98 protein-coding genes, 6 pseudogenes and 1 riboswitch (1 of these 105 running past the window's edge) are annotated in these 115,343 nt (G+C 34.5%); of the genes and pseudogenes, 16 read left to right on the top strand and 88 right to left on the bottom strand.

Annotation, left to right across the window (positions count from 1 at the left end):
* From lacZ to queC, 10 genes are all read right to left on the bottom strand, one after another.
* A protein-coding gene (gene lacZ, locus AC3WJF_RS02865) for a beta-galactosidase, LacZ type (RefSeq protein ID WP_492449592.1) crosses the window boundary here: on the bottom strand, positions 1 to 2,884 show its 5' portion. It extends 164 nt beyond the left edge of the window; the window shows 2,884 of its 3,048 coding nt (coding positions 1-2,884); the start codon lies at positions 2,882 to 2,884; its stop codon lies beyond the left edge, outside the window.
* Between the two features lie 26 nt (positions 2,885 to 2,910).
* On the bottom strand, positions 2,911 to 3,735 hold the full coding sequence (locus AC3WJF_RS02860; protein ID WP_492449591.1) for a carbohydrate ABC transporter permease: 825 nt from the start codon (positions 3,733 to 3,735) through the stop codon (positions 2,911 to 2,913).
* Positions 3,728 to 4,654, bottom strand: a complete 927-nt coding sequence (locus AC3WJF_RS02855) for a carbohydrate ABC transporter permease (RefSeq protein ID WP_492449590.1) — start codon at positions 4,652 to 4,654, stop codon at positions 3,728 to 3,730. Before AC3WJF_RS02855 ends, AC3WJF_RS02860 begins: the two co-directional genes overlap by 8 nt.
* Before the next feature lie 138 nt (positions 4,655 to 4,792).
* Positions 4,793 to 6,079 (bottom strand): ABC transporter substrate-binding protein, encoded by a 1,287-nt coding sequence (locus AC3WJF_RS02850; RefSeq protein ID WP_492449589.1) that lies wholly within the window; start codon positions 6,077 to 6,079, stop codon positions 4,793 to 4,795.
* Positions 6,080 to 6,249: 170 nt separating this feature from the next.
* Complete coding sequence (locus AC3WJF_RS02845; RefSeq protein WP_492449588.1) at positions 6,250 to 8,019, bottom strand: sensor histidine kinase; 1,770 nt, start codon at positions 8,017 to 8,019, stop codon at positions 6,250 to 6,252.
* On the bottom strand, positions 8,016 to 9,569 hold the full coding sequence (locus tag AC3WJF_RS02840; RefSeq protein ID WP_492449587.1) for a response regulator transcription factor: 1,554 nt from the start codon (positions 9,567 to 9,569) through the stop codon (positions 8,016 to 8,018). The genes AC3WJF_RS02845 and AC3WJF_RS02840 overlap by 4 nt, the downstream gene beginning before the upstream one ends.
* 359 nt (positions 9,570 to 9,928) lie before the next feature.
* A complete protein-coding gene (gene folE, locus AC3WJF_RS02835; protein ID WP_492449586.1) occupies positions 9,929 to 10,534 on the bottom strand; it encodes a GTP cyclohydrolase I in 606 nt (201 codons plus the stop codon).
* A 3-nt stretch (positions 10,535 to 10,537) separates the two neighbouring features.
* Positions 10,538 to 11,257 (bottom strand): 7-carboxy-7-deazaguanine synthase QueE, encoded by a 720-nt coding sequence (gene queE, locus AC3WJF_RS02830; RefSeq protein WP_492449585.1) that lies wholly within the window; start codon positions 11,255 to 11,257, stop codon positions 10,538 to 10,540.
* Positions 11,250 to 11,690, bottom strand: a complete 441-nt coding sequence (gene queD, locus AC3WJF_RS02825) for a 6-carboxytetrahydropterin synthase QueD (RefSeq protein ID WP_492449584.1) — start codon at positions 11,688 to 11,690, stop codon at positions 11,250 to 11,252. The genes queE and queD overlap by 8 nt, the downstream gene beginning before the upstream one ends.
* 19 nt (positions 11,691 to 11,709) lie before the next feature.
* Positions 11,710 to 12,366, bottom strand: coding sequence for a 7-cyano-7-deazaguanine synthase QueC (gene queC / locus AC3WJF_RS02820; protein WP_492449583.1), 657 nt, complete (start codon positions 12,364 to 12,366; stop codon positions 11,710 to 11,712).
* Between the two features lie 55 nt (positions 12,367 to 12,421).
* Positions 12,422 to 12,464, bottom strand: a riboswitch (PreQ1 riboswitch).
* Positions 12,465 to 13,024: 560 nt separating this feature from the next.
* Between queC and AC3WJF_RS02815 the strand changes: the two genes are divergently transcribed.
* Positions 13,025 to 13,582: a hypothetical protein gene (locus AC3WJF_RS02815; protein ID WP_492449582.1), complete on the top strand. Its 558-nt coding sequence runs from the start codon at positions 13,025 to 13,027 to the stop codon at positions 13,580 to 13,582.
* Positions 13,583 to 13,597: 15 nt separating this feature from the next.
* On the opposite strand, the pseudogene AC3WJF_RS02810 reads toward AC3WJF_RS02815, so the two are convergent.
* From AC3WJF_RS02810 to AC3WJF_RS02790, 5 genes and pseudogenes are all read right to left on the bottom strand, one after another.
* Positions 13,598 to 13,693: pseudogene (locus AC3WJF_RS02810) on the bottom strand (7-cyano-7-deazaguanine synthase); the annotation flags it as partial.
* A gap of 296 nt (positions 13,694 to 13,989) precedes the next feature.
* Positions 13,990 to 14,209 (bottom strand): annotated as a pseudogene (locus tag AC3WJF_RS02805) (recombinase family protein); the annotation flags it as partial.
* Between the two features lie 887 nt (positions 14,210 to 15,096).
* The gene (locus AC3WJF_RS02800; RefSeq protein ID WP_492449581.1) at positions 15,097 to 15,582 is read right to left on the bottom strand and encodes a hypothetical protein; all 486 of its coding nucleotides are present in this window, start codon (positions 15,580 to 15,582) and stop codon (positions 15,097 to 15,099) included.
* A 469-nt stretch (positions 15,583 to 16,051) separates the two neighbouring features.
* Positions 16,052 to 16,447, bottom strand: coding sequence for a hypothetical protein (locus tag AC3WJF_RS02795; RefSeq protein WP_492449580.1), 396 nt, complete (start codon positions 16,445 to 16,447; stop codon positions 16,052 to 16,054).
* A gap of 396 nt (positions 16,448 to 16,843) precedes the next feature.
* The gene (locus tag AC3WJF_RS02790; protein WP_492449579.1) at positions 16,844 to 16,996 is read right to left on the bottom strand and encodes a hypothetical protein; all 153 of its coding nucleotides are present in this window, start codon (positions 16,994 to 16,996) and stop codon (positions 16,844 to 16,846) included.
* A gap of 286 nt (positions 16,997 to 17,282) precedes the next feature.
* Here AC3WJF_RS02790 and AC3WJF_RS02785 point away from each other — a divergent pair, with 286 nt between their 5' ends.
* Complete coding sequence (locus AC3WJF_RS02785) at positions 17,283 to 18,203, top strand: DMT family transporter (protein ID WP_492449578.1); 921 nt, start codon at positions 17,283 to 17,285, stop codon at positions 18,201 to 18,203.
* A gap of 107 nt (positions 18,204 to 18,310) precedes the next feature.
* Here the strand turns inward: AC3WJF_RS02785 and AC3WJF_RS02780 are convergent, their stop codons facing one another.
* The 3 genes from AC3WJF_RS02780 to AC3WJF_RS02770 form a co-directional block, all read right to left on the bottom strand.
* Positions 18,311 to 18,814, bottom strand: coding sequence for a DinB family protein (locus AC3WJF_RS02780; protein WP_492449577.1), 504 nt, complete (start codon positions 18,812 to 18,814; stop codon positions 18,311 to 18,313).
* A 270-nt stretch (positions 18,815 to 19,084) separates the two neighbouring features.
* The gene (locus AC3WJF_RS02775; protein WP_492449657.1) at positions 19,085 to 19,609 is read right to left on the bottom strand and encodes a GNAT family N-acetyltransferase; all 525 of its coding nucleotides are present in this window, start codon (positions 19,607 to 19,609) and stop codon (positions 19,085 to 19,087) included.
* Between the two features lie 323 nt (positions 19,610 to 19,932).
* Entirely contained in the window at positions 19,933 to 20,379 is a 447-nt protein-coding gene (locus AC3WJF_RS02770) for a hypothetical protein (protein WP_492449576.1), read from the bottom strand.
* 130 nt (positions 20,380 to 20,509) lie between these two features.
* Between AC3WJF_RS02770 and AC3WJF_RS02765 the strand changes: the two are divergent.
* Positions 20,510 to 20,863, top strand: a pseudogene (locus tag AC3WJF_RS02765) (insertion element protein); the annotation flags it as partial.
* Between the two features lie 72 nt (positions 20,864 to 20,935).
* Here the strand turns inward: AC3WJF_RS02765 and AC3WJF_RS02760 are convergent.
* From AC3WJF_RS02760 to AC3WJF_RS02745, 4 genes are all read right to left on the bottom strand, one after another.
* The gene (locus AC3WJF_RS02760) at positions 20,936 to 21,478 is read right to left on the bottom strand and encodes a hypothetical protein (RefSeq protein ID WP_492449575.1); all 543 of its coding nucleotides are present in this window, start codon (positions 21,476 to 21,478) and stop codon (positions 20,936 to 20,938) included.
* A 317-nt stretch (positions 21,479 to 21,795) separates the two neighbouring features.
* On the bottom strand, positions 21,796 to 22,023 hold the full coding sequence (gene yedF, locus AC3WJF_RS02755; protein ID WP_492449574.1) for a sulfurtransferase-like selenium metabolism protein YedF: 228 nt from the start codon (positions 22,021 to 22,023) through the stop codon (positions 21,796 to 21,798).
* Positions 22,013 to 23,218 carry a selenium metabolism membrane protein YedE/FdhT gene (gene yedE, locus AC3WJF_RS02750; protein WP_492449573.1) on the bottom strand — a complete coding sequence of 402 codons (1,206 nt, stop codon included), beginning with the start codon at positions 23,216 to 23,218 and terminating at the stop codon, positions 22,013 to 22,015. The genes yedF and yedE overlap by 11 nt, the downstream gene beginning before the upstream one ends.
* Before the next feature lie 337 nt (positions 23,219 to 23,555).
* Positions 23,556 to 23,693: a hypothetical protein gene (locus AC3WJF_RS02745; protein WP_492449572.1), complete on the bottom strand. Its 138-nt coding sequence runs from the start codon at positions 23,691 to 23,693 to the stop codon at positions 23,556 to 23,558.
* A gap of 291 nt (positions 23,694 to 23,984) precedes the next feature.
* On the opposite strand from AC3WJF_RS02745, the gene AC3WJF_RS02740 reads away from it, so the two are divergent.
* Positions 23,985 to 25,217: a multidrug effflux MFS transporter gene (locus AC3WJF_RS02740; RefSeq protein WP_492449571.1), complete on the top strand. Its 1,233-nt coding sequence runs from the start codon at positions 23,985 to 23,987 to the stop codon at positions 25,215 to 25,217.
* A gap of 221 nt (positions 25,218 to 25,438) precedes the next feature.
* Here AC3WJF_RS02740 and AC3WJF_RS02735 read toward each other — a convergent pair whose 3' ends face one another.
* The 6 genes and pseudogenes from AC3WJF_RS02735 to AC3WJF_RS02710 all read right to left on the bottom strand — a co-directional run.
* Complete coding sequence (locus AC3WJF_RS02735; RefSeq protein ID WP_492449656.1) at positions 25,439 to 25,513, bottom strand: putative holin-like toxin; 75 nt, start codon at positions 25,511 to 25,513, stop codon at positions 25,439 to 25,441.
* Positions 25,514 to 25,879: 366 nt separating this feature from the next.
* Positions 25,880 to 27,352, bottom strand: a complete 1,473-nt coding sequence (locus tag AC3WJF_RS02730) for a protein adenylyltransferase SelO (protein WP_492449570.1) — start codon at positions 27,350 to 27,352, stop codon at positions 25,880 to 25,882.
* Between the two features lie 391 nt (positions 27,353 to 27,743).
* Positions 27,744 to 27,818, bottom strand: a complete 75-nt coding sequence (locus AC3WJF_RS02725) for a putative holin-like toxin (RefSeq protein WP_492449655.1) — start codon at positions 27,816 to 27,818, stop codon at positions 27,744 to 27,746.
* A 380-nt stretch (positions 27,819 to 28,198) separates the two neighbouring features.
* Entirely contained in the window at positions 28,199 to 29,323 is a 1,125-nt protein-coding gene (locus tag AC3WJF_RS02720; RefSeq protein WP_492449569.1) for a GTPase, read from the bottom strand.
* Positions 29,324 to 29,772: 449 nt separating this feature from the next.
* The gene (locus AC3WJF_RS02715; RefSeq protein ID WP_492449568.1) at positions 29,773 to 29,877 is read right to left on the bottom strand and encodes a hypothetical protein; all 105 of its coding nucleotides are present in this window, start codon (positions 29,875 to 29,877) and stop codon (positions 29,773 to 29,775) included.
* A 109-nt stretch (positions 29,878 to 29,986) separates the two neighbouring features.
* A pseudogene (locus AC3WJF_RS02710) lies at positions 29,987 to 30,211 on the bottom strand (hypothetical protein); the annotation flags it as partial.
* A 322-nt stretch (positions 30,212 to 30,533) separates the two neighbouring features.
* On the opposite strand from AC3WJF_RS02710, the gene AC3WJF_RS02705 reads away from it, so the two are divergent.
* Positions 30,534 to 30,740, top strand: coding sequence for a hypothetical protein (locus tag AC3WJF_RS02705; protein ID WP_492449567.1), 207 nt, complete (start codon positions 30,534 to 30,536; stop codon positions 30,738 to 30,740).
* A 16-nt stretch (positions 30,741 to 30,756) separates the two neighbouring features.
* Here the strand turns inward: AC3WJF_RS02705 and AC3WJF_RS02700 are convergent, their stop codons facing one another.
* The 3 genes from AC3WJF_RS02700 to AC3WJF_RS02690 form a co-directional block, all read right to left on the bottom strand.
* Positions 30,757 to 30,960 carry an HIT family protein gene (locus AC3WJF_RS02700; protein ID WP_492449566.1) on the bottom strand — a complete coding sequence of 68 codons (204 nt, stop codon included), beginning with the start codon at positions 30,958 to 30,960 and terminating at the stop codon, positions 30,757 to 30,759.
* A gap of 191 nt (positions 30,961 to 31,151) precedes the next feature.
* The gene (locus AC3WJF_RS02695; protein ID WP_492449565.1) at positions 31,152 to 31,436 is read right to left on the bottom strand and encodes a hypothetical protein; all 285 of its coding nucleotides are present in this window, start codon (positions 31,434 to 31,436) and stop codon (positions 31,152 to 31,154) included.
* A gap of 96 nt (positions 31,437 to 31,532) precedes the next feature.
* The gene (locus AC3WJF_RS02690; protein WP_492449564.1) at positions 31,533 to 33,254 is read right to left on the bottom strand and encodes a hypothetical protein; all 1,722 of its coding nucleotides are present in this window, start codon (positions 33,252 to 33,254) and stop codon (positions 31,533 to 31,535) included.
* Positions 33,255 to 33,393: 139 nt separating this feature from the next.
* Here AC3WJF_RS02690 and AC3WJF_RS02685 point away from each other — a divergent pair, with 139 nt between their 5' ends.
* Positions 33,394 to 34,641: a DNA cytosine methyltransferase gene (locus AC3WJF_RS02685; RefSeq protein ID WP_492449563.1), complete on the top strand. Its 1,248-nt coding sequence runs from the start codon at positions 33,394 to 33,396 to the stop codon at positions 34,639 to 34,641.
* 477 nt (positions 34,642 to 35,118) lie between these two features.
* Here AC3WJF_RS02685 and AC3WJF_RS02680 read toward each other — a convergent pair whose 3' ends face one another.
* From AC3WJF_RS02680 to AC3WJF_RS02595, 18 genes are all read right to left on the bottom strand, one after another.
* A complete protein-coding gene (locus AC3WJF_RS02680; protein ID WP_492449562.1) occupies positions 35,119 to 36,222 on the bottom strand; it encodes a PD-(D/E)XK nuclease family protein in 1,104 nt (367 codons plus the stop codon).
* Positions 36,197 to 41,914 carry a DEAD/DEAH box helicase gene (locus AC3WJF_RS02675; protein ID WP_492449561.1) on the bottom strand — a complete coding sequence of 1,906 codons (5,718 nt, stop codon included), beginning with the start codon at positions 41,912 to 41,914 and terminating at the stop codon, positions 36,197 to 36,199. The genes AC3WJF_RS02680 and AC3WJF_RS02675 overlap by 26 nt, the downstream gene beginning before the upstream one ends.
* A gap of 11 nt (positions 41,915 to 41,925) precedes the next feature.
* A complete protein-coding gene (locus AC3WJF_RS02670; RefSeq protein WP_492449560.1) occupies positions 41,926 to 42,909 on the bottom strand; it encodes a hypothetical protein in 984 nt (327 codons plus the stop codon).
* Entirely contained in the window at positions 42,899 to 44,938 is a 2,040-nt protein-coding gene (locus AC3WJF_RS02665; protein WP_492449559.1) for a hypothetical protein, read from the bottom strand. Before AC3WJF_RS02665 ends, AC3WJF_RS02670 begins: the two co-directional genes overlap by 11 nt.
* A gap of 922 nt (positions 44,939 to 45,860) precedes the next feature.
* Positions 45,861 to 47,114 carry a Wadjet anti-phage system protein JetD domain-containing protein gene (locus AC3WJF_RS02660; RefSeq protein ID WP_492449558.1) on the bottom strand — a complete coding sequence of 418 codons (1,254 nt, stop codon included), beginning with the start codon at positions 47,112 to 47,114 and terminating at the stop codon, positions 45,861 to 45,863.
* A complete protein-coding gene (locus tag AC3WJF_RS02655; RefSeq protein WP_492449557.1) occupies positions 47,077 to 50,457 on the bottom strand; it encodes an ATP-binding protein in 3,381 nt (1,126 codons plus the stop codon). The genes AC3WJF_RS02660 and AC3WJF_RS02655 overlap by 38 nt, the downstream gene beginning before the upstream one ends.
* Entirely contained in the window at positions 50,426 to 51,052 is a 627-nt protein-coding gene (locus AC3WJF_RS02650; RefSeq protein ID WP_492449556.1) for a DUF4194 domain-containing protein, read from the bottom strand. The genes AC3WJF_RS02655 and AC3WJF_RS02650 overlap by 32 nt, the downstream gene beginning before the upstream one ends.
* Before the next feature lies 1 nt (position 51,053).
* Positions 51,054 to 52,466 (bottom strand): Wadjet anti-phage system protein JetA family protein, encoded by a 1,413-nt coding sequence (locus tag AC3WJF_RS02645; RefSeq protein WP_492449555.1) that lies wholly within the window; start codon positions 52,464 to 52,466, stop codon positions 51,054 to 51,056.
* A 539-nt stretch (positions 52,467 to 53,005) separates the two neighbouring features.
* The gene (locus AC3WJF_RS02640) at positions 53,006 to 53,437 is read right to left on the bottom strand and encodes a DNA sulfur modification protein DndB (protein WP_492449554.1); all 432 of its coding nucleotides are present in this window, start codon (positions 53,435 to 53,437) and stop codon (positions 53,006 to 53,008) included.
* A 419-nt stretch (positions 53,438 to 53,856) separates the two neighbouring features.
* On the bottom strand, positions 53,857 to 54,177 hold the full coding sequence (locus AC3WJF_RS02635; RefSeq protein ID WP_492449553.1) for a hypothetical protein: 321 nt from the start codon (positions 54,175 to 54,177) through the stop codon (positions 53,857 to 53,859).
* A gap of 42 nt (positions 54,178 to 54,219) precedes the next feature.
* Positions 54,220 to 54,387: a hypothetical protein gene (locus AC3WJF_RS02630; RefSeq protein ID WP_492449552.1), complete on the bottom strand. Its 168-nt coding sequence runs from the start codon at positions 54,385 to 54,387 to the stop codon at positions 54,220 to 54,222.
* A gap of 30 nt (positions 54,388 to 54,417) precedes the next feature.
* The gene (locus AC3WJF_RS02625; RefSeq protein ID WP_492449551.1) at positions 54,418 to 54,717 is read right to left on the bottom strand and encodes a hypothetical protein; all 300 of its coding nucleotides are present in this window, start codon (positions 54,715 to 54,717) and stop codon (positions 54,418 to 54,420) included.
* 115 nt (positions 54,718 to 54,832) lie between these two features.
* A complete protein-coding gene (locus AC3WJF_RS02620) occupies positions 54,833 to 56,206 on the bottom strand; it encodes a M20/M25/M40 family metallo-hydrolase (protein ID WP_492449550.1) in 1,374 nt (457 codons plus the stop codon).
* 68 nt (positions 56,207 to 56,274) lie between these two features.
* Complete coding sequence (locus AC3WJF_RS02615; protein WP_492449549.1) at positions 56,275 to 57,312, bottom strand: tetratricopeptide repeat protein; 1,038 nt, start codon at positions 57,310 to 57,312, stop codon at positions 56,275 to 56,277.
* A 203-nt stretch (positions 57,313 to 57,515) separates the two neighbouring features.
* A complete protein-coding gene (locus AC3WJF_RS02610) occupies positions 57,516 to 58,229 on the bottom strand; it encodes a metallophosphoesterase family protein (protein WP_492449548.1) in 714 nt (237 codons plus the stop codon).
* Between the two features lie 770 nt (positions 58,230 to 58,999).
* A complete protein-coding gene (locus AC3WJF_RS02605; RefSeq protein WP_492449547.1) occupies positions 59,000 to 59,149 on the bottom strand; it encodes a hypothetical protein in 150 nt (49 codons plus the stop codon).
* Positions 59,150 to 59,289: 140 nt separating this feature from the next.
* Positions 59,290 to 59,709: a flavoprotein gene (locus tag AC3WJF_RS02600; protein WP_492449546.1), complete on the bottom strand. Its 420-nt coding sequence runs from the start codon at positions 59,707 to 59,709 to the stop codon at positions 59,290 to 59,292.
* Positions 59,710 to 60,095: 386 nt separating this feature from the next.
* Entirely contained in the window at positions 60,096 to 60,470 is a 375-nt protein-coding gene (locus AC3WJF_RS02595) for a VOC family protein (RefSeq protein ID WP_492449545.1), read from the bottom strand.
* Positions 60,471 to 60,574: 104 nt separating this feature from the next.
* On the opposite strand from AC3WJF_RS02595, the gene AC3WJF_RS02590 reads away from it, so the two are divergent.
* Complete coding sequence (locus AC3WJF_RS02590; RefSeq protein WP_492449544.1) at positions 60,575 to 61,264, top strand: TetR/AcrR family transcriptional regulator C-terminal domain-containing protein; 690 nt, start codon at positions 60,575 to 60,577, stop codon at positions 61,262 to 61,264.
* Positions 61,265 to 62,242: 978 nt separating this feature from the next.
* Here the strand turns inward: AC3WJF_RS02590 and AC3WJF_RS02585 are convergent.
* From AC3WJF_RS02585 to AC3WJF_RS02540, 10 genes are all read right to left on the bottom strand, one after another.
* The gene (locus AC3WJF_RS02585; RefSeq protein WP_492449543.1) at positions 62,243 to 63,388 is read right to left on the bottom strand and encodes a hypothetical protein; all 1,146 of its coding nucleotides are present in this window, start codon (positions 63,386 to 63,388) and stop codon (positions 62,243 to 62,245) included.
* 78 nt (positions 63,389 to 63,466) lie between these two features.
* Entirely contained in the window at positions 63,467 to 64,429 is a 963-nt protein-coding gene (locus tag AC3WJF_RS02580; protein WP_492449542.1) for a carbohydrate kinase family protein, read from the bottom strand.
* 21 nt (positions 64,430 to 64,450) lie between these two features.
* Entirely contained in the window at positions 64,451 to 64,933 is a 483-nt protein-coding gene (locus AC3WJF_RS02575; protein ID WP_492449541.1) for an ureidoglycolate lyase, read from the bottom strand.
* A 50-nt stretch (positions 64,934 to 64,983) separates the two neighbouring features.
* Entirely contained in the window at positions 64,984 to 65,730 is a 747-nt protein-coding gene (locus AC3WJF_RS02570) for a BtpA/SgcQ family protein (protein ID WP_492449540.1), read from the bottom strand.
* Between the two features lie 29 nt (positions 65,731 to 65,759).
* The gene (locus AC3WJF_RS02565; RefSeq protein WP_492449539.1) at positions 65,760 to 66,488 is read right to left on the bottom strand and encodes an amino acid ABC transporter ATP-binding protein; all 729 of its coding nucleotides are present in this window, start codon (positions 66,486 to 66,488) and stop codon (positions 65,760 to 65,762) included.
* Positions 66,489 to 66,567: 79 nt separating this feature from the next.
* Positions 66,568 to 67,227: an amino acid ABC transporter permease gene (locus tag AC3WJF_RS02560; protein WP_492449538.1), complete on the bottom strand. Its 660-nt coding sequence runs from the start codon at positions 67,225 to 67,227 to the stop codon at positions 66,568 to 66,570.
* A gap of 35 nt (positions 67,228 to 67,262) precedes the next feature.
* Positions 67,263 to 68,081 (bottom strand): transporter substrate-binding domain-containing protein, encoded by an 819-nt coding sequence (locus AC3WJF_RS02555; protein WP_492449537.1) that lies wholly within the window; start codon positions 68,079 to 68,081, stop codon positions 67,263 to 67,265.
* Positions 68,082 to 68,165: 84 nt separating this feature from the next.
* Positions 68,166 to 69,167: a LacI family DNA-binding transcriptional regulator gene (locus AC3WJF_RS02550; protein ID WP_492449536.1), complete on the bottom strand. Its 1,002-nt coding sequence runs from the start codon at positions 69,165 to 69,167 to the stop codon at positions 68,166 to 68,168.
* Between the two features lie 305 nt (positions 69,168 to 69,472).
* On the bottom strand, positions 69,473 to 69,754 hold the full coding sequence (locus AC3WJF_RS02545) for a DnaB-like helicase C-terminal domain-containing protein (RefSeq protein ID WP_492449535.1): 282 nt from the start codon (positions 69,752 to 69,754) through the stop codon (positions 69,473 to 69,475).
* On the bottom strand, positions 69,723 to 69,947 hold the full coding sequence (locus tag AC3WJF_RS02540) for a hypothetical protein (protein ID WP_492449660.1): 225 nt from the start codon (positions 69,945 to 69,947) through the stop codon (positions 69,723 to 69,725). Before AC3WJF_RS02540 ends, AC3WJF_RS02545 begins: the two co-directional genes overlap by 32 nt.
* Positions 69,948 to 69,971: 24 nt before the next feature.
* Here AC3WJF_RS02540 and AC3WJF_RS02535 point away from each other — a divergent pair, with 24 nt between their 5' ends.
* Both AC3WJF_RS02535 and AC3WJF_RS02530 read left to right on the top strand, forming a co-directional pair.
* Entirely contained in the window at positions 69,972 to 70,307 is a 336-nt protein-coding gene (locus AC3WJF_RS02535) for an ArsR/SmtB family transcription factor (RefSeq protein ID WP_492449534.1), read from the top strand.
* Positions 70,308 to 70,374: 67 nt separating this feature from the next.
* On the top strand, positions 70,375 to 71,928 hold the full coding sequence (locus AC3WJF_RS02530; RefSeq protein ID WP_492449533.1) for an MFS transporter: 1,554 nt from the start codon (positions 70,375 to 70,377) through the stop codon (positions 71,926 to 71,928).
* Positions 71,929 to 72,324: 396 nt separating this feature from the next.
* Here the strand turns inward: AC3WJF_RS02530 and AC3WJF_RS02525 are convergent, their stop codons facing one another.
* The gene (locus tag AC3WJF_RS02525) at positions 72,325 to 72,978 is read right to left on the bottom strand and encodes a vWA domain-containing protein (protein WP_492449532.1); all 654 of its coding nucleotides are present in this window, start codon (positions 72,976 to 72,978) and stop codon (positions 72,325 to 72,327) included.
* A 598-nt stretch (positions 72,979 to 73,576) separates the two neighbouring features.
* On the opposite strand from AC3WJF_RS02525, the gene AC3WJF_RS02520 reads away from it, so the two are divergent.
* Positions 73,577 to 74,023: a hypothetical protein gene (locus AC3WJF_RS02520; protein ID WP_492449531.1), complete on the top strand. Its 447-nt coding sequence runs from the start codon at positions 73,577 to 73,579 to the stop codon at positions 74,021 to 74,023.
* Between the two features lie 44 nt (positions 74,024 to 74,067).
* Here AC3WJF_RS02520 and AC3WJF_RS02515 read toward each other — a convergent pair.
* Positions 74,068 to 74,229: pseudogene (locus AC3WJF_RS02515) on the bottom strand (IS1595 family transposase); the annotation flags it as partial.
* A gap of 561 nt (positions 74,230 to 74,790) precedes the next feature.
* Here AC3WJF_RS02515 and AC3WJF_RS02510 point away from each other — a divergent pair.
* Entirely contained in the window at positions 74,791 to 75,711 is a 921-nt protein-coding gene (locus tag AC3WJF_RS02510; RefSeq protein ID WP_492449530.1) for an HNH endonuclease, read from the top strand.
* Between the two features lie 1,005 nt (positions 75,712 to 76,716).
* On the opposite strand, the gene AC3WJF_RS02505 is transcribed toward AC3WJF_RS02510, so the two are convergent.
* The 22 genes and pseudogenes from AC3WJF_RS02505 to AC3WJF_RS02400 form a co-directional block, all read right to left on the bottom strand.
* Entirely contained in the window at positions 76,717 to 77,763 is a 1,047-nt protein-coding gene (locus tag AC3WJF_RS02505) for an NUMOD3 domain-containing DNA-binding protein (protein ID WP_492449529.1), read from the bottom strand.
* Positions 77,764 to 77,872: 109 nt separating this feature from the next.
* A pseudogene (locus tag AC3WJF_RS02500) lies at positions 77,873 to 78,421 on the bottom strand (tyrosine-type recombinase/integrase).
* 349 nt (positions 78,422 to 78,770) lie between these two features.
* Entirely contained in the window at positions 78,771 to 79,775 is a 1,005-nt protein-coding gene (locus AC3WJF_RS02495; protein WP_492449528.1) for a macro domain-containing protein, read from the bottom strand.
* 145 nt (positions 79,776 to 79,920) lie between these two features.
* Positions 79,921 to 81,753 (bottom strand): YecA family protein, encoded by a 1,833-nt coding sequence (locus AC3WJF_RS02490; RefSeq protein WP_492449527.1) that lies wholly within the window; start codon positions 81,751 to 81,753, stop codon positions 79,921 to 79,923.
* 268 nt (positions 81,754 to 82,021) lie between these two features.
* Entirely contained in the window at positions 82,022 to 84,634 is a 2,613-nt protein-coding gene (gene ppsA / locus AC3WJF_RS02485) for a phosphoenolpyruvate synthase (protein ID WP_492449526.1), read from the bottom strand.
* 697 nt (positions 84,635 to 85,331) lie between these two features.
* The gene (locus AC3WJF_RS02480; protein WP_492449525.1) at positions 85,332 to 86,486 is read right to left on the bottom strand and encodes a M20 peptidase aminoacylase family protein; all 1,155 of its coding nucleotides are present in this window, start codon (positions 86,484 to 86,486) and stop codon (positions 85,332 to 85,334) included.
* The gene (locus AC3WJF_RS02475) at positions 86,486 to 88,582 is read right to left on the bottom strand and encodes a prolyl oligopeptidase family serine peptidase (RefSeq protein WP_492449524.1); all 2,097 of its coding nucleotides are present in this window, start codon (positions 88,580 to 88,582) and stop codon (positions 86,486 to 86,488) included. The genes AC3WJF_RS02480 and AC3WJF_RS02475 overlap by 1 nt, the downstream gene beginning before the upstream one ends.
* 28 nt (positions 88,583 to 88,610) lie before the next feature.
* Entirely contained in the window at positions 88,611 to 89,567 is a 957-nt protein-coding gene (locus tag AC3WJF_RS02470; protein ID WP_492449523.1) for an ABC transporter ATP-binding protein, read from the bottom strand.
* Positions 89,564 to 90,544, bottom strand: a complete 981-nt coding sequence (locus tag AC3WJF_RS02465) for an ABC transporter ATP-binding protein (protein ID WP_492449522.1) — start codon at positions 90,542 to 90,544, stop codon at positions 89,564 to 89,566. Before AC3WJF_RS02465 ends, AC3WJF_RS02470 begins: the two co-directional genes overlap by 4 nt.
* A gap of 23 nt (positions 90,545 to 90,567) precedes the next feature.
* Entirely contained in the window at positions 90,568 to 91,467 is a 900-nt protein-coding gene (locus AC3WJF_RS02460) for an ABC transporter permease (RefSeq protein WP_492449521.1), read from the bottom strand.
* A 170-nt stretch (positions 91,468 to 91,637) separates the two neighbouring features.
* Entirely contained in the window at positions 91,638 to 93,056 is a 1,419-nt protein-coding gene (locus tag AC3WJF_RS02455) for a serine hydrolase domain-containing protein (RefSeq protein WP_492449520.1), read from the bottom strand.
* Between the two features lie 115 nt (positions 93,057 to 93,171).
* Positions 93,172 to 94,107 (bottom strand): nickel ABC transporter permease, encoded by a 936-nt coding sequence (gene nikB / locus AC3WJF_RS02450; protein WP_492449519.1) that lies wholly within the window; start codon positions 94,105 to 94,107, stop codon positions 93,172 to 93,174.
* Entirely contained in the window at positions 94,107 to 95,747 is a 1,641-nt protein-coding gene (locus tag AC3WJF_RS02445) for an ABC transporter substrate-binding protein (RefSeq protein WP_492449518.1), read from the bottom strand. The genes nikB and AC3WJF_RS02445 overlap by 1 nt, the downstream gene beginning before the upstream one ends.
* A 14-nt stretch (positions 95,748 to 95,761) precedes the next feature.
* The gene (locus AC3WJF_RS02440; RefSeq protein WP_492449517.1) at positions 95,762 to 97,180 is read right to left on the bottom strand and encodes a serine hydrolase domain-containing protein; all 1,419 of its coding nucleotides are present in this window, start codon (positions 97,178 to 97,180) and stop codon (positions 95,762 to 95,764) included.
* A gap of 407 nt (positions 97,181 to 97,587) precedes the next feature.
* Positions 97,588 to 98,718 (bottom strand): o-succinylbenzoate synthase, encoded by a 1,131-nt coding sequence (gene menC / locus AC3WJF_RS02435; protein WP_492449516.1) that lies wholly within the window; start codon positions 98,716 to 98,718, stop codon positions 97,588 to 97,590.
* A 56-nt stretch (positions 98,719 to 98,774) separates the two neighbouring features.
* The gene (locus tag AC3WJF_RS02430) at positions 98,775 to 99,776 is read right to left on the bottom strand and encodes a dipeptidase (protein ID WP_492449515.1); all 1,002 of its coding nucleotides are present in this window, start codon (positions 99,774 to 99,776) and stop codon (positions 98,775 to 98,777) included.
* A gap of 50 nt (positions 99,777 to 99,826) precedes the next feature.
* Positions 99,827 to 100,639 carry a GNAT family N-acetyltransferase gene (locus tag AC3WJF_RS02425; RefSeq protein ID WP_492449514.1) on the bottom strand — a complete coding sequence of 271 codons (813 nt, stop codon included), beginning with the start codon at positions 100,637 to 100,639 and terminating at the stop codon, positions 99,827 to 99,829.
* A gap of 127 nt (positions 100,640 to 100,766) precedes the next feature.
* Positions 100,767 to 101,615, bottom strand: a complete 849-nt coding sequence (locus tag AC3WJF_RS02420; protein ID WP_492449513.1) for a MurR/RpiR family transcriptional regulator — start codon at positions 101,613 to 101,615, stop codon at positions 100,767 to 100,769.
* A 1,073-nt stretch (positions 101,616 to 102,688) separates the two neighbouring features.
* On the bottom strand, positions 102,689 to 102,883 hold the full coding sequence (locus AC3WJF_RS02415; RefSeq protein ID WP_492449512.1) for a hypothetical protein: 195 nt from the start codon (positions 102,881 to 102,883) through the stop codon (positions 102,689 to 102,691).
* A 125-nt stretch (positions 102,884 to 103,008) separates the two neighbouring features.
* A complete protein-coding gene (pdxR, locus tag AC3WJF_RS02410) occupies positions 103,009 to 104,442 on the bottom strand; it encodes a MocR-like pyridoxine biosynthesis transcription factor PdxR (RefSeq protein ID WP_492449511.1) in 1,434 nt (477 codons plus the stop codon).
* A gap of 360 nt (positions 104,443 to 104,802) precedes the next feature.
* A complete protein-coding gene (locus AC3WJF_RS02405) occupies positions 104,803 to 105,099 on the bottom strand; it encodes a VOC family protein (protein WP_492449510.1) in 297 nt (98 codons plus the stop codon).
* Positions 105,100 to 105,275: 176 nt separating this feature from the next.
* Positions 105,276 to 106,472, bottom strand: coding sequence for a YhgE/Pip domain-containing protein (locus tag AC3WJF_RS02400; RefSeq protein ID WP_492449654.1), 1,197 nt, complete (start codon positions 106,470 to 106,472; stop codon positions 105,276 to 105,278).
* A 173-nt stretch (positions 106,473 to 106,645) separates the two neighbouring features.
* Between AC3WJF_RS02400 and AC3WJF_RS02395 the strand changes: the two genes are divergently transcribed.
* The 3 genes from AC3WJF_RS02395 (at position 106,646) to AC3WJF_RS02385 (ending at position 109,740) form a co-directional block, all read left to right on the top strand.
* The gene (locus AC3WJF_RS02395) at positions 106,646 to 107,260 is read left to right on the top strand and encodes a TetR/AcrR family transcriptional regulator (RefSeq protein ID WP_492449509.1); all 615 of its coding nucleotides are present in this window, start codon (positions 106,646 to 106,648) and stop codon (positions 107,258 to 107,260) included.
* A gap of 40 nt (positions 107,261 to 107,300) precedes the next feature.
* The gene (locus AC3WJF_RS02390) at positions 107,301 to 108,152 is read left to right on the top strand and encodes a TetR/AcrR family transcriptional regulator (protein WP_492449508.1); all 852 of its coding nucleotides are present in this window, start codon (positions 107,301 to 107,303) and stop codon (positions 108,150 to 108,152) included.
* Positions 108,153 to 108,264: 112 nt separating this feature from the next.
* Positions 108,265 to 109,740, top strand: a complete 1,476-nt coding sequence (locus AC3WJF_RS02385) for a DHA2 family efflux MFS transporter permease subunit (RefSeq protein WP_492449507.1) — start codon at positions 108,265 to 108,267, stop codon at positions 109,738 to 109,740.
* A 218-nt stretch (positions 109,741 to 109,958) separates the two neighbouring features.
* Here the strand turns inward: AC3WJF_RS02385 and AC3WJF_RS02380 are convergent, their stop codons facing one another.
* Positions 109,959 to 110,198 (bottom strand): LamB/YcsF family protein, encoded by a 240-nt coding sequence (locus AC3WJF_RS02380; RefSeq protein WP_492449506.1) that lies wholly within the window; start codon positions 110,196 to 110,198, stop codon positions 109,959 to 109,961.
* Positions 110,161 to 110,289, bottom strand: a complete 129-nt coding sequence (locus tag AC3WJF_RS02375) for a hypothetical protein (RefSeq protein WP_492449653.1) — start codon at positions 110,287 to 110,289, stop codon at positions 110,161 to 110,163. Before AC3WJF_RS02375 ends, AC3WJF_RS02380 begins: the two co-directional genes overlap by 38 nt.
* Positions 110,290 to 110,503: 214 nt before the next feature.
* On the opposite strand from AC3WJF_RS02375, the gene AC3WJF_RS02370 reads away from it, so the two are divergent.
* On the top strand, positions 110,504 to 110,713 hold the full coding sequence (locus tag AC3WJF_RS02370; RefSeq protein WP_492449505.1) for a hypothetical protein: 210 nt from the start codon (positions 110,504 to 110,506) through the stop codon (positions 110,711 to 110,713).
* A gap of 96 nt (positions 110,714 to 110,809) precedes the next feature.
* Here the strand turns inward: AC3WJF_RS02370 and AC3WJF_RS02365 are convergent, their stop codons facing one another.
* The 3 genes from AC3WJF_RS02365 to AC3WJF_RS02355 form a co-directional block, all read right to left on the bottom strand.
* Entirely contained in the window at positions 110,810 to 111,223 is a 414-nt protein-coding gene (locus tag AC3WJF_RS02365; protein WP_492449504.1) for a DUF1259 domain-containing protein, read from the bottom strand.
* A gap of 282 nt (positions 111,224 to 111,505) precedes the next feature.
* The gene (locus tag AC3WJF_RS02360) at positions 111,506 to 111,943 is read right to left on the bottom strand and encodes a hypothetical protein (RefSeq protein ID WP_492449503.1); all 438 of its coding nucleotides are present in this window, start codon (positions 111,941 to 111,943) and stop codon (positions 111,506 to 111,508) included.
* A gap of 283 nt (positions 111,944 to 112,226) precedes the next feature.
* Complete coding sequence (locus AC3WJF_RS02355) at positions 112,227 to 113,468, bottom strand: serpin family protein (RefSeq protein WP_492449502.1); 1,242 nt, start codon at positions 113,466 to 113,468, stop codon at positions 112,227 to 112,229.
* A gap of 996 nt (positions 113,469 to 114,464) precedes the next feature.
* Here AC3WJF_RS02355 and AC3WJF_RS02350 point away from each other — a divergent pair.
* Positions 114,465 to 114,911 carry a YaiI/YqxD family protein gene (locus tag AC3WJF_RS02350; protein ID WP_492449501.1) on the top strand — a complete coding sequence of 149 codons (447 nt, stop codon included), beginning with the start codon at positions 114,465 to 114,467 and terminating at the stop codon, positions 114,909 to 114,911.
* Positions 114,912 to 115,343: the final 432 nt, after the last annotated feature.

The following is a 115,343-nucleotide window of genomic DNA, read 5'->3' as shown; positions in this document are numbered from 1 at the left end:
CATATTGATGCATGGCATTTTCCAGTTCGAACGCTGTATAAGGAGAAAAATTACATTCCAACGGTTCCGTAACTGCTGACAATTTAATTCCTAATCCATCACTATTTTGTAAGCTTACCCGTCTTACACCAGTCCGATTTCCTGATTCCTGCGGCATGACATATTCTGATAAATTGGTTGAAACATTATTTTTATATATTCCTAGTTTTGCTCCATTACAACGGTCGCAATAATTTTCCTCAGGTCCTTTTGCATACCATTCCAGCAAATGATAGTCAGCTGGTACCTTAAAGGTAAGTGCAAATATAGGCATTTGTGGGAGATCGTCTGCTCCATGATATATTGATTTTACATTCATACTTCCATCCGGATAAATGGTATAAATAATCTTAACTTCTAATTTAGAATGTATGGAAAATTCATACGTAAACGCTATACTAGTAAAACTCTGATCTTCCATAACTTCGATGTTTACACATTTACGTGCAAAACTCGCAGTATACCAAACCCCTGAATGAAATTCTTGTGAAAAACCTCTATCATTATCCGTAGTTGCTCTCCAAAATAAAGGAGCAATCGGTGTAGAAATCATCTCTTTTCCAAAATAGTTTAAGGAAATAAGACTTCCTACCTGCTTTGAAAATAAAATAGAGTAATCTTTTCCATGAATTCCGATGTTAACATCACCATGGACTACTCTGAAGTTTCCAGTTGGAATAGGTGGTTTTTGATTTTCCAATCGCTTAAAAATATGCTCTCCAAATGCGACTTCATACCCTGCATCTGCCCAAAGGCTATCTTTCCTTAATTTAAATAAGGCATGAATGCAATACTCACCATCCTCACTGAAAATATTAGCTAGCCACTTAAATTCTGCCCTCCCCTCGCTCATAGGTGCTATATTCACTTGAAGAATATCTCGAAACAATTCCTTTCCTTCTTTATAAAGAATATATTCCAGTGCATATTCCGCGGTATCCGAAAATAGGTTTTCATTCCTTATCATTACCCCCTTCTGATCAGGAAGTAATTTCAGATTTTGATATAAATATTTTACTTCTTGCATCTTAGGTGAGAGCTTTCGGTCAGAGTAGACTATACCATTGGTACAAAACCAATAATCTGTAGGACGATCATCAAAATCACCGCCATACGCTAGAAATTCTTTTCCATAGCGGTCTTTTTTTACAATCGCTTGGTCAATAAAATCCCATATAAATCCGCCATGATACATTGGGTATTTTTGCTCCAGATCTACATATTTTTTCATGCCGCCAAGGGAATTTCCCATTGCATGCATATATTCACAGCTAATATATGGTTTATTAGGATTATCACTCAAATATTTATCAATATCCGCAGGTTTTGCATACATACGGCTTTCCATATCACTGGTATCATCATAATCACGGTTATTAAAAACTCCCTCATAATGGACAAGACGAGATGAATCTACCGATTTAAAATAGCGAGAAACATTTAAAATAACCTCTCCAGCATAAGACTCATTCCCACAAGACCATATCAAAATTGAAGGATGGTTTTTATCCCTCTCGTACATAGAAACTGCACGGTCCAAAACAATATCTTGCCATTCTGGTTTGTTTCCAGGTATGTTCCATGAAGGCTCAATTGCCCCCATCTTTTGCCAAGACCCATGCGTTTCCAAGTTCATTTCATCTATAACATAAATTCCATATTGGTCACATAAATCGTACCAATAGCTTTGATTAGGATAATGAGAGGTACGAACGGCGTTAATATTATGTTGCTTCATTGTTTTGATATCCCATAACATATTTTCTTTTGTAATAGAACGCCCTCTTCGACAATTGAATTCATGCCGATTCACACCTTTAAACACAATCCGTTTTCCATTTAGCTTCATTATTTTATCTACTAACTCAAATTTACGGAACCCTATCGTTTGTGGTACTACCTCTATTAATCTTTCATCTTTATTAAAAACTTGAATATATAGCTTATATAAATAAGGATATTCCGCACTCCATAGTTTTGGTGATTCTAATGTACAGTTGAGTGACCATTTTTCATTAGCACCTTGAACTTCTTCTGTTGTTGCTACTAATCTTCCATTAGTATCGTATAAATCTGCGACAATTTTACTGACAGTTTCTGTAGCTGACAATGTTAATCCTAGTTTCACTGTTCCTTTTGTAAAAGTGGAATTCAAATCTGTATCGACCTTAACATCCATGACATGAATTTCAGGAATGGTATAAAGATATACATCACGAAAAATCCCTGAGAACCTCCAAAAATCTTGGTCTTCCAACCAGCTGCCTGTACTTCTTTGATAAACCTCCACGGCCAATTTATTTTCGGAATCTCTTAGATATGGTGTCAATTCAAATTCTGCTGGTGTAAAGGAGTCCTCACTATAACCGACAAATTCTCCATTTAGCCAAACAAAAAATGCCGATTCCACCCCTTGAAAAGAAATAGAAACTGGTTTTTCACGCATATTATCCGGTAACTCGAAGTACCTCACATAACTTCCAACCGGATTATCATCCTCTGGTACTTCCGGCGGACGAATAGAGTGAATTCCGTCCCAAGGATACATCGTATTTACATATTGAGGTTTTCCATAACCTTGCAGCTGAATATGTCCTGGTACTTGAATATCTCCCCAATTAGAGCAGCTGAAATCTAATTGAAAAAAATTCTTTGGCCGAGTTCCAGGATTTACGGAATAATGAAATTTCCAATATCCATTTAATCCATAACGCATTGACATTGGACTCCCATTTTTCGCTTCATTCATCGTCTCGTAGTATAAATGGTCTGAATGTGCTTTAAGCCGATTAACCGAATATACATTTAAATCCGAAAGCCAATGAATATCTGGACGTGTAACCATCTTCATCACCTTTTTCTATCAAAATTTTATTTCACAGAACCCATCATTCCTGCCACAAAATGCTTTTGCATAATAAAGAAAATCAACGCTGCTGGCAAGGTAGCAATAACGATTGCAGTCATAATCATTCCATAATCAGGTGCGTAACTTGAACCAAGATTGGATATTAACAATGGAATCGTTTGATTCTCCGGAGATTGTAAAATAACCAATGGCCATAAATAACTATTCCAAGAGGACGTGAATGTAATTATTGCTGCTGCAGCATAACTCGTTTTCATGGTTGGAATATAAATTCTTAAAAAAATTCCAAACTCTGATAAACCATCCATTCTTCCAGCCTCGAGTATGTCCTTAGGAAACATCTTCGTACTTTGGCGAAAAAAGAAAATAAGAAAAGCAGTCGTAATCGTTGGGAGAATAACTGCCGTATGTGTATCAATTCCAATCGATGGCACTGATTGTGTGATGGTACCAAACATCTTGAATAAAGGAACCATTAATGCTGCAAACGGGATCATCATAGATAGCAGCAAAATATTAAATACGATATCTTTTGATTTACTTTTATAAATTTCAAACCCATATCCTGCAAACGAGGCAATCAGTAATGCAAGAACAGTTGTGATAATAGAAATTTTGGCTGAGTTTAATAAGGCGGTTCCAAGGTCCGCTCTTTCCAAAAGATGTTGGAAATTTTGTGTAAATTGACTTCCAGGTAATAGTCTGCCAGTCGTTACGTCTACAGATTTGTTCGTAGCACTAACAATCATCCAAATAAAGGGAAAAACAGAAATAATAGAAGCAATCGTTAGAACAACATAGTTAAAAATATGCTTTAAATTATTCATTTTTATCACCTGCCACTCTGAACTGGATAACCGAGAAGAAAATGATCAATATAACGATAGAGTACGAAACCGTAGCTGCATAACCAAAATCTGGAGTATATTTGAATGATAGATTATAAATGTATTGAGAAATGGTCATCGTCGCATTTGCCGGTCCGCCCTTTGTAATATTCATTACTTCATCGAATAGCTGAAGTGTACCAATCGTAGATGTTATCGAAGTAAATAATATAATCGGTTTTAACATAGGGACAGTAATTTTAAAAAACTGTTGAACGGAAGAGGCTCCGTCCATTCTTGCTGCTTCATAAATTGACTCATCTACATTTTGAAGGGCGGATAAAAAGAAAATCATATTATACCCCGTCCATCTCCACGTAATAGCAATAATGATTGCAATCTTAGCTAAAAAAGGATCTGTTAACCATGGTATAGGTTCAGAAATAAGTGATAACTTTAACAGGAATAAATTGATAATGCCATCCTGACCGAATAAGTATTTAAAAATAACGGAATAAGCAACAAGAGAAGTCACACAAGGTAAAAATATTGCTGTACGATATACACCTTTTAGTCTCAATTTTTTATTATTTAATAAAACAGATAAAAACATAGCTAGAATAATCATTATAGGAACTTGAATAATTAAATAAAGGACTGTATTCTTCACGGTCGTAAGAAACACGGGATCTTTCACTAATCTTATATAATTATCTAAGCCTACAAATGTCTGATTCATACCATTTCCAGAATGGAAGGACATGATCAGTGCCTGAATCATCGGATAAAAATAAAATAAGCAGATTAATATCGTTGCAATTGCAATAAAAGACCAACCAACGAGGGACTTTTTCACCCTAAGCTTTCTGCTAGATTTTTTCTCTAAATATAAATTTTGATTAGCTTTAGCTGGTATCACACATATTCAACTCCCTATACAAAAAGCCTTGGAAACCGCAGCCTTTCTTCATCATTAATGGAGAAACCAGCAGATTCCAAGGCTAAATCTCTAAAACATATTTTGAAAATAGCCTATTTCATCGATTATTAATTTACCTTACTTAATTTGTTCCTCAGCTTGTTTTTGTGCATCTTGAAGTACTTTATCAAGATCTTTTCCTTTTAAATAGTCCTGCATAGAGGCAGCCAAGATATCTTCGATTTCGTAAGTGTGTAAACCATAGTTTACTTGAGGGATATTCCCAGTCCATTTTGCGAAATCAGAAATAATCTTTTGTCCTCCAAAGAAATCATCCGATGACTTATATGCTTCACTATCAGCTGCAGGCTTATAAGTACCGATTGCTCCAATTTCCTTAACTAGAGATTGATAGAAATCAACATTTGAACCAAAGGATTTCGCTAAGAAGTCTGCTGCTTTTTCCTTTCCAGGTACATTAAGCACATACCAAGAGCTTCCACCTAAATTTGATGCATTAACAGATGTTGAAATCCCACCGAGTTTTGGAAATGGTACTACTGCCCATTTACCTGCTTGAGAAGCTTGAGCTTTTACAGATGGTGTAATCCAGTTTCCAGTAGGAACGGTTGCAACCGCACCACTGTTAAATCCCGCAACGAACTGGCTCCAATCAGAGGTTGGCTTTACAATCTCAGCATCAATGATTTTTTTATAAGTTAGAAAGGCTTCTTTTAATGCAGCATTATCGGCAATATCTGGTGATTGTCCGTCACTCTTTACATACCACGAACCACTTGACTGAATCATCATGCGAATAAGACCAAGATCTTTTGGATCCTGTGTCAGCATTTGTTTTCCAGTAGCTTCTTTAATTTTCTTACCGATTTCAATGTATTTGTCCCAATCAATATTTTGTAAGTCACTTACAGAGTATCCCGCTTTTTGTAAATAATCTGTTCGTACATATAGACCAGTTACACCTGTATCGAATGGAACGCCGTAATTTTTACCGTTTAAAGTATTAGCAGCGACCTTATATGAAGCAAAATCATCCACTTTATAGGTTCCGGTTAAATCATAAAACATGTCAGGATAAGATTTTAAAAAGCCTTGTGAGCGATAATCTTCAATTAGTACAATATTCGGAAGTCCTTTTGTTGTCCCAGAGCTTAAAGTTGTATTTAATTTTTGAACTATATCGTCTTGAGCCATCTCCACAACCTTAATCTTTAACTTAGAATCCACATTTTTATAAACATCCTTTGCGATATCCATCGCTTTAATATTAAAGTTTGGATCCCATGCCCATACTGTTATTTCTTTTACATCCTTACTCTCACTAGATGACTTTTCACTTGAACCAGAAGAACAGGCGGTCAATAACAGCATACATGTAAAAAATAGTGCCAGTACTTTTTTCATTAAGATTCCCCCATTATCAATAATGTAAGCGCTAACTACTTGTAATAATTATGTTAACATCGTAATGAAGGAAAACGTTAGGATGATTTTTTGCGAAAAATGGTAATATTTTATACAAATGAATTCGCTTTCAAAATGATTTATAACTATTTTTAGATTTTAGTATTTTTTTATGATGGTTGTATTGGCATGGTAATAAGGACTTTCGTACCCGTCCCTTGATGACTAGTAATCGTGACTCCATATGGTTCTCCATAGATTAGTTGAATTCTTTCATGAACATTTCGAACACCTATTCCAGAGAATAACTGTTGTTTACGCTTTGTTTTAGGTAGTTTATCTTCTGTTTGATCCATTCCATCACCATTATCCGTCACTTCACATTTAACATTTTCACCTTCACGCCAAATAAGAACACTAATAAGCCCTTCCTGCTTTCGATTAAAGCCATGGAAAAAGGAATTTTCAATAAATGGTTGCAGTAGGAGTTTCGGTATTTGTAAGTTCATACAATCTGGTCCTACAAAATAGTTTACTTGTATTCTGTTACCATAGCGCATTTGATTAATTAGTACATAGTTTTTTAAGTTGTCCAATTCCTGATCAATGGTGATGGTTTCATTTACATTCCCAATCGTATTTTGTAATAACGAAATTAAAGCATTAATAATTGCTTCAGAATCTTCTTTTCCACCCTGTCGCACCAAAAATTTGATGGAAGCTAAAGTATTGTACAAAAAATGAGGGTTAATTTGCTGTTGCAAAGCTGCTAGCTCTGCGTGTCGTTGTTGCTTTTGAGAAATCATTAATTGTTCCACATATTCATGCAATTCATCCAGCATAGAATTAAAAGCATTTCCTATTTGCTTCGTTTCATATGTACCCGTTACCGCTACATATTGATCGAAATTGTTTTTGGAGACATTGCTTATTTGTTTAACTAAAATGGATAATGAATTTGTTAATCTTCTAGATGCAAAGAATACAATCAGTAAAGCTAATACGACAATTCCTATTGAAATCAAGGTAATTTCCTTCGTATCGATTAAATCTCCAAATGCAGTTTTTTTATCAATAATATTAAATATATACATATCAAAGGAAGGTAGATAATTCATTAATATGACTTGATCTTTCCCCATAAACTTTCCGACAATATAATCACGAGAGTTGTTCTTTAATTTTGCTGCATAGTTTAACAAATCTTTTGAATTATTTCCTATAAGCTTCGACTGATTACTGGAGACAATGTATCCAGACTTGTCCACTAGATAGACATTATTCCCTGGGCTTGTATAGCTTGAATAAAACTTCCTAATCTCATTTTCTGATATAGCAAAATACATGGTTCCATAAATTCTTCCCGTAATCCGATCCATTAACGCTCTTGTGGCAACAATATACTGTTTATTGTTTATTTCTGATGCATCACTTTCTAGACGATTATATTGATACATCAGCTTTTTAGGTTGCTCCAACGTATTTCTGCGAAGTGGACTGTTTTCGAGTTCATGATCCGGTATTGGCCAGTAGTTTTGATAAGTAGAAAAGCTAACCCCATTTATCCCCATTATCACTATATCCATATCGTAAGGGACAAAATTTGATTGTATGCGCTTCATTTGTTGACCAATATTATAAAATGAAGTCATTTTTTGCTTATCCGATTGTTTCTCGCTCAACACAGATTTAATCGTGCCACTTGCGAGAATGTTGTTGGATGCTTGTACAATAGAATAATTAAATGTTTCGAAGCTGTCGATAACCTGACTAATCACTGTTGCATTCATCATACTAAATTTTCCAAAGAAAAATTTCTCCGCCATCCGGACCGTGGTCCAAGCAATCGTAATGGATACTATAATAATAATCACAACGGTTATGAAAAACATATTAATAAATAATCCACGTTGTTTAAGGCTTGTAGGAATCATTCTCATATATTCCATCTTTTATTGGTTGTTTGTTTTCTTTTGAATTGACTAGGAGACATGCCCTGAATTTTTTTAAAAACCTTACAAAAATAGCTATGATCAGAGTAGCCGACCAATGCACTTATTTTCGATATGCTGGCCACTCCTAAAATAAGTTGTTTAGATGCTTCCTCTATACGAATTCGATTTAAATATTCATTAAATCCTTCATGGTTATGAGCGGAAAAATAACTGGAAAGATAGGATGGGCTAAAATGAAATTGCTTGGCCACTTCTGTTAATGAAAGTGGTTCATTGTAGTGATTTTTTATGTATTCCATCAGTATTTTCATATTAAAATACTCCGGTTGATTTTGAACCTCTGTAATGCACAGTTTCACTTCTTCTATAAAACCATTCAATATTTGTAAGGTTTCTTTCGCGGAAGATGCTTCCTCTAATGATTTAAAGTAAGTATACTTCTCCATATCCAATTCCTTCACATCCAAATCCATATTGCCAAGCAGAATAATAATGTTAAAGATACAGTTTCCCAGAAATGACTTATATTCAAAAATCCCCATTGTATAGCAGTTTGATAAATCGGAAGCATACGATGATAAATATGCTAAAGCTGATTCAAAATTTCGGAGCTTAAGTTCGTGCGTAAACCACTCCAGATTAAATGGATCAACTTCTGGAGGATCAGGTAAGCTTCTTTCCATTAACAGCGAGATTTCATCTAAATAAAAATGATAATAAAGCAGTTTTAATAGTGATTTGTTCACTTCGCCAATTTGAAATATATCCTCAAATACTTCACTAATAGCAAATTTTGCTTTACCCATTGACTGCACTAATCTTTCGGTAAACTCAATCACTTTATGTTTATTATCGGACTCTGTATTAAGAAGAATGAGAATGATAGATTGATCATTATTTAGTCTATAATAGGTACCGAAGTGAAAATTTTTATTGAGCACAATATCGATTTCTTTATTAATTAATTCAATATTAATAGATGGAGAATCTTTCACATCAACAGCCAATAAATAAAAAAGTTGGTTTGGAAACACTTTAACTACTTCTTCTGGTTCCAAGCAAACCTCATATCCAGAAATCATCTGCTCCAACTTTTTTTGAAAAGATAGTTTCATATTTTCTTGTTTTGCTGCTTTTTGAAAATGCGGTACTCGATTCGCAGCGGTATTCACTGCATTTAATAATCCTTCTGCATCCAGCTTTGGCTTTAATATATAATCGACTACACCATTTTGAAATGTTGATCGAACATAATCATATTCACTAAAACTACTAAGAATAATAATTTGAATATGAGGATATTTTTCTTTAACTAATCTCGTTAATTCCTCTCCATCCATAATAGGCATCAAAATATCGGTTATTATGATATGCGGATCTACTTTTTCGATTAGCTCAAGTGCTTCTTGACCATTCGAAGCTTCCCCAACAATTTGGAAGCCCTCCTTTTCCCAATCGATATAATGCTTAATCCCTTGCCGTATTAGCAATTCATCATCCACAATTAGAGTTCGAAATAATTTATGAGTTGACATAAACTCCCCTCACATTTTCCAATCATTTTGGTATATACTTACTTTTATATCATAATAGTAAAAATTATTAAATATATTTGAAAATATGATCATTTCAATAATTAATGCGGTATCGTGTGTTTGTATATGTTATTCGTGTTTTGGAGAGAAACAGTTCATCAAAATAAATAATAAATAGTTCAACAATAAAAACCACCAAGAGAAATTTGGTGGTTTTAACGTTTTCGGTACATATTTTAGATTTCAGTACTTTCATGAAACTTACGAGTCGAGTTAACCGGTTAAAATATTTGGATCACATCTTCCGGCTTATCCATTAAATATTTAATTCTATAAATATGTTTATGAATAAGAATAAACTATTTAAGATTACTTGCAAGTTGTATAGAGTTAAGTACATCTTGTTTATCAATGTCTCCAAGACTAGCAGTTGTTATAGTAGAAGAATTATGTTTTTTTACGCCGCGAACTTTCATACAGAAATGCTCCGCTTTCATAATAACAAATACTCCTTTTGCATTTAGTTGCTCATATAAATACGTGGCAACTTCATTAGTCAGTCGTTCTTGAATTTGCGGGCGTGAAGCGAAATAATCCAATACTCTCGCTCCTTTGGAAAGTCCCATTACTCTATCATTTGGTAGATAGGCAATGGTTGCAGTTCCCACAAAAGGTTGAAAATGATGTTCACATAAAGAACTAAACGGTATATTTTCGATTACTACGAGTTCTCGAGATGTATTTTTATCTAATGGAAATGTTGTAATAATAGGCGGATTGGAAAATAATCCATTACATGTTTCATTTACTAACATCTTTGCTACTCTTTCTGGGGTATCTTTAATCGAAGGATCATTTAAATCTAATCCAAGCTCTTCTATAATACTTGCAAAATGCTGTGAAATTTTTTGCTTTTTTATCTCTATATCAATATCTTTATTTTCTACTACGTTTATATGATTCATCGTTTATACACCCCGCTTATTTGCCCAGACTAATGCGTGTAGTTGCGGTAAAGCTCGTACATTATTCATTTCAGGATCTTCTGTCACTTTACTCCATAGCCAATCAAGAGAATTTAGTAATCTTGATGAAATATCCCCTGATTCATAAGGATCTTTATTCCCTACTGATAAATAAAAATCAATAGCTGGATATCGTTTATGGACCATTCTTGCATATTCAAAATCCTCATCATTAAAGACAACGACTTTTAGACTCATTTTTTTTCTATCCAAGTTTTCTATAATGCTATCTAAAACATCAAAGTCCGTATTCATCCCGCTACTAGGAGGTTTCGGGCTAATCGTTAAATCATCCACAAGTGTAAACCAATCTTGCCAACGGCTTCCTTGTGTTTCTAACCCCACTTTTATATCTTGCTCATGAAACAGTTGGATTAACTCCATCATCGGTTTTCCAATTAAAGCTGGATTTCCACCACTTATAGTAACGTGATTAAAATTTTGTTTTCCAAGATGCCTTAATTCATGAAAAATTTCAGATGGCGTTAGTAATCTAATCTTATCCTTTTCTGATCCATCCCATGTGAAAGCAGAATCACACCAAGAACATCGATAATCACACCCTGCCGTCCGAACAAACATCGTTTTTTTGCCTATTACCATTCCTTCTCCTTGAATCGTCGGACCAAATATTTCAATAACAGGAATTTTACTACTACTCATGCTTACCGTTCCCTTCGTTCAATTTGGGCCTATAAATCACATAGGACGTTGGTGTTTCTCGGACTAATACTTGTAGACATATTGGTTTATTCGATAATGTATCTAAATAATTTGCAACCAACTCATAAATGGTTTGGGCAACTACCTCTGTTGAAGGAGGCAACTTTTCAAATTCGGGAAAGTCATTTAAAACTTTATGATCATATCTCCCGTGTACTAATTTCTTTAAATCGCTAAAATTCACCAACATTCCCATTTCATCTAGTACATCCCCAGCAATCGTTAAATTAACAAAATAAGTGTGCCCATGAGTAAAAGAACACTTTCCTGCCTTCTCATTTGGAATGAAATGAGCAGTTGAGAAATCCATATCTTTATTTAATTCAAATTGATATGGGTGTGGAGCTGGTTGTGGGTAAAATTGTTGTAACATATGGTTATCTCCTTTACTATTAATTTCTAATTTTTAAATACTCATCTAGACCATTTTTTCTCAAATGACATGCTGGACACTCTCCACAACCATCTGCAATGATCCCGTTATAGCATGTTAAAGTTTTTTCACGTACAAAATCAAAAGCTTGAAGTTTATCTGCCAATTCCCATGTTTCACACTTATCCAACCACATTAATGGGGTATGAATCACAAAGTCCTGATCCATGGATAGATTTATCGTTACATTTAAAGACTTAACAAAAACATCTCTGCAATCTGGGTATCCACTAAAATCTGTCTCACAAACCCCTGTTATAATGTGTTTAGCACCAACTTGGCTAGCTAGAACTCCCGCAAATGACATAAATAACAGATTCCTACCTGGAACAAAGGTGGATGGAAGATTGCCGTTCTCCCCATCTTTCACTTGAATATCCTCTCTGGTTAATGCATTCGGAGCCAGTTGATTTAATAGTGACATATCTAAAATATGGTGCTTAACACCAAGCTCATTCGCAATATTTTTAGCACACTCAATTTCTAATTTGTGCCTTTGATTATAATTGAAAGTTACAGCAACGACCTCTTCAAATCGTTCCATTGCCCAAAATAAACAAGTGGTACTATCTTGGCCACCGCTAAATACTACAACTGCTTTTTCTTTCTTCTTCATCTTATAACTCTCCTTTTTGAACAGAAAAACAGGACTACTAAAGAAAGCAGTCCTGTTTTCCTTAGTTTTTTTAAGAGGGTAGCTAGAACCTCTACCGCTTTAAGCGGATTTTTATATAAATGACTTTTTCATTATACAGGAAGTTTAACATTTTTACATTAGAAAATCGACATAATTAGACATCAACAAAAAAGTCCATTTTATCTTCGAATTAGTGGTGTGGAAACGATTTGAGGATTGAGTGTTCAATAAATGGAACCTGCTTTCAGGTTTGGTTTTTATCTTTGCGGCATCTTCATTGCAAGTAAAAAGGAATCGCGAAATAAAGTTAATAGGAAAAAGCTAAATCGTTTAGAGATTCATTTTTAATATTAGGTTCTGTAAAACTTTTATGCTGATTAGTGCTTTCGTTACTAGAACTATCGACAAATAAAAACCAAGCAAGGTAATTATTAACGGGTTTACTTTTGAAGTGCAAAACGATAAATCGCAGTTCAGAGCTTGGATTCCAAGCTCTTTTAATTTTGAGTATAAATATATCTAAGAAACCGCAGAATTAAGTGGGAATATTCATAAATTTCATGTAATTGTGGTATCTTCTAGATGTAAAAGTGTTATAATATAAATGTAAGTAAATTTTTGGAAAGTGGTGAGGAAAATGTCTATTGAACACAATATTGATTATTATTCAGACTTTGGAAATGCGATATTGAATAGCGCAGTACTGGTTTCAATTGATTTGAACAATACTAATTATCCAAAAAGAGCTTTGAGAAAAACAAATTGGCTCTTAACGTTGAATGAATCAGGGCTTGAATTTTCGGACAAAAGGAACGGAAATCATCTTTTGACAATTAATATGGATATGATTAATCAAGTAGAAATTGGACTTGCACAAACTTTTCTTGGAGCACCAGGAATATTTTTTCCGAATACAGTATTATTGAGTCGCATAAAAGTTGATTACAATGACGGTGACCAAATACTTGTTTTGTGTGAATCAGTAGAAATACTGCCTAAACTTTTCGATTATGTTCAAAAGGTAAAGCTCAATTTTACAGATTTGCTTGATGTTCAGAATGAAGTAAATAAAATTACTGTGAGTGAAGTAAAAGAATTTCTGACAAAAAATTATCAAAATTTATTAAAGAAGTCAGATCATAAAGCCGAAGAATTTCTTTATCAAAACATGAAGTCTGTTTCATTTAAAGAATAAAAATTTTTTCATTTGTTTTAAGTGAAAAAATCGCTCCATTGCCCAAAATAAACAAGTGGTACTATCTTGGCCACCGCTAAATACAACAACTGCTTTTTCTTTCTTCTTCATCTTATAACTTTCCCTTTTGAACAGAAAAACAGGACTACTAAAGAAAGCAGTTCTGTTTTCCTTAGTTTTTTTAAGAAGGTAGCTAGAACCTCTACCGCTTTTTGCGGATTTTTATTGAATTGACTTTTTAATTTATACAGGAAGTTTAACATTTTTACATAAGGAAATCGACATAATTAGACATCTACAAATTAAACCAATATATCTTCCAATTAGGTATGCGGAAACGATTTGAGGATTATGGGGCCACATGTGTATAGATTTCTAATTCCTTATTAAGTATTTTTTTCTTCCACCTAGTTTAATTTTCGATAAAACGCTGCCTGACTCCCCCCTGTTATTGTACAGATTTCTTTCACGGTTTTATCTGTTGTATATCGTTATTTAATGGCATAATTCATACCTGGATGCTTTTCTATGTATTTTTTTCATCCTTCCTCTATATTTTCCCTTTCACTTGGACAATTTAATTTCAGAACGTTACTTCTCCTTGATCATTTCCCAATCCAGTTCACTAATTTTTTTTGAGTTATTCGATTTGGGTAATGAGGTTTTTATCTTGTGAACTTACTTGGGCATAACCTAAATATCATATTTTGTACTTTTTTAATATGATAGGTGATATTGTGAGTCTATTAACTTATCACTTAAGGAGTTATTTTACACTATGAGTAAATATAAAAAAGCCCATTTTCTCCGCAATAAAATTGGAGAAATTGGACTTTATCATTGCCCCGGAAAGCGTCCGATTGCTGAATATCGTTATTTATGTAAAGCCCCCTAAACTTCGCATTTATTCGATAAAAAGATTACCTTTATGAAAAAAAAATCTTAAGTAGTTCACTTTCATTGACCGATATACTATTCTTTAAATCTTTTGTTCTCAATACAAACTCTTTTACTCCTATAAATTCTGATTCGGCGATCAAGTAAAATTGTGTTCCTTTTTTATATCCATTGAATTTCCTTTTAAGTGTATATAACTTCATTGATAACCTCTAATAGTAAATTAAAATGATTTTTGTTTGTGTTTTTTAGGATCTCTTCGCAAATTTTGTTGCGCTCTTTACTATTTGTGTAAATTTGGACATATCGAGTTCGAATCAGATGCCCTTCAGAAAAAAATAAAACTATTAAATAGAGGTTCGATAAACAGCAATCATTGCGGATACAGCCTTTTTTATATACGGAATTATACCATTAATAATAGTTAAGGAATCGTAAATCTTTCTTCAATTAAACTTCCTGCTCTGTTAGGTTGAAGTTAAAATCTCCTCAAATCTTTATTATTTGATTATATACAAGGTCTTCAAGTTATTATTTGTTCCAAAACTGGTCCATTGAGAACATCTAAAATACTTCCACACTTAGGTATCACCTCTCGATAAATATCCTCTTTTTTTTTACTTAGTATCACCAAGCAAATTATAAATATAGTTATAATCAAACTTAGAACCTACAATTTTATAATATCCTTCTCCTTTGAACCTAGGTATAAAAGAACTAATATAAAGAACAGTAGGGTTGTCTGTATATAGATCATCGATAAATATCTCTCTTGATTGGTCAAACTCTAACATTCCTGTTAAATAGGTTCCATTGCCTTTCTTGGGAGGTAAGGTTAGTTTATTATTATTCTTCAAAGGTAATAATTTTAGATCGCTAATGTATTTCAAAACTAAGTCACAATTATTCGATTCATGGCATTTTGCATTGACTGATTCACCATTTGGGAGATTTTTTGTAAAATGAAAGTCAACTTGGGATTCGGATGCATACTCCTTAATAGGATTGAAGGGGATCATATAATATATGAAATTCTGATAAAGAAATAATGATAGTAAAACTACAATAACTAACGCGACTGCTAAATACTTAATTCTTTTCATATTTATTACCAGCTCCTTTCGTTTCATCCTTAAGATTTTTATAATTTATTTCTATAACAGGCAATTGCCACCTAACTTCTACTGGCTCTATGTTGCTATTTATTAGGACCTATTTGACCGTTTCACATAATTCTGTACCAAATCATCCTCTTCAAAGCCATTCCACTCTAAATATTGTATTAACTTTATTTCTTCCTTAGAATATCCTAGTTATTTCACCATATTGCCCTATTGCAGGATAAGGCTATAAATACATTTGTGTTAATCGACAGTATCTTCATATTTATTAACGTTGATTTCACTAACTATCGAGCAAAATATCATAGTGTTTATAATTTTGTAGAAATTCATTTTCATTTGTATTATAAAAAATCCTGAATTCGTCCAAATTGGGTCATTTTCAGGGATTTGTTGTGTGAGTGGCTTCCTCTATTGACTGTTATGTTAACTAAATTAGTTGGTAGGAACCCTATTTAGGAATCTCAATAATAGGAAACGCATTTTTCCCCAATCCCGTGTTATCACATTCAGATAAATTATATGAAATAAAATTTACCTTCCTTTCCTTTTCAAGCGTTTTACATACAGTTATGGATACTTTAATTTCTTTAGGTTCTACAACTTCATAGGATATACTAGTTCCATCAAATTTATATGTTGAAACAGATTTTTGACCTTCTATACCATTTCTATTCTCTATTACTAACGTTGAAGGTTCATTATTTTGAACATTTGAATAAAAGTCATAGACCAAATTAACGTTTTTTATATTATTTCCTTCAATTATTACAATGTTATCTTGTTTGGAACAGCCTGTTACTAGGATTAATAATATTAATAAATAACAAAATGATATGTTTCGCATGGAAACCATCCCCAACTTAATATTTAATTATGCTAAGAAATATTTAAGTGAAAATCTTGCATAGATATTTCATGCAAGCATATAAAAGTTTTCATTCTACCTCATCCAGGTATTCGTTAATTTTCTTATTCCACTCGGTCACTCGGTATCTGATAAAGATTTAGCTAAATTAAATTGTCCATGCCAAGATGTAGTATGTTCACCTGAATAATTTGATATTATTCGTGCAACCCAAGAAGTACTATCAACTTTTGTGGTTTCAACGTAGTTGTTTGTTTCAGGAGACGAAGTTTTTACTAATTTCAAATGATTACCAGAACCTACATAAAAATCACTTTCTCCTGCATTCCAAGGATTCTTCCATTTTCGGTTAGTTCCGACCACAAAAAAGAAATTTTATGTTTTAGTCGGTGCATGGTAGCCTAAGTAAACCCACCATTGCTTTTCACTACCAGTTTTACTGACACTATGAGCAGATGCAAGTTTAATAGGAATAATAGATCCTATTAATAGTACTAATGAGCATAATAATCCAGCATTTTTTTTCAACGTTTCCTCCCCCCATTTTTACCTATTTCCCCTATCATTGGAACTATTTCATTTCTTCTAATTGTAACAAAAATAATAATATTCAGCCAAATAAAGCCGTATGGATTAGAAAGGGTTCCCCTTTTATTGGGATGGAGGTTGGTAAGGCGGTGTGCGGGAATCCTCCCTCACATATGTCCTTTTATTTTTTTTAAAACTGACTATTTTACCAAGGTCAATTTCATAATATAATCGAATAGTAAAACAAATGAAATTTTTGGAATATTAGTTGGAAAGAAGGGATTCAATGAATCGTGCTGTCATGTTTGCTTTAGTTTTACTAAGTCTTATTTGGGGTGGTTCCTTTTACTTTATCAAAGTTTTACTTACAGACTTTGATCCATGGACCATTGCTTTTCTTCGCTCTACGTTAGGAGTTATCCTCATTACCATTATCATGATCATTTTGAAAAAGCCTTTTGGATTTAAGACGATTCCTTGGTTTCCGATGGTAATTATGGCATTAATAAATACGGCTATCCCATGGGCTATCATCGGATTTAGCGAAACAAAAATATCAAGTAGCATAGCTTCTATTTTAAACGCAACAACTCCATTATGGACCTTGGTTCTGGGGAATTTATTCTTTAGAAAGAAATCAACTGCTTTACAGTGGTTTGGAATGGTTATTTCCATTTTTGGTTTAATGATATTGCTTGGGATACATCCTGGTTCGATCGCAACTGTGAATAAATTAGGCTTTTTGGGAATGATAATTGCTTCATTATTTTATGCTATTGGAGCGCAGCTTTCCAAACGTCTTTCTGACCAACTATCCATGTACCAAGTTACCTTTTGCACGTTACTGACTTGTATGTTAGGGAGCGGAATAGTCGCTTTTTCTACGGAACATATCCATGTTTCCAAGCTGCTTTCCTTACCAAATTCCATTGCTATAATGGGATTAGGATTGTTTGGCTCTGGAATAGCCTATATCATTTATTATTTTATTGTTCAAAAAGGAGCACCCGAAATCGCAACAATGGTCACCTATCTTATCCCTGTAAGCGGAATTATGTGGGGAAGTATATTGCTTCATGAAAATATTAAATGGAACATGCTAATAGGTTTGGCCTTTATTCTTTGCGGCATCTTCTTTGCAAGCAAAAAGAATTCGCGAAATAAAGTGAACAGAAATAAGATAAATCGTTTAGAGATTCATTCTTAATATTAGTTCTGCTAAACATTAATGTTGATAATAGATCAAAATTAAGGGAAACCCTATATCTACTGGGTTTCCCTTTCCTAAGACTAACGAACTGGTTAGTAATAATATTAAAGTGGTGGATTTTCTACACCTAAGTGAATCCAATCTTCTTTTGGAGGTCCATAAACCCCAAAAGGTTTGATGCCAGCTTGACGCATAAGAATTGTAACTTGTCCACGATGATGAACAATATGCTTAATTAGTCCCATTAAAATTTGAGCATTTGTTTCTTCCCTGCCAAATGCAGATTGCACTTCCTTCAAAGATTCGTCTGTCCATTGCTGTTCAATGGCTTTGATTGCATCAGAACTAATATTTTTAAAGGTTTCAGCAATTTCCTTAGCTGAAGTTGGGACATTTTTTGCTTTTTCTACTTCATCTACTTTCAGCCCGAAATGAGCTAAATACTCTGGAATACTTGTTGTAAAATGCCAAACAATTCTTCCCAAAGTACGCCCTTCTGGGTAAACTTTTTGATTCAATGAATCATCAGTTAAACCTTCCAAAACCTTTTGAGTTAGCGTTGCCTCCCGATTCCATTCTCTAATAAAGTCTGCAATCGTTACATACATATACAATACCTCCATAATCACATTTCAATGATTTTTTCCGAAACACATTTTAATACGGTCGTTCGTATTATTCAAATTTCATTCTTTACCATCTTTTGTTAGTTCGGTAATTTCTACACATTGAATTTTGACATTCACAGACAGTCATATGAGTCTGCCATTTCAAATGCAAATGACTATGCTCGAATATCAGCTTTCCAATAGCAACTCACTAATGGCAAACAGTAGCCCTTCACCTAGTAACCATCAGGTAGGGCTACTTTTATTGATTTATTTTTCGCTTATTTCCAATCTCCAATCATTACATCGTATGATATTCCCAATAGGGTATTCAAAATTACACTCATCCATCAACTGTAAACCGAGCTTGCGGCAGACAGCGTTCGAAGCGGGGTTGTTGATTTTAGGGAAAGCATGAATAAATCGATGCTTCTTTTCAGAACTTGCAGAAGCGATGGCTTTCGCTGTTGCTTCTGTCGCTATTCCTCTACCTTGAAATTCCGGCAAAACACTCCATCCCATTTCAAAAACAGCTTCTTCTTGCCAAACCTGATCCCAATAGCCTACACTGCCAACTACTTCGTTGTGCGGTAGTAGAAGAATCTTAAACATACGGCCGGTTCCTTGTCCGGCAATCTCACAGTATCGTTTATGGCGAGCAAGAATTTTCTCCTCAGTCTCAGGACCACCAAAGTGTACAGTCATTTCCGGCGCATTTAGAAGACGAAGCAAATCAAGGTCGCCGTCGTTCCAAGGTACAATCCGTACCTGTGGTGCATTCATTTGTTCCAAAATGATTTCCTCCTCGTAGTTTTATATGACCGACCTTTGTTGGGGTCAGGCATCTCCATTAAATAATAATTGATATTTTAATTATATACGAACATACATTCCTAATCAATTTATTTTATCATTTTGTTGTTTTTGCCCACCCCGCCGAAAATACAGCCTATGTTATTATGTAAGATAAATTCTTTAGAAAAAACATTTACAAATAAGTAAATAGACATTTCCAAAACAGCCCAAATTTAAAAATTTTACCCGCCCTATTTTTCTGGAATGATCAAATGCATAATTCAAGACCTCAATTAGAGGTCAAAAATAAGTTGATTTCCATATTATCGTTGATTTTTCAATTTTTTATTTCGTAATATAACTCCGACTAAAATTAGTGCAATTATTATAACAGCACATATGAAATAGAAGTTAGAGATTACATTCATTATGTGAAAAGGCGCTTTTTGAATATAAACAGCCTTTACCCAATGAACCTCTTCTTTTACTGCAATTGCAGTAGAAGTTGATATCCCTTTTATTTCATAATATTTTGTTCCTTTCGGATAATAGTTTGAAGCATCTCCATAATAATCTCCAGTCATATCATTTGGCTTGGTCTTTACTTCCCCTATGATTTTACCAATCTTGTTGACTTTGATAATTTCTTCTTGCTTTACTTCATAAACCTTTCCTTTCCAAACAACAAAAGGATAAGTCCAGGACAACGCTTGAACGGAGGAGGAAATCATAAATATAAATAATAATGATAACAACATTATTCTTTTCATAAGTGCCTCCAATGATTAAACAATTATTTTATTATATCGGAAAATTTTAGGAATGATGAATCGGTTTAAAAATAAGAAGCTTTACGAGACAGCCAATATTAAAAATAAATGCATTTATATACCAAACTTTAAAGGAAATTATCTTGTAGATTGTACAACTGACTTAAGCTCCATTAATGATGAATATGTAGCAAATATGATCTTAAAAGTAAGTGATAGACCAACCAACAACTTTATGCAGCATATACGAAGAAGATTATCCATTCTTGAACGCCCCTTAGTAACTGCTAGAGGTGGCGGCAAAAGCTATATTTATGCTAATTTCAACCCTAAGTATGCACAAATGTCTATAACCATATTAAGAACCTACTACAACTTTTGTTTAGCGATGAAATCAGATAGAAAGAACAAACAAACTCCTGCACAACAACTTGGTCTAACAGATAAACAGTTTACAATGAACGACATCCTGTACTTCAAGTAAAAAGGTTGCCTAGTTTAAAACGAACTAGGGCAACCTCCATTATTTATATTTACTATTTAACTAACACACCCATTACTGTAAAATTTGCTTTGCTAGTTCTATAAGAGTTTTTTTGTAATCTTCTTTTTCCATATCCTTGTTATAGGATATGTCATAATATACTCCATCCTTCTCAAAATTAAGTGAATTTCCTAAGTTTCCAGTTATGCCGTCTTGAATTTCAACTTCCTCTGCACTTCCTCCATAACCTACTTTGAAATTATGAGCAGTTACTTCGAGTATAAGTTCATCTTCTAAGTCTTTTGAAAAAGCTGTGAATCTAACTCTTATTTTCTTTCCATCGTGCTCAAAGTCGTCGATTTCTGGTGGTAGAAACTTACCTAATTCAGATGGTAAATTTGTAGGCAATTTCATTTTAAATGGAAGAGCATCTAAACCCTCTTTAACAGATGGTGCTTTATAAGGAATTGGCAAATTTTTTAACTGTTCTTCGGTAACATTTCCTTTAACTTCGACTTTTTCAAGTTTAGAAGTATTTAATGCAGTATTAGCACTTCCCCTACACCCACTTAATATGACTACAAAACAAATAACAATGACAGATAATAATCTCATTTAATCCATATCCCCCCTTTATTTTTTAGACGATTCACATTTAATAAAAGTTTTACTATGTCCCTTCTTCAAAGTATCCGTTAGAAACTTCCCAACCTCAAACTCTCTCTATAACTATTTTAACAAAAATAATCAGAATCCTTCGTAAATAATAAAAAGGAACTTGATAAATTCAAGCTCCTTTTAGCGTGATTTAATGTGTGATTTTAAAGACGAATTCACTGTTATTAACACTGTTATTTTACTTGATAATTATTGTATTGCACCTCACAAGTAAACCCGTTACACAAATAGTGAAGGATCTTTTAGATAATACTTTATGAAATAATATAAAAAAGATATTCCTGACCATTTTTCACTGGTTCTTGAGCTAATTTATATCCGTGCTTGACTACTTCCTCAGGAACATTTATGAAGGAGGATGGGCAATCAGTTATTACTTGTAGAAGCTTGCCTTTTTCCATATCTCTTAACGCTTCTAGAGTATAGATTACAGGATATGGACAGGATTCTCCTCTAATATCTAATGTAAAATCAATGGACATGCTTACGATCCCCTTTCTTGAAACCAACCTCAAACCGATAATTTTTTTGCCAATAGAATGCAATGATAAAGCTTATCGCTAGCAGGATTAGAGTTGTGATGAGTGCCCCTGCTGGTCCCATAATCGAGATAAGATTTATTGGTTTTCCGCTTTTAACAAGCAAGTTAATTACTCCGAGATGATCCCAAGCATAGGCAAGGAAAGTTGCCCCAACAATATTGCCAATAAAAACCATCAAATAATGAACTTGTCCTTCCATCAATCGATACATCATTCCGGTTTCACAACCGCTTGCCAAGACAATACCGAATCCAAACAGCAAGCCGCCAATAAAAGTACTTGGAGCTGCAATCTTCGTAATTGGCTCTAACCCATACACGATAATGACGATTAAAGTTGCCACGGAACTGATTGCCATTCCAAGTAAAATCGCTTTCGTCATTGTTGCTCTCCCGCTGATCCATAAATCACGAAAAGCCGAAGTAAAACAAATTTGTCCTCTTTCTATTAAAATACCAAAAACCGCTCCGAAGATAGCTGCGACTCCGAGCATCGTTTTACCTGTTACAAATAAATAGACAATAATTCCAATATAGAGGATAGCTAAGAGTCCGCCAATGTATGGTTGAATGGGACGTTTCTTGTTCAAAAGCTGGGCTGTATTTCCCATTTGCAGAACCGGCTTGCCCTTCCACCATTTTAATTGAACAATCTTGGTACCAAAAAAAGTTCCAATTGCCGTTGCCACCATAAATATCCATGAGTGCAGCGAAAATTGCGGAACCCCTGTAAAGAAAGCAGCCAGATTACAGCCTAAGGCTAATCGTGCACCGAAACCAGCAATGATTCCACCAATCAGACCTTGAACTAATCGTCTCTTTTGTTTAGGGATCCGAATTTTAAAGCTATTACTGAAAAGCACCATGATAAGCGCACCAAGAAACATTCCCCAAACTATCCAACCATCTGTACGACTAAAAGTAGTTCCTTGCATATGTATTAGTTTAAAATAGGCCCAATCAGAAATATCAACACCAAAAATCTGTAAGATATGCCCTCCTAATCTAGTGAACTCACCAGTTACCGCCCAGACGGTTTTAGTAATTCCAAAATAGAGAGCACTTAGTACACCAGCAATTCCAATGGCGACATAAGGGCTCCAATAATGGTTGAAAATTTTATTTAATACTTTCACCTTACAAAAACTCCTTAAAATAAATAGATTGAATACTTCTTTATTGTACTACAAAATTAAAGAATTGATTACTTCCGAAAATATATGAAATATTCTTAACTGATAAATCCTAAAATTTTCAGTGTGATTCGAATACCTTCATATTAATATTGTGCCTATATTATATTAAGTACCAGATACGTTCCTAAAATCAGTGCAATAACTACTTCGAAAGTTTTCTTCTTTCACCATCTAAATTTAATAGAATTACACCTAGTCCAATCTTTACCTAAAAAGAAAACCATCTTTCTATGTATAATTACTTGAAAGATAGTTTTCTAAGTAGAGACTTTTCACCCTATTGTTTTTTTATAGGAGTAACAACTGCATATAAACTTTCTGAAGGATCGGATACTTTAACTTCTATAATCTTATATCCATTATTTCCATCCTTGCTTTCGTTTTTCCTTATTATTTTTAACTGAATATCTTCCATCTTCTTACCTCCACCATATAAAATTGCTCACAGAAGTCAGTATATGATGGAAATTAAAATATGTTCTTCTTTTTTTATAATTAGACACAATTTAATGTAACTTTATAAAATAACTGCCGGAACATATTTTAATGTTTACCCTTAAGTGAAATCACGTTATAATGAAAATTATGCAATTTCGGAAATCGAAATGAATTTCTGGTCATTGTGAAACAAATATTCATGTCGTTGTATTGGTTTTGTACTAGGAACGACAATGAAATACTAATTTTATAGAAAGGTGCGGAGAAATTGAATACACCTAGTGGAAAACAACGAATTCAACTTGCTTTACTCTTAGGATCACTTGGACTTTTAGGACCTTTTACAATCGATACTTACTTACCTTCCTTCCCTACAATTGTAAAAGATTTTCATACAACAGCTTCCCTTGTACAAATTAGTTTAACTGCATGTTTATTAGGTCTAGGGATAGGACAATTATTTATTGGTCCATTAAGTGATGTTAAAGGTCGTCGGAAACCTTTATTATTTTTCCTTTGCTTATACTTATTAACTTCTTTAACGTGCTCGTTTGCACCTAACATCTATTTCCTTATTGGAGCTCGTTTTGTTCAAGGCTTTTCTGCAGCCGGTGGTCTTGTGGTCTCCAGAGCTGTCGTTAGGGACTTGTTCAGTGGAAAGGAACTGACGAAGTTTTTTACGTTAATGGTGTTAGTGGGTAATCTCGGTCCAATCGTTGCACCAGTTGCTGGCGGTGTCATCCTTTCTTTTACGAAGTGGAATGGGGTTTTTATAGCATTGGCTTGTATTAGTGCTGTATTAATATTCACCGTTTCATTGAAACTTAAAGAAACGTTGCCAGTGGAAAAACGGATACCAAGTAACTTGCCTCAACTCTTGAGCAACTTTGGTTCTTTATTCAAGGATCGTGAATTCATGGGATATGCATTTACTCAAGGATTTACGACTGCTGGAATTTTTGCATATGTTTCAGGTATTCCATTTGTCTATCAAAATATTTACCATGTTACTCCACAACAGTTCAGTCTCTTATTTGGAGTGAATGGCCTAGCATTAATTATCGGAAGTCAGTCAGTTGGTCGCTTAACCTACACTATTTCAGAGCGGACGTTCTTAAAGATTGGGTTAGGGATCTCTAACATAGCCGGGTTAAGTTTACTCATTGCTCTTCTATTAAAAGCACCGCTTATCGCTGTTGCTATCCCGATTTTCTTTTTTGTATTATCGATCAGTCTTATTGGAACGACGTCTTTTGCACTAGCCATTCAATCACAAGGACATATTGCGGGCAGTGCTTCCGCATTATTGGGCTTATTGCCATTTGTGCTTGGATCGTTATCTGCTCCACTTGTCGGAATAGCTGGTTCGTATACAGGAATTCCAATGGGCGTTACCATCTTTTGTTCTAGCTTACTAGCATTCCTTGCCTATTTCGTTTTAGTCAGAAGAGCTTCGGTTAGAATACAGGGTTCGAAAACGGTGGAATCGGTTTCTAAGTAGTAATTGGGATTAATGATGATGAATTTGCTGCTAAAAAGATATAATCTTAGATAACGAAAAGAGTAGTTCCTTTCATTTAGAGTTTGCGTATATTATAATAAATACAAGAATACAATAAAAAAGAACGCCGATGTTCCAGCATCAGCGTTCTAATAGCTACTCCGCAAGAAGTGCGGTGGCAAACGGCAAAAGTAACCTTCACCATTAACCGACAGGGAGGGTTACTTTTTTTTGATTATCAAAACAATCAAGGATGCAAAACTGATCATCAAAACCAGTGCCTCAAAGATTGTCATCAGCATACACCTCCATTCTTGTTGTGACATTGCCACGGGACAAGAAACGAGGATCAGGTGCCACCGCCCTCCCTGCTTATGTAGCTATTAATATATTATTATAAAACTAACTAGAAACATATGTTCTCATTTAATTTTTTGTAATTGCCTCTAACCTATGATATATTCTTTCTGGTGTCCATATACTATGGAATTACCTCACTCTACTTCCCTATGAAACTGATTGCCACCTTAAAAGAACTAAGTATTCTTCTAAATAATTTTAAAAAAGTAGAGAAAGCGAATTAGAATACACATTCACACTTGATACTGTACCACAATTATTTGTGCAATTTCATCCCATTAAAAAGCACCTGATGATTAACATCAGGTACCACAAAAAGTTTTGTATTCACAAGACGATGGTTCAGGCGGTTTAGCGTATTCCACCTGTTCTGCAGTATGTGCGTATGGATTTGCCAGAACTTCAAGCAACTTCTCCATCACACTGTAATCTCCATGTTCCGACGCTACTTCTAGTGCTTCCTCCACTCGATGGTTGCGCGGAATTACCGCTGGATTAGAGTTACGCATCAACTGTTGGGAAGAGTCTTTCGTTACCTCCTGCCTCTTTAACCGTGTCTGCCAGCGACCATTCCACTCTTCAAATTCTTTGCTGTAAAATAAATCTGTTTCTTCCTTCCGATCAAACGTTAATGCAAGAAAAGTATTTGTATAATCCGCTTTATGCTTTTCCATTAGAGTAAGGAGATCCTCAATAAGACCTTCATCCTCTTGTTCTTCGTTAAACAACCCTAGTTTTGCTCTCATTCCCTTGAGCCAATAGGATTGATACCATTTACTGAAATTCGAAATTGCATCCTGGGCAAGTTCGAGCGCTTCTTTCTCGTCATCGTGTAACAAAGGTATAAGAGTTTCCGCGAATCTTGCGAGATTCCAGGCAGCCATATATGGTTGATTACCATACGCATAACGGCCTTGAACGTCAATCGAACTGAATACAGTTGCACGGTCATAGGTATCCATAAAAGCACAAGGTCCATAATCAATTGTTTCCCCACTGATGGTCATGTTGTCCGTATTCATCACTCCATGAATAAAACCAACTAGCTGCCATTTAGAAATCAGTTCCGCTTGTCTCCTAATTACATCCCTTAGGAACGATAGATATTTGTTCTGATCAGAAACAATGTCAGGAAAATGCCGCTCTATCGCGTAATCGGCCAAAGCTCGTAAATCATCAACAGTTCCCTTGTTTAATGCATATTGAAACGTGCCAACCCGCAAATGGCTAGCAGCAATACGTGTCATGATAGCACCAGGTAGTACAGTTTCACGGATAATCGACTCTCCAGTTGATACCACTGATAGGCTACGAGTAGTTGGGATCCCAAGTGCATACATCGCTTCACTTATTATATATTCACGCAGCATCGGACCAAGTGCTGCCCTACCATCGCCACCGCGAGAATATGGTGTTCTCCCTGATCCTTTTAGTTGTATATCCACTCGCTCACCATGAGGAGTAATTTGTTCTCCAAGCAAAAGCGCTCGTCCGTCTCCCAAAATGTTAAAGTGCCCGAATTGATGACCTGCATATGCTTGAGCAAGCGGCAATCCGCCTTCTGGAATCCGATTACCAGCAAGTACTTCTACTCCTTCCTGACTTTTCAATGCCTCTTCATTTAATCCAAGTGTTGTTGCTAAAGGAGAATTGAAGATGATCATTTTTGGTGATATAACAGGATTGAGATTAATCGTACTATAAAATAACTTTGGAAGACGAGCATAACTATTGTCAAAATTCCAGCCAGTATTGGTTGATGTATTATTTGTCATTGGATCTCCTTCATTTCTTTTAACTTAGTATATGCTACATTTATTACTGCCACTATTTAAAACATGGAATTCATTGAAATGAAATATTAATTTGTTCTATTTATTCATTTTTCCATGATTTTATATTACCATTTCATCTTTATAATGACTAAAATCTAAAGAATAAATCATAATCCCATATGAAAGGTAAGATCTCTTTTTTTAAAAAGTTTGTATAACTAAAAAAGTAGTTCCCTTTCATTTTAAGGTTCCGTATATTATAATAAATATAAGAATAGAATAAATAAAGAACGCTGATGCAGCAACATCAGCGTTACAATAGCTACTCCGCAGAAGAGCGGTGGCTAATTAGAAAGGAGTAACCCTTTACCCAATTGCCAGTCAGGGAGGGTTACTTTTCTTTTATAATCATAACAATCAAAGATGCAAAACTGATCATCAAAACCAGTGCTTCGTAGATTGTCATCGGCAACACCTCCTTTCTTGTTGTGACATGATCACAAGACAAGAAACGGGAAACAGGTGCCACTACCCTCCCTACTTATGTAGCTGAATAAATTATACCATAATTTTCTTTAGAAACATATGTTCTTATTTTACTATTTTTTAGTATATTTTTATTTGTCCTCTGTAGCAAATATAAGTGCCTTTCCTCGTGATGCATTCTTCGTTTATGACCTCTAAACTCTAGTAAATCCACAAATTAATCAGTGAATACTTTTCCTAAAATCTAAAAATTAGGGTCAATTATAATATATTTATGAAAAAGCTCCAATTATTATCGATCCAACATTTTCGAGAAATTCTTTTTTATTGTACTTTTTCATCCCTATACTTGATTATTATTTACCTGTATTGCTCATCAAGCTCAATTCTCATTATCTTTTGTGCTAATTCACTACAAGATTTTATGGTGTTTTTACCAACATTATAAGTAAGTGCAAACCCTGCACCTGCGCCTACAATTGGAATTATTTTAACAACAGTCTTCAATGCTACTTTACCGGCATTTTCTAAAACGTATTTTATCACTATTTCTTTTCCAACATTGCGTAACGTTTGAATGATTAAATGGTATTTTTTCAATTCACTGGAGGCTTTACTTTCCAGTAGGTTAATTCTTTTATTTGATAATCCAAAGTTTCTACCAATTTCTTTCACCATTTTTATCGTTGAAGGAATATCGATTGCTGCTCCTAATCCGGGTATCATTATAGCACCCGCTCCTGCCGAAAGAGTTGAGTAAAGTAAAGCAGTCTTTAACGAAGCTTTTTCTTTATATCTAAGAAAGGACTCTGAGTAGCTTTTAGCATTACGAAAAAATTTTTCTTTCATTTGCTCATCCAGCTGATTGGAGATATTAAATAACAACTCATCAATCCCTTCCCCAGTCTTGGAACTAACAAATAATAAAGAAAACTCTTCTCCAAACACTTTTTTTATAAATTCATTTTCAATTTGCTTTTTCAGTTCAGAAATTGGAATTTCTTCATCATAGATGGCATCTGATTTGCTTCTAACAAAAATAACTTTTTTACCTACATCAATGGCTCTTTTGAAGAACTTTACATCCATTTCATTTAATTTTGATTCAAATATACAAATCAACACATCAAATTTATCTATTTCATACTCATCCCAATAGTTTTCATAAGCGTGTTCTTCAGGAATCCCACCGAATCCTGGAAGATCCGTAAAAATGATAGAATCATTTTCCCCCCAGGCAAACTCCGTTAACTTTACACCAGGCTTCACTCCAGCATCAGCAAGTTTTTCACCTGCTATCTTGTTCATCAATGTAGATTTACCCGCTCCAGGAGAACCGAAAAAACCAATGTACAGCTTTTCATGAAATTCTGCCTTTAATTTTGAATGTATAACATCAATTGGACTACCTGCTAAACCCATTTTCTTTAATAAACCATCCAAATTCTTGTCCCATTGAAGTGAAGTAGTATCTTTTTCACTCATATATTTCACTCCTCTGAACTAGTTATTTATTATAATTTCACATACAATTATCTATAAATTAAGATACCCAACTTTCATTGTTTTCAATAGTAAATTAATAGCCCTTGGTTAAAAATATCTATTATCACAAAATATTTTAAAATCATGATATAACCAAAATGGAAGCTTTCCATTTAAGTAATCTTGCGAAACTTATTTGCTTCCGTAAATACGAATATTAAAAATGTTATCTTATAGCTTAAAGTATACATTCTTCTCAAATGAGACGTATAAGATAGCTACTAAAATAGTAGTTTCCTTTCATTTTAATATTGGGTATATTATAATAATTATTAGAATACAATAAAAAAAAACGTCGATGTTCGAGCATCAGCGTTCCAGTAGCTACTCCGCAAGAAGAGCGGCGGCTATGGACAAAAGTAACCTTCACCATTAACCGACAGGGAGGATTACTTTTTTTTGATAATCATAACAATCAAAGTTGCAAAACTGATCATTAGTACCAGTGCCTCAAAGATTGTCGTCAGCAGCACCTCCTTTCCTTGCTGTGACATGGTCACATGACAAGAAACGGGAAACAGGTGCCACCGCCCTCCCTGCTATGTAGCTAAACTTTTCATTCCATAATCCCCAACTGAAACGTACGTTCGTTTTAGATGGGGATTATGGTATATTTTTATTTGCCATCGGTACTAAATAAGAAGGCATTTCCCCTCTTATCTTCCGTATAAAACTCATCGGCTTATTTCCTGAATGTTTTAGTAAATCAGCAAGAAACACATAAGGCGAGGTATAGATATATTCCCTCATATACTCTCTTACAAATAACGCGATTTGATGATTTCTTTTGCGATGCAAGATATATCTTATGGCCCTTTCACTAGTTTCAAAATGTAGAAAGATGAAGATACTAATACTTTAAAAGACGTAGGAAAACTTTCGGTTGTTTAAAGAATAAATAGAAGAAGTATTACCAAGTTGCTTTACTTCACAAAATAAATTTCGAAATAGCCCATTAAAATTTGAGATATAAAAGAGTAGTTTCCTTTCATTATAATATTACGCATATTATAATAAATATAAGAATACAATAAAAAAGAACGCCGATGTTCTAGCATCAGCGTTCCAATAGCTACTCCGCAGAAGAGCGGTGGCTTATAAGTCAAGAGTAACCCTTTGCCTATAGCCGAACAGGGAGGGTTACTTTTCTTTGATTATCAAGACAATCAAAGTTGCAAAACTGATCACTAAAACCAGTACCTCAAAGATTGTCATCGGCAACACCACCTTTCCTTGCTGTGACATGGCCACGGACAAGAAACGGGAAACAGGTGCCACCGCCCTCCCTGCTTATGTAGATACTATAATAATATCAAAATTAATATTACAAAAACGTATGTTCTTGTTTTTGAATTAAATATAATTAAATAATCTTAGTAAATTCTTTTCTCAGGAATTACCCCTCTCACACCACCGCGAGGATTTTCCATATCTCCTTTATATCTTGGAATCAAATGCATATGAACATAGAATACTGTCTGACCTGCAGCTTCGTTACAATTGATCCCGATATTATAACCATCCGGTTGATATTTTTCATCCAATTGCAAGTTACACTCTTTTAAAAGATCATTCATTCTTTTTCTCTCATTGTTTGTTGTATCGAAAAAGTTCGCTACGTTCTTTTCGGAATGATCAATATGTGGCCATTGTTTACCGGATAACGATCGAAAATAGCTAATGCATAATCATTTTCTTTTATAATATTTAGTGTAAAAAGGTCACAAAATGGATAAAAACTCATTGATAAATGTTTAAATAGTAGATTTTAATATAGTGAACTAAGATAGTTTTTATAATGTTTTAATGCATTACTATACATTCTATTTCCACGGGTATCTTTATCTTTAAATTCTGGTATAGAAAGATATTTTAGTTTTAATGTCTCAAGAACTATAGGGTCACTAATGTTATACAAACTTCCTTGTATAACATTATATTCAACTAATTCTCCAGAAATAGTTTCAATTGCATTAGCATACTTTGAAACTGTTGATTCTGCTAAACCCGCATTTTCAGTTAACCACTTAATAAATAGTTCTTTTCTATACAATCGTCATCTCTCTCTTTCGAGTCATTTGTAATTTCACCCATTTATAATTTTTATTTTAAAGTTCGTATATTGATAATTCAATTTTTTATACTAATATTATTTAAGTTGATATTCGGAAGTTAATTTAACTGATGACCATCCATGTTTTTGTCCTTTGCTAAACTTGACGCGAAGGTTAATTGATTCAAAATCTTTATGCCAGGCAAGAGTATTTTGAATTGCAGTAGGGGATTTAATGTATACTGATACCTCATCTTCAATTCTTGAATGCTCTTTGCAATAACTTACATTCTCATCGTAGAATGTAACTGCCATTATGGCTTTACCTAGGAGGTTTTCAATCCCCCTTTTTAATTGCTCCTGTGTTGCAATTTTTAAATTTTCACCTAGTTCTGTGGCAAGTATTTCTAAACTTTCCTTATGGCTAAGTTCACCAATTAAAAACTTCGTTTTTACTTCATTGACAACAGTTTCCATGGATCCAACATTGAAGTAGGTTGGACCAAGGATTGTTCCTATTCCTGGATTCTTAGTGGTAATTTTATTATTCTTTTTAGCAAGAGCTTTTAAAGATATTTTTTCAACAACATATTCTTTATCAACTAATAAAATTAATTGTAGATCACCAGTATCCAGTCGATCGTAAATATAGTTTTCTGGAACTAACTCAATACTTTCGATTTTAAAAGTGTCATATTTTTGATGAAGCTTTTCCCTTACAACGGAAATTATAGTTGATGTAGAACGATAAAGTTTTTTTAATACATCTGGCTTTACGAGTGAATAATACTTACTCAATAGCTCTACACATTCATCGGTTTCAACTTGAGTTACACTAGGAAATTCTTTTAGAAAATAGTAATATGTTAAAGCTTCGTGACACTTCCCAATTGCATTACTACTATTAGGGGTCTGTAAATATTGATGAGAATTAATTAAATCTAACATTTTTTCTAATGTAAAATAATTTATTGATACTTTTTCGGACTCATTTGGAAATTTATCATAACTTGCAGCCAGTTTTATCGAAGAAATAGGACTACTCTCGAATTTAAATCTTAGTGTTAAAGCTATTTCTCCGAATTTAATTCCAACCGTATTTTTTCCAGACTTATATATTTGAATATCTTTAAATTGAGGAGTTCCCGGGTTAAATTGCTCAACATAAACGTCATTCTCTTTCTTTCCATAACTTGTTACAATATTAACATCCTCCGTCATAAAAAATGCATTATATGCGTGAAAAAAACCTTCACTTTTTTTGTTGTAAAAATCTGTTAGTAAGAGAAAACAAGATTCTCTTAGACTATATAAAAATGTTTCCCTATATGGATTAATTTCATCTGTAAATTTTGGAAAGTACCCTGATACTAGTTTTTTTAACTCCTTTTTATCTTTTAAATAATGTTCCCCTATTTTTAATTTTACAAGGCTAGATAGGTAGTCTTGATACTCTTTATCAAACATTCGATTAAACATTTCCTGTAAAGTATTAGATAAAAAATATTTAGAAAAAAAACTTTTTGCTCCGGGATTTTTCGGCTGGATTCTTCCTCCTTTTTTAATCAAAAAAAGATTAACTGATATTTTTTTATTTTTACCAATATACAATTCTATGTCTTTAGACCGATCAGGGTTATCTGAATCGAATTTATAATTTACTGACTCAATATTTGGAAACATATTTCTAATAAAATTTACTGTTTTACTAACCGTCAATGGAAAATAATCAATTGGTTCATTTTTTATGTATTGTTGTAAGGCTTTATAAACCGATTTGACATGGTTATCTCCAATTAACCTAGGATTCCTTTTCACAAATTTCACCTCTGCTTAATTATAACTTAAATAACAATTACTGTTAATCAATTATAATATAGTAGAAAAAACTGGCCTTGCCCAGATAGAGATGATAGAATAATATTAGATTATTATTTATTGGGAGGTATGAACAAAAGTGAAAGTTGAAGAAAGAGGACGAGCTAAATACCGCCCTATAAAAGATTTCGATCCAAAACAGGTAAAACAGCTTCTACTTGATAAAATAAAAGAGGAACAGGAAAGAATCCAAAGTATAAAAACATATAATCAGCTCCCCGAACTTGATTATCGTGAAGATAAAATAAATGTCATAAGCTTGTTTTCCGGATGTGGAGGATTAGACTTAGGGGTTGAATTAGCAGGTTTAATTGCCGTTATTGGAGAAGAAAAAGCACGTGATGCTTTTAAAGATAAAGAATGGTTTAATTCCTTAAGAAAAGACAGTATCTTTCATACCATTTATACAAACGACCTATTTAAAGAAGCAAATGAATCCTACAAAATAAATTTTCCACCTGTTTTTCAACAACAAATTGATATACGGCAGGTAAAGGAATTTCCAAAAGCTGATCTAGTCCTAGGAGGGTTCCCTTGCCCTGGCTTTAGTGAAGCTGGTCCAAGGTTAATTGATGATGAAAGAAATTTCTTATATATTCATTTTATTCGATGCCTTTTACAGGCTAAACCTTTTGCATTTATTGCGGAAAACGTAAAAGGTATGATGACTTTGGGTAAAGGCGAAGTTATAAAGCAAATTATGCAAGATTTTGCTTCAGCAGGTTATAACGTAAAATTCAAATTAGTAAATGCACGTGACTACGGAGTACCTCAATCGAGGGAAAGAGTTTTTATAGTTGGAATTCGTGATGATTTGGATTTTGAATTTGTTCACCCAGAACCTACTCATGGTAATGGAAAACTGACTTATGTTACTTTAAAGGATGCTATTGGAGATCTAGAATCAAATCCTGGTGAATGGTTTGAAGGTGGATTCTCACCTATTTATTTATCTCGTAATAGGAAGAAAAAATGGAGTGATCAAAGTTTTACTATTCAAGCATCCGGTAGGCAAGCGCCACTTCATCCAAGCGGACCTGAAATGCGAAAAATAGGACCAGATAAATGGGAACTTCCTGGTGAAGAGTCTCTTCATCGACGTTTATCTGTTAAAGAAATTGCTCGAATTCAAACTTTTCCAGATTGGTTTATATTTTCGGATGGAAAAAATATGAATGTCCAGAAAAATAATAGATTGGACAAACAGTATAAACAAATTGGTAATGCCGTCCCTGTTATGTTAGCTAATGCAATGGCTATACCATTAGCTAAATGGGCAAAAGATAACAAGCATTTAATTAGACAAGATTCTTTAATTTTAAAATAGAATTGAATATACTAAGCCTTACTTAGTTTGTAAGGTTTTTTTCATTTTTTTTTTAAAAGTTTCAACTTCAAACGTTGGATAAGCCGGAAGCAAATTTACTTTATCTTTATGCATTATGATCACCCACTTTGGAATTCTATAGTTACGGCCATAATATTCCATATTTTACCATTTGTACATTTATGTTCTTTTACAGGAAGTACAAGAGACGGTCTTATCCTCTATTACTTGCAATTGCTATACACAATTATTTTTCAAATCGAGAAAAAATATGTTGAGAATTAAACTGAACGCATCTCCTCGCTATACTTGTTTTTTAGACAACTAAAGTATTTAAGAATGAATGTAGTACTGTTTTTTTTCAATTGTTTAAAAACCACAACCACTATAATAAAACTTCAAGTAAAGAAACCAGCTTTTTCAAAAGCTGGTTCCAGTGTTAAATTAATTTATTTGTGCAGGGCATCAGAATTTTGGTTAACCATATATTGTGGTTAATATATTTCCACTAAAACAATTCTCATTTTTATCGCTGGTTAAATTGTAGATGCTAAGAAAACTACCTTCTATGATTCGATGCCTATCAGGTTTTAGTCCCCTGATTTTATATGTGTAAAGACCTGACTTAATTTTAAGCAAATAGGTGCCGTTGCCTAATGTAGACAGGCTTTCAAATTGCCCTCTAATATCGTTGTTCCATTTTAATTGGGGATATTTCTCTCTTTCTTTCCAATAAGTATTACATAGTGGTCGGACACTGCAATATCGGCAATTTTCAGGAACTGGTTTGGCTAAATGTTTTTGCAATTCCGTTTGATCGTTAAATCTTATTATCAAATTATTAACACGATGAAACAATTCTTTTGCTTGGTTTAGTAACGTAATACATTCATCTTTGTTGTAATTAATTGAAAACTCTTCCCCATTAAGACCCTGAATTTTTAACGTACTAGGCCATTCATTTAAATTTTCATAAAATATAGCTGCATATATGAAGATCTGATATTTATAAGCGTCTTTAACTTCCATTGTGTCCTTATCAATAATTGCCCCTGTCTTATAATCAATTATTTCATAACCTGATTCTGTTAATAAGACCCTATCTAAATAGCCGCCTACTACACCATCTGTAGTCTGAAACCAGCTTTCAATTCCTTGAAATAAATTAGAAGTGGATTTACATTCTGTTCTTCTATTAATTATTAAACTTGATGCTTTATTAAACAGTACCCTTTTTCTAACCTCAAATTGCTTAACTGTTTTGCTCAAAGGAATCAAATGCTTTTCTCTTTCAGACATTAACATGTACTGTTCTACCTCTGATACTGTTGTTAACCATCCATTTTCAAAATCATCTGACCCATTGATTAATCCTGATCCAACTTTTTGTAAAAACGAATGTGCAGCAAGGCCAAAATACTTATTCGGCAATGAAGGAAGTAGTTTTTCCAACCCATTAGATACTAATACTTCTCGATAGCTGCATAATTGCATATCAAAAAATCTACTTGCTGATATCCTTTTTATTGGACTTAGGGTTATGGATGATGGGATATTACCACCAGGCATCATTATCATCATCCAAATTTCCTCCTAATGCTTCATGGCACCACCCAGGGCGCCTTGCAAGATTAAAAGTATCAATAAAATCGATGGTGTCCATATTAGCACCTACAGCCACTACAGCATCTGCTAACATTCCAACAGGGTTTTTTAAGTCCCATAGAGGATGAACGATAATAATATTTCTATTTCCTGCTTTTATTCCTGGTATTCCTGCCCATTCGGTTAATTCATAATGGAAATAATCAGCAAATTGTTTAGCCAGCATCTTTGCAAAGCCAATCCACCCTTTTAATTCTGGAGTTGAAAAATCTCCATTTAGCCCACACTGGTATTTTTTTTCATAGATACTCCTTAAAAAAGCAAGCCCCAAACGCCAATCCAATAATCCATGGTACTGCATATTTCTATAATTCATTAAACAACTATAACATGCGGTAACGCATTGATGCCTTTCACTTATTAAATAGTCCATAAATGAGTGCTTTCCATTTGGTTCCACAATATTTTTTAACACGGTTATCCAATTATTTTCTAACCAACGTACAAAACCTGCACCATTTGGCAACCTATCACTAAAGATTATTTCTCCAACAAAACTGCCATTACCAACTTCAGACCTTAAACACTGGGATATTTCTATTTCATCGGCATCTATATCTAATTCTTCTGAAACCACAGAGCGGAGCAAAAATCCTGCTGAATATAGGGACGCTTTGGTCGTTATATTGATAGGGTCAAGATTTAAACCTTTATTATTTGAAATTGGCTTTATTCTTAATAAATCAGTTGTTTTAGCACTAGCAATGCCTAATTCTTCACTTGTAATGAAATCCTGATCACTTGTATACCTATAATCTTCAAGTATCCATTGACCTTTAAAGGTAAAATGTTTTAAAATTCTGTCACTAGTATTTCTTGTATAATTAGTAGTTATTTGACCGCCTTTAAATAAGTTCCCGTTGTTGTCATTAATTCTCCAAACACGACCATCATTGTTTAAACTAACCTGAGAATTGGTGCCTATTACATTATTAAATACAACCTGTTTTCCTTCAGCAATACTCGAGGGAGCTCCTGAAACAGCCCCTTCTTCTTCTCTAGCATCTTTTCCCTTTGAATAATCGGTTCTAAATGCTAGGGGTATTGCAACATTATATATTTTAAATTTTTCTCCTATACTTTCACCACAGTTAAAGCATTCTTCCAAGTTTTCTTCTACCTTCATATAACCACAATTTGCACAGTGCGCAATTTGATACCTATTTTTCTGTGGTAATGGATCTTCAACAGATGATTGCCATTTTCCTTTTATTTTTAGAAGGGGAGCAGTGAATCCTACTGATGTGTGAATTGCCTTATCTTTTGTTTTCTGAGCTCCAGGAGCAAATTCACTTATAGCCAATTCTATATCTCTATCAATGGTAAAAGGTTCATTTGTTTTGCTATCAAATCCATGATACAAAAGCCTTGTACGAGTAGGCATACCAAACATCGGCAGTTTTGCCCCTTCCGAAAGGCACTCTGCAAGCCCTTCCCCAACTAATTCGGGATTACTTGCACATTCATCAATTTCCTTTATTAAGTCGTTTTGAACATATTTTAAAAACTTTTCTACTGTTATGTTATCTGCTTGCCAACTTGGAATTAAGCAACCAATAATGTCTTTAATCTCTTTTTTATTAAACTTTAGCCAGTTATCAATGTTATCCCTATAATCCTCCCATTTAGTTTTACAACCAAATTCTCCGTGTGAATCTGGAGGGTTTTCCGGTCCATCCCACCATCGGAGACCAATAGCTTTAAAAGCTTTCCTTAAACTTTCTTTTACTAAGAGCCTCTTAATTATAGGGGGTTGCTCAATCGTAACAAACGGGACTGGAGGTGGGTCACCTGTTATAGCAGACGGATTCTCAAAATAATGGTCATCATGGCTTCTGCCTCCCCGACATAGTGTTAATACATATGAGAAAGCTTGACCTCTTCGCCCAGCACGACCTACACGCTGTTGGTAATTGAACCGCATTGGCGGCATATTTCCAAGCATCACTGCTTGGAGACTACCAATATCAACGCCTACCTCCATAGTTGTGGTAACACTTAGAATATCAATCTCGTCTACTTCTTTAACATTGTTGCTTCCCTCGGTATTCATTAAAATGCCTCTAAATAACCGTTGCCGTGCCGCCTGGTCATCTGTTTGGGCGGTTAATTCTTCCGCATGTAATCTGATAGGCGCTCTGTCATCTGTTGCCATGTGCGCCAAATAATTTTGCAGCATTAAATCCCGGCATGTGCCCTTAATTTCATTTGGGATTTCTGTATTACAATTAGTGCAAATATTTGCTGATAAATGTAGATGTGGTCTTTTACAATTAGGGCATTCCCAATAAGTGTCATTTTCCTCTGCAACTTTTATTAGCAGTTTATCCGTAGAAATAATAGCTCCAAAATGTCCTGATTTTATTAATAGCTCAAGGACTTTTTCTCCAACAGCCGAGTGGGCGCTCGAAGGGAGGTCTAATTTCGCGCAAACGCTGCTTATATATTGCTTTACTGAACTTTTCGCATTTTTGTATTCAACCCAGTCATCTAGGCGATAATCGGACCCCTCATGTCGATAAAGATCACCAAGTATTCTCAGAACTGAATTACAAATTTCTTTCAATTTACTGGACTCAATTCTTAGTGAACTTGAGGTAGCCTCCAATAAAGCATCTTCAATGTTGATAATGGGGTATCCAAGCCCAGAAGATTCAAATCCGAAATACAATCTGCTGAATAACAACTCAGATAATTCTTTTCGGATCTTAGTATATATTTGGTTCTTATAAGAATCCGCCTCAGGCGGTAAATTGCTCCGCCACTTTTTATGTTCAAAATCAAAAAGTTCCGTCCAGCGGTGATCATGATTTCCCCACCAATAAGATTGATGTTTAATATCGTTCCCAGCTGGGTTTACCCCTAAACCTAGAAGCCTAAATATTATTCTTCCACAATCATCTGTAGACGTTGTATTGATTAACTCATTGCAGGGTACGATTAATGTTTTCCTCTTAATACGAATTTGTTCTAACTCAGCTAAAGCTGCTTCATAAAATCTCCTGAATGCCGGAGGCGGCACTTCTTTTGTTTGTTCCAATAATTCAGTAATTCTTTGTTTCGCCATAGGATAAGCACTGATATATTGCATAGAAACAGATGAGAGTGGATTCCCCAGTTCTAAATCTGCTAAAAGTTGCGTTTCTCCAATTGTAGCTAAACGAAGTTCATCTACCACCACTTCTCTGAATAAATCTTTGTAGTGATTACGTTCAACTCCATTTGATATTTGAGCTGCATCTTCCCTGCTATCCGAAAAAACTACTAACTTTTTTTCAGTCGTTTCAGATAGTTGGTGGAACAATTCTTTAGATAGAATTTGGCTAACTTTTGAAAAACCCGTACGGAAACCCCGAATTGGGCTAGTTAAATATTTTCTTTTTGAGTAATCAGCACAACAACAAGGGCAGATAGATGGCAAGGCCTTAAAGTCCTCTGTCTCATCATTATTAATAATAAAATTATAACCTTTAATATTAATAGATGGATTCTCAATCGCATCTTCATGAGTCATCTTAACTCTGCCAGTTAATGAACTAAGGCTAGCCGGCTTCCATTCACCCTTTTCCTTACCCCATTCCTTTTTTCTTTTTGGTTGATTCCATGAGTAAGATTCTTTATGTATTTCTTCAGCTTCTGTCACGGGCCAAAAAATTGTATACTCATCGTATTTTTTATGTTCAACCATATTCTTTTTATTACGGTCAGGTATTCCTTCTATATCAGGGGATGTTATAAGCATCTCAAATTCACCATTTTGCAATACCAATCGATTACCACCGTAAAAAACCGTTCCACATTGTTCACAATATAAGAGATCTAGTATCCGTCTTCCCTTATCATCAATGATGCTTGGTCTTGAAAACAATTTCCCTACTGATCTCGTTTTAATATCGATGCCTTCTCTTGATGTGGAAGCCCATAGCCCTTCTATATTCCTAAAAAACCAATGGAAACGAAAGGATGGTAAACTGCTGCTCTTATCACGCGTATCACAAAGAGCCCTGGCCTTAAATAATCCACTAACTGCATTTTTTCTTTCATTATTACTTACATTTGGTCCAAATATTTTTTTTGTGTAATCACTTATTGATACAGCCCGTATTTTATCGCCGCTCTTACACGCATTTAGAAGTACATTAGTTAAATTCAATTCCTCAGATTCCAAAAATTCTTTTAGTGTTGCAGCACTTTGACCTTTAAAACCCAAACTAGTTAATAGGTTGTTAATTGCTAGGTCAGTATTTTGTTCAATCTCTTCATTAAATTGAATAAACGGTTTCGATGGCAGGAAAAGGCCATTATTGGAAGACGGTATACTTTCTGGTGTACCTGAAATAATTTCAAATTTTTCCCCATCTATTCCAAAAAAGTCCTTTAAAAACTTCCTACTATCAACATCATCTGGTTCAAGAGATGCACTTGATGCTAAAATACGCAACTGCGGGTGGTCAGGTTTTAAATCTAAACGCTTTAGCAATAGTTTTAATAGGTAAGAAACTTCTGCACCTGATGTACCGCGATACATATGCAATTCATCGATTATTAAATGAAAAGTATTATCTTTGCTTTCTTTTAGCCATCTCTTTGTCTCTTCAAATATTCCATCATCCACTTCACGCATCATCATTATGCTTAGCATTGAATAGTTAGTAATTAATATATCCGGTGGGGAATCTTGCATGTCCCATCGGGATCTCATTTCTGAACCATCTAGTCTCGGGAAAAAAAACGGGATTTCACGATCGCCTGTCACTTTAGAATATTGAAGAGCAGAAATGCTTGTATTCTCTATTTCTTTCAGTTTATTTGCCAGTTCTTCTATTTTATCCTTATTCGGATTTCCTGTTTTTTTATATTCATGACCTGCGACAGGAGTCATTCCGTTATATCTGCCAAAATAAATTTTATTTCCCCCAAGGTACTGATCATAGTATTTTCTGGCATTTTCAGAGTCTAATGCCTTTCTTAAGCGGGTTAATTGATCCTCAACTAATGCATTCATTGGGTATAATATCAAAGCACGAACACCAGATTGCCTTGTCTCATGCTTCCTTTGAGGAACCCGATAAGACCTATTAATTCTATGGGTTTTTCCAACTTGAGGATTGCACTGATTTTGCCACTTTGAGCTTTTCCACCAATCGTCGGCATGGATTTCTTTTTTGCTAATAGGTCTCCACTTACTTGCTTCTTTAGACAAATATGCAAAAAGAGGCAATAAAAATGATTCAGTTTTACCTGATCCTGTCCCTGAAGTTATAACACAATGCTTTGAAGATAACGCTTCCGTTAGCATCCGCGCTTGGTGGGTATATAAGGGAATTTCAGGATTAAAAAGACCACATTGTACCAAATTTTTAAATTTATTAATGTCTTCCGGAGTGAAGTTAGGAAGATCTTTGTTGGTTAGATCCTTTACTCTCTTGTTAGAACTTTTATACCTTGGCAAGGGTTCAATCCATGGATCTTGTGCTAGAACACCTGGGTTTAAAAACAATTCCTCTCTCTCTTTTTCTAGTGAAGGGAAACTTGTGCCAAATGCCGTCTTAATATATCTAGTAAAATTCTGCTTAATCTCCTCAAAAGCTTCTATTGGACTACTCATTTCTATTCCTCCTAACTAAGGTTAGCTTCCAATAAATCAAGCCCTAATTTCTTTGATATCTCTAACGCTAGAGTATCCGAAACACCATCGTAAACAGTGATATTCATATTTTCATTTAAATCTCCTACCTGCTTTCGCAATATTTTATTTCTGGGCAGAAATCCTGTTGAAAAAATCGCAGCATTAGAAAGTTGATTTGGCAGCGGTAAAATAGATGGGACTGCAAAACGCTTCTTAACTGAATCAAATAAAAGCACCTTTGAATTATAATGGTTTAGAATTACATATCTCCCCCATGAAATATCAACAGCCGCTGCATTTTTTTTCAACCAAATCCATGTGTAATTTTGTTGTGACATAGGATTCGTGTATTTAACTAACCTTATTTCATCAGAACATTCAAATTGCCGAAAATATAAGTTTTTTCGGCAGAAAACAGTTTTTTTCCAATTTGGTTCATAGACATAATTATATGTAAGAGAGTTTTTAACTTCGCTTACGCTCGGTGAGCAGCCTAATAAACAGTATGAAGCTGGAATTTCTATATTCCCCTCAAGTTTCATTTTTTTAACAACCTGTTTAAGAATTCCTATGTTTTTAGCCTCTACAAATATAGACTTTGGAAAAAGAGCGTTCTTTGCTGTAGGTAAATCTATGAATGAAACGTTAATTTTGTCAGAATTTTTCTTTTCTAGTCTGGCAAGGCGGTTTATCATCTCTATAGACCTTCCTCCAGCTAAAACTATCCGTGGTAATCCCCTGATAGGTAATAATGCAAATGAAGGTGGGCAAATTAAAACTTGTCTTTTAGTATAATCTACTTCACAATGCCCCATTGCCTCTAATTCTCTTAAAATATTATAGTGGGAATATTCAAGTCGTTGTTGTTCATCTCCATTAAACATTTGCTTAAGAAGAATATCATAAACCTCTTTAAATTTTTCAATAGTAACTTTACCCATTACACTCAAAACAGTAAGAATATCATCGGACATTTTTTGCCACCTCAAGATAGCTTACCCATAAGTCCTTTAAGGGAGGAAATTCAGGATTTTTTATTGACTTTTTCATTTTACACATCACTGTTTTCCATTGTCTTAAATCTTTTTTATAATATATTTGGTTATTGATTTGGCATTCCTCTATTTTTTTCATAGAACAAAAATTAGCCTGCCACTTTCTTCTTTTTATCCTACATATAGCCCATACAGGTTCCCACTCTAATTTTATTTCAGTTTTGCCTTGCCAGTGGTAAATTTCCCCTGGTTGTTGCCCTATAAATATAATTTCGTTATATGAAAACGTTGGTAAGGTGTATTCCTTTTCAAATGGAATAAAATCTTTATTATATACATTTACTCCTATCACTACTGGATTATCCCCATTTTCTTGCAATCCCGCAGTATCAAGGTACCTTTTCTTGTTACCATTAAATATTCTGGAGTTAGTAACTATAAAATTTGTTCGTCTAATTTCAATGCCTTCATTTAATATATTTATAGTTAGCGTTTGATCTATTGGCAAATCTTCTGGAAGTTCCCAATATTCATTCTCAGTATTAAATTTAAGGGGTTTATCATTCAAAAAGGGAATTTCCGTCCCAATATTATTTTCTATTAACAGTTTGGGTGGAGCTGCTTTTAAGTAAGTATTTCCTTTTCCTAAACGAATCCCATCCACAAGACGAATATTAATTTCGCTACCAATAGTCAGTTCAGGTATGCCTATACATGATTTACTTGGATTAATGCCTGAAAATAAACTCCAACCAGAGGGCAAACCCTGGTAATTAATTTCACGGAATGATTCACAAGATTTTTCCCCCCACTCCATAATGTTATAAACATGAGTTTTATTACAAAGTAAAATAAACCGAGAGCCTCGTTCCAATCGAGCAATTTCAACTAAATTATTAGGCAAGCCAAATTTCTTTCCTTCTGCAAAAACACGCACGCTAGTTCCTTTTAAAGTGCATTTCCATCTATTATTTCGATCTTCAAAATGCTCTCCATTTAACCAATCTAAGGAAGTTCCATTTAATATCGGACCTTCTTCACTTCTAAGCTCAGAAGACCAATTTTCAATACTTCGTGTACAATGAAATAATCCTAAACTTCCCTTTCTCTGGAAAAATAAGAATTCATCAGGAAATTCATTTTGGGCATTTATCCTTAAACTAAACGTAGACTTTTTTGTGACCTTATTTAAGTTTAAGCAAATTTTTAATCGAGCCCTAGCAAAAGTATTAGTATCTAAGAACTCTTCCGGTAAAGAACCATCCCATTGGTTTAATTCATCGATAACCAAATCTTGCAACGCTTGCAATAAATGTTTATCTTTTTCCTGCAAATTTAGCAGCCTTTTTGTTTTCTTTGCTAAGATGTCCTGACCATGATCTAGCAAAATATTTCGAATTGTTTCGTTATCGGGGAAGTCAGAAGAAATAATACCTGCTCTATTAAATATTAAAGGAAGGTTTTTCCTTTCCTTACTTGAAATAATAGTTTGAGACTGAGGTAAGCCAACATGCCTTAAATTCCCACGAACTCTAACATTAAAACGACCCAATTCTTCAAACTTATCTTCTTTACTCCATTTTTCCAAATCCATCCACAAATTAATCATTTGATGAAAGGATGGATATTGCCCTCCCCCTTCTTCTTCTCCTAATAAAGATCGAAGCTTTGGGTAATATGCATTTGGGGAGTAGTTCTCATCTTCTACATAGCCAGCTAATACAAATAAAGCTAGGTAACCTATATAAGGAGGGTATTTTAACTTCTTCTTAGATCTCCAATTTTCATATGTTTTAAATGCCTTTCTACAAATCCCTGAATTACTCCTGACATTAACCCATGGAAGCCCTTCGATAACAGATGAAATAAAATCATTCATGTTCTTACCGATTTTACTTCCAATTTCATTTATTAAAGTCTCATCTACAAATAGTAGAACTTCCTTTCCATCCATATCTTCATTAAAAAAATTTTCTGCAATCAAATCGTTCCATTTTATATATGACAATTTCTACCTCCTCTCTACTAGTGCTTTTAATTCTTTCAATCATTACATCAATCTCCATAAAGGTTTTATGTATTGTAATAGCTTTAATCATTACAAATTACTTATTGCACTATTTAAAAAATTCAGAGTTAATTCAATAATAACACTAAATTTTAGAAAAGGGCAGATAATTTATTGTAATGAAGTAAGAATTATAGTCCATACATGGCAATCAAATTGCATATTGGATTTAACAATATAAATATATGGAACTATATTTTATAATATTATACTTTCCTAATTTAAGGTTTTTAATAAATTGCAGGTAAGATCTCGATAGTAAAAACGGTATCCGACCCCCAGTATGATAATGCGTCAATGTACTGGGGATCAGGCACCAAAATTCAATTGCTTTATTGGAAATGTATTTTTATTCATTTTGTCCACTCATTTAACTTTTCCTTATTAGTATCTTTTTTTATGGTGAAATTATCCTATTTAATACAATAGAAAAGAAAAAAGACCCATGATCAACGAGTCATTTACATCATTTTTAGAATACAAAGAAATTAAAAGATATGAGTTCATTAATTACAAATTTACAAGTGTTAATATAAAGAAATACAAAGTGCATCACATTCCATCTAACAGTCAATAAGAATATGCTTTCTAAAAAGGAAAATCTCTTATTTAGTTTTTTTATCTAATAGGCTGAGGTCTTTGTCAATTTTATACAATATTTTACTCATTCTAAGGTCAGGGACTATGGTCCGAGGTTCAGTGAATTTTCTTTTTTTCGTTCTCTTTATAACCACACCTTTACCTCCTGAATCATAATCCCCAAATCGAGTTCAATAATTTCAGTCTCTTTGCCCATCTCTCCAAAAATTACATTCCTTGGTATATTTCCCCTGAATTCTCGTAAAAAATATTAATTATAAAATTATAAAATAATACTTTCCTGCTCAATTCTTATCTTGTTATTTAATATGGACTTGATTAATCTTTCAAATTGCTGAAATTTATCGTCATTTAACAACTTCTCTATCTTTTTTATATATTCCTTATCTTCTATTTCTCTTCCATTCATAAGATTTGCCTCATAAGTCTCGATATCCATATATAATGGGTGAAACGATATTCCAGTTTTATTTCTCAAGTTAACTAAAATGGATAACCCTCCTAAATCAATATCCCCCCAATGATAAAAGGGTATTTCTAATTCATTGGCTTGTATAAAGTTATGAAGTTTTTGAAGTATAACTGTCCTTATATGATTATGATAACCTCCAAGATAAAGTATCAACTCATTTTTTTTATTACTATGAGAATGAACAAGGTAATCATGATAACTAGTCTTATTTTCAATAGTTACTATTCTATCTACTTCCAATGACATTATTTCACAATTTCTAAAAAAAGAAGGATACATACCTAACCCGTTCTCATCAATAGAAAAATCTATCTCTTTTCCATCTTTGCACATGGTACAATTTCCAAAAATATCGATTGACTTTGGATTTTCAATAATTCCAAAAATTCCAAGGATGGTTCCTTTTTCAAGACCATCATATTCTGGATATATTTCTTTTTTTACCACATTAATTATTTTTTGTTCTAATACTTCCCAACGTTTTGAGTCATTATATAGTTGGATACTCCAGTGTCTCTTACTAATTTCTCGTTCTCTACTTTTTAGAAGTTCATTTAATCCATAGATGTATTCTTTAGTCAGATAAATATTTTCCACGTCTACAATTGAAGTAAGATTTTCAAGTTTTTCTAATTTTTCTAGAATAGCATCAATCATTGGTATCACGGATGGAACAGCATCTTTTTTAAATTCTAGAACAAATTGTTTTGTCTGTTCGTATTTTTCTTTTTTAGGAACCCTGGAAAGTAATTCATATATGGTAGATAGTTCCTCTTCATTTAGGTATGCCTTTTCTAAATACTCTCCTTCATTGTATTTCTCCCATACAAGTTGTATATAATTATTCTTTTCTAGCTCTTGCAGTTCAGCATTAATTTCATTTTTAAAAAAACTATTACTTGTATGAGAGTATTTTGCAAAAAACTTTTTTACATCTATAATTGTTCCCCGCTTACTAGGTTCCCCAAAACCATAACCTTGCTTCCGTTCAAATCTATTAATTAATTCATCCAGTAGTTGTTGTTGTTTTTTCGTTAACTTCATCTATATTTTCCTCTAATTCGAATTCTAATAACTCATTCATTGCAACGGGAACAACAAAACTATGATAGTTTTCCTTCATTATAATCATTGAATTTTCGAAATGAGGGGCTAAAAGCGCCACCTTACCTGTCGGTGCCACTATGATTGTTTGGAACCCACAACTTTGAATAAATTTTATTGCTTCCTCTACTCTGTTTGCATCCATTCTGTTGAAAGCTTCATCGAAAATTACAAGTCTAAACGTATCATCTTTTCTTCCCATATGGTAAGCATGATAAAATGAAGCTAGTATGGAGACATAGAAAGGAACTTGTGTTTCTCCACCAGATTTTTCAAGTGCAACTTTCGAGTAACGCGTAGTCTTTCCACTTTCGTCAGTCACCTCTAGTTCAAAGTCAAGATATGTTCTGTAATCAAGTAAATCTGCATTTTTATTACTGTCTTCCCCAGAAATTTTATCAAATAACTCATTCACTACATATCCATGCTCATCATTAAATGTCTCGCTAAAAATGGAATATCCACTCTCTAAATTAGGGTCGTTTAACATATTGTAATAGTCACGGTAGTCTTCGTTTGGAGAAACTTTAAAGTGATATTTGTCTGTACCGAACTTAAGTTCACGAAGAATACTATTCATCTCTTTAAAGTCACTGCGTGCTTTTTCTATTTGGTCCTTCAATCGTGCAATAAAATCTTCCCTAAACGATTGTTGTGCTTTTTCACGTGCTTCTTCAGCTTTTTCCTTATAGTTAACTATTTCAGATTCTTCTAATCTTTGAAGGATTTCATCGTATTCCTCGTTTGTTTCTCTCTTTGGTTCAGCAGATGATAAAAACTTATTATTGTAAATAACCCTTAATTCGATTAATGGCGGCAAAGCATTTGATTTTTGTGTAACAAGTCCCTTATTTGAGCTTTGATAATTTTTCAAAATTTCTAATGGTCCCTTTGCCTCGTTATCCCATTTAACTTTAGCGGAATTTATTATTAGAAGTGATTGCTTATGACAATAATTATCAAAAGTATCCTTTTTTATTTTTGCAGCGATTTCATTTGCTTTTAATTTTTCTTCTAATATCCCAATATTGTTATTGTGGTTTCCTATACTTTCGCTAAATAGAGGAAGTTCCTTATCTATTTTCTCAATCCGTAATTTGTTGTTGTTTATTCTCTCTTCTAAGGCATTTATCTCAGAAGTGTCCAAGCTATATAGTTCTTCTATTAGTTTTGAGTGGCTCTCCTCCAGAATAAATATTTCATCGCTGTCCTTCCATTCATCCTTCCATCGCTTATATCTATCTTGTTTAGATGAAGTAAATCCTAGAACTTTTTCAATGTAGTTTATGCTTTCAGATATTTTACTGATTTGCTTAATTATATTTCCATGCTCTTCTGTCTTTTGTTTTAGTTGAACTTGAACAGCGTTCCTACCAATATAAGGTTGTTCGTATCTTATTTTCGGAATTTGGCGGGCAGCATATCCTTGATACAGCATACAAGTACTAGTAATAGCCCTATTGTATTTTCTTAAATCCTTTACATCAGTACATTTAATGAGTGCTCCTAAAAGATAGTTTACATATGGCTTAATGTAATCATTCTTGGATCTTACAATTATTTCTTCCGCCAAACTATTTGGTAGGGGTTCCTTTGCATTTCTTAATACTTTTTCCGTATCTACCAAACCAACACTCTCTAAATTAAACTTGTATTTGTTATTTTCATATACTTTAAGTGCCTGATTAAAATAGCCCGGTGGCACTAATATATTGAACTTTTGAGTATGTAAATAACCTTCTACTGCATTTCTCCACTCTGGTTTATTAACATCTATTACTTCACAAAATAAATCTACTGATACATTTTTGCCTACTTTCTGAAATTCTCTGACTAGCAAATTCTTTAAAACCATTTGTGGTGAATTAGGTGATAATATCTGATTTTTTTGTAATTGCTTTATCGTCTTTTCTACCTCAGATTTTTCTGCATTTAATTCCTTTATTTCTTTATCCCATTCATATTTTTGATGAGAAACTAGTCTATACCCATTTTCCCAATAACTATTGAATTTTAATAACTGTTCTGGCATAGAAATAAAATCTGTACTAAGCGAAACAACCTCCAGGAGCTTCTTTTGTTTACCGAGTTTACGAGGAACGTCGTTAATAATATCCAAGTACTTCAGAGTTTTGATTAATTCATCGTGTTCAAAAACTTCTGTCTTAATTTTATGCTTGATATTTTCATTCGTTATTTTAGCAATATTAATTTCAGCTGCTATTTTTTCAATTTGTTCATTTAGCAATGTTTGTTTTACCTTAATGTTATGTCTCATTAAACTTTCAGTCAGAATGTCATTTTCATCTTTTTTTGACACCTTTTCTAAATTTAAATCCTCCCTTTTTGAAATGTTTTCTTCCAATAAAATTATCTCCAGCGAAAGTTTCTTTTTAAGTTCCTCACTTTCTAGTAGCAAATACTCATAATCCGACCTTTTCTCCATATAATTTCCAATAATTATATTCTTGTTTATTTGTTCAACCTTCTCATATCGTTCTCTTATTTTCTTAAGAATTTCAATTTGTCTTTCCGCAGTTTTAATACTGTCTAACAACTCATTTGTCTGTTCTACATAATCTTGCATCATTGATACATCAAGTTCTTGAGCGTCGAGTATATAGTCGTAAATAAACTTACGCAAATTTGTTATAGGCGAAAAAGAAATTCCTTTCTGAAGTAATGAAAAGAATGTATCTTTAATACCTCCAAGTAAATGTCGAACATCATTATTATATTTATCAATAGTTTGGTATTTTTCAAATGATAGTCCTTCTTTTTTCAAATTAAAGAAAAATTGGTCTTTCGTACGTGGCATGTCAGGCTCGTGGAAAAATAGTTTGTCATTTAACCGCTGCTTATCTATTCTAAAAAATTCATGGCTTTCATCCTTGTTTTTATGGATATAATCGAACACTACCCCTAATATATAGTATTCTGGTTTCTTTGTTTTTGAATTGGAAATCTCAATTTCTAACGCTAAATAGGATGTGAAATCTTCATTTCTCAAAAATTCTCCTTCATTTTCTTCAGCTGACTTACTGGTACCAATTTTACCTCTTAAATAGGTTACTAAGTTTCTTTCAGTTTTGTGTTCATGTGCTGAGGAGTTAAATTTTATTGTTTTTAAATTTGCGATTAATAAGACTTGCAGTGCATCAATAATGGTTGACTTTCCAGTTGCATTATCACCGGTTATAATACTGCTTTTCCCTTTAAAATCAATTATTTCATAGTCAAAATAATGCCACCTAATCATCCCTAACTTCGTTACTAATCTCATCTTCTTCGACACCTCCATTTGAATCCACTTCACGTATCCATTTTTCAATTGCATTAATTATTTGAACAGTCACAACTTCGGTTATTGAATCAAAAATGACAATGACAGCCGATTCACTCCCCCAATCACCTTGAATCAATTCAATAAGGGAATGCCTTTGACACATTTTTAATATCCTTTTTGTCTCTTCTTGTGATGGTAATCTTTTGGATATTTGTAATACCATATATTGTTCCCTTATTTCTAAATTTGAGATATGAACCCCGTTTGTTAACTTTAATTCACTTGATTTTTCATAATAGAGCTTACATAGAATAAATAACATAACACTTTCGGCTAAAGTAAGTTGAACACGATTCCTTCCCATTTTATTTTTCAGAGTAATAACCCTATTAGTTGAATGACTTAATAGCCAACCCGACACTGAAAAATATTCTTTAAATATTTCAATGTGTCTTTCACAAAAACGATAATATGGCTTATCCTCTTCTTTCTTAGAAACTAGTATGGACTGAGCAAGTAATCGGTTTGCACAATCCTCAAACATTGTTTTTTCTTTCTCAGTTAACCTTGAATATGCATCTAACCAATTCATCTCATTTCTCCTTTCTTTTTATTTCCATATTTGGCACTATTCCACTATCCACTAATATTTGCTTTATCTTTTTATCTTTGAGAGTTAAACTATAATTAGATTTATAGTTAGTGCTATGTAGCACGGTAAAAATTATATTTACATAGTCGTCTTTTGTTATAAATGGAAATTCTGAAAAGTCTATTACATCTTTCTTATCTAGAACATCCTTAACATATTGGTTTATTTTTTGAACAGTAATTTCATTTTTCAGTTGTTCACGATACTCTTTTATTTTCCTTGCTTTTGTCTCATTATTAACCGTCCGACTTTTCATCGTTTTTGGTTGGATTTTTGGTTTTCTTTCATTGCCAGTTTTGAAACTTCTTTCTTCGATATATACCTGGTTAAACAAATCTATACGCCCAGCTATTTCCTCTTCCACATAATCTTTTAATTCTTCATTTCCTTCCTTAGCAACATAGGATAGAAACCTCAAAATATTGTTGATTTTAGAAGTAAAATGACCAGACTTATTAATATGAAATTTTATTTGTGTAATTGCTGCACGGTGATACTTTCGGTTTCTTTCATCAATTTCATCTAGAATTTCATATATGTTATCAAAGGCATTTTCAATTGTTTCTAGCCACAAATATAACCGATTTTCTGCCTCAACTTCTGTTGCAGTAAACTCCTCTTTAACCATAATTTGGGCTTGATATTCAATATTTCTCGTATTGTGTCTTAAATCTCGAACTCTATCAATTGTTTTGGTCCTGTATTTTGAGGCATTCTCTGAGGTTTTTAAACGATAGTAATGCTTTCCCAAGACTTTTTCTCCATATTCATAGAACAATTGTTCTAATACTTCCTTGGCATTTTCTTGCTCCATTAACTTTTCAATATAACTCTTAATATTATGATTTAATTTCTTAAGCCCATTTATTAGTTGAAGAGTATTTTCATGCGCTTGATGTATTGCATAATAAGATTGCCCTTCATCCCCAGATAAATTTTGGTAGATAGCAAGAACTGTTCCACTAAACTCCATTTGATATCCAATTGCAATTTTTTCAATTGTATCTAATATCATCGATGCATAGTCAGGAATAGAAATTCTATACTTATAGTCAAGGTACTGTTCCTGGCGTAACCACCCATGCTGACAAAATTTTAAAAGATAATGATGTGCCCTCTCCCTTACATCTCTTATAAAATCACTATTATCCATATAACCTTTCTCATCATTATGAGTCTCTAGATATTCAATAAACAGGTCTATTACTACTTCTTTATCTATGACGAATATGGTCTTTTTATAGTGCTCATATACTAAATAAAGTAAATCAGTATGAATCTCTTTCAAACTTCCGGACAATAAAGAAAAAAAGTTCTCTGGTATTTTTGAATATAAATCTAATCTGTTTTCCATTGGACCTCCAACTTTAAATGATTTTTCATTTATCGTTCCTATTACCTACTAAATATTCCCCATATTCAATTCTACATTATTTGTTCAGTTAAAACTTTCAAAGTTAATCAAAAATTCAAAAATTGCAATACAATTTTATAAAATATAACGCTTGTGTAGGTATTAGTTATAGCAGCTATAACGTTACTACAATCGTTAAGGACAAGGGAAAGACTTTTTGAAAAGGTGGAAATTTACATTCGGGTTCTACAAAAGAACAGGTTGGAGAAGATAATTTTGATTTAGTGTGCAATTGGAACTATAATGCTTTCGAATTGACAGTGACTTCACTTTTTTCACAATGTTGATAGTTTGGATTTCCTTGTTTTATTGTTAATAAACCTTCAAACAATGCGATTAAGCATCGACGCATGATGACTAGTGAGGTTACTGCAGAATTAAAACTCGTTAATCTTGATAGCCTTTGTTCGATGTTTTAATTTACTCTCAAGTTGTTTTGCAATTTTTCTGGTTAAATCAGTATACTCATCTCGTTGATCTTACTGCATGATTAACCTTACATGTGCTTCTTTTCTTTCTGTATTCAAATCCGTGAAAAGTTGCCGCTCTTCTTGTTGGTTAAGGTGAAGGAATACTTGCATTGCTACGGGATAATTCTTTAATCGCTCGATGTATCCTTGGACGGTTTCCGCTTCATCAAATTGTCCTACTTCATCCGCCGTTTCTTTTCTTGAATTTAAATAGCTAATTGCTGACGCGAAAGCTGCAGTACGATGTTGACCATCCAAGATATACATTTTACAACCTGGTTCTAGTTTCCAACCATCTTCACTTTCATTAATTTTATTACGGCTTGAAAAAATGAAAGGCGAAAAGTATATGCCATTATCATTTTCTATTGAATGCAATATGTATTCTCTTATTTCTAATCTTCTTTGCGGATCAAGCTGCCGCTGTACTTCCTGATCCACCTCAAAAATCGCCTGAAGGGTTGAAAAACGCATTTGTGTTACAAGTACTTTTTTTCAAAACTGCAGGTAATCGGTTCCTCCGATTTTCACTAAAGTTCCAAAATTTATCATACTTTATACCTACTTTCCAATTTATTATATATTTCTACTTTGTTATTCGCCTGCCACTTTTCCAATATTTTGAATATTAATTCCAAATTATATTCCATTATACTCAGAGCTTTTTTCTAACATGGACATATTTCTAAAAAGTAGTACAATAGATATTTTGTGAATAAAAAAGGTGTCCCTTTTTTGGCACACCAATAATCTTTAGCAGTTGTGATTAAAAAAATATTTAATTTGTTTTCATATTTACTAGAAACAGTGGCACCAATATAATAGTACCAGTACTCCTACCAATTGGTCCTAACTCAACATCACTCATCCTCCAAAGCACCTTTTTCCTCCACACTCTGACTCCAAACCGAATACTCTCTTGCATAAACCGGTAAACAAACTTCTACATCCATTTTATAGTTTTTAAGAACTTTAATTTGTTTACGAATGGTGGAATTATAAAAAATGCTAATGGTTAGTTTAAATTCATGTTCTATTTGTCTAGCTCTTTCTCTTAATACTTCAAGCCCTTTTTCAGATGCATCCTCATAAAGTGCGATTGACCCTTCTAAATCCTGCTTGAAGTACTGTTTTGCTAATTCAATTAAGTTTTCATCTTTTAAAATATATATTCCAATCATGATAATGGCATCCTCTAGCATGTTTTCAATAGTTGGAATCCACTAGGCAATTACAGGTTTTGAATTTTCACCTCCGGAAAATGGTTTTAAATCACATAATGTCCATCTTGCAACTCCATTTTCACTAAGGAACATTTGATAGGTTGGATTAATGCCACCATCATAGGGATGTGCTTTGCCAATTAGCAATTGAGCTGTCATTGTACTCATATTAAATCCTCTCCTACTTAACATTTTTTATCATAAAAACACCGTCTTAATATATTGATCTTCCTGAAGTTGTATCTTATGGGAAACAATATGTTCCCAAATATACCGATCTAACGAAAATGGACTCCTTGCTTGGAGATTTTTTATAATTTCAAAATCTAATTGAAAATTAAAAGTTTTTAAATCGATGATAAAGGTGATGGTGCAGTGGCGTGTCTTATTATTCCAATCGTATAAAATAACCGTTTCATGGCCCCACTCAATGAGCTCCTTTTCGATGCACGTTAAGATATGCTTAAAAAATTCTCCTTCAGATAAGTTCTTAGACATTAATCCTCTAATAAAGCCCGAAGTGTTCAATCTATCAACTCCATAAATAAATTTGAATGTTTCTAACTTAGAAAGGGAAGAAAAAATTGTCATTCTTCCCCGTTTTATATCATAATTACTCCACTCCAATTATTTGCATTTCTCTATTTATATTACGAAGCGTTTCACGCAATTCTCTGCTATTCAAAAATATCCCTTGAATCAAATGAACTACATTGTAACAAGCCTCTACATCTAGTTGCTCGTTATCTGTGTGTTCATGAAGATACCCAGCAGAGAGGTTCACACTTTGAATGCCATGCATAGCCCAAATCGTGGTATCACTGCTACCGCCAGGTCTACATTTCCAGCCAGTTAACCCTTGTTTTTCTGCTACCATTTCCATGTATTGCCCATAGTCTTTGTGGCAAAATGGGATATAACCGCTGCATGAAGTAACAATGTCATCCGTTCCCCGTCGATCTACTACTACTGCTGCATCGACATCCCATAAGAAATATTCATCCACCGAACTTGCTCCGACTAACCCTATTTCTTCTTCTACCGTAAAAATATATTTTACTTTTCCATTAAATTTAGAGTTAACTAATCTTTTAGCAGATTCTAAAACTACCGCAATCCCTGCACGGTCATCTGCTCCTAGAATGCCCTTGCTGCTTGACCAGATGGAACCGTTTTGGATAATTTTTCTGTCAGGTTCAAATTCGAATACGGTATCCAGATGGGCATTTAGAAGAATAGTTGGTCCATTGCCGTTGCCATATGTTTTTTGGGCTAAAACATTTCCATAATGATCTACTGTCATAAAGTCTACATAATCTTTTAATTGTTCTTTTGTAAAGCTTCGAATTGCAGCTTCATTACTGCTTTCTCCTGGGATGGACAACAATTGTTCCAATAAATGATTGAATTTCTGCTGTTTCAAATGTTCGATATCTTGACTTACCGATTCTGTTTTTATCGTGTGAAGATTTTCTGCAATCTCTAACAGATGACTTCTATTATTTACCATTAATCGTATTTGCCTATTCATCACACTCACTTTTGGCACTCCTGATGCCAAAAGAACTTTTACGGCATTTTCAACATCTGCTTTGTTTTTGAAATAAATAATTGGATTCCTTCTGTCATGCCCATCACAGCTTCCATTCGTATAAAGGTGTAATCGGTTTAATTCCCTAACGATTCCACTAATATATGTGTCTAGTTCATATACTTTTGGCTCTTCACTTTCAGAACGAAACCAAAGATTTTCACCTTTTCCGCGGTATTTAAAATCTACTGCTTGAATCCATGATTCTATTGAAATTGGTGCGGATTCGATGAATAGATGATTTCCACTAATGGAATATGGAACCTCTGCCTTATTTAGTGACTCCAATAAAAAGTCTAAATTATCTAAGGTTTCCTTATTTAATTCAAATTCGTTTTTCCCCACTTCCGTTAATATAAATCCTTGCTGAATGAATAATTGATTCCACGTTTTCATTTAACATCATCTCCCTTTTGGTTATGTCAGTATTAAACCAAAAAGGCGATGACAGCCCTGTCATCGCTCTAATCCGTATATTCTTCTACTCTTTGCATGATAAGAAATGGAACAGCATGATTATAAAAATATGCTGTTTCATTCCTGGATTGGTCAGTTTCTATAATATCTGGAATGTCAAATTGACTTAATAACCCTCGTAATCTTCTAATCTTTTGAATGTATGTATTAATGCGTATTTCTGTAGATTGGAAATGGTCGAGAACATCATGTATGGTCAAAGATTCCATCATCGAACTGTTTAGTAAAAAGGTCGAAAGCAATCTTGCATAGGAAGGATTCATAACTCTTCGTTTATTATTATAAGCAAGACAATATTCGTGATCTGCAAAATACAATACAATGCAATTTTCAGGCGTTTTTTCCTCATACAACTCATCACATTCATCTTTGGAACAAAATTCTGTACACTCATTCCCTATCTTGATAAATGCATTTGCATGCAGATAGGTTTCATTATTTTCCAGAATCGTATATAAAGGTGACATTTCATAATTAGGTATTAGCTCCTGATCAGCATATGGGAGTTGTTTCATATTTTCATTCGTCTCAGCCGCAATATACAACGCACTGTTGCTTAAAAATAAGTGTGCACGGTATAGCTGTTGATCCGTTAGCTTCCATTTATTATTTTTATCACTATTTTGATATTTAATTGCACTTTCAAAATGGGTAAATGCTTTGTTGTAGCTAGCATTTTTATATGCCAAAAATCCTAAACGATAATGGCAGATGGGATTGGTCTTATCATATTTTAGTGCCTTTTCTAACATTCTTTCTGCAGCATATTCGCTTTTTACCCTCTCCATCTTTAAGAAAGTTCCATAATGTATTAAGTTTGTAACAAGTTTGTTTAGGGTATAGTTCAAGTAATCTATATTATCTTCAGGATCTTTCTTGGTCCGCGACCTTATTACATTGTACATTTCTGAATATAGGTCAATTAATTTATAATAATAGCCATCGCGATTCCCAGTATCCTCACTTTCTAACAATTTTTGTTCTATTTCTTCTAACTCTTCTATACTTTTCCCTTTTAATCGCAATATTTTCACCACTTTATTTATGATTATGAACGATATTAGATGTGAGTCTCCTATTTTCCATTTAGGCGAGTGTGCTTGCCCCCCAGTAAGCTAACGCCAAAGTATATTGGGGAACAGACAATAAAATTCTGGACCGTTTCCTGAACAGTGACTTTTTATAGTTTATTTCAATACTTCCAACCACCACTACCTTCATTTTTTTTTCATTCCATAAATTGATCATACATAATCTCTTTATAATATTGCTCATAACCTACCATTCCCAGTTCCCTTGCAGCCCTAAGTTCTGCTTCTCTATCATAAGGAACACGTACAAAGTTAATCGAATTTGCTCCATACGAACCATCAAGAATAACATATGTAGCTTCAACTACATCTAAACCCACACTTCCTACATTGCAAAGGATACCGATTTCATAACTTCTTAATAAAGTTAAATGTATATCTCCATAAAACACAATATCTGGAGTACGTTTCGAGTTATGTGATTCGGTTTCTTCACTATTCTCAAATAGAGACAAACACTTTTCTATTGGATGATATTCAGGTGCAATTCGCTCAAAAACACTCCTCGGTGATGCATGAAAACAACGAATTAACTTCCCGTTTAACTCAAATTCAATATGAAAAGATAAGGAAGCCAAATAGTTAAAATCCTCCTCTGTTAGCTGGGTTTGAAACCACTTAAGAATTTCATTATCTGTCTCATCTCGGATAAACACATCCCAATTTCCATAAATGACTTTATCACAATGCTTTCTAACTAGTTCAATACATTCCGATCCACGTGGACCTTTCCCAACCAAATCTCCCAAACAAAATATCTGATCTACATCACGTTTTTCAATATCCTTTAACACGGCTTCTAATGCAGTTAAATTACCATGAATATCTGAAATAATTGCTATTCTTGACAAACTAATTTCCTCCTTATGTAAAATCCTATACAGTCAGTATATATTTAATTTTACAATAATTTAACAAAAAAGGATGAACAGAATAGTTAATTATCACATATTGAAATTAGGACCATATAGTACTTGGTCTGTTTCATTGGTTTATATCAAATTACTCAGTTAATAAGTAGGATGAATGAAATATTATCCATTATCTTTCAAAAAATATGAAATAGACGAACCGTTCGAGACCATTGAAAAAATAACCTTTGGCAAAAAACTGTGAATCTTTGGGGTACTTAATGTATCCTCAAGAAAATTACAGTCCTTAAAAACCATTCTGGTGGCTCATTTTTTTCGACTATAATCTTGCTGAGAAAATATTGGACTTTTTTACTGGTCTCGAACCGTCCCCTCTGGTCGTATCCCTCTTCACTCGGTTAATCTTCCTCAGATGAGTAACAATCTATGTTTCGCCATATTCCGATATAGAAGTCACTTTTGCTTTACCATCACAAATGATTATGGAAAAGCTTTCCTTCATTTCCATTAAATCAATTTCTATTTTCATGGATTTTTAATGCAATTTTAAGAATAGCATTGTATAGTGGGAGATGAATTGGAGATTGTTGAAGCCAGAAGGCATCCTGGCTATTTTTATTTTGTATTCACTTAACATTCAATTGCAGCATCAGCAAATTGAATTAATTTTGGATTACCTTTACACCATTCCTCTTTAAGCCACTGTTTCTGTTCTTCCTTGCCCTTATTAACTAATGAAGAGAAAATAGTTAATATTTTGTATTACCAAATTGAAAAAAGTCGAATCCTTCATCTTTTGGGGTAATAATTTTCATTCTTTCATCATCAACAACAAATGTAGAGACCTTAATAGATTCTAACATGTGCACTTGTGTTCCAGATACATGTCTTTCCCCCATCAAGTATTCTTATAAAGATTCATAATCCTTCAAAGCATCCTCGTGATTATCAATCAATTCGGAAAATGTTTTCCAACTCCCAGTATACTCTACAACAATGAACCTAATAAAGGTCCATTGTTGTAGGCTTTTTATTCACCTTATACCTCTGATTGTATGCGGTTTATATTATCATTCGGAATTCCTGCTTCTATATAACTTCTTACCAGTTTCCAATCGCAAATGTTATTTCTTTTGAAGGTTTGAAAGAATAAATTTGCTGTTTCTAAATGCTTACCTTTAATAGCGATAGTAGCTGATATAATCACTAACATCTCATCAACTCTTAATGGAAAAATGGATATTTCATTTAAAATCCATTGGGCATTGTTTTCTTGGACAAAAATAAAACCGTGTTCCCACCCATTGATTGATTCTTCATAACCAAAGTCTACTATTTCTCCACCTGTTATTTCTCGTGCTTTGTAATCTACTGATATTAATTCTCTTAATTCGGCTAAAGATGAAGTTCTCCAAACATTTAAATACGTATCGAGAAATTGTCGAAATGTGTTATCCATAAAAGAAACCTCCTTATAGGTAGTTCTCGTCTTTCAATTCTATATATATAAGGAATAGTCCTTTATTTGCTGCATTCCCCGCTAACGTACAAGATAATCTTCAACGCCATTTGATACTACACGCTTTCCTTCTTTTTCATCATTAGAGAGTAGGAGTTCCTAATATTCGAATATCAACAGTGTTTTTTAACAAAGTTTTCTTAATAAACCTTTTCGTTTGGTTATACAAAAAACCCTCAAAGGCTAATAGATTAATATCCTTTATTAAATGCACCTAATAAAATTTATCCATTCAGATACATCTACAATGACCTTTCTATTAATCTCTCATAGAAAAACGGTGCCTGCCCCTCAGCTTAGCAAAACTTCAACACTACTGCAGACAATCAATAAGCATTTAGATGATAAGTAACTTCGAACAATATTCCATTAAGCGCCTCAAAATAAATGGTATAGCCACCCCTAATATTTCTAGGTTCATGGTTTAAATGAATACCTGCTTCCTTTAGAAGGTTATACATGTGATCAACTTTATCTGGAGTTTCTACGAAAAATCCAATGTGAAAACCATCAGGATATTCTGGCTTTCCACCACCGAATGCGTGTGAGTTGCTAAGAACTAAAGTGAAGCCTGCACCATCACTCATAATCGCAATGGCATTTGCTATTGTATCTAATAATTCAAACCCAAAGAATTGTTGAAAGAAATTCTGTGCTTCCGTGATGTTATCAACACAAAGATTTAAGTGATTTAGTTTCATTATTTTATCTCCAATCTCGATTTTATTGAACGTTGTTTAATTATTAATTGAACAACGTAATATTTAGTCCTTATGTTATAATTGTCAATAGAAATGAGGGAAATATGGATATGGCCAGACGAAGAAAACAAGATATTGAACCATCTCTAGATCAAAATAGGATTGTATATGCCGCTCTCGAATTACTGGACAAGGTTGGACTAAAGCAATTAACCATGCGAAAATTAGCTGAATACATCGGAATACAGGCTGGTGCCCTCTATTGGCATGTAAAGGATAAGGAAGAATTATTAGGCTTATTAGCAGATCGGATTAGTTCAGAAATCTCATGGCCTGAAGAGGAAATGTCATGGAAAAGCTCCATTACCATTTGGGCTCATCATTTTAGAAAAGTATTACACTCGTATCGTGACTCTGTTGAAATTTTTAATAACACAACAATCTCAACAGGTATTCATCAACTCAAACAAATTGAAAAATTATTTGCTGTTTTGAGTGATACAGGATTTAAGGATAAAGAAATTCCGTGGATCGCTTCAATGATAAAAAGCTATATTCTAGGAATTGTATCTGAAGAGGCATGGTTTCAAAAGATTTCTAATGAAAGACAGTTAACCATGGAGGAACTAGGAGAAAATGTAAACGAAATGTATCAATCTTTATCCGAGAAAGAATTTCCTCATATGCAACGCTTGGCAGGATATTTAACAAGTCCGGATTGGGAACAAGAGTTTAGCTTTGGTTTGGAGACTTTATTGGAGGGGTTTGCTAGAAGGTTGGATGGTAAGGCATAGAAAATTCCCTTAGATTTGATATATCACATAAGCATGAAATAATCGTGTTTATTAAATAACTGAATAGCACCTAGTAGGGATAAAGCTATATTTTGTCGTTTCAAATTTTAGTACCTATTTAAATATGTTTAAAATAGAAACAAGATTTCTATATAATATTGTTAATGCACCAACGAGTGGGAGGACAGACCATGAACAGTATGCCTCCCCCCAGTACGTTAACACTTTATCTCACAAATGCTTAGACCCTCAAACACATAATTATGTTGATCGAGTGATCAGAGCGGATCAAGTACTGTAACACTCCACTTTCTCAAAATACCCTGCATAAGCAGGAAAACACTCAAATTCCCTCTTCATTTCTCGAAATGAAATCACACCATTTCCTCTAGTAAGCTCGAAATCTAGCATATATTCGTGACAGTTCAATGGGGTTTTATGAAATAAACTAATATAGAATTGTATGGCATCTTTCTCACATCCGGCATAGATAAAGACAAAGGTTTTTTGGTCCATCTTCAAGGAATAGATGCCAATTTTATGAATACCTAGTACATTTTTTTGCACCAATTCCGCTACTTTCTCATGATTTGCTTGTCTCATGTCTATTTTGGTAACATTGTCATTTTTCTATTTTTAAATAGAAAAAAAATCGTATACAGACAAAAATTTCAAAAAACAATATTCAAAAATTATAGTTCCTTTAACATATTTCGCGATGTACAAGTTGTTAATACACCGAAAAAGACTGATCAATACTGTCTTTTTTTCATTACGACTTAAACGCCTTCACTGTCATTTAAAAACGATAGAGACGACAACATATCCTCAAATTCTGTATAACTCTCTATTTCAGAACGTTGTATTTTTTTAAAAACAAAAAACCCTAAGCTTGGCCTAGGGATACAAAAAGCTTTCAAGGTAGGAGAGAACTTTTGAATGATTCCGTCCTTATCCTTTTAAAGATTTATTTTCTAATTATAGATTAAGACGATCCATTTGCTTCCTCAGTGCCTCATCCTGGTCTTTGCTGTTCTTTAATTCATGTAGAATGACTATATCCGGATTCATTTCCCTAACTTTTAGAATCATTGCTTTTATACTTGCGGGGTCCAATATGCCATCCCCCAGTGGAATATGAGAATCGTAGAAGGATAGTACAATTTCCACTCCATAATTTTCCTGCTCCTCCCAGCAATCATGCGAAATAAGCTCTTTAAAAAAATTACCTGTCAGCTTCCCATTCCGAAAAAACTCTGTCGTTTTTAACGAGCAATCTGAGAGATGTAGGCATCCTATTTGTTTTACCAGATTTGAGTCAAAAATATTGTGCTCCAACCACTTTTCCGCTAGTAACTTAGGTTCGTTTCCATACATTTGTTGCATTTCAACCATTTCAGAGCTCATTTCACTTTCGGGCAAGAAGAAGCGAGTACATTGTTTCTCCTCGTCAAACCCCAGTGCATGTAGAAGATGATTCAGGTCCCAGCTAATTTTGACTTTCTGAAAGGGATCATAGAGCTGGTTGTACATTAAATGAAAATCCTCAGCTGTCTGTAAACCATGTTCTAATCCCCATCCTGCGTTTTCCACTTCAATTAACGGTGAATGCTCTGAAAGTAGATTCTGATCCATTAAATAGTTTAAAAACTGCTGTATCATGTAGATCATCGCCTGGCGAATTTCCGCTTTCGAAATTGTATACTCCCATTTTCCATCAATCGGCGCATAATCGATTAGATGAAAAATATAAGAATGAGCTCTCAGCTCAGATGCAATCTGATATTCCTGTATCCATCTTTTAAACATATGATTACCCGTCAAGTCACCATAATAGCTGGTGACTTTCGCGTGACTACCAAACCGTTCAATAAGTTCATTAAATTTATTTTTTGTAAGAAAACTAGTTGGATATGCCCAGTAAGAACAATGAATTCTTTTTACATTTAAAGTGCGTAGGTTATGAAGGATCGATTCTTTATAGTCGGACAAATCTTGATCTCTGGAAATCACATCATCCATAAAAACTTCCATTCCATCTAACCCATACTCTCCACAGAATTCATTCATTGATTCAAATTTGCTTTCACTAAAAAGCTCGGATTTATACGTAGAATATTGCATCAGCTTACCCCCTTTTTACTTGATCCGATAAATGGAAGGAACCATTCAATGAATTTAATGGTTCCTAATTATCTCTTTTTATTCGTTTATGAAAATATTTAAATCATTAGTAAATAAATTATTTTCCTTCATAAAGTCTAGGATTTCTCGAGCAGTGGCAACTCCACCACGAGCTCCCATGATGGTTACTGCTCTTGCTGCAGCAGCATTTGCAAAACAGGCGGCCAAATATAAATCATCACATTTATTTAGTGCATGTATAAAAGAGCTACAAAATGTATCACCTGCACCGGTAACATCCACTACATTAACAGGGATTCCGTTTACATGAAAGTGCTGATCTTTTGTATAAACTAGACAACCTTCCTCTGCTAATGTTATGACCACAATTTCCGTACCAATAGCTAATAATTGTGCCACTGCTTCCTCAATCGGAGTACCGTTCCTATAAGTATCAAATCCAACCTTATTAAAAAAGGCGAAATCCATTTCTTTGAGGAAAATTTCATCTTCTGCCTCAAATAGAGCAACATCGAGATCGTAGACAATTTTAGTACCGGATTCTCTAATTATTTTAAGAATATCAATCGCATTCATATTCCCACAGCGTAACGGTTTTATTTCTACAATTGTTGTGTATATATACTTTGCTTGGCACATAGCCTCAAGGATTTCTGGAGTAATTTCTACACATGTAATACCCAAAGTTGGGATTAACAAAGTATGTTCATCTTCCGCTAGAATAATCATACATTTTGAATCAGGTAAACTGTCATCATATAAAATATATTGTGTGTCTATTCCATTGTCTCTTAAATTCTTACAAAGTTTTTGTGTAATATTCCCACTATTAAGTTGAGAAAGAAAATAGACAGATTCATTAAACCCCGCATATACACAAGCAGCATTTGCGATACTTCCGCCCATTTGTGGTTCTAGAGTCTCAACCAGTATCTTTTCTTTTATTTTTGGCCAGTATGGTGCCCGATAGTATTCATCAAGAGCAACATCTCCAACGAAAAAAGAATAGTCTTTTTCCATAACTAAACCTCCATGTAACCTCTAAGTTTGCACTTCAATAGGGCCATCTAAGATTTCAACCCATTCTGTTGGCTCACCTTCATATTCTTCAGCCAACCAATAGTAGCGAACAGATTTTTCAATACCATGACAAGCATCGTGCCAAATTCCTTTATTTAATACAATAACTTCCCCAGGTTGAATTATTATAGCTTCTATCTCTGAAGCCAGGGGTTGCTTGCTTTCCCCGCAATTTGCAATCACAACAACTATCGGTTCAGAGAGACAAAAAAGAGCTTCTTGTGTATGTAAATGTCTTTCCATCTTATTTATTTTACAAGGCAAAGGCGACCCTAGAGTAATTCCAAGACTTCCCCGAGTACTAATAATTGGGAGCTGAGTTCTAACGTCCATCCAAGCATCTCCTTGAGAGGTCCATAGATTATCTGAAGGTATATTCATGTTATAATACACACCATACTTTGAAAAATCGATATCTGAAATTGGAACTGATCTTACCTCCATTTCTTTATCCCCCTCTGACCCTTCTATCAAATTAATGCATTTGACTATGTCTATGAATTGTTGCGTAAACCTTGAACAGCTGTCATAAAAGAATGAACATGATTTACACAGACGTCACCAGTATCTTTAAAACTATCCTTTAAATAGCTACCAACAATTCCACCGTCTGCAATGTCTAATTGAATACCGCAATTTTCCGCTGTTAAACCAGCACCAACAATCAATGGGAAATCATTGCCTATTAAATTTCGAAACTCTTTAATTTTCTCTAAATCCGTTTCCATGCCAGTGCCAGTTCCTGTTACGACAATGCCATCACACCTACTCATACCAATTTTTAAATCTTCCTCAAGAGACCTTCCCGATCGATATGCTTGATACTTAAACCTTACACCTCCGAGTACTACAGCATTCGTTTGTGTCCGCATCTGATAAATGAAGTTATGAAACTCTTCATCCTCATCAATTGGCAAATGCCCGGCTACAGAATCAATTTGTATGAACTTAACGTCATATTTCTTTACAAATTCGAATGCTTTTTTATCATTATCTAGAACATTTACTCCATAGATGATGTTTCCTCGTTCTTTATAAATGTACTTTAGTACTTCCTCCACATCATCTGAACTACCAAAATAGTTTTCTACAATCACACCATCGATTCCATTTTCTAACAATAAATCTATTTCCTTTTTAGCAATTTTCAACTTTTCCTCTTGATCCTTACCTTTAAGATGAATCATTGCTAATACAGGTATTTTCGTTTGGAACAAATCTAAGAACTTTCTATTTTTCATTTTTTTCACCTCAAGCACAACCCAAATTGTTAATGATTAATTACTTTTGTTAAAAAATCTTTTGCTCTTTCAGTCTGTGGATTTGTAAAAAATTGTTCAGGTGGTGCAGTTTCCACGATTTTTCCATCGGCCATAAAAACAATTTTGTTGCAAATTTCTTTAGCAAAGCCCATTTCGTGCGTTACAACTACCATGGTCATGCCAGTTGAAGCTAGCTTTCGGATGGAGTCCAACACCTCTTTAATCATTTCCGGATCCAACGCAGATGTAGGTTCGTCAAAAAGCATGAGTTGCGGATCCATTGCTAATGCCCTTGCGATTGCCACCCTTTGCTGTTGTCCTCCAGAAAGATTACCTGGATATGCGTTAAACTTTTCCTCTAATCCTAAAGAAGCAAGGAGTTCTTTCCCCTTTTTATCCGCTTCTTGGAAGGACATTTTCTTTACATGAATAGGGGCATACGTTACATTTTGCAATGCAGTTAAATGAGGGTAAAGATTAAACGACTGAAACACAAAGCCGATATTCGTTCGTAAATGATTAATATTGGTTTGTTTAGAATGAACTGATATTCCATTTACAAGTATTTCTCCTTCTTGGATTGTTTCTAAAGCATTGATTGACCGAATTAATGTACTTTTTCCTGCACCACTTGGACCAATTAATGCATAGATTTGTGATTCAGGAACTTCTAAATTAATATTGTCCAATACCTTCTTGCTACCATAATTTTTTGAAACAGATTTTATGGATATCAAAAGGATCACCTCCATTTTCCAAATAGAACCATAGTTTAGGCAAGGGTGATATAACCCCTGCCACTGCTAATCGATAAATTTAATCGGCAACCTTATATTTCTTCTCAAAAAAACGAATAATTTGCGATAACGTAAACGTGATTACAAAGTAAATTAATGCAATAAATGACCAAACCTCTAATGAACGCAACGAAGTTGTCACAATATTCCGCCCGTATAATGTAAGATCCATTACACCAATGACCGAAACTAATGAAGAATCTTTTATTAAAATAATAAATTGCGAAGCCATTGGTGGTAAGGTTTTACGAAAAGCCTGCGGTAGAATAATCAAGCGCATCGCTTGAGCATATGTCATACCAGATGACCTTGCAGCTTCCACTTGCCCGCGTGGAACAGACTGTATTCCAGCCCGGACGATTTCGGCAATAAATGCAGCAGAATATAATGCTAGGCCTAAAATTGCTGATAAATAGGATCCCAATCTCAATAAAGACCCGAGGACAAAATAAATCCATAGTAATAAAACGAGTAATGGAACACCCCGGAACACTTCAACATAGGCAGCCGTAAACAAGGAAATAAATTTATTGCGTGCAATACGACCTAAACCTACAATAATTCCAATCGGAATACCTAATAAAAGTGCAAACGTAGAAATTTTCAAACTTAGGAATGCTCCTTTGACAAATAAGTCTAGGTTGTTAAAAACCACACTCCAGTCAAATGTATATCCCATACAATTGCCTCCTGATTATTTTCTTGTAAGTTACATTACTGTTTCACATCATTGACCCAATTGAAATCTTTAAACCATTTGTTCTGGGAGGCTAATTCTTCCGTGCTTCCAAGGTATTCGTATAGGAAAGAGTTAAGCCATTGAACTGCTTGAAGATCGCCATTAGGAACCATGACACCTAGGTTCTCTTTACTTGCAAGTTCATAAATACCGCGTACACCCGATTGCATCTTTTCAGTCATTCTGACTAGAGGTTCATCATAAATAACTGCATCAATATCGCCTTTTTTCAGTGCCATGACCGCTTCTGTATAATCATCAAAGTCTACAACAGTTGCTTTTTTAAGACTACCTTTTGCATATAAGGAACCGGTCGTTCCTTGTTGGGCACCAATTTTTTTCCCTTCTTTATCGAGATCTTGATAGGATTGGGATGTTGTATCTTTTGAGGAAACTAGTAAAACCTGTCCTGTTGCATAATAGGGATTACTGAAACTTACCGCTTTTGCCCGATCTCCGCGGATCGTGGTTGCAGCAATAACCATATCAATTTCTCCAGTTTGCAGAGCTGGAATTAGTGCCTCAAATTTGTATTGTTTAAACTCTACTTTTACGCCTAAAGATTTAGCAATAGCTCTCCCTAAATCCATATCATATCCGAGATAATTCCCTTTTTTATCAAGCATTTCAAATGAGAAATATCCTGGTGATGTTCCAATTACCAACTTTTTATTCTTTTGCACCTTATTTATGATAGATGGTGCAGAATTCTTACCATTTGTTTCTTGAGTGCACGCATTAAGAAACACCATTAGTAGACAAATGAAAGTAATGCTTAGTATTTTTTTTGCCATCTTTTACAGCCTCCTATTAATCATTCAATTTTAAGCCATTTTTAAACAACTGAATTAATCTGCAAATCTATCAAAATGAAATCTTCAACAAGTTTTAATTGTTGATTCACGTTTGATTAATGTCACGTCTAATTCATAAACATTATCTTCTTCAAGTAAACCGTTGATTTTGTTAATTAATAATTTTGCAGCCATTTGCCCCATTTCATATATTGGCTGTGCAATTGTTGTTAGTTCCGGTTGCGTAATTTCGGTCAGGTAAATGCCATCAAATCCGCACACTGCCACATCTTCCGAAACTTTCTTTCCCATCTGATATAAAGCCTTTAAAACACCAACAGCCATCAAATCATTCCCAGCAAAAATACCATCAATGTCTGGATGTTTTTCTAGGAGCATTTTTGTAGCTTCAAAGCCCCCACTAATTGTGAAGTGTCCGGGAACAAGTAATGTTGGGGAGTACCAAGAAAATGATTGAACCATCTCTTCATATCCATCAAGCCGATTTTTTGCAGTTTGATCACCAATAGGTCCGTATATATGTGCGATTTTCTTACAACCAATTTCTAACAAGTGGCTAACTGCCATTCGAGCTCCTTCCCGATTTTTAGCCCGAATAATACTACACGACTCCATTGTTGAGGAATAATCCAATACAACCAATGAAATGTCGTCTTTTTTCAACTGTTCTATATCCTCTAATCTCAAAGTGTTTGAAGCAAAAACAATTCCGTCTATGTATTTTTTTCGAAGCACTTCGATATACGACTGCTCCTTTGAAACAAGGCCATCCGAGTTACAAAGAATAACCGTAAATCCATTCGATTGAGCAACATCTTCCACAGCCCTAACGATATCCGAAAAGAATGGATTTGAGATGTTGGGAAGGATTAATGCAATCGTCTGTGTTTTTTTGCTTGCCAACCCCTGGGCTACTTGATTGGGCTCGTACTTTAATTGTTCCATCACTTTTTTTACTCTCTTTTGGGTTTCGGGATTAACGCTACTAACTTGATTGATAACTCGTGATACCGTTGCTACTGACACACCTGAAAGTTTTGCTACATCTCTAATAGTTGCCGCCACTTTTATAGATCACCGCCATAATAATGTAGAAACCGGTTTTTATATATATTTATAAAGGTTATTATATCAATGGTTCCACGCATTGTAACCGGTTACTTTAATATAAATATTATAATTTTCATAATTACGTGTCAAATGTTTTTTTAAAAGTTTCTGATATTTTTACTACAGGCCAGGATGCCAGTAAATATTCATCTCTATTAAAAGAGTAGTACTCAAAACCAATTTAAGGAAACCTTAGTATTTAAAAGCCCAATTCCACAGCACGATAATTGAGGATGGAACTTTCTCTGTTAGCCAAGGTATTAAAACTTATCTATTTTCACATTTGAAAGGCGGTTAGAGAAATCTGTTTCACTACATATGAACGACCCAAGGCGCTTTCCAAGGAATGATTTTACTTTCTGTTCCACATTGCCTGATTTGCGAATATCAGACATCATTGGCTGTTTATTGGCTCTCGTTTCCACGGATTGATTGAGCTGTGCTAAATAATTGACGGAGCAATCAAAATCTTTCGCCAATGTTTTAAAGGGATTTCGATATTTCTGTAACCTATAAATGGATATTTCCCCCGTATAATTCACTTGATTGAATCAATGTTAAGTAATCAATAAAAACGATTGATTTCTTGGTTGGAAATTCATTCATGAGCTTTCTTGTTTTCGCTCTCATTTCCACAACTGTTTGTCCTACCCCATCAAAAATCTGATTATTGGTTTCATCGAGATAAAATATTTTTAAAAAAGTTAATTTGTTGACATGTGCACATAAATGCATATAATAAAATCAGGCGGTGAGATTATGGGACTAAATCATGATCCAAATGAATGTAAGAAAATAATTGAGGACAATATTGATATTGAATTTTTCAGAGCAATATTCGACCCAGTTCGAAGTGAACTGTTGATATTCCTTTCTATTAAAGGGGAAATGACTATTGGGGAAATAGCAGAGCATTTTCCGCAAAATCGTTCAGTGATTTCTCGTCATCTAGATTATATGAACCGATTTAATATCGTACAGAGAAGAAAAGAAGGTCGCGAAGTTTACTACAAAGCAAATAAAAAATTCATTGTTGATACGTTTGAACAGACAACGAATAACATGAAAGCACTCATGAGCTTGAGCTTGAAATAGCATAGTGCTTTTCATTTTATACTATATGTGCATTCGTGCGCATCAAAACACAGGAGGGGGTTCTATCATGGAACAATCAAAAAGAAAATGGTGGGTTTTAACCACAGTTAGTATAACTGTATTTATGGCAGTTCTAGATATTACAATTGTGAATGTAGCATTACCAGAGATTCAAAAAAATTTTTCATCCAATTTTTCAAATCTACAATGGGTATTGAATGCTTATACTTTAGTGTATGCTGCGATGTTATTACCAGTCTCGAAATTAGGTGATATCATCGGTCGTAAAAAAGTTTTTCTATTGGGACTAGGTATCTTTGTGATAGGTTCTCTTACAAGTGGTATAGCAAGTAGTGACCTTTGGTTGAACATTTTTCGAGGCTTCCAAGGAATTGGTGGAGCAGCAATGATGTCTTTATCGCTAACGATTGTTACAGCATCCTTTCCTGAAAAACAAAGAGGTCTTGCATTAGGTATTTGGAGTAGTGCCGTTGGACTTGCTATTGCAGGTGGTCCACTTATTGGCGGTGCTTTAGTTGATAGTTTTGGTTGGCGATCCATCTTCCTAGTTAATATCCCTTTTGGTATTTTGGCTATCCTCTTAGGAATATTCTTCCTCCAAGAAAGTCAAATAAATAAAAATGGAAAAATTGATTTTTTAGGATTTGTTTTAAGTACAGCATTGATTTTTACTATGGTATTAGCCCTAATTCAAAAAGAAATGCATGAAAATTATTCATGGACGGATTGGCATATTTTAAGTTTACTAGGTTTATCGATACTTTTATTCATTGCTTTTATAATTACGGAAAGAAAAGTTAAACAGCCTATGATTGAATTATCCATTTTTAAAAATCGGACATTTAACGGCGCAAATATTGCGGCTTTTGTATTAGGTGCTGGTTTGTACGGTGGATTCACCTATCTTACCATTCTTATGCAAAATTATATGGGCTACTCTGCGTTTGAAACTGGAGTCAAAATGCTATTAATCAGCGGATTTACCATGATATTGGGACCAATAGCTGGGGTTATTTCTGGTAAAATCGGAGATCGTTGGTTAATTAGTGGTGCATTATTTATTGGAGCAATTGGGATCATTGTTATGCGTCAAATGACCAAAGTTCCTTTTGAATGGAGCTACTTAATGCCTGGGTTTGTCCTTTTAGGTATTAGTAATGCTTTAGTAAATCCGCCAATATCTAATGCGGCAATGAAATCGGTTGATAAAAAACACGTTGGAATGGCATCTGGTATTTTAAATGTATTCCGACAAGTAGGCATTTCCTTTGGTGTGGTAATGCTAGGAATTAAATTGACGGAAGGATATAACCATTCATTGGATACACATATTATGGGGATTCAAAATATTCCTTCAGAATTTAAACATCAACTGCTAGATGTTTTTCATAAAACAGGAGCTTTTGCTGGCTCACGAATTTTTGATAGTAAACAAGCAGAAGTATTCAAACAAATGCCAGCTTTTGATGACATTAAGACTATTGTCTTTAATGCTTTCAACGCTGGTATGAAAGATGTGGATTTGCTCATTGCTATTCTTTTACTCATTGGATCCATTGCAAGTGCTATTTTGATTAAAACAAAAAAGAAACTTGAGTAATAAATCGGACATGGGAAGTTAAGTCTGAGATTGTATATTTAATAGATTCATGTTCTTATTGTTTAGCCTGATTCTTGCTTTATGTCGTAGTTTTCTAAGCGTTAGTCTTCTGCATTTGATGGTCAGATGTGGCATTGAAAAGTATTATGAAAAAACTTATTCTGGGGCAAATAAAAAGAATCCGTTTTGAAAAAAATGGATTCTTCTATTATAAAATAGTATACACTTTTTATAAAAAAGATTGATCATTTTCATCCCATGATCTTCCGCAATCGTCCACTTCTCCGGAAGAGCCTTACCAATTTTTCCGAGAGGGTAATCTGAAGGGCATTTTTTAATAACTTATTTAAAAAATAGAAAAGCATCGAAATGAATAATCCTCAATGTATGCTTCATTTATCTCTTATTTGATCGCATATTATAATCCCTCTCAACCCCATTCTTCCAACTCCGATCAATCTTTTTCCCACCACGAATATTAATAACTGCTTCATTAATCGCTTCATAGCTCAATTGAGTTCCAACCTTGTCAGCATGATAATCCACTGCAAAATCCTTATCAATTCCAAATCGTGAAGCAGTTGATACTGCATCAATATTCGCGCCTAAGAAGATAAATTCCCAACCGAATTTCTCTTTTTGATGTTGAATCATATTCTTTATTTTGTCTGTTGTGTATTCCTTGCTGGCATTTTCCATCCCATCGGTGGTAATGACGAAAAGCACCTTTTCTGCTTGTTCATTCGGACTTGTTCTTTTTTGGACATTAATGATCTTTTGAATGGTAGAACCAATTGCATCCAATAGTGCAGTACTTCCTCCTACTTCATAATCTCTTTCCGTAATTGGCGCTATGCCTTTTATATTGATGCGATCATGCAATAATTCGTATAGGTGATTAAATAATACGGTCGTAACTATTGCTTCTCCTTCTGCTTTTTGTTGTTTTGTTAGCATTGAATTGTAGCCACCAATAGTATCGGCCTCAAGCCCTGCCATAGAGCCGCTTTTGTCTAAAATAAACACTAATTCTGTTACATTCTTTTTCATCCTTATCATCCTCCGTTCTTTGATGATCTTAGGATAACAAGAAATAAATAAAAAAAGGTCGCTTCGAAAGCGACATTTCACGAACCTAGCAAAGACTTACTTCCAAATCACTTTGGTTGTTATTTCATGTACACTTGATGGCTAAGTTTCTTTTGGTTTGGCTGTTTTCGCATAGTTGGTTGCTTTCTTGACCACACTATTAAAAGATAGTTTTTATGTTTCGTATTTCTATATAGTTTTAGGATTACATGGAACCAACTCAGCCAATGCTTCTTGTGATAGTCCCGCTTTTAGACGATATTTCTTTAGCTCTTCACCAAATAGTAGATTCATTATGATTCACCTTATCATTGTTTATCTATAGTATAAGTTGTTTAATAGCAGCATGCCTTTGCTAAATTGGTTGTTGACAAATGCAATACAACAGTGTATTTGATCATCCTTTTAAAAATTATATCTCAATTCTTTAGAAGTAAATTGTATTTTTATTTATTTTATCAAAAGGCTCTTTTCGTAAAGATTGTTATTTTTAATTGATTTACCGTTTTCGAAATTTTCTGTTATGATAAAGTAAAATGGTTAACAATTGGAGGTGCTTATGAAAAGAATAATGTTGTTATCGCTATTACTAATATTTATGATTTCTTCCTCAGTTCAAGCGTTGTCCTGGGCTTATCCTTTTGTTGTTTGGAAGGGAAAGGTTTATGAAGTTAAGCAAGAAAAAATTCTCCTAGACAGCAAGATTGGTAAAATCATAGGGGAAGTAAAGACCAAACCAAATGATATGACTGGAGATTATTACGGAAATGCTTCAAACTATTACCCGAAAGGAACAAAATATTATGAAATAAAAGGGACATCAACATCTACTGCAATAGCAATAAATGAAGAGAATCAGTGGGTAAAGGCTGTTTATGTTCATAATGCACCTTTTCACATAATGAATATAATATCTAATTTTTATTTCATATCTGCTGTAATAATAATTCCACTTATTATAGTCGGAGTTATATTGCGAAATAAGAAATTAATAAATCAACGATAATATATAAGCCAACTTATTTTTGATCTCTTTTTTGAGGTCTTTTATTATGCACTTTTCAAGAGTTCAACCGTAGCACGGTTTGATTTTTGACACGCTGAAATAAGAATTTGTTCTACTCGTTTATCAAATGAAAAGCTTTTCCCTAATTCAAGTCAACGGAACCAATAAAGGTAGTTATCAAGATATTTAGTAGCCACAACTTGAAACCCCAAAAGAAACTCTATAAGTTTTTTCATAGCAAAGAATTTTTCAACACCCTTATTCCAATGAAATCCCCCTAGTGGGGAAGAGAAGAGTATTAGTTAGTTTTGATTATTAATATTTTAATCACAAAAAAAGCGTACCTTTAGTTAAATACCATTGCGCTTTTATGTCATTTTAGTACATCCTTTATTATTAAATGCCTATTATAAAAATATTTTTAAAGGTTAGGATAAATCTGACACTTCCTGTTAATCAGCTAATTCAAACGACCTTGACCCTTTAATTTTTCATTTTTGAAAAAAAATGAGAGTTCAAGTGGAGGAGTGGTCTTCGTGGGGACGGTATAATTCATTTGAGTGGGTCGGGGATAGTTCTATCATCTATTAGGTGGTATAATTCAAGAGTCAGACACATTTCCTAAGGCTCGCTCCGGTGACTAATACCACCCATATTCCATCCCTACCCTGTTCTACTTATAATCTTTGCTAGTCAAATAAAGCTGTAGATTTTCAAATAATTATTTTATGTTATCATGTATCTAAATATCGTTTCAGAGGTGTAAAATGGCTTCCACAAAGCGTAGAATTTTAGAAAATGTAATCATTACAAACCTCCCCTATTCCAATAATATCCTGCCGAAAGGTACAAGAAAAAAGTTAAGAACAATTAGGAATAAAGTAACGGGCTTTGAACCTGTACGGCTTCATGAGCTGCTTTCTAAACAATATGGAGCAAATAAATATAGACTCCAAAAATTTAAGAATAATATGTATGTAGAGATACCTATAAGTACAAATATATCAGACTTAGATTTTCTAGTTGCATATGAACATGAGAGAATTATTGTCATGGAGCAGGAACATCAAAAAACAAAAGCAAAAAATACTGTAGCAAATGAATCAAAAACAACAGCTACATATAATGAAAATTATGTTAATTTTGACGAATCGGTAAAGGTTAATAAAAAGAAAGTTAAGTCGGTTGAGAATGAAGATAAACCATTTAACCCTATTCGAGAACCACCACAAAATACATTAGCTTCATTAAAAACTGTATTGACACCAACAGCAGATTCATTAGTAAGTCTCGGTAATAAAAAGCCAATGAAACTAAAAAGGACTCTCAATCTCATAAACAGAGATACTAGTTTAGTAAAGAAGATGAAGGCATTATACCAAAACACCTGTCAAGTTTGTGGAGAAAAAATCCAAATAGGTTTAAACATGTTTGCATCAGAAGTACATCACATTAGACCTCTTGGAAAACATAATGGGTCGGACACTTCTGATAATGCAATTGTGCTTTGCCCTAATCATCACTTAATGTTTGATAGAGGAGCTATCACAATTGACATAACCCACAAAAAAGTCTTTCACATCGATAGTAATAACACAATCTACGAACAAAAATTAATGTTAATTCACGAGCTTAATGAAAAGAATATTGCGTATCATAATGAAAATATATTTGGGAAGACTCATTAGTACTTAAAAATACTAATTTAAGAGAATTATTACTTCCATTTATTTATTTTAACGCTGGACTTGTTCAATAGACTTATCCGTTAGTAGAGAAGGAAAGAGTGGCGCCTTCCTAAAGCACCACCCCTTCCTTTCAGTGTATTTTTAACATTTGCTGTTGCTTTACGAAAAAATACTGTTTTAAATTTCATTTGGTACTTCATTGACAAACACACATCCGACATCTTCATGTAATCCCCTTAATATATTAGATAAATCAATATCATTCTGTTGTAAAAAACAACAGATACAGGCAAGGTAGTCATTATAAACAAAGCTAACGTACCTATATATTCTTTCAGGGCTTCCGAATTAAATGACGGTTCTTTCAAAGAACTGTGTCCATCAGGCGTTATATGAAAAAATGCACCAGTGAATCAGGCTCTAGTCTAAAATGGGAAGCGTGTTCATTTAGATATTTACGTATCTGCATATATTTACCTTGAATTTTTTACGCAATTTCCCCAGCTTGAGGTAGTTTTTTATTCTTTTTGGGTAGAAAAAGATGAAATATGTTCTCTTTTTCACCATGGCAATTTGTTCCCCGATTCCCATGGTCCTCCTCCATAAATATTTTTTGTCAGCTAGAACAAACCAATGCAATATCTTCTACCCTTGTCTTTTGACCATCTCCCAGTTCTGTGACTGGGATCGTGTGATGATCTCCAATAAAGTCTTCCACAATCTCACCATATTTTCCGTATAAGTCACAGCCACAGATCTAACAGGAGAGTCTTCAAAGTTTATCCTTGAACCTTTGCTTTGCAAGTTTTAATAACTTGAGAGTTGCTTTCTTTAACTATATATTGTTTAAGCTTCTTCCCCTATCATCTATTGAAATCCCTACATTTCCTGTGAATTTTCGAGCTTAAAACTATTGTTTAATACCATACTTAATAAGAACACGTAGGATCTAGCCAAATACCCTTTATATAAAAAATAATCCATGAAAAAAGAAGAGCCATGTGATTAGCTCTTCTTAATCATTTCGAACCTATATCCATGATACAATTTACCTTGTTTTGCAATTCTTGTTAAAAGGTTCTTTCCCGAATTTCGGTTTTTAGTCAACTTTTGCTCAATCATCCAATCATAAGCTTCTTGACATGAATTAAATGTAAAAAGTAACTGGTTAAATTCATTAAATACTTTTACATATTTTGATTGAGGGTGTTTATTACCTTTCTTCATTTCACTAAGATTAGCTTTTGTCTCTTCTGAATGTCTGAATGTCTTACGCTTCTCTCTTAGCTTTTCTTTGGTTTCTTCTGAATGGTGCTTTCCATAAAAATGATTGTTTTCACCACTAATAGAAAGACCTTGTTTTCTTCTGGATTCTTCGGTTCTGACTCTACCTGTAGCCAATTTTCTTATCGTCTCTTTAACTTCATCTGTGTGTGACTTTCCATAAAACGGATTACCTTCACCAGCAAACAATTCACTATATCGTTGTTTTCGCTCATCTGGTACACGCTTACCATACATATGATTATTAGAACCTTTCATTCTTTCGCTCTTATCATTCACCCATTTTGTATAGGTATCCTCATCCATCCATTCTTTTGGAGTTTTACCGTACATCGGATTATTTTCACCTGAAAGGGCAATACTTCTCTTTTTTATAGTCTCATCACTTGGAGTAATTCCATAGTTCGGATTATTACTACCTGTTTTTGCAATACTCTGCTTCTTTCTAGTATCTTCACTAACTACTTTATTAGCGTTTCCGCCACCCTCAATATTAAAACCTAAGCGCTTATTAGACGAGTCATAATAGTTAATCCAGTTAACTTCCTTTTCATCCACAATGTCAATGGAACATATTTCAATAAGGGAATGCACGAAATTATCTTCACCATACTTATTCCAAGCTCTCTGTAATAAAATTGAATGGTGTCTATTATTTCTCAAATCATTTTTATGTTCTTTCCAACGTTTCTCTAAAGCTTTTGTTTGCCCTATATAAACCTTTTTATTTACGATACACTCAATCTTGTATATAAAAAATAGTTCCATAATACCAACCACTCCTTCTTACAACCTGTTTATAGAAGGTTATATTTCAATTTTAGGATTATATGCTAAATCTAAAGACTAGTAAAAAAGAGAAGTCAATTAGCTACCCTTACAAAACAAAGTTCTCCAAAACATTTTCAATTTCCTCCTCCGTGATCCCTATATATCTTAATGTGATTTCTGGATGGCTATGATTTTATAAAGCTTGGAGTTTTGCAACATCCTTTGTCTATTTGTAAAACCAGTAACCAAATGTCTTCCTCATGCTGTGCGTTCCGATCGAATCCACTCCAGCAAACTCTCCTACTTTATTTAATTGACGATATGCTTGGGTAGGTGATATTGGATTATCTCCTTTTCTCGAAGGGAATAACTAATCTGATTCAACTGTGTTTATATCCCCTTGCACTTCATCATAAATGTTAGAAATATTGATAGTTCTACTCTTTTTTGTTTTACCTTCTTGGATGATCAATTTCTTTTTGCGCTTTAAGTCTTTTACTTTCAAACTAAGTAGATCACCAACTCTTAATCCTGTATTTATTCCAATAAGGAACAAAATATAATCCCGCCCACCACAATGTCTTCTTAATGCCCATTTCATATCTCCTATTTGTCGCTTATCTCGGATAGGTTGAACGTCTTTAATTTGATTCATATTCCCATCCACTCCTATATTTTCTTTAAAATCAATATTTTGAATGTACTATTTTTTCTATATTTTATATTTTAGGAGTAAAATAGATCCAACTCAATTAAATCAACAGTTTGAATGTTAGTTTTTAATATTTTCTTACATTCATTACTACCTAGTCTTTGTTAAAAAATAAATTAAACTTAATTGAGTATATTTGCTAAAATCAAATTCAATTAAGGAACTTTTTAGATCCTAATAGAATTGTAAGACAAAATAAAAAAAGCGGATTATCCGCTTCTTAGTTTTTTAGTATCTTATTTATAAATGCTATCAAACATGGTTTCTAGTATTGAAAGGTCACAGCGACATTTCACGAACCTAGCAATTGTTGGTCAAAAGTAAATAATACTTCATTTATTTCATATATATTGTATTGTTCATATTCCAAAAAATACATGATAATCACGTCGAATTTACTACTACGTGACAAAGTGTATCCAGCGGTTGATAAGAGTTCCAATGTTTCTTCCAACCCTAATTTTAATGCAATTGCAAAAGCAACGACCGTTCTTTTCGTTGGTGTATAATCTACGCTGTTCCGAATTTTAGAGAACAATTTCCGGTCAATATTTGCTTGTTTATATGCTTCAACATCTGTCATACCTTTTTCATCAATGAAGCGAAGCAGGCGAACGGAAAAGGATTCCTCCAGCTGATTCAATTGGAATTCTAGTGGGCTGATTTCTGCTTCTATTTTATTGTGCTGGTGAATTTCCCTTGCCTTCAAACTCTCCATTACATTGAATTGTTCGATACGTTTGCGTGCGAATTTCACTTCAACTTCTTCGACATAATGCTCATCAATATATTGATGGATGGAAGTAAACAGCTTCTTGCTTATCCCAAAGGATTGTTTATCAAAAACAACTAGATACACAAGCATGTCATGTTTCATTAAAAAGGAACTAATGGTGGATACGGCAATTTGCAAAGCTTCCTCTTTTGGATATCCATATATTCCGGTTGAAATTAATGGAAAAGCAATAGACTCACATTGATGTTCCTTTGCTAGTTTCAAAGAGTTATTGTAAGATGCCTTTAATAGCTCCGCTTCTTGATTTTGTCCCCCATTCCAAATAGGTCCTGGGGTGTGGATGATATATTTAGCATCTAGCTGAAATCCATCGGTAATAACTGCTTCTCCAACCTTACACCCACCGATTAAATCACATGCTTCCTGAAGTTCACTTGCACCCGCAGCTTGAAAGATTGCACCACAAACACCACCACCCATTTTCAAATCTGTATTGGCAGCATTCACAATCGCAGCTACTTTCATTTTGGTAATATCTTGACGAATTAATTCTAACGGCATTCTTCTTTACTCCCTTCCAAAAGAAACAATTGTCTATTATTACAAGATTCATTGTTATTTGAATATAATCAAGAAACTATCCGGAATTCAATTTCCACTTACCTTGATAAAAAAGACCAAACAGGGTCTTTTTTATCATCATATATTAATAGCCTACCATCTTTAATCGCTTTTTCTCCGTTCTTTCAATCGCCTTTTCCAAGTCTTCTGAAAGCCTCATAGATTCCTTCAGTTCAAGCCATTTTACCAACGTTTTCAATGTACTTAGAAAATCCTTGACCTGTGTCTTGCTTACGTATTCAAACAGATCAAAGTAATCTTTTGTAATGATTCGCTCCCATTGTTTTTGGGTAATTTCATCCCATCTTTCTAACGAATAAGCTTCAAGAATCTCACGTAAATCATATAAACTATTTACATATTTCCTTACAGTATTTTCACTTTTGCCATTTGTTTTTTCTTGAAAAAACCTCACTAATGACTTTGCATAAAAGTTGTCAATGGTAGCCGGAGTAAATCCTAAATTCTCGTAAAAAGGAATATCTTCGTTTTTTATTAACGGTTGTTTACGCGGTGGTTTGATTGGTATAATAGTAGACTTTCGCTTTTCTCCTCCTGTGACAAAAGGAGATAATGGAAGTCCAAGTTTTTTTCGGACTGTATTAAAATCCGCGGTAATTTCTACTTTTTCAAAATCTCTTTTTACAACTTGATATAAATTATATTCAAGTTGTTTTAACCACGTATCAACTTCATCAGCTCGACCATCATCTACCATTGCACGTGCTGAAAGTGTATCGAACATTGGGATTGGTATATCGTTTTCCCAATTTAGGTTGTTTTGAGCATAGATGCCAAAATATTTCGGTGTATCCTCACTGAATAGTACTGCTATATTTTTCACTTCAATATGGAAAGAAATAATACGTGATTCTACCTTTTCATTAGTCAACTCAAGAGCCGTTTTCAACTTATAAACCTTTTGTTTAAATAGTTGAAGGGTATCTTTATCATAACAATCAAATTGGAGCATCCTTTTCTTTAATGAGATGGTGCCTAAACTTTCAGCTAATATTGCTTTTCCTTCCATTTCATTGTCAGTGTATTCCTTCCAGTTACATAGCCAACTTATATTTTTGTCATGTTTCTCCCAGTAATCGATGGAGAATTCCGTTTCTTCTTGTAAAAAATCAATAACGATATCCTCATCTCTAACTTGATACTGAACTGTGTAGTGATGGAATTCCTTTTCTTTTTGATCAATATAATAACCTGGTAGATCTTTTAAAAATTCCCCAAGAATTTCAGGGTAATAGTGAAAGAGAACGTATTCTCGGCTGGATTTCGTCTCTTCCATTAATTTTTGAATAAAGACATTGATATTGCTTATATGTTGTGGTCCAACAAATATTCTGACACCATTAAAGTAGTCTTGATTATCAAAATGTTCGATTAAACTGATTGTACCAAACCATGGTGCAAAATCAGTTACATATTGTTTATTATCAAAAATTGTAAAGTGTTCCTTTGTGCTTACCTCTTCAAAAAGAATTTCCGTGTCGGATTTCCCAATAGCCTGGACTACTTTTGGAGTCAGATTCGTCCATTTTGCAACCAATGTTCTTTCTTCCTGAGTTAGATGGATTTCATTTTCTTTTTGAAACCATTCAATTCCACGAAGACCATTTTCATAAACATGAAAGAAATTGAGCCAATATTGAAAAAATGCTATTTCACTTTCATCTGAAATTTTCGATTGCGTTCTTTTTCGGAAATCAGTATGTAATTGAAACATTTGCTTTCTCGGAATTTTTCTTTCTAAAAAACTTATCAATTTCAATAGAAGTTCATGTCTTTCCTGTAGAAAACGTTCTTCTTTCACTTCACTGATTTGCACAACTTTTTCCTTTAATAAACAGCATTTCTTATATTTCTTACCACTTCCACAAGGACATGGATCATTTCGATTTACTTTCATTATTTCACCTTCATTTTCCAGTTTGGTAGTTTATAAACTTTTAACATGAGTATTATTATGTTCTATGATAGTAAAATGGATATGCATGGTCAAATACAGATAGTAGTTCCTTGATTTATGAATCAATTTTGATTTCATGCACGATTAAATATGACTATGTAAAAATATAATTTGATTAATCATACAATAATAAAAAAGCACCGTTTCTCCATGTTTAAATGGAGAAACGATGCTTTACTTTCTCTAATAGAAAACTAATTGTAATCCATTATAGTATTTCTATATACCCCTCTGTTCCATTCACTCTGATCCTTTGTCCATCCTTGATTAACTTCGTAGCATTTTCTACTCCGACTACTGCTGGTAAGCCATAATCACGTGCGATAACTGCTCCATGAGTCATCAGACCGCCAACTTCGGTGACTAAGCCTTTTATAGATACAAACAATGGCGTCCAGCTAGGATCAGTAAAGGTGGTTACTAAAATATCTCCATCTTCCAAATCAGCATCTTCCATGTTTAGGATGACACGTGCTCTTCCCTCTTTTACTCCGGAAGAAACAGGTAGACCTACAATGGCTTCTGTTGGGAGATTTTCTCGTTTGTACTTACCAACAATGATTTCACCATCAGAAGTGATGACACGTGGAGGAGTTAGTTTTTCATATAATTTATATTCGTCTTTTCGCTTGTTAATAATCTCGTAATCCAGTTTATTTGTACGTACGACTTCATGAAGTTCTTCAAAGCTGAGATAGTATATATCTTCTGCTTCCTGAATAATATTGGCTTGAATGAGTTGTTCCGCTTCTTTCAGCAAAGCCTGTTTATATACGAAGTAGCGGCTAATCATTCCATATTTCGGATACTCCCTATATCCACTGAAATCTCGGATTAGGTTAATCATTTGTTTTGTTTCTTCAGCCTTTTGTTCACCATCCGGTAATTGTTTCAGTCGTTTTAATAATTCTTGTTCTTTTTCTAAAGCAACACGCTTCCCTTGCTCAAATTTCCGCTGGCTGGCATCAGGCTCAAAGTTTTTGATATTACTGAGAATCATCGGGACAAGTGTAACTGGCTTTTCAATCCATCGGGTTTTAGTAATATCGATCTCCCCAGCACATCGCATTCCATATTTGCTAAGGTAAGTATGGATAGCATCTTGGACTTCCTTCCCACCATCAAACTTTACGAGTTCTTCCAAAAAGCTGTCATCTTTTACATGTTGTAAATACGCAATTATTTCTGGAAATGGACGAATGACATCTGCAACATCCATTAGCTCCAAACCCATTTCCGAAGTGATATTGTTTGGTACCGATTGAGAAAGCGCATCTGCTACGTTAATTTCGCCTAACCACTGGTTCATTTTTTCATTGATCCATGATGCAGCATTCATACCTATCCTTATCACAGCAGAACTGTTTGGGTTAAATAGAATTTTCTTTAATTGTTTGATATCTTCTTGAATGAAATGAAGTAACTCAGCTCCTGATTTCGTTTCGATGTTTCGTTTTAATTCATCTATTGATGTTTGACTACTCTTAATTAACTCTAGAACGATAGTAGGATCGTTTTTGATTTCTGTTAAAAAGTCCTCTGACTTACCATTATTGACTGGATTGGAGCTTTGCACTTTATCATCTTCTGGTAACATTTTTATAAATTTTTCTCGCTCTACTATGGTCGTTAATGCTTCTTTGGTAAGAGGTTCGTGTTGTTCCATTAGATTTAAAAAGTTTTTTTGTCTGGAGGGTGAAGCGAGATGATGTGTGGCATCAGCAAACAACCTTCCGCCCGCCACTCGCATTGGTGCAGGAGTCGTTAATAGATAAAATGATAATCCTAGTGGTTTCATAGGATCAGTCATCATTTGTTGATGTCCGACAGATAAGTAAACGTGATTTTCTTGATCATTCGATTCAGGGATGGGGTATAAAGTTGTAATTGGACGACTCTGAACAATATGAAATGTATCATCCACCAAACACCATTCGATATCTTGTGGCTGCCCGAAATAAGCTTCGATCTGTCTGCCAATGCGTTCCAGTTGTAAAATTTGTAGTTCTGAAAGTGTTTGAATCTTTTGCTGATATGGAGCGATCTGCTTTGACTCTGTTCCGCCTTCCTTTCGTCCATAAATAGCCAATTTTTTGGTTGCGATCATCTTCTCGATGATTTTTCCATCCTGTACTTTATAACAATCAGGAGTTACCAAGCCCGATACTAGTGCTTCACCAAGTCCAAAACTGGCGTCGATTGATAGTACCTTTCGATTAGAGGTAATCGGATCAGCGGTAAATAAAGTCCCAGAAGCCTGTGGAAATATCATCTTTTGAACGATAACGGACAAATAAACTTGTCTGTGGTCAAATTCGTTTTGCATACGATAAATCACTGCACGATCAGTAAATAGAGAAGCCCAGCACATACTAATATGCTGTAAAATAGCAGCTTCTCCTTTGATGTTTAGATAGGTATCTTGTTGTCCAGCAAAAGAGGCATGTTGCAAATCTTCAGCGGTCGCACTAGAACGCACGGCATATGCTTGTTCCTCACCAAACTGGGAGAGATAGTCAGTAACTGCTTTTACGACATCGGTAGGAATTTCTGCTTCCATAATAATTTGTCGAATCTTCCTGCTAATTTCACCAATTTGATCACGTTCCTCTACTTTTAGCGTTGCTAGTTGATTCAACAAATCATGAAACGTTTCGTTTTGTTCGATAGCTTTCTGATATCCCACTGTCGTAATACAAAATCCTTCTGGTACTTGTATTCCTTGGATTCTTGATAATTCCCCTAAATGTAACCCTTTTCCGCCAACAAGAAAAAGCTGCGTTTTTTCTATTTCCTGAAAACCGAGAACCAAAGAAGTCATTCTGTATCTCTCCTCCACATTAATATTCTTCTGATTTTAGCAGTAGTAAATGGGAATAAACAGTCTATTTTAACCATTTTTTATATGATATAATTAACTTAGGAGGAGAACAAAAAATAGATTTTACTACCATGCAGTAGTAAGTTGATAGTTCGGTTCAACAATGGAATGTATTTTTTTTAGAACTGGCACTATTAGTTTACATAACATTATTATTGGATATTCAGGTGAAGGTATTTCCTTCTCCCCAATTACACACTGAAAACTCCGCCGCATATTTGCATTGCTGTATTGGCTGCATTTACTATTGCAACGACTTCCATATGTTATAACTTAATGAATTAGTTCTAACGGCACCTTTCTTCCTCTTTCCAAAAAGAAACAATATCAGGAACCGTCCTCTTATTTCTTAACTCTCTCTTGAGCACAGATTATAATCCGATTTCCAAATCCTATCAATCTTTATCCCACCACAAAGATTAAGCACAGCTTCATTATTTACAACATTACTTACCTTCGATCATACCCGGTCCGCATTTTAATCAACTGCAAAATCCTCATCAATTCCAAATCGTACAATGGTTGAAATGGCATCGATATTCGCTCCAAGGAAAATGAACCCCCAGCTGTATTTCTCTTTTTGACAATGAATGTAGTTAGCTGGTATATGAATTAAGAAAGGAGACAACCTTTTCAGTTACTTTTGTGAACCTCTTACATTTCCCATTTTTATAAGTGCAGCACTTAGAATCTTTACACCAATTAATAGTGAATCTAAGTTAAAAGTCATTTTAGGATGATGCAAACTTGGGGATAATCCAGTCCCTAATCCAATCATTGTTGCTTCTAGGTGTGGGAATGATGATTTATAAAAATGAAAATCTTCCCCCCCTGGAGATATGATACCTGGTGAAAAGCCATTTTCACCAAGAACAGCAATTATAGCTTCTTTAACAATTTCTTCTAGCTCCGAACTTTTTTCAGCGGCGACCATTGAAGCAAGAGGTTCTAAATTTACTTCGGATTTGTTCACGGATCCCGCAGTTAAAACTGCATGCCTAATATCTTTTAAAAGCTGTTCCATCACAACATTCTGTTCTGCACGTACATCAATTCCAAATTCTGCGTAATCAGGAATTATGTTCAGATTGTCTCCACCTGCTTTTACCATTGTTACTTTTGCTGAAGCTGAAACGGTTGGATCAATCTTCACTGAGTTAACGGCATGAATAATCGCACTAAGGGAATCCACTACATTTATCCCAAGATCCGGCCTCGACCCATGGGACTGAACACCTTTGATACTTCCTTTTAATAGAGTGGTAGCTCCATGATAAATGGCTGGGGCTGCCTGACCATAATTTAACTCTTGCATAGGTCGTACATGGATTCCAAGCAAATAATCGAGATCATCAATGACTCCTGATTGAATAATTGCTTGTGCTCCTTTCCCAGATTCCTCCGCAGGTTGAAAAATAATTTTGATTAATCCTTTTGGTTGGAAGCCAACTTCTTTTAAACTAGCTATCGCATAAAGAACCATTGTCATATGTGCATCATGACCACAAGAGTGGTTGGCTTTCCATCCACCATCGACAAGCTGCCACAATGCATCGATGTCCGCTCTTATCCCAATGGTCGGGCCATCCCCTTTATTCCCCCAATAACCGACAACACCCGTATGATCTTGAAACGTTTCGTAATGGATTCCTAACTCCTTTAACTGTGTACACAGAAATGTAGTTGTCTTAAACTCCTTCCAACTCACCTCAGCATTAGCATGTAAAAAATGATAGGTTTTTTTGATTACTTCTTCATGTTCTGAAACCCATGAATGTATCTCTTCAATCATTACATTCCTCCCATAGTTGCATAATCTTTTTGATGAGTCTTTACAAAGTTTAGCATTGATTGTAATCGTGCAATCCTTAAACTAGGCTTTCCATATTGCAGCAAACCATGACTAGAATCGGGAATACGAACAAATTCAACTTCTCCCCCGCGTCGTTTAATATGCGAATAGAACTGCTCAGCCTGTTCGATTGGACATCTCAAATCATCCTCATTATGAAGAAGCATTAGTGGTGTTTTAACATTATCCACATATGCGAGCGGAGAGAATTTCCAAAGAGTTTCAAAATCTGTTTTACCTAAAAACTCTTGCTTTATAAAAGTCGGAGAAATATCGCTTGTTCCATCCATTGAAATCCAATTGGAAATACTGCCCTCCGATACCGCAGCAATAAAACGGTTAGTATGGGTAACTAACCAATTTACCATGAATCCACCGTAACTGATACCATTAACAGCTACTTGTTTTTTATCTAGGAAATCAAATTGATTAATCGCTACATCTAATCCATTCAAAATATCCGCCATATCCTTACCGCCATAATCGCCACATACTGCGTTAGTAAATTCCTCACCAAATCCTGAACTACCACGCGGATTAATATAGACAACGGCAAATCCTTGTGCCGCAAAAACTTGCATCTGGTGAAAATAACTAAACCCAAAAGTAGAGTGTGGACCTCCGTGAATATCTAATAGAACTGGATATTTTTTGTCTGGATCAAAATGAACGGGTTTAAGGACGAATCCTTGAATTTTCCAATCATCTTTCGACTGAAACGAAAAGACTTCAGGAATACTTACGATAAGTTCTGATAATAATTGGTCATTGCAATCATCCAGTCGAACTTCATGATCAGGAAAGAATAGCATTTTCTGATGTGAAAAATCCTCATTTGGTTTTCGGGTTTCAATCTCGGTTCCACTGTCATTAACAACTTTAACTGCTGCAACCTTTCCTGGATGATTAACGCTCGAATATGCAAACGCAAACGTTCGCTCCCCATCGTATGAAAAGTGAAAAATAGTCCGGTCACCACCTATTACAACTGATGCTTTTATCAAAGGTTCAGCGATTGAAAACCTGACAATTTCATTACGGCCATTTCGTGTACCAAGTGCGAAGACATGCTTACTATTGTTTGACCATTGAGGGCGGAGGGAATATCTTATGTACCGCATGTCAGTAAAGATCATATCACTAAGGGTATCAGGATAGTGTTGACTAACACATCTTGCTTCACCGCCATTTACAGGCATGATGAATAATTGATTATGATTAGCACGATAAGCAAAAAAAGCTAGCCACTTTCCATCAGGGGAAAAAGATGGTGAACTCACTTTGGCATTATCGTATAACATTTCAACATTGCCACCAGAAGTAGATACTTGGTAGATTTGTCCGCCAAAAAGTGGGTTTTCATCTTCCCTGCACGTAATAAAGGCAATGGTATTACCGTCAGAAGAAACATCCAATTCAGTTACATCATTTGTTCCGTTTGTTAATTGAAGGAATTCACCTGTGGTAACATCAATTCCGATTATTTGACGAACAAAAGGGATTTGTAAGCCGCCACCATCGTTTTTATAATATATACTTTTGTAAGTCTTAGATCCTTCCAGCCATTCTCTGTGCTCTTGACCTATTACATCTTTAGCCTCTTCAATAGAAATGGTTTCTGAAAAGACTTCCACATCTTTTCCCAACGCGACAGGTACAAGACCATAGATTTTTTCACCATCAGGGGACCATACAATGGAGCTTATTCCATGTCTGAACCTGGTTAAACAACGAGCCTCGCCTCCTTCTAAAGAGTGCAGCCAGACCTGTGTGTTGTATGAACGATTGGATAAAAAAGCAATCGTTTTTCCATTTGGTGACCAGACTGGATTACGATTGCTGGTTCCAGAGGATGTTAGCTTTCTTCTTGACTGCGAATGGATATCTGACAAATACAAATGTGTTTCATAATCATTTTCATGAGCGCATGCGACCGTTTTTTCGTATACAACAAATTGTCCATCAGGGGAAACGGAAGGACCGCTTGGCCATTCAAATTGATAAATATCTTCTGGTACCGTTGTCCTTTTACTCATATTTACCTCTCCCTTTCATGAGAATCCATTAATATAAATGACATCCTATACTTCGTCCTTGAACCTCTTTCATCTTAGGTTTCGTCGTTCGACAAGTTTCCGTTGCATGTATACAACGTGGATGAAACATACAACCATTTGGAGGATTGGATGGTGATGGCAATTCACCAGTAAGAATAATGCGTTCTTTCTCTTCATCAGGATCGTTTTTTGGAATAGCTGAAATTAGAGCTTGAGTGTACGGATGCAAGGGTTTCTCGAATAATTTCTCTTTATCGGCTATTTCCACTATTTCACCTAAGTACATTACTCCAACACGGTGAGCAATATGTTCCACAACTCCTAAATCATGAGAAATAAAAATATAAGAAAGACCTAAATCTTCCTGTAAGTCCTGTAATAAATTTAGGATTTGCGATTGGACGGAAACATCTAATGCTGAAACAGGCTCGTCAAGAATAAGGATTTTCGGTTTGAGTATAATAGCTCTTGCAATTCCGATCCGCTGTCTTTGTCCTCCAGAAAATTCATGAGGAAATCTTAATAAATGTTTTTTAGATAAACCAACTAATTCCATTGTGTCTTCTAATAAACGGTCACGTTCTTTGGATGGAACTTTATGAGCAATTAACGGCTCTGAGAGAATCTCACGAACGGTTAGTTTGGGGTTCATGGAAGCCATTGGATCCTGGAATACCATTTGGACATCTTTCCGTAGCTTATTCATGTCGCTCTTGTTTAGCTTTGTAATGTCTATCCCCTGAAATTTGATTTCACCACTTGTCGGCTCAATAAGACGTAAAACACACCGACCTGTTGTAGATTTTCCACAGCCCGATTCTCCAACAATTCCAATCGTTTCCCTTTCATGGAGCTCTAGGCTTATTCCGTTAACAGCATGGACATATCGTCTTGCTTGAAACCAAGACTTTTTTGCCGAAAATCGCTTTTTTAAATCTTTCACTTCTAGTAATGGTGCCTTCATATAATCTCCTCCTTACTCTGGAACAACCAGCATCGACAAGAGGTCTGATCATCAATCTCTATAAGCGGTGGATTTTCACGTCTACAAATCTCCATGGCCTGTGGACAACGGTCTGCAAACCGACAACCAATTTGATATTGATCTGGGGTTGGAACTTGACCTGGAATCGATTTAAGCCGTCTATTACCTTTAGATTGGTTAGGTGTTGATTGGATCAAACCCGTTGTATATGGATGCCTAGGATTTCGAAGAAGGGTTCTAGTATTGGTTGTTTCCACCACTTGTCCTGCATACATGACCACTACTCGATCACACATTTCTGCGATGACACCGAGATCATGTGTAATGAGTAATATTGACATATCTAATTCATTCTTCAAGGATTTAAGTAAATCAAGTATCTGTGCTTGAATCGTGACATCAAGTGCGGTAGTTGGCTCGTCAGCGATTAATAAAGAAGGATTACATGCAATGGCAATGGCAATCATGACACGCTGTTTCATTCCGCCTGATAAACGATGGGGGTATTCGTGATAGATTTCCCCCGCTCTCGGGATCCCAACAAGTTGCAGGAGACGAATTACTTTTTCCTTCATTTTCAGGCCACTTATTCCTTCATGCTTCTGAATTGTCTCGCCTATTTGTTTTCCTATAGTTATAACTGGATTAAGCGAGGTCATCGGATCTTGAAAAATCATTGAAATTTCTTTTCCTCTAATTTTTCTCATTTCCTTCTCTCGTTTATTTAAAAGATTGATATCATTAAAGCGTATCTCCCCGTTTGAAATCTCCCCTTTTTTATCAAGCAATTGGAGAATAGATAAGGATGTGACACTTTTCCCGCAGCCTGACTCGCCAACAATCCCCATGACCTCCCCTTTTCTAACCGTAAAATCTACTTTATCAACGACAGTAATGGGTCCATTTTTACTTTTAAATTGGGTTGTAAGCCCTTTTACCTCTAGTACATTTTCCATTTACATTCACACCTCCTTAACCTTTAACTCGCCGATTTCGGGTCAAAAACATCTCTCAATACATCTCCTAAAAAATTGACTGAAAAAACGACAGACGTAATAGCTAATCCAGGAAATGTGGCTAACCACCAAGCATCATAAATGTATTGCTTACCTTCACTTAGCATCGTACCCCATTCAGGTGTAGGTGGCTGAGCACCTAATCCAATAAAGCTAAGTCCTGCGGTATCTAAAATCGCAACGCCAATGAATAGTGTCGTGTATACTAGCAATATTCCAGATATATTAGGTAAAAGCTGCCTGCGAAGTATATAACTATGTGAGCTTCCAATTGATCGACTAGCTTCCACAAATCCCGATGATTTTATGGATAAAGTAGCTCCCCTTATTAATCTAGCAAAACCTGGTATGGAGGCTATACCAACCGCAATCATCGCATTTGTTAAACTTGGCCCTAAGACGGCCACAATCGCTAGCGCCAGGATAATACTCGGTAATGCGAGCAAAATATCCATAATTCGCATCAACACGTTATCAACCCAACCACCAATATAAGCACTTACTAGGCCGATAAATGTTCCAGCAACAAGTGTAATTACAAGTGCTAAAGTAGAAACTGTTAAGGTAATCCTGACCCCGTAAACAAGACGTGAGAAAACATCCCTTCCGATATCATCCGTTCCTAATATATGTGCTTTGCTTGGAGGTTGCAGTAACGCATCATAAAAAGGTTTTTCAGGACTATATGGGGCAATTAATGGGGCAAATATCCCAATCGCAATTATCAAAAATAGGAAAAATAAACAAACCTTTGCCCGTTTATAGCCCATGACTTTACGAAAGGCGGCAAATTTCAAATTTAAAGGGGCTTCCCGAATAGAGGGAACTTGTATGGTATTGTAGCCTTCACCCAATTTTTCCATTAAACTTTCACCTCTTACATTCAATTCGACATGAGGATATGTAAAGCTATTAATAGACTGTGCAACTAATAAATGATGATGAACTAAAAGGGGCTAAAAAAGCCCCAAATGGTTTGCGAAAGCATCTTTTAATCGTATTACTTACATAAACTAATCTTTAGTAGTTTACTTTACTGCACTTTAGGAACTTGTCTAAACCCGAATGCAGCACGAATGATATTGCCTTGTTCGTCTCTCCTAAATTGAAGTGTATATTCCCCCTCCCTCATATTTACTAAAAACCAATCTTCATCGATAGATTGGATTGCAGTTTTATCCATCCCTTCAGAATCGAGATAAAGTTCTCCATTCTCAACTTGAAAGGACATTTTTGCTCCTTCACTTGATATAAATTCACCTTCATATTCCTTTAAAGTTTCTTCTGATAGGTTCATTTCTTTAACATTCAAGTGAGATTCTTTGACTGATTTTCCAAGGAAATCCGCAAAGGCACTGAACAATAACTTTGTGGACGGTACTCCTCCTAAATTAGAAACAGAGAAGCCTGTTAGTCCTATTTCAGGGATAATATTTAATTGTGCCGCTACACCTTTAACGGAACCCCCATGATCAACAAGTTTATAGCCGAAATAGTCTGGGGTGATCATAACCCCGTATCCATAGTATCTTCCATATTCACATTGGATGTATGGGGTTGTCATTAATTCAACACTTTCAGATGTTAATATTTGAGCGTCCCCAACCTTTCCGGAATTGCGGAAGATTTCTGCATATTTCAGCATATCGTTTACAGTAGATTTCAAGAATCCTGCTGCTCGCATCGGAGGGGCATCCCACGGATTGTTCGACTCATATACAATCGTTTCGTCATCTTTTTTCCTAGAATTATATAAAATAGCGACATCGTCGTGCTCATTCAATTCTTCAAGATGGAATACGCTGTTATGCATTCCCGCCGGTTCTAAAATATATTCCTTAATGTATTGTTCATACGTTACTCCGCTCACTCTTTCGATAACAAGGCCTAACAGTGCAAAACAATCATTTGAATAACTAAATTCGCTGCCAGGAGCCCCAAGGAATGTATATTCTTCTTTTGCAATATGATCTATTAACTGATCATATGTTTCAATATACGGAAGTTTAGATTCTCCATTTTCTTGTTTCTCATCATCAAATTTGGGGTCATTTTCCATACTTCTCCTCAATGCACCATATAATGAAGACAATGGCGGGAATCCTGCTGAATGGGTCATAAAATGATGAAGTGTCATTTGTTTTGTATACTCGTCGTTATTTGTTTTTAACTCTGGAATATATTTAAGAACCCGATCTTGGACGGACAGTTTCCCTGCTTCTTGTAGCTGAAGAATCGCAACACATGTAAAGGATTTTGTAACTGAACCGATTCCAAAAACGGTGTCAGCTGACAACGGTAATTCTTTTTCAGTATTTCTAAACCCAAAACCTTTTTCATAAAGCAATTCACCATCTTTTGCTAGACCGATAGAAAAACCTGGAACAAGATATTTCTCTACTACTTCGTTACAGTACTCTTCAAAATTATTTTTCATGACTTCTTTGTTCATCGCTCATTCTCTCCCCATTCAAAAAAATTTTAAAAACCTTATTAAAAGTTGTACGAATCACAACTAATAACCACTTTGTTTTCATTTTGAGTAATTTCTCCGAAGTATCTACCGTTTAATTATCAGCGTTTGAAGTCAATTCCACACGAGGATCAATAATACTATATAAGATATCTACCAATATATTGATAACGACATAAGCGACACCCATGAATAAAATCGTTCCTTGGATCATCGGGAAATCCCTTGACATGATGGCTCCAATTGCTAATGTTCCTAACCCTGGCCAATTAAAAACTTGTTCAATAATGACAGTTCCCCCAAGCAGTGATGCAAGTTGAAGCCCTACAAGGGTAACGATTGGAATGAGTACATTCCTAAATGCATGCCGAAATAGAATAAGTCGTTCCTCGAGTCCCTTGGATCTTGCTGTTCGAATATAATCATTCGAAAGAACCTCTACCATACCATTTCTTGTTAGCCGACTGATTAATGTAGATAGTACGACTCCTAGTGTTAAACCTGGAAGAATGATATCTTTCAGCCCAGTCCCATTTGCAATAGGAAACCAGTTCAATTTCACTGAGAAAACCATAATTAGTAATATCCCTAACCAAAAACTAGGTATAGAGACGCCTAATGTTGCTAGTCCAGTACATAACGTATCAATAAATGTATCCTTAAATTTAGCTGCTAAAATCCCAAAAGCAATACCAATGATTATTGCAATAGACATCCCAAAAGCAGCTAGCTTCAACGTTTGCGGAAATCGTTCCATAATTTCCGTTAGTACCGGCCTGCCCGACTTTAAAGAGGTCCCAAAATCACCGTGTAAAACATTGGAAATATATTCTGTATACTGTACCAAAAGGGGCCGATCTAGCCCCAAATGGTGTGTCAGCTTTTCCACTTCTTCAGGAGAAGCGTTAATACCTAGGATGATTTTCACTGGATCTCCTGGAATTAAGTGAATAAGCAAAAATGAAAAGATGGAAATTCCAATCGTTACCACAATGCCCGAAACGATTCTAGTAATGATATACTGTGTCATTACTTACTCACCCAACCATCATGAACAAGTAAACCATTAGGTGTTAACTTCACATCATGAACCCTCTTATTCACAATATAGAAGATCTTTCCTGAGTAGATTGGCGCCCAATAAGCTTCATCTACGATAATTTTTTGAACATCAGCATAAATCTTCTTTCTTTCCTCCGTATCCATCGTCGTTCTGCCCTTTTCCAAAAGAGCATCTAGATCAGGATTCTGTACGCGATCATGGTTTAACCCACCGATTTGACTAGAATGGAACAACAAATAGAGAATGTCAGGATCATTGTAAGAATAACTCAAGAAAGCGAGATCGTATTCTCCTTTTGTTGCTTTTTCTATTAATGTTGCCGGTTCCATTGATTGAATCTTTATATCAATTCCAATTTCCTTTAACATTGCCTGTACGATTTGAGCTGCTTGACTTTGGGTTGCATAGATGGATAGGTTAAACTGCAAAGGCTTGCCATCCTTCTCCATTATCCCTTTACTATTTTTAGTCCATCCAGAATCCTTTAGTAGTTTTATAGCTTGGTCTTTGTCGTATTTGTATCCATAGTTCTTAACATTTGGATCATACCCAAAAATAGTAGGTGGTAGTGGGCTATATGCTGGCTCTCCTTCGCCATCAATAACAGCCTTAATAATGGCATCCTTGTTTATTGCTAAGTTTATAGCCTTTCTAACATTGACATCCTTAATTAGATCCTTTTCAAGGTTCATTTCTAGAAATAAACCTAGTCCTTGTTGATCTGTTTCAAGTACTTTAAATTGATCTTTATCACGATATCTCTTGGCATCTTTTGGATTTGCTTGCGCTAATATATCAATTGAACCACTATCAAGAGCTGCGAGCATTGTCTGCGGGTCCGTAATGAATTTGTAGACTAATTTATCCGGATAAGCCTTTTCCTGATTTTTAAAAAAGGATGGTGGCCAGTTATAAGCATCATTTCTCGTTAAAGTAATGGATTGTCCTGTTACCCAATCAGCAAATTTCCATGGACCAACACCTACAGGATGACGTCCATAATCATTTCCAGATTTGTTAATAGCCGATAAGGATAAAGGCTGCATATATCCCGTTGTCAAATTGCTTAGGAACGGCGCAAAAGGTTCCTTTAGCTCAATGACTAATGTTTGGTCATCTGGTGTTGTTACAGATTTAACTCCAGCTACAAAGTTGGCAGCAACCGTTGCACCTGTTGCTGGATTCATGATTCGATCAAACGTTTCTTTGAAAGACTTTGCAGTTAATGGGGTTCCATTTTGGAACGTCACACCTTGGCGAATTTTGAAAGTAAGGGTCTTACCGTCATCTGAAACATTGTAGCTTTCTGCAAGATTAGGCTTCAATTCCATTGTGTCGGGATCCACTGCTAATAATGTTCCTCCAATTCTACCGTCTATATCATCAGCAACACTCATCCCTGTTTTATGAATATCAAGTGTATCGGGTTCCTGTGAAACTCCAATTGTGATTGTTCCACCTGGTTGCGGTGATGCAGATTCACTTGTTGTATCCTCTTTCTGATTTATAGATGTCGATTTATCGGAGCTACATGCAGGCATTAAAAACCCAAATAACATGATAATTATAAATATTGAAAATATTTTTCTTGTACTTAATCTAATCACTATACTTCCCCCCCTTAACTAACCTTTGGAATTTGTCTTGATCCAAACGCAACACGTATAATCATGCCTTCTTCGTCTCTTACAAATCGTATTGAATACACTTCCTCTTTCATTTTAAGGATAAACCAATCATTTCCAATTGGTTTTAAAATTGCTTGAATCATTCCTTCAGCAGTAATTTGAAGCATTTCATCTTTTACATAAAATTCAAGTTTTACTCCTTCACCAGAAACAAATTCTCCTTCAAATATTTTTAATTCATCCACCGTTAATTTACATTCCTCCACCTGTATATGTGTTGCTTCAACAGGTTTTCCTAGGTAATCAGCAAATGCGCTAAAAAGTAGTTTAGTAGATGGAACACCTGCTAAGTTGGCAAAGGAAATTCCCGTTAAGCCTATTTCAGGAATGATATTTAATTGAGCGGCTACTCCTTTAATAGAACCTCCATGTTCAACAAGTTTATATCCAAAGTAGTCCGGTACAATTGCCATTCCATATCCGTAATATCTTTCATAACCGCATTGAACATATGGTGTCATCATTAATTCAACACTTTCTGGCGATATTATTTGAGCATCTCCTACTTTTCCGCGATTACGAAAGATTTCTGCATATATCAGCATATCGTTAACTGTTGACTTTAAAAATCCGGCTGCGCGCATTGACGGAGCATCCCATGGGTTATCGGACTGAAAAACGATAGTCTCACCATCCTTCTCTCTGGAATTATATAAAATGGCAGCATCCTCATGGCCGTTTAATTCCTCTAAATGAAAGACTGTACGATGCATCCCTGCAGGTTCTAATATATATTCCTTCATGTATTGTTCATATGGAACACCACTTACTCTCTCGATGATGGCTCCCAAAAGGGCAAAACAATCATTGGAGTAGCTAAACTCTGATCCAGGTGCGCCTAATAATGTGTATTCTCCGTTCCCAATGGCTTCCATTAACTCCTCGTATGTACCAATATAAGGTAGTTTAGGAGTGTTATCCTCTTTATTTCCATCTTCAAACTTCGGATCTTCGTCCATGCTTTTACTAAGTGCTCCATATAGTGTAGGTAATGGCGGAAAGCCTGCTGTATGTGTCATAAAATGATGGATGGTCATTTGTTTCGTATACTCTTCATTATTGGTTTTCAATTCAGGTAAATATTTAATAACAAAGTCATGGACTGATAGTTTCCCAGCCTCTTGAAGTTGTAGAATAGCTACACATGTAAAGGATTTTGTAACCGAACCAATTCCAAATACTGTCTCTGATGACAAAGGCAATTCATTTTCGTTATCACGGAAGCCGAATCCTCCTTCATAAAATAATTCACCGTCTTTTGCTAGTCCAATGGAAAAGCCAGGAATTTGATACTTATTCACGATTTTGTTACAGTATTCTTCAAAACTGTTTGTAATGGTTTTATTGCTCATTTAATCACCCTCCATTTAAAATAATTAAATAGTAATTTTAAAAAATGGACTCAACTACAAGGAAGAACATCTTTTTCTATATTTAAATGTATTTCAACATTGGTGACTTGGTTGTTTATAGTTATATTGGATAATGAATAGAACGTGGATGGTTGATTGATCATGATGGTGAGAATAGATGGTTAAACTCTCAGAAGTTCGAACATTTGTAAGATAAAGCTATATGTTATCTAATTTCAATACCGATAATATTTTCTAAAAAAGGTAATCCTTCAGTTTTTAAAAAATAAAGAATATCCATTTTTGATTATTATACTACTATTCGGAATTTTTAATCAATAGTATTTATCATTTTGATTCTTGAAATAAATTGGGTAATATTCCGTTTAATTATTTACTTTTATCCCTCATTTATCTTTTGTATATACTTTTTTATCTACACGATATGATTCCAAAGCACCGCGATTGATCTCATAGCCAATACCTGGTTTTTGCGAAACATGTATAACACCATTGTCCACAGTAACTTCAGGTTCAATAATATCCTTTCTCCAATACCTTGAGGAAGCAGCTGTATCGCCGGGCAAGTTAAATTGATTCAACGTTGTGATGGCAATATTATGTGCGCGTCCAACCCCTGACTCGAGCATCCCGCCACACCAAACAGAAATACCTTGTTCAGCACAATAGTCATGAATTTTCTTTGACTCAGTAAGTCCACCAACACGTGCAATTTTTATATTAATAATTTTACAACTACCTAATTCTACAGCTTTTCTAGCATCATCTAATGAATGAATGCTCTCATCCAAACAAATTGGAGTACATAGTTGTGACTGAAGTTTAGAATGATCCACGATATCATCATGATTAAGGGGTTGCTCAATCATCATTAAATTTAACTCATCAAGCTTTTTTAACGCATCAATGTCGCGCAAAGTGTAAGCGGAATTTGCGTCTGCCATCATCAATACATCAGGGAATTGTTTTCTTACTTCCTTTAACATGTCATAATCAGATCCCGGCTTAATCTTTATCTTTATTCTCTTGTATCCTTCATTAACATAGCGGTCAACTTCACGAAGTAGCTCTTTAACCGTTGGCTGAATCCCGATACTAATTCCAACATCAATTTGATTTTTTAATCCTCCAAGAGCTGTATAAAGCGGAACATTTTGGCGCTTTGCAAATATATCCCACACCGCTCCTTCTAATGCCGATTTTGCCATGTTATTCTTTCTAATCGATTCAAATCGTTTCGAAACTTCATCTGGATGATGTAGTGGTGCTTTTAATAGTAACGGGATCAAGAAATCCTCCATAATATGTTCATTCGTTTTTACCGTTTCTTCGTTATACCAGGGACTCGAAAATGCTGCAGATTCCCCAAATCCAATACAACCAGCTTCATCCTCTAATTCGACTATAAAAAATTCTTTTTCTTGGAAAGTACCAAAACTAGTTGTAAATGGATCGTTTAATCTCATAACTAATCGATGTAGAGTGATTTCTCGAATTGTAATCGGACTATTAATCATCATCATGCCTCCTACTTATATCTCATTTTTGTAAAATAGATTGATTAGGATAACTTCTAAAATATTCTTTGAAAATTCCCACCTAAGATTGCTGCTATTTCATTTTCCTTATAACCCTTTTTTATCAATTTTTCGATAAACTGAGGGATTTGTTGATGCCCTGCAATCACATCGAATGGCTTGCGTGGCATACTTGATAAGTCCTCTGACGAGAGGTATTTCAGAAAATCATTACAAAGATCCAACCCAATACCTACGTGGTCTATCCCTGCTAGTTCAACAAGATAATCTATATGATTTATAAGCTGTTCGATGTGGCTGTTGGCATCTTGGTCACCTACAAGAATGCTAGCAGCGTTGACTCCAATAACACCATGTTTGGCAGCAATGGCTTTTATCTGTTCATCTGTTAAGTTTCGCATGGTTGAACAAAGTACACGAGCATTTGAATGGGAAGCAATAAAAGGTTTTTGACAAATATCCACCACATCCCAAAAGCCTTCATCATTTAAGTGAGAAACATCTATTGTTATACCGAGCCTTTCTGCTTCCTCAATAAGATTGACGCCAAAGCTTGTGATTCCTCCTTTTCTTCCTTCACGAACTGGATGAAAAAAACTCCCATCTCCAACTGCATTCCTCCGACTCCAGACTAACCCTAGATTCCTAACTCCTAATTCAAAAAATACTCGTAATAAACTAAGATCTGTCCCAAGTGGTTCAGCACCTTCAATGGACAGCAAGAAACCTACTTTTCCTGAATCTTTAGCGATTTGCATATCATTTCCGTTATAGCAGATCATCAATTTATCAGGTGATTCATTAACCTCCTCATAAAGAGCACTAATTTGACTTAATGCTTTTCGAAGAGCCATTTCTGGTAAAAAGCTATTATCTATAAATAGAGACGCAATAATAACATTCACGCCTCCTTCTATAAATCGCGAATAGTAATCCGTTTCTATTATTTTTGTCCGACCTTTTTCGCGTTGTATCTGCACATCCATTAACAAATCAAAATGCCCGTCAACTATCGGACTATTCAGATAAATAGACATAAAAAATCCCCCTTCACTTTTTTATTAAACCTTTAATTTATCACTTTTCGTTATAGTGCAAGATTACTCCGTTTTTTAAATACATAATAACTCACACGTTCTTTAGTGTTCCGTTTAACATCGATAGCAACATAACCATGTTGACATAATTCCTGAAACCATTTCCTCGTTTTATAACGCCATTCAGTAGCGAGATTAGGCTGCTGACTTTTTATTTGTTGAAAATTTTCTGGAATAGGTACTAGAAATATATTTTGGTCCCTTTTAAAATCATTTACTGTAGTTATAAAAGGAAACTCATTCTTATCAAGTCTTGTTTCTATCGATGGTGTTGCAGCTTGTATATCAATATCTTCATCCTTAGTTTCAATATGATCACTACGAATCCACCATTCTACTAATAACCTGTCAGTTGGAAGACCTTTATTAAGGGAATCCGACATCATTCCGTAATGATTCTCTAAATAAGTAGCGCCAATCCCCTTTAATTTATGTAGGTTCAAGTATGCGTTAATACTTTCTAATGGATCGAATGTCCATATAATTAAGGAATAGCCCATTTGAAGTGCCCATTCTTTCTGGGCGTATTTCAATTTCTCCCCTAATCCACTTTTCCGGTATTCAGGTAAAATCCCAAGCATGTGAGAGCATAAATAAGCTTTACCATCCTTAAATCCTGGAAAACTATATTGAAAGCCTACTAATTTATCATTTTGGTATGCTCCCAAAACCATACCACCATTTTTGGAAGACGTATACGTTTGATGAATAGGTGTTGGTGGCATATTCCATACTTGTTGTTCAACTTTCTGAATGGTTTCTATCTCGTCAACTTCTACTAGTCTTTTAATTTCAATCAACATTCACACCTACTTTCATTTCTTAAATTAAAGAAAATAGCTGGACACGATCAACAATATGTAGTAGCAATTTTGATAATGTTTATAAAAAAAAATTTAACAGCATATAACGTTTTCACACTTTTGCTAATTATTCTCCAAAGAAATGATGCAAATTTAGTTCCTCGTATGCCTTAGTGCGCTTTTTAAACTGATTTGAGTTTTTTACAGCAACTCCTCCAATTAAAGCATTCATAAGCGAAAATACTGCTGGTGTTACATCCAAAGTGGATTTAACTGGTAGCTGTACGGTAAATGAAATATCTGTATATTCTCGAATAGGGGCTACTTCGGAATCAGTAATACCGATAACAAATGCTCCTCGACGCTTTGCCTCCTTAGCCATATTAATTGTTTCTAATACATAACGATGAAATGAAAATGCAACAAACGTACTATTTTCATCCATTTCACTAATTCGCAAAACGATATCGTCTGTATCAGGACGAAACAATCTAACATTTCCACGAATTAAATCAAGTGCAAAAGAAAACCAGTGAGCCATAGCATGCGAAGAACGAACACCGGATACAAGAATCCTTTCTGATTGAACTAAACGTTCAACTGCATTCGTAAAATCTAGCACATTTTGCTTTTCAGCAGTTTGCAGAATTAACTCAGCATCTTTCATCATCATTTTTTTCGCAAAATACTGATCCTTTTCCATCTCACTTTTCATTAAATGATAATCTCCAAGACTACTATTTTTATTTAACAGTTGGTCTTGTACGTTCTTTTGCAAAGAACTGAACCCATTAAATCCAAGTGCATGACAAAACCGAATGACGGTTGTTTCACTAACATTAATCATCTGTCCAACTTGAACACCGGAGTTCATCGCAAAAGCTTCTGGATTGGAAAGGAAAAACTTTGCAACTTTCTTTAATCCTTTTGAAAAATTACCATATTCCTTTTGAACTTTAGTCTTTAATTCATCCATTTATTTTCTCCTGTTTACAATATGAAGGATATACTTTTTTTATTATTATAATAAAGCGTATTCTTCAATTCAAGTTAAAATTCAAGAAATTTCAGAAATATATTTCTATTTCAATAAAATCAATAGCAATACTCCTCCTCATTAAATTAAAACTATTATGATAGATAGATTGGTAATTTTTTATGAAAAATAAACTTGTAGAAAACAAAATTTGTATTAGAAAATTCAAAGTTGAGTATTTTTAGCTGCCACTGTAAAGTTGGATGATATAGCCTTCGAAATTAGTCAAGATTATGTTCTTGTTCTTTATACCATTCCGTGTGCTAATACATCGGATAGTACTTGAAGTATTGACAGTGGAATAGTCGATAAGTGACAGTTACGCTATTACTAGAGATTACACCCGTGCCAAGCGTAAAGAAAAGCCCATCTATCAGTCGATAGATGGGCTTTCTGTGTGAGATTGTAAAATATATTACGTACTCATTTTTTATCTAAACTTAAAATCATAAACAATATCATGCATGCACAAATGAATGATAGGATTCTAAAAACAACCATATTCTTCATAAGATGCTACCACCTAATTATTGATATAAATATATACTTTTTTTAATTTACATAATATAATTATCGCAAATAAACAATAATAAAAAATTCGTCCAATTCATTATTTTATAACTTAAGAGGACAGAGAATCCGTTATTTTAATAAAATTACCCTAATTTAAGTGCTAAGCGGACACATGTTCCGTTATTCACGAAAAAACACGCGAAAATCAGCGATTTTTTGCGAATAACGGAACGTCTGTCCGCAAACATCGTGAAATAACCCCTTTTGTCACAAATAAAGGAACCTATGTCCACCTACCATACTCCACGAATGGCAAAACTCAATTACTTACCAAAAAGAATGGATAATTTACCTCAATAAAAGATGATTCACCTCTTGGAACCATTTTTTTAACATCTCATAAGTTTCCAGCTGTAGCTACCGATCCCTTTCCTAAAATAAAAAAACAGAGGAGCAATATACAGCCTCTGTTTGAGAAAGTGTAAAAAGATAATCGTACATTAAATCAAATAACCGACCACTACTATTGCTCCTATAATTACAATAACGCCAAGAATTATATACATTAATAGAATACGTGTTAAATTCCCCTTAGTAGCCGTGCTATAGTCAGCATCGGCTTTCCCAGCTACCATTAACGTTCCTACTAGCGCTACAACCCCTACTATAGCAACTAAAATGTAGGCAACCATCATGTTGTTCCACCTCCACTATCATTCGACTAGGCTCTTTTCCTATAAATCAACTTGCTCTAGTATAATAATAATAGTGTGTGCATCAATTGAGACCATCCAATAATACATTAATCTAGCCATCCACTTTATTTTATTTTTTCGTAAGCAAGAAACAAACGCTTCACTCCTTGATGAATGGTTTCTTCATTGCCTCTAGCATATGTCAGACGGATGCAACGCTTTTCTGTACCTAAAGTACTACCAGGTGCAAAGAGTACTCCTTCTTTTATCGAATTTTCCAGAAGAAGATCCTCATTTATTTCTTTTTTAAACCGACACCATAAATGGATTCCTCCCAATGGTTTCTGAAATTCAATATCATCACCAAAATATTGATTTAGATTACTCATTATGGCATCACTTCTATTCTCTAAAATGCTTTTCAATAAATGAAGATGTTCCTCTATGTAATTGGAGCTTAAAAATTGATTTCCAATCCATTGCGAAATGGTCGAATGACCAAAATCAAACTGCTGTTTTGCATCTGCTAATCTTTCTATCACCGGTGATGGCCCATTAATCCAGCCAATTCTCAAACCAGGTGCGGCAATTTTTGATAAGGAACTAACATACAGCACATTTCCATTCACATCCATCGATTTTAATGTTGCTGGATTATCTTCTGTAAATGATAACAAACTATATGGGTCATCTTCGACTATAGGTATTCCATATTCAGAGGAGATATCCAATAATTCCTTTCTTATATGATAAGGCATCGACGTCCCGGTAGGATTTTGATAAATAGGATTGGTAAAAATCATTTTGATTCGGTGTTTTTTATGTATATCTATTAAATCAGAAGGGTTCATTCCCATTTCCCCTACTGATAGATGGAATACTTTTAATCTAGCAGTCTTAAAGATAGGAAGACTAAAGCTATACGATGGATTTTCTATCACGACCGTATCTCCGGGCTTTAACAAACACTGGATTATCAAATGAATTGCTTGCTGTGCACCAGAAGTGATGAGGATGGACTCAGGTTTCGTTTCTATCTTCCGGTACTTTCGAACATGGTCACCTATGGTCGTGCGCAAATCTAAGTTTCCTAAAGGATGATCATATCCTAAATAACCGCTAAATTTCATATTCATTAAAGTTTCCTGTATAAAATCATTAGGGAATAGATCTGCGGATAATTCCCCGCTAGCAAGATTTATCAGTTTATTTTCTTCTGTTTCTTTCCTAATACGTTGCATAACAGGAATATTCGGTAGAAATGTACCCGCTTCAATATATTTATTCCAACTTGGAATTCGCTTTTTTGTAAGTCCCCAAATATCCTTGCTGATAATGGTTCCGCTTCCCTTTTTTCGGTTCACCAGCCCATTTGCCTCCAATTCAGCATAAGCCGAAACAATGGTACTGCGATTTACCCCCAATACTTGAGCTAAGTTTCTTTCAGATGGGAGCGGCTTGTCCACTGGAAAGCTACCATCTGTTATCCCATTTTCAATATACTCTGCTATTTGTTTAAATATTGGTTTTATCTTATTTCTATCTGGCTTCCAATTCATATATACAGTCCTTATTAAATCATTTATTATTCATTTTACCTGAAACAAAAAATAACTATATAGATCAATTTTGTCCTTTTATTTAATTATTACCTATCAATATAAAAAAAGACCAAACTCTTTACAAAAGTAGATTCTTTTAGACACCATAGTTAAAAGATAGTTCTATATTGGGGGCTATGTTAAAACTTAATAATAATTTTCGACCAACAAAAACCGCCCTACTGAAACAGTATAGGCGGTAATTGAACTAGATAGTACCGTGGAAGTTCAACAAGATGTTACCAATGAGCCTGAAGTTTGTTCCCGCTTGGGTCAAAGAAGTGAAAAAAGTAATGTCCGTTATCTTCTTTCATATCATCAACTTCGATCCCCATGCTCAATAAGACTTTCACGTAATCGTTGGATATTAGGACTAGTGAAACCAACTGCAAACTCCAATTGTCCATTTCGAATGAAGTGACCACGAGAATCGCTATCAGCTTTCACTAGAACTAATAATGGACCAGATTTCAATTCGAATACTGCTAATTCTTCTGTCATATTCCGCAATGTGAATCCTAAGCATTCGGTATACCAACGTACAGAGTTCTCCAATTCATTTACTGGAATACGAAAATAATGAATTTCATCAATTAACGACTGTAACTGAGACACATGAATACCCCTTTCAAATAGGAACTTGACTACTTAAACTGAATATTCAACATGCTCCCTTTAATATCCCTTTTTTAACTTCGCATAACTGAATATATACATCTACAATTGGATTAACATTATTCATAAATCAACAATATTTTAGAAAAAAGCCTTTCAAAAATGCTTGTTGCATGTTATGCTTCTAATTTTTGATTTTGTGTTTTCTCTTTTATTGAATGAATTCTTAATGATGAAGCTAGTATGACGACCATGCTCACTACTCCAATCCAAACAAGGGTAGATACAGGAGAATTCCAAGATAATCCTTTATCAAAGAAGAACAATTCACGTAAACCTTGTATCATAAATCGCATTGGCAGCCAAGAATAAACCCAATCGTGATAAAATGGCGCCATCATTTCTGGAGCCATTGCAAGCAATGGTGCACCGAAGAAAAGCATTAGAACAAAAATAGGCAATCCCTTCAGCCCTAATAGTGAAAATACAGCTGATATCATAAGAATAAAGCTAAAGGATGTAATGGATAGAAATAGCGCTGTATCTGTAAATTGTGGAATGTGGAATCCGACTAAAGCATCTGCTAGCCAAGTTAATCCGAATCCCACTACAAGAGCGACGATAGCACCCATTAAAATTTGCAGCAATTTTGCGGATAAATTCTCTTTTCGATTAGTAATCGATAATTTACTAACAGCGATAAAGATAACAGCAGCACTCGCAAGACTTGCCATCCATAGTGGCTGGAATAAAGAAACGGGAGCATTTCCGTTTGCGCTATTAGTACCTATTTCATTCATATTAATGACTTTTTTTGTAATAGGATTCACTAGACTTTCAGCTTGCTTAGCTGTTAATGTTGCTCCTTGTTTTTCGAATCCTTCAAGTAGTTGGATACGAACATTGTTGTTCATATTGTCAACGATTCCGTTCAACATTTGGCCTGCCACCACCATCGCAGCTGGATTCATTCCTTGGTTGATAAATATTTGCACTTCAGGTGAAGAAGGATCTGGTGTACGTAATGATGCTTGTTTCGCACTAAAATCTTGTGGAATAACCAATGCTGCATAATATTTTTGATCATTTAATTCTTTTTGCATTTTCTTAATGTTTTTTACTACAACCCATTTCACAGCAGGGTCTTCTTTACCTGATGTTGCTTTTGTATTTTTTTGTATCGTTTCCACGAATGTTTGACCCATATTCATCTTTGGTTGATTAGGAATTTGCACCCCTATGTCTTCGTTAACAATGGCGATGGGTAAATTGTTTGGTTTAGGCTGGACTGAAGGGAAAAGTGTTAGTGAAAAAATAAATACTACTGCCAAAGCAATGATGGGTGATAACACTATGAGCTTGTTTTTAAAAATTTTCATGTTTGCGACTCCTTTTTTGAGATATAATAATAATCAACATGTTGTTTATTTACTATTTGAATTATATTTCGGGTAAGTCATTTATACAATAATCAGAAATCAGTGATGTGTTGTTTAAACGACGGTATTCAGGAATGTGTTCATTAAAAGTTGAGGAGGAATTAGCATTGCGGGATATCAGTACAGATCTACGTGTCATTCGTACCAAGGAATTAATCCGAGATGCCCTTACAGAATTAATCGAGGAAAAGGGCTTTGAAGCAATTACCGTAAAGGACATTACTACTAGGGCAAATATTAATCGAGGCACTTTTTATATACATTATCAAGACAAATATGACTTAATGACCAAGTGCGAGGAAGCAATCATGCACGAAATGGTCGTTATTGCTAAAAAGAACATACCAAATGTTGTTGCAGAGCTAGGAAAAACTCCTTCCCCTACATCATCTACCATTATGGTTTCTATATTTGAATATATTAATAAAAATAGAAGATTTATGAAAGCCTTACTTGGCCCAACAGGAGACCTCTCTTTCCAGACAAAACTGAAAAATTTCATGTGGAATACATTATTTGAAAGTAATCAGGATCCCATTATTAAGAGAGAAAATTTACTTGTTCCAGAGGAATATCTAGTTTCCTATATTGCGTCAGCACATATTGGTGTTATTCAACAATGGTTGAATGGGGAGAGAAAAGAATCTCCTCATGAAATGGCTCGAATTATCTCGACAATAACGCTAAATGGTCCTTTTTTTGCAGCTGGCTTGAAAAAGTAATTTTTGCAAGAAATATATTTTTTAAAAGGAATGGATGCTAATGAACGAAAAAAAAATAAATGTCATTTTAGCGGCACATAAATTATTTAAAGATAAGGGTTATGTCGAAACTTCTATTCTTGATATCGTAAAAGAAAGTAAAACTTCTCGAGGTACTTTTTACAATTATTTTTCTTCTAAAGCGGAATTACTTGTGGAGATGAATCAGTATTTTCAAGAGTTATTAAATCAAGAACGTGCGCTCTTCAGGATTAATTATCTGCAGGGTGATTCTGAACAGTTATTGCGAGAAATTTTATACATTTCAAAAAAACGAGAGCTTGATAATAAATTAGGACGCATTATGGCAGAAGCATCTAGTGAAAAAGAAGTAAATATTTTAGAATATATTGAAACATTAAAGAAAAATCGGATATATTGGCTTCACGACTATGTGAATCAGGCATTTGGTGAATCCTATCCAAATGCAACATGGAATGCCACTATAATGTTAGACTCCATCATAAATAATCATTTAGGTTTTAACCAATTACTAAAAGATCCGAAACCTATGCAACAAGTGATTGATTTTTGTATAGATCAAGTAATCAGTTGTTTAGATAATATAAACAGGCATCCACTATTTTTATCAATTGAATTTGAAAATCAGGAAAGCATATCAAAAGAAGAGCAATTTATTCATGAATCCAATCAATTAATTAAATGGCTCAATCATTCATTTGCAGACCGTACTAATTATGCATTAGTAAAAGAATATGTAGAATTATTATTGCGAAATCGTTCGTTAATCGAAACGAATCCAGCATTAGTTGCACACATGAAGCAACAGTTGCTGCAAGAATTACAAGATGACTATCCAGCAATTTCTAATTACATTGAACTCATTGTCTAAATTAGGCAATGAGTTTTTTATTGCCTTTTTTTAATATGTGTACTATAATTCAATCTATCATTAGAACTGAAGTACAAATTTGTACTTAAAGTATAAAAAGAGGAGCGGTTTTATGGAAAATAAATCACAGCAAATAAGACCTAATTATTTATTATTAGCTAATGTCATGGTTGGCGCATTTTTTGCGATTCTGTGTAATACACTAATGAGCAACGCTATTCCAACCATTATGAAAACATTTGATGTTGGAGCATCAAGTGCTACATGGTTAACAACAGGCTATATGTTGGTGAGTGGCATTGTTATTCCAACATCTGCATTTTTCTTAAATAAGTTTTCCATTCGTAATTTGTTCTTATATAGTATGGTGGTTTTTACAATTGGAACGATTATTGGTGGCTTTGCACCGAATTTTGCCGTCCTTGTAACCGCACGTATTATTCAAGCATTAGGGGGGGCATTGTTATCACCATTGTTAATGAATTTGCTGTATAGTTCATTCCCACCGGAAAAAAGAGGAAAATCGATGGGTTTTGTAGGACTTATTTTGATTTTTGCGCCAGCGATTGGACCTACTATTTCAGGGCTTATCTTAAAGGTGGCATCATGGGAATGGTTATTCCATATCATCTGGCAAATTACACTAATCATTGCCATCGTCTCTTTTAAAATTATGAAAAAGGATAAAGAAACACAGCCAGGCTCACTGGATGTATTATCTGTTATTCTAAGTGCAATTGGTTTTGGCGGCATTATTTATGGCTTTAGTGCAGCAAGCAAGGATGGCTGGGATTCGTCGGTGGTTATTATTTGTTTAGTTGCAGGGGTTTTAGGATTAGCGGCATTAGTAATTCGCCAAAACTTTTTAGAAAAGCCAATGTTAAACTTTAAAATTTTCTTAAATCCTAAATATACGCTATCAATTATTGTGCTTATTACATCTATTTTTGGAATGTATTCCGTGATGATTCCTGTACCATTATTCCTGCAAAATATTCAAGGCATGACTGCATTAAAATCAGGTTTAATCATGCTTCCGGGTGCGATGATTATGGGTCTACTTGGCCCGATTAACGGTAAGTTATTTGATCGTTTTGGGATTCGCCCACTTCTTTTAGTCGGTTTTCCTTTAATGATTCTGGCATCCGTGATTTTAGGGAATCTGGAGTTAGAAACTGCTTCATGGGTTATTTGTATAACTTACGCCATTCGCCTAATTGGTGTTGGGATGGTTCAAATGCCCCTACAAACAAATGCACTTAATTCATTGAAACCAGAAGAAATACCCCATGGTACAGCGATGAACAGTACATTAGGGCAAACGATTGGTGCTCTTACATCGAGTCTTATTGTCACATTGATTTCGAATCGTACACAAGTACATGGTAAGGAAATGCTGGAAGAGCATAAGGCTAAAATGGTAGGAATGTCTGTTGACGCACTTCAAAGGCTGAAGGAAACGATTTCAATTGATGCCTTTATTGCTGGAAACAATGATGCTTTTATATTTTCGATTGTGATTGCAACGATTGGACTAGGATTGGGTTTATGCTTGAAAAATAGAAAGAGAGTTGAAACTTCCAAATAATTTTGGAAGTTTTTGCTTAATAGACAATTATTATAATGAGTCTGATTCAAAAGATTGATAAATAATCAATCTTTTTCTGTACTATGCGTACTGCGTTGCGAAACGATAACCACTTCTTTTTTCCCCATTAAATTTCGAGAGGACTTTGGGAAAAGGGCCATCCCCTTCTCCCGCTTAATAAAATTACATGGATTTTCGTTATTTATATTCCTGCTTATTTAAACTATTAGAAATATATACTTAGCATAATCTAGTGAGTTGGCTCCGTCACCATGGATACAGATGGTATCAGCTTGGATCGGTACAGCGACTCCACGAAGGGAAGTTACTTTTCCTTCCTTCACCATTCGGATTACCTGGTTAACAGCAGTATCACGATTGGTAATTAGCGCTTGCGAATCAATTCTTGGTGCTAAAGAACTATCCCTTTGATACGAGCTGTACGCATAAATTTTCACACGCTGTACGCAAACCGATTTTCTTCCCGCCTTTTACGAGCTCTCCTCCTGCTATACCAAATAGAATAAGCTCAGGATTTACTTTGTATATAGCTTCTACATTAGATTCCGATAACGTGGCCTTTTGGTTAACATATTATATTATATAGTACAATATGTTTCTGACCTCTAACGTGGTTACGCTTAACTGTGAACGACAGGCACTTAAATTCTTGTCTATTTTCATATGAACAAGCTCCGTATTTGTTATTTTTTCATAAACTTAAATACAGCTATACAGGAACATATGAATGGGGGGAATTTTAATGGGATTCGGTACTTATCCTTTCAATGGTTATGGAAAGCCTTACGGTGGTTATGCACCTCGAATGGGGCTTGGTTATATACCAGGACAATTTGGCACACTTGGATTAGCTTTCGGTGGGTTAGGTGCAGTAGCTGGTTTAGCAGGAGCTGCATTTGGTTTGCGCGGTGCTGCATTTGGTTTAGGAGCGAGGCCGCCTTTCTTCTATTAAAAAAATGGTGTCTGGTTATTCAAACTTGGAAAAAATCAGACACCTATTTTTTCTCAAGTTTTTAATCTCTATATCATTTTAAATGATGACATATTATTAACTAGGATTTGGATATTGTTTTAGCTTTGTTAAGCAATAAGCCATTTTCTGAGCAAAATGAATTGGGGATTCAACAGATTGAAGATGGATGTACATTATGACAGGATGAGTAAACAGCCAATGATTATGCAGTGCACTTATGATCAGACCTTGCCCAACAGCAGCATGCGTAAAGGCAGGAATTTCTTCCTCCAAAATTGCCACTTCTGCAATATTAAGTGCAACACCATGCTGATCTAGTGATTCGAATGTTGCATCTACCCCAAGAACAGCAGTACTTTTCTTCCCTTGAATTACCACATTAAATTGTCGCTTAAAATTAACAGAACATACTCCATTATCTACATTGCTTTTACCATGTAAGATGGAAGCAAACTGTTTACATACGGAATCGAAGTTTTCTACTGCCACTCTGTTCCCTCCCTTTTTGAATTCATATGCATGTGAAATAATTGCTATGTATTAGGACAAATAAAAAATATTGCCGGGTAAGGTTGATTGGGAGAAAAATGCTAAAAGTGACGCAAATAACTTTTAATCGGCATATATTTCAAAGGTATATCAGAAATATAAATAGCAAGTAAAAACGCTCTAATTCAGAGCACTTGTTTAGTGTAATATTTTACCAAACCTACAGAACTAAAGCCTACGTTACTTTGGATGACAATAATTCGCAATGTCATATTTATATTCTTATTGTTTATATTTTTTGATATAATTTTCCATCCAATCAACATCGATTGGTCCGTTTATTACCTTATAATAAGCACCATTGTTATAAAAAGCTAAGCGGTGTTCATAAAATGAAGCCATTATAGGACTATCTTTTGTGTAGATAGTAACTCGAAAACCCTTTTCGTTTGAAACATTACTATCCCATTTATTATCTTTCATTTTTTTTACTCGATATTGACGCAAAAATTCATTGAACTTTTCTGCGTGTTCCTTTTTATCAGTTCTCCATTCAAACTCCTCTTCACCTTCATTAAAAGCCAAGGATTTGAAATTCGTTATATCAAAGCTAATTACATCAACTAACTCTTTTTCTCTATAATCATTATATATTTTAATAGAGAAAGAGATAATTATTAGTATTGCGAGTCCAATTATTAAATACCTTTTATTTTTCATTTAATCCCCCCTAATTTTTATATCTACTACCTTTTAGCTTAGAACATCATTCACATTATATAAATTAATTTTAGCACAAAAATTCTAATTTTATCCAAAAAAGTAAGTTCGCTTAGTATTAGGCGATTTACCTTAAATAAATGATAACTGGTGTTAATGAAGTTGTTAGGAATCTACCATATCTCATTCTTTGTTTATATAATCTTTTCTCTTCAGTAGATAAAGGTTTTTGGTTACATTCGTATATTATTCATTGATAATATACCGATGATTTGAACATGTCTTACTGTGGATTAGATACCTCACCCATGAACAAAATTGCTCCAGTACGATCGTCAACAATCATGATGAAAAATGGTCGATTAACCACCATGTGAAACAGTTCACTTCTAGATGGCGCCCCTTTCGTCATAACGATAGATGTTGCTGCTGCAGCTTCTGTCCCTTTTTCATTTACATCGATGAAGGTTTTTTGTTTTACTTCTGTAATCGAAATGGGAGAGGCTTCCTTAATCATTTTTGAAAAATTGGCATCACCGGTAAATGCTGTTTTCATCCCTAGCCTCTCTATTGTTTCATTTAACAGAACTTCATATTTTAATTGAAATTTTGGCAGCATAATCGTTCCTTGCATGTCTTCAAATTCGCTAGACCAATTTTGCCAATTATCATTTGAGAGCACCTTTTCAAATTCTTCTAAATCAATGTTTTCTTTCGGAAGAAATACTTTCATGCTCATTTCTTCATTGCCATAGGGAAGAGATACTGCTTGAAAGCTGTCATTTTCTAGATAATCTAAACTTTTGTTTTGTACCATAAATTCAACATCTTTTGTAGACCCATCTGCTAAAAAGAACGTTCGTTCCACTGTATCCTTTTTATCAAATGCATTCTTCCAATTCCCATTAAAATATATGGCATTTATCAGTATTGCATCTATATTAGAATCTATAGGTGTATCAACTATTTCATTTATTTTATTATTTGTTGCCTTTTTTACCCAGTTATTGATTTTTGAAGGTGAACGTCGATCATTTATATCTATTTCCTGTATTTTTGCATTAAAATAATCTTGGTTATCCTTAGAAAATTGATCTTGAAAATGGAAATGTTTGTTTAGCCATATAGAGTTTGCGACATTCAGTTTGATTCGTTTGGAGTGCTGATGAAGGATAGACATTATAGATGAATTGGCTTTATTCAGCTCAATATTTGATAATCCACTTGTATGCAAAACTTTAGCTATTTCTTCCTTTGTTTCTCCATCGGCTCCATTTGAGACCATCGATAATGCCATAAATAAACTAGTCGGGGAAATAAATACGTTACCGTTTTGATCTTTTTCCACATCGTGCAACCAATCAAAACCTAATTCGTTTTGCGATGAAACAATTTTTTTATAATCTTTTTTGCCAAATTCAACATCTTTCGAAATCTTTAAACCATCAGAACCGGTTCCTATTCCGCAGCCTGACACAAACATAAAAAAACTCGCAAGTACCAGTGGAGCAGCAAATCTCTTCATTTTTAATCCCCCTTTATAACATTAGACTTTGTTAACAAGAATAAGGTTACATTTGGATGTAATCAAAGCATCTAAAAACCTGCTATTTTTTATAGTGTTCAGATAGAATTATATGGTGTATTCACTCTATTCTATTAACCCAAGGTAGCCATAGTAAGGATAAAGGACACTTTGGTTTAAAAGAGTGCTCAAGCTTACCTTAATCTTGGGTATGAAGGACACTTTCGTTTAAAAACATGCTCAAGCTGGCTTTCATTTCGGGCATGAAGGACACTTTCGTTTAAAAGTATGATCTTACTGTCCTTCATCATGGACATGAAGGACACTTTCGTTTAAAAGCATGCTCATACTGTCCTTCATCACGGGCATGAAGGACACTTTCGTTTAAAAGTATGCTTAAGCTGTCCTTCATCTTGGGTATGAAGGACACTTTCGTTTAAATGCAGGCTCACACTGTCCTTCATCTTTAGCATGAAAGACACTTTCGATTAAAAGTATGCTCATACTGTCCTTCATCTTGGGCATGAAGGACACTTTCGATTAAATGCAGGCTCATACTGTCCTTCATCTTTAGCATGAAAGACACTTTCGTTTAAAAGTATGCTTAAGCTGTCCTTCATCTTGGGCATGAAGGACACTTTCGTTTAAATGCAGGCTCACCTGTCCTTCATCTATAGCATGAAAGACACTTTCGTTTAAATGCAGGCTTATACTGTCCTTCATATTGGGCATATAGAACACTTTGGATTAAAAGTATACTCGTACTGTCCTTCATCCAAGCTATGAAGGACAACTTGGATAAAAATATACTCGTCGTGTCCCTCATCTAGGCTATGAAAGACACTCTGGATTAAAAATATGCTTGTGCTGGCCTTCATGTTAAATAAAACAACATCCCGATAGTATTAAAACCATGAAATGTTAACAAAAATAGGTTAAAGTATTAAGCAAGTGATTCCGTTTTTTTTAATTCATTTGAAATAAGGAGAGAATATCATGAAAATATATGTCGATGCAGATGCTTGTCCTGTAAAAAACATTGTAATTGCGGAAGCCACACATGCAGAAATTCCTGTTACACTTGTAACAAGCTTTTCCCATTTCTCAACCGAGCCTCAACCTCCAGGTGTAGAGACTATATATGTGGATACAGGTGCCGATGCTGCGGACTATCGGATTATGAAACTGGCTGAAAAGGGAGATATCATTATTACTCAAGATTATGGCCTTGCTTCACTCGGTTTAGCGAAAGGTTGTACAGTCTTGCATCATAAAGGTTTTCTTTATACAAATGATAATATAGATCAGTTATTACAAACCCGATATTTAAGTGCAATGGAAAGAAAAGCTGGAAAGCGTACAAAGGGACCAAAAGCATTCACAGAGGAAGATCGAGAAAAATTTAGGCAGCTTTTTAAAAAGATCATTGAAAGAATAGATTGAGTACCTGTCTCTCCTTCACACTTTTGGGAGGCAGGTGCCCGGTTAAGGAACTATATGTATTCACTTTTTCACTCAATTCCAATGCTTTCTTTAAACCTCTCCGACTAAATCATAGATTTCGATAGAGCATCCCTAATCTTAAATACAGTACAAAAATTCCACTACAGTTCATATTGTCCTTATATTTTTGACAATATTCTAATAATTATAATGATATATTCTCTCAAACTGTTTTTAACTATAAAAGTTAAAACCCCTTTCTATTAACTTATAAAAAAAATTTTTCACATCTAGGTTTAATTTTCTGAAAATTGTTGTATAGACTACTATATCTATGTAGTTTTGTAAGCGCTTAAATTTTCGTTAGAGGTAGATTTAATTTCAGAAAGGAGGTTTTTTTAGTGTAAAAAAAACTTATATCACATTCAAATC

The organism is Heyndrickxia sp. FW510-T9 (assembly GCF_058781025.1).
Note: the sequence above shows the minus strand (reverse complement) of the source record. Positions and strands in the feature narration are given on the sequence as shown.

Coding starts and splice junctions, on each gene's coding strand:
- queD (WP_492449584.1), bottom strand. CDS start 11,690: ATGTTACAACAATTTTACCCACAACCAGCTCCACACCCATATCAATTT.
- AC3WJF_RS02700 (WP_492449566.1), bottom strand. CDS start 30,960: ATGAATGATCTTTTAAAAGAGTGTAACTTGCAATTGGATGAAAAATAT.
- AC3WJF_RS02620 (WP_492449550.1), bottom strand. CDS start 56,206: ATGAAAACGTGGAATCAATTATTCATTCAGCAAGGATTTATATTAACG.
- AC3WJF_RS02540 (WP_492449660.1), bottom strand. CDS start 69,947: ATGCATTTATGTGCACATGTCAACAAATTAACTTTTTTAAAAATATTT.
- AC3WJF_RS02570 (WP_492449540.1), bottom strand. CDS start 65,730: ATGAAAAATAGAAAGTTCTTAGATTTGTTCCAAACGAAAATACCTGTA.
- queC (WP_492449583.1), bottom strand. CDS start 12,366: ATGAAGAAGAAAGAAAAAGCAGTTGTAGTATTTAGCGGTGGCCAAGAT.
- AC3WJF_RS02355 (WP_492449502.1), bottom strand. CDS start 113,468: ATGAAGAGATTTGCTGCTCCACTGGTACTTGCGAGTTTTTTTATGTTT.
- AC3WJF_RS02455 (WP_492449520.1), bottom strand. CDS start 93,056: ATGAACAAAGAAGTCATGAAAAATAATTTTGAAGAGTACTGTAACGAA.
- AC3WJF_RS02520 (WP_492449531.1), top strand. CDS start 73,577: ATGAAAAGAATAATGTTGTTATCGCTATTACTAATATTTATGATTTCT.
- AC3WJF_RS02555 (WP_492449537.1), bottom strand. CDS start 68,081: ATGGCAAAAAAAATACTAAGCATTACTTTCATTTGTCTACTAATGGTG.
- AC3WJF_RS02745 (WP_492449572.1), bottom strand. CDS start 23,693: ATGGAAGATATTCAGTTAAAAATAATAAGGAAAAACGAAAGCAAGGAT.
- AC3WJF_RS02840 (WP_492449587.1), bottom strand. CDS start 9,569: ATGTCAACTCATAAATTATTTCGAACTCTAATTGTGGATGATGAATTG.
- AC3WJF_RS02575 (WP_492449541.1), bottom strand. CDS start 64,933: ATGGAGGTAAGATCAGTTCCAATTTCAGATATCGATTTTTCAAAGTAT.
- AC3WJF_RS02595 (WP_492449545.1), bottom strand. CDS start 60,470: ATGAAACTAAATCACTTAAATCTTTGTGTTGATAACATCACGGAAGCA.
- AC3WJF_RS02440 (WP_492449517.1), bottom strand. CDS start 97,180: ATGAGCAATAAAACCATTACAAACAGTTTTGAAGAATACTGTAACAAA.
- AC3WJF_RS02420 (WP_492449513.1), bottom strand. CDS start 101,615: ATGGATGAATTAAAGACTAAAGTTCAAAAGGAATATGGTAATTTTTCA.
- AC3WJF_RS02495 (WP_492449528.1), bottom strand. CDS start 79,775: ATGCCGTTAGAATTAATTCGTCAAGATATTACCAAAATGAAAGTAGCT.
- AC3WJF_RS02425 (WP_492449514.1), bottom strand. CDS start 100,639: ATGTTGATTGAAATTAAAAGACTAGTAGAAGTTGACGAGATAGAAACC.
- AC3WJF_RS02800 (WP_492449581.1), bottom strand. CDS start 15,582: ATGAAAAGAATTAAGTATTTAGCAGTCGCGTTAGTTATTGTAGTTTTA.
- AC3WJF_RS02845 (WP_492449588.1), bottom strand. CDS start 8,019: ATGAGAATGATTCCTACAAGCCTTAAACAACGTGGATTATTTATTAAT.
- AC3WJF_RS02535 (WP_492449534.1), top strand. CDS start 69,972: ATGGGACTAAATCATGATCCAAATGAATGTAAGAAAATAATTGAGGAC.
- queE (WP_492449585.1), bottom strand. CDS start 11,257: ATGAGTAGTAGTAAAATTCCTGTTATTGAAATATTTGGTCCGACGATT.
- menC (WP_492449516.1), bottom strand. CDS start 98,718: ATGATTAATAGTCCGATTACAATTCGAGAAATCACTCTACATCGATTA.
- AC3WJF_RS02510 (WP_492449530.1), top strand. CDS start 74,791: ATGGCTTCCACAAAGCGTAGAATTTTAGAAAATGTAATCATTACAAAC.
- ppsA (WP_492449526.1), bottom strand. CDS start 84,634: ATGACTTCTTTGGTTCTCGGTTTTCAGGAAATAGAAAAAACGCAGCTT.
- AC3WJF_RS02415 (WP_492449512.1), bottom strand. CDS start 102,883: ATGATGGTTGCCTACATTTTAGTTGCTATAGTAGGGGTTGTAGCGCTA.
- AC3WJF_RS02585 (WP_492449543.1), bottom strand. CDS start 63,388: ATGCAATATTCTACGTATAAATCCGAGCTTTTTAGTGAAAGCAAATTT.
- AC3WJF_RS02625 (WP_492449551.1), bottom strand. CDS start 54,717: ATGTCTAAGAACTTATCTGAAGGAGAATTTTTTAAGCATATCTTAACG.
- AC3WJF_RS02770 (WP_492449576.1), bottom strand. CDS start 20,379: ATGAAAAGAATAATGTTGTTATCATTATTATTTATATTTATGATTTCC.
- AC3WJF_RS02860 (WP_492449591.1), bottom strand. CDS start 3,735: ATGAATAATTTAAAGCATATTTTTAACTATGTTGTTCTAACGATTGCT.
- AC3WJF_RS02505 (WP_492449529.1), bottom strand. CDS start 77,763: ATGGAACTATTTTTTATATACAAGATTGAGTGTATCGTAAATAAAAAG.
- AC3WJF_RS02675 (WP_492449561.1), bottom strand. CDS start 41,914: ATGAGTAGTCCAATAGAAGCTTTTGAGGAGATTAAGCAGAATTTTACT.
- AC3WJF_RS02470 (WP_492449523.1), bottom strand. CDS start 89,567: ATGAAGGCACCATTACTAGAAGTGAAAGATTTAAAAAAGCGATTTTCG.
- AC3WJF_RS02360 (WP_492449503.1), bottom strand. CDS start 111,943: ATGAAAAATAAAAGGTATTTAATAATTGGACTCGCAATACTAATAATT.
- AC3WJF_RS02650 (WP_492449556.1), bottom strand. CDS start 51,052: ATGAATTGGTTAGATGCATATTCAAGGTTAACTGAGAAAGAAAAAACA.
- AC3WJF_RS02530 (WP_492449533.1), top strand. CDS start 70,375: ATGGAACAATCAAAAAGAAAATGGTGGGTTTTAACCACAGTTAGTATA.
- AC3WJF_RS02670 (WP_492449560.1), bottom strand. CDS start 42,909: ATGTCCGATGATATTCTTACTGTTTTGAGTGTAATGGGTAAAGTTACT.
- AC3WJF_RS02645 (WP_492449555.1), bottom strand. CDS start 52,466: ATGGAAAACAGATTAGATTTATATTCAAAAATACCAGAGAACTTTTTT.
- AC3WJF_RS02630 (WP_492449552.1), bottom strand. CDS start 54,387: ATGAGTACAATGACAGCTCAATTGCTAATTGGCAAAGCACATCCCTAT.
- AC3WJF_RS02370 (WP_492449505.1), top strand. CDS start 110,504: ATGGGATTCGGTACTTATCCTTTCAATGGTTATGGAAAGCCTTACGGT.
- AC3WJF_RS02660 (WP_492449558.1), bottom strand. CDS start 47,114: ATGAAGTTAACGAAAAAACAACAACAACTACTGGATGAATTAATTAAT.
- AC3WJF_RS02350 (WP_492449501.1), top strand. CDS start 114,465: ATGAAAATATATGTCGATGCAGATGCTTGTCCTGTAAAAAACATTGTA.
- yedF (WP_492449574.1), bottom strand. CDS start 22,023: ATGTCCATTGATTTTACATTAGATATTAGAGGAGAATCCTGTCCATAT.
- AC3WJF_RS02780 (WP_492449577.1), bottom strand. CDS start 18,814: ATGTATGTAACGATTGCAGACTTTATTAGAGAATGGAATCGGGAGGCA.
- AC3WJF_RS02600 (WP_492449546.1), bottom strand. CDS start 59,709: ATGGATAACACATTTCGACAATTTCTCGATACGTATTTAAATGTTTGG.
- folE (WP_492449586.1), bottom strand. CDS start 10,534: ATGAATCATATAAACGTAGTAGAAAATAAAGATATTGATATAGAGATA.
- AC3WJF_RS02480 (WP_492449525.1), bottom strand. CDS start 86,486: ATGATTGAAGAGATACATTCATGGGTTTCAGAACATGAAGAAGTAATC.
- nikB (WP_492449519.1), bottom strand. CDS start 94,107: ATGACACAGTATATCATTACTAGAATCGTTTCGGGCATTGTGGTAACG.
- AC3WJF_RS02460 (WP_492449521.1), bottom strand. CDS start 91,467: ATGGAAAAATTGGGTGAAGGCTACAATACCATACAAGTTCCCTCTATT.
- AC3WJF_RS02680 (WP_492449562.1), bottom strand. CDS start 36,222: ATGATGATAATGATGCCTGGTGGTAATATCCCATCATCCATAACCCTA.
- AC3WJF_RS02730 (WP_492449570.1), bottom strand. CDS start 27,352: ATGACAAATAATACATCAACCAATACTGGCTGGAATTTTGACAATAGT.
- AC3WJF_RS02605 (WP_492449547.1), bottom strand. CDS start 59,149: ATGGGGGAAAGACATGTATCTGGAACACAAGTGCACATGTTAGAATCT.
- AC3WJF_RS02815 (WP_492449582.1), top strand. CDS start 13,025: ATGTCTATTGAACACAATATTGATTATTATTCAGACTTTGGAAATGCG.
- AC3WJF_RS02590 (WP_492449544.1), top strand. CDS start 60,575: ATGGATATGGCCAGACGAAGAAAACAAGATATTGAACCATCTCTAGAT.
- AC3WJF_RS02795 (WP_492449580.1), bottom strand. CDS start 16,447: ATGCGAAACATATCATTTTGTTATTTATTAATATTATTAATCCTAGTA.
- AC3WJF_RS02430 (WP_492449515.1), bottom strand. CDS start 99,776: ATGTCTATTTATCTGAATAGTCCGATAGTTGACGGGCATTTTGATTTG.
- AC3WJF_RS02475 (WP_492449524.1), bottom strand. CDS start 88,582: ATGAGTAAAAGGACAACGGTACCAGAAGATATTTATCAATTTGAATGG.
- AC3WJF_RS02785 (WP_492449578.1), top strand. CDS start 17,283: ATGAATCGTGCTGTCATGTTTGCTTTAGTTTTACTAAGTCTTATTTGG.
- AC3WJF_RS02490 (WP_492449527.1), bottom strand. CDS start 81,753: ATGAAAGTAAATCGAAATGATCCATGTCCTTGTGGAAGTGGTAAGAAA.
- AC3WJF_RS02715 (WP_492449568.1), bottom strand. CDS start 29,877: ATGTCACAGCAAGGAAAGGAGGTGCTGCTGACGACAATCTTTGAGGCA.
- AC3WJF_RS02390 (WP_492449508.1), top strand. CDS start 107,301: ATGAACGAAAAAAAAATAAATGTCATTTTAGCGGCACATAAATTATTT.
- AC3WJF_RS02580 (WP_492449542.1), bottom strand. CDS start 64,429: ATGGAAAAAGACTATTCTTTTTTCGTTGGAGATGTTGCTCTTGATGAA.
- AC3WJF_RS02760 (WP_492449575.1), bottom strand. CDS start 21,478: ATGAGATTATTATCTGTCATTGTTATTTGTTTTGTAGTCATATTAAGT.
- AC3WJF_RS02560 (WP_492449538.1), bottom strand. CDS start 67,227: ATGGGATATACATTTGACTGGAGTGTGGTTTTTAACAACCTAGACTTA.
- AC3WJF_RS02850 (WP_492449589.1), bottom strand. CDS start 6,079: ATGAAAAAAGTACTGGCACTATTTTTTACATGTATGCTGTTATTGACC.
- pdxR (WP_492449511.1), bottom strand. CDS start 104,442: ATGAATTGGAAGCCAGATAGAAATAAGATAAAACCAATATTTAAACAA.
- AC3WJF_RS02655 (WP_492449557.1), bottom strand. CDS start 50,457: ATGAGATTAGTAACGAAGTTAGGGATGATTAGGTGGCATTATTTTGAC.
- AC3WJF_RS02525 (WP_492449532.1), bottom strand. CDS start 72,978: ATGAAAAAGAATGTAACAGAATTAGTGTTTATTTTAGACAAAAGCGGC.
- AC3WJF_RS02635 (WP_492449553.1), bottom strand. CDS start 54,177: ATGATTGGAATATATATTTTAAAAGATGAAAACTTAATTGAATTAGCA.
- AC3WJF_RS02720 (WP_492449569.1), bottom strand. CDS start 29,323: ATGAGTGAAAAAGATACTACTTCACTTCAATGGGACAAGAATTTGGAT.
- AC3WJF_RS02465 (WP_492449522.1), bottom strand. CDS start 90,544: ATGGAAAATGTACTAGAGGTAAAAGGGCTTACAACCCAATTTAAAAGT.
- AC3WJF_RS02385 (WP_492449507.1), top strand. CDS start 108,265: ATGGAAAATAAATCACAGCAAATAAGACCTAATTATTTATTATTAGCT.